The sequence below is a fragment of the Enterobacter sp. 6722112 genome, from assembly GCF_058661685.1.
In genome coordinates this window covers 2975770-3091112 of the sequence record NZ_JBZWGR010000007.1, presented here as the reverse complement: position 1 = coordinate 3091112, position 115343 = coordinate 2975770, and the positions used below count along the sequence as shown (strand labels likewise).

The 115343-nt window shown below is 56.4% G+C and carries 98 protein-coding genes and 2 tRNA genes (1 of these 100 running past the window's edge); 55 read left to right on the top strand and 45 right to left on the bottom strand.

Annotated elements, in window-relative coordinates; all coding sequences use genetic code 11:
- The 17 genes from AC4OVU_RS16155 to AC4OVU_RS16075 all read left to right on the top strand — a co-directional run.
- Nucleotides 1-2310, top strand: the final stretch of a protein-coding gene (locus AC4OVU_RS16155; RefSeq protein WP_110292899.1) for an alpha-2-macroglobulin family protein. The gene continues 2643 nt to the left of window position 1, outside the view; only the last 2310 of its 4953 coding nucleotides appear in the window; its start codon lies off the left edge, out of view; the stop codon is at nt 2308-2310.
- Nucleotide 2311: 1 nt separating this feature from the next.
- On the top strand, nt 2312-4639 hold the full coding sequence (pbpC, locus tag AC4OVU_RS16150) for a peptidoglycan glycosyltransferase PbpC (RefSeq protein ID WP_023295146.1): 2328 nt from the start codon (nt 2312-2314) through the stop codon (nt 4637-4639).
- Between the two features lie 88 nt (nt 4640-4727).
- On the top strand, nt 4728-7106 hold the full coding sequence (locus AC4OVU_RS16145; protein WP_341846037.1) for a DMSO/selenate family reductase complex A subunit: 2379 nt from the start codon (nt 4728-4730) through the stop codon (nt 7104-7106).
- The gene (locus tag AC4OVU_RS16140) at nt 7103-7732 is read left to right on the top strand and encodes a DMSO/selenate family reductase complex B subunit (RefSeq protein ID WP_015572168.1); all 630 of its coding nucleotides are present in this window, start codon (nt 7103-7105) and stop codon (nt 7730-7732) included. Before AC4OVU_RS16145 ends, AC4OVU_RS16140 begins: the two co-directional genes overlap by 4 nt.
- A complete protein-coding gene (locus AC4OVU_RS16135) occupies nt 7725-8501 on the top strand; it encodes a dimethyl sulfoxide reductase anchor subunit family protein (protein ID WP_110292897.1) in 777 nt (258 codons plus the stop codon). The genes AC4OVU_RS16140 and AC4OVU_RS16135 overlap by 8 nt, the downstream gene beginning before the upstream one ends.
- Complete coding sequence (locus AC4OVU_RS16130) at nt 8501-9376, top strand: 4Fe-4S binding protein (protein WP_110292896.1); 876 nt, start codon at nt 8501-8503, stop codon at nt 9374-9376. The genes AC4OVU_RS16135 and AC4OVU_RS16130 overlap by 1 nt, the downstream gene beginning before the upstream one ends.
- A 124-nt stretch (nt 9377-9500) precedes the next feature.
- Entirely contained in the window at nt 9501-9932 is a 432-nt protein-coding gene (gene ndk, locus AC4OVU_RS16125; protein WP_003860625.1) for a nucleoside-diphosphate kinase, read from the top strand.
- Nucleotides 9933-10079: 147 nt separating this feature from the next.
- Nucleotides 10080-11246 carry a dual-specificity RNA methyltransferase RlmN gene (rlmN, locus tag AC4OVU_RS16120; protein ID WP_003860623.1) on the top strand — a complete coding sequence of 389 codons (1167 nt, stop codon included), beginning with the start codon at nt 10080-10082 and terminating at the stop codon, nt 11244-11246.
- A 291-nt stretch (nt 11247-11537) separates the two neighbouring features.
- Nucleotides 11538-12548, top strand: a complete 1011-nt coding sequence (gene rodZ / locus AC4OVU_RS16115; protein ID WP_491928750.1) for a cytoskeleton protein RodZ — start codon at nt 11538-11540, stop codon at nt 12546-12548.
- A 26-nt stretch (nt 12549-12574) separates the two neighbouring features.
- A complete protein-coding gene (ispG, locus tag AC4OVU_RS16110; RefSeq protein ID WP_017383528.1) occupies nt 12575-13693 on the top strand; it encodes a flavodoxin-dependent (E)-4-hydroxy-3-methylbut-2-enyl-diphosphate synthase in 1119 nt (372 codons plus the stop codon).
- Between the two features lie 81 nt (nt 13694-13774).
- Entirely contained in the window at nt 13775-15049 is a 1275-nt protein-coding gene (gene hisS / locus AC4OVU_RS16105) for a histidine--tRNA ligase (protein WP_022649001.1), read from the top strand.
- Nucleotides 15050-15062: 13 nt separating this feature from the next.
- On the top strand, nt 15063-15683 hold the full coding sequence (locus tag AC4OVU_RS16100; RefSeq protein WP_017383526.1) for a YfgM family protein: 621 nt from the start codon (nt 15063-15065) through the stop codon (nt 15681-15683).
- Between the two features lie 10 nt (nt 15684-15693).
- Nucleotides 15694-16872, top strand: a complete 1179-nt coding sequence (bamB, locus tag AC4OVU_RS16095) for an outer membrane protein assembly factor BamB (RefSeq protein WP_017383525.1) — start codon at nt 15694-15696, stop codon at nt 16870-16872.
- 112 nt (nt 16873-16984) lie between these two features.
- Entirely contained in the window at nt 16985-18457 is a 1473-nt protein-coding gene (gene der, locus AC4OVU_RS16090) for a ribosome biogenesis GTPase Der (RefSeq protein WP_022648998.1), read from the top strand.
- Between the two features lie 298 nt (nt 18458-18755).
- A complete protein-coding gene (locus tag AC4OVU_RS16085; protein WP_063151569.1) occupies nt 18756-20297 on the top strand; it encodes a peptide MFS transporter in 1542 nt (513 codons plus the stop codon).
- 61 nt (nt 20298-20358) lie between these two features.
- The gene (locus AC4OVU_RS16080) at nt 20359-21393 is read left to right on the top strand and encodes a Gfo/Idh/MocA family oxidoreductase (protein WP_110292895.1); all 1035 of its coding nucleotides are present in this window, start codon (nt 20359-20361) and stop codon (nt 21391-21393) included.
- Nucleotides 21394-21443: 50 nt separating this feature from the next.
- Entirely contained in the window at nt 21444-21665 is a 222-nt protein-coding gene (locus tag AC4OVU_RS16075) for a zinc ribbon domain-containing protein (RefSeq protein ID WP_017692930.1), read from the top strand.
- On the opposite strand, the gene AC4OVU_RS16070 is transcribed toward AC4OVU_RS16075, so the two are convergent.
- Genes AC4OVU_RS16070 through xseA form a run of 3 tightly spaced genes read right to left on the bottom strand, consistent with a single transcriptional unit; the run spans nt 21662 to nt 24464 of the window.
- Nucleotides 21662-22012 (bottom strand): protealysin inhibitor emfourin, encoded by a 351-nt coding sequence (locus tag AC4OVU_RS16070; protein WP_006811517.1) that lies wholly within the window; start codon nt 22010-22012, stop codon nt 21662-21664. The two genes, AC4OVU_RS16075 and AC4OVU_RS16070, sit on opposite strands and share 4 nt — an antisense overlap.
- Nucleotides 22013-23032 carry a M4 family metallopeptidase gene (locus AC4OVU_RS16065; protein ID WP_023295137.1) on the bottom strand — a complete coding sequence of 340 codons (1020 nt, stop codon included), beginning with the start codon at nt 23030-23032 and terminating at the stop codon, nt 22013-22015.
- 58 nt (nt 23033-23090) lie between these two features.
- Entirely contained in the window at nt 23091-24464 is a 1374-nt protein-coding gene (xseA, locus tag AC4OVU_RS16060; protein WP_032654466.1) for an exodeoxyribonuclease VII large subunit, read from the bottom strand.
- A gap of 159 nt (nt 24465-24623) precedes the next feature.
- On the opposite strand from xseA, the gene guaB reads away from it, so the two are divergent.
- Together guaB and guaA are read left to right on the top strand one after the other, a co-directional pair.
- On the top strand, nt 24624-26090 hold the full coding sequence (guaB, locus tag AC4OVU_RS16055) for an IMP dehydrogenase (protein WP_003860601.1): 1467 nt from the start codon (nt 24624-24626) through the stop codon (nt 26088-26090).
- Between the two features lie 67 nt (nt 26091-26157).
- Entirely contained in the window at nt 26158-27735 is a 1578-nt protein-coding gene (gene guaA / locus AC4OVU_RS16050) for a glutamine-hydrolyzing GMP synthase (protein WP_491928749.1), read from the top strand.
- A 101-nt stretch (nt 27736-27836) separates the two neighbouring features.
- On the opposite strand, the gene AC4OVU_RS16045 is transcribed toward guaA, so the two are convergent.
- Nucleotides 27837-28190 carry a helix-turn-helix domain-containing protein gene (locus AC4OVU_RS16045; protein WP_015572178.1) on the bottom strand — a complete coding sequence of 118 codons (354 nt, stop codon included), beginning with the start codon at nt 28188-28190 and terminating at the stop codon, nt 27837-27839.
- A gap of 337 nt (nt 28191-28527) precedes the next feature.
- Between AC4OVU_RS16045 and oqxA the strand changes: the two genes are divergently transcribed.
- Together oqxA and oqxB are read left to right on the top strand one after the other, a co-directional pair.
- Complete coding sequence (oqxA, locus tag AC4OVU_RS16040) at nt 28528-29703, top strand: multidrug efflux RND transporter periplasmic adaptor subunit OqxA (protein WP_023295135.1); 1176 nt, start codon at nt 28528-28530, stop codon at nt 29701-29703.
- A 23-nt stretch (nt 29704-29726) separates the two neighbouring features.
- A complete protein-coding gene (oqxB, locus tag AC4OVU_RS16035) occupies nt 29727-32879 on the top strand; it encodes a multidrug efflux RND transporter permease subunit OqxB (protein WP_129541279.1) in 3153 nt (1050 codons plus the stop codon).
- A gap of 66 nt (nt 32880-32945) precedes the next feature.
- On the opposite strand, the gene oqxR is transcribed toward oqxB, so the two are convergent.
- From oqxR to AC4OVU_RS16020, 3 genes are all read right to left on the bottom strand, one after another.
- Complete coding sequence (gene oqxR, locus AC4OVU_RS16030; RefSeq protein WP_003860591.1) at nt 32946-33425, bottom strand: efflux pump transcriptional repressor OqxR; 480 nt, start codon at nt 33423-33425, stop codon at nt 32946-32948.
- A gap of 167 nt (nt 33426-33592) precedes the next feature.
- On the bottom strand, nt 33593-34981 hold the full coding sequence (locus AC4OVU_RS16025; RefSeq protein ID WP_491928748.1) for a sensor histidine kinase: 1389 nt from the start codon (nt 34979-34981) through the stop codon (nt 33593-33595).
- Nucleotides 34981-35658, bottom strand: coding sequence for a response regulator (locus tag AC4OVU_RS16020; RefSeq protein WP_017383516.1), 678 nt, complete (start codon nt 35656-35658; stop codon nt 34981-34983). The genes AC4OVU_RS16025 and AC4OVU_RS16020 overlap by 1 nt, the downstream gene beginning before the upstream one ends.
- A 203-nt stretch (nt 35659-35861) precedes the next feature.
- Here AC4OVU_RS16020 and AC4OVU_RS16015 point away from each other — a divergent pair, with 203 nt between their 5' ends.
- Nucleotides 35862-36698 (top strand): MipA/OmpV family protein, encoded by an 837-nt coding sequence (locus AC4OVU_RS16015; RefSeq protein WP_110292892.1) that lies wholly within the window; start codon nt 35862-35864, stop codon nt 36696-36698.
- 128 nt (nt 36699-36826) lie between these two features.
- Here AC4OVU_RS16015 and AC4OVU_RS16010 read toward each other — a convergent pair whose 3' ends face one another.
- The 3 genes from AC4OVU_RS16010 to AC4OVU_RS16000 form a co-directional block, all read right to left on the bottom strand.
- A complete protein-coding gene (locus AC4OVU_RS16010; protein WP_049132995.1) occupies nt 36827-37573 on the bottom strand; it encodes an alpha/beta fold hydrolase in 747 nt (248 codons plus the stop codon).
- A 10-nt stretch (nt 37574-37583) separates the two neighbouring features.
- Nucleotides 37584-38051, bottom strand: coding sequence for a DUF6130 family protein (locus tag AC4OVU_RS16005; protein ID WP_015572184.1), 468 nt, complete (start codon nt 38049-38051; stop codon nt 37584-37586).
- Between the two features lie 156 nt (nt 38052-38207).
- Nucleotides 38208-38378 carry a YfgG family protein gene (locus AC4OVU_RS16000; RefSeq protein WP_017383512.1) on the bottom strand — a complete coding sequence of 57 codons (171 nt, stop codon included), beginning with the start codon at nt 38376-38378 and terminating at the stop codon, nt 38208-38210.
- Nucleotides 38379-38746: 368 nt separating this feature from the next.
- Between AC4OVU_RS16000 and AC4OVU_RS15995 the strand changes: the two genes are divergently transcribed.
- Nucleotides 38747-40987 carry an EAL domain-containing protein gene (locus tag AC4OVU_RS15995; protein WP_491928747.1) on the top strand — a complete coding sequence of 747 codons (2241 nt, stop codon included), beginning with the start codon at nt 38747-38749 and terminating at the stop codon, nt 40985-40987.
- Between the two features lie 4 nt (nt 40988-40991).
- Here AC4OVU_RS15995 and ppx read toward each other — a convergent pair whose 3' ends face one another.
- The 4 genes from ppx to purM all read right to left on the bottom strand — a co-directional run bounded on the left by ppx (nt 40992) and on the right by purM (nt 46497).
- The gene (gene ppx, locus AC4OVU_RS15990; protein ID WP_003860570.1) at nt 40992-42530 is read right to left on the bottom strand and encodes an exopolyphosphatase; all 1539 of its coding nucleotides are present in this window, start codon (nt 42528-42530) and stop codon (nt 40992-40994) included.
- Nucleotides 42531-42533: 3 nt separating this feature from the next.
- Nucleotides 42534-44594, bottom strand: coding sequence for a polyphosphate kinase 1 (gene ppk1 / locus AC4OVU_RS15985; RefSeq protein WP_023295129.1), 2061 nt, complete (start codon nt 44592-44594; stop codon nt 42534-42536).
- Between the two features lie 227 nt (nt 44595-44821).
- Nucleotides 44822-45463 carry a phosphoribosylglycinamide formyltransferase gene (purN, locus tag AC4OVU_RS15980; protein ID WP_006811493.1) on the bottom strand — a complete coding sequence of 214 codons (642 nt, stop codon included), beginning with the start codon at nt 45461-45463 and terminating at the stop codon, nt 44822-44824.
- The gene (gene purM / locus AC4OVU_RS15975) at nt 45460-46497 is read right to left on the bottom strand and encodes a phosphoribosylformylglycinamidine cyclo-ligase (protein WP_017383509.1); all 1038 of its coding nucleotides are present in this window, start codon (nt 46495-46497) and stop codon (nt 45460-45462) included. The genes purN and purM overlap by 4 nt, the downstream gene beginning before the upstream one ends.
- Nucleotides 46498-46763: 266 nt before the next feature.
- On the opposite strand from purM, the gene AC4OVU_RS15970 reads away from it, so the two are divergent.
- The 4 genes from AC4OVU_RS15970 to AC4OVU_RS15955 all read left to right on the top strand — a co-directional run bounded on the left by AC4OVU_RS15970 (nt 46764) and on the right by AC4OVU_RS15955 (nt 51217).
- Nucleotides 46764-48194, top strand: a complete 1431-nt coding sequence (locus tag AC4OVU_RS15970) for a 6-phospho-beta-glucosidase (protein WP_015572190.1) — start codon at nt 46764-46766, stop codon at nt 48192-48194.
- Nucleotides 48195-48420: 226 nt separating this feature from the next.
- Entirely contained in the window at nt 48421-49047 is a 627-nt protein-coding gene (gene upp, locus AC4OVU_RS15965; protein ID WP_003860560.1) for a uracil phosphoribosyltransferase, read from the top strand.
- Nucleotides 49048-49129: 82 nt separating this feature from the next.
- Nucleotides 49130-50419: a uracil permease gene (gene uraA / locus AC4OVU_RS15960; RefSeq protein ID WP_017692944.1), complete on the top strand. Its 1290-nt coding sequence runs from the start codon at nt 49130-49132 to the stop codon at nt 50417-50419.
- 96 nt (nt 50420-50515) lie between these two features.
- Nucleotides 50516-51217 carry a DnaA inactivator Hda gene (locus AC4OVU_RS15955; protein WP_166792068.1) on the top strand — a complete coding sequence of 234 codons (702 nt, stop codon included), beginning with the start codon at nt 50516-50518 and terminating at the stop codon, nt 51215-51217.
- Between the two features lie 86 nt (nt 51218-51303).
- Here the strand turns inward: AC4OVU_RS15955 and AC4OVU_RS15950 are convergent, their stop codons facing one another.
- From AC4OVU_RS15950 to celB, 3 genes are read right to left on the bottom strand one after another with little or no spacing between them, the layout of a single operon-like run.
- Nucleotides 51304-52722, bottom strand: a complete 1419-nt coding sequence (locus tag AC4OVU_RS15950) for a leucyl aminopeptidase family protein (protein WP_110292308.1) — start codon at nt 52720-52722, stop codon at nt 51304-51306.
- Nucleotides 52722-53678, bottom strand: coding sequence for a glycosylasparaginase (locus AC4OVU_RS15945; protein WP_110292307.1), 957 nt, complete (start codon nt 53676-53678; stop codon nt 52722-52724). The genes AC4OVU_RS15950 and AC4OVU_RS15945 overlap by 1 nt, the downstream gene beginning before the upstream one ends.
- Before the next feature lie 3 nt (nt 53679-53681).
- Nucleotides 53682-55001 carry a PTS cellobiose transporter subunit IIC gene (gene celB, locus AC4OVU_RS15940; protein WP_015572194.1) on the bottom strand — a complete coding sequence of 440 codons (1320 nt, stop codon included), beginning with the start codon at nt 54999-55001 and terminating at the stop codon, nt 53682-53684.
- Between the two features lie 147 nt (nt 55002-55148).
- Here celB and AC4OVU_RS15935 point away from each other — a divergent pair, with 147 nt between their 5' ends.
- Nucleotides 55149-55973 carry a helix-turn-helix transcriptional regulator gene (locus AC4OVU_RS15935; protein WP_015572195.1) on the top strand — a complete coding sequence of 275 codons (825 nt, stop codon included), beginning with the start codon at nt 55149-55151 and terminating at the stop codon, nt 55971-55973.
- On the opposite strand, the gene arsC is transcribed toward AC4OVU_RS15935, so the two are convergent.
- Entirely contained in the window at nt 55970-56326 is a 357-nt protein-coding gene (gene arsC / locus AC4OVU_RS15930) for an arsenate reductase (glutaredoxin) (protein ID WP_110292306.1), read from the bottom strand. The genes AC4OVU_RS15935 and arsC overlap by 4 nt on opposite strands.
- Nucleotides 56327-56339: 13 nt before the next feature.
- Complete coding sequence (gene bepA, locus AC4OVU_RS15925; RefSeq protein WP_110292305.1) at nt 56340-57803, bottom strand: beta-barrel assembly-enhancing protease; 1464 nt, start codon at nt 57801-57803, stop codon at nt 56340-56342.
- A gap of 220 nt (nt 57804-58023) precedes the next feature.
- Here bepA and AC4OVU_RS15920 point away from each other — a divergent pair, with 220 nt between their 5' ends.
- Nucleotides 58024-59088 carry an AI-2E family transporter gene (locus AC4OVU_RS15920; protein ID WP_003860546.1) on the top strand — a complete coding sequence of 355 codons (1065 nt, stop codon included), beginning with the start codon at nt 58024-58026 and terminating at the stop codon, nt 59086-59088.
- 138 nt (nt 59089-59226) lie between these two features.
- Here the strand turns inward: AC4OVU_RS15920 and bcp are convergent, their stop codons facing one another.
- Nucleotides 59227-59697: a thioredoxin-dependent thiol peroxidase gene (gene bcp, locus AC4OVU_RS15915; RefSeq protein WP_015572198.1), complete on the bottom strand. Its 471-nt coding sequence runs from the start codon at nt 59695-59697 to the stop codon at nt 59227-59229.
- On the bottom strand, nt 59697-60266 hold the full coding sequence (locus AC4OVU_RS15910; RefSeq protein ID WP_000213743.1) for a glycine cleavage system transcriptional repressor: 570 nt from the start codon (nt 60264-60266) through the stop codon (nt 59697-59699). Before AC4OVU_RS15910 ends, bcp begins: the two co-directional genes overlap by 1 nt.
- 145 nt (nt 60267-60411) lie before the next feature.
- On the opposite strand from AC4OVU_RS15910, the gene dapA reads away from it, so the two are divergent.
- The 6 genes from dapA (at nt 60412) to ypfH (ending at nt 66869) form a co-directional block, all read left to right on the top strand.
- Nucleotides 60412-61290 (top strand): 4-hydroxy-tetrahydrodipicolinate synthase, encoded by an 879-nt coding sequence (dapA, locus tag AC4OVU_RS15905; protein ID WP_003860542.1) that lies wholly within the window; start codon nt 60412-60414, stop codon nt 61288-61290.
- A 16-nt stretch (nt 61291-61306) separates the two neighbouring features.
- Nucleotides 61307-62341, top strand: a complete 1035-nt coding sequence (bamC, locus tag AC4OVU_RS15900; RefSeq protein ID WP_006811481.1) for an outer membrane protein assembly factor BamC — start codon at nt 61307-61309, stop codon at nt 62339-62341.
- 109 nt (nt 62342-62450) lie between these two features.
- Nucleotides 62451-63164, top strand: a complete 714-nt coding sequence (gene purC, locus AC4OVU_RS15895; protein WP_001171626.1) for a phosphoribosylaminoimidazolesuccinocarboxamide synthase — start codon at nt 62451-62453, stop codon at nt 63162-63164.
- Nucleotides 63165-63284: 120 nt separating this feature from the next.
- On the top strand, nt 63285-64154 hold the full coding sequence (gene ypfJ, locus AC4OVU_RS15890; protein ID WP_001303362.1) for a KPN_02809 family neutral zinc metallopeptidase: 870 nt from the start codon (nt 63285-63287) through the stop codon (nt 64152-64154).
- Complete coding sequence (locus AC4OVU_RS15885) at nt 64154-66100, top strand: tRNA(Met) cytidine acetyltransferase TmcA (protein WP_110292304.1); 1947 nt, start codon at nt 64154-64156, stop codon at nt 66098-66100. The genes ypfJ and AC4OVU_RS15885 overlap by 1 nt, the downstream gene beginning before the upstream one ends.
- 73 nt (nt 66101-66173) lie before the next feature.
- Complete coding sequence (gene ypfH, locus AC4OVU_RS15880; RefSeq protein WP_023295120.1) at nt 66174-66869, top strand: esterase; 696 nt, start codon at nt 66174-66176, stop codon at nt 66867-66869.
- 39 nt (nt 66870-66908) lie between these two features.
- On the opposite strand, the gene AC4OVU_RS15875 is transcribed toward ypfH, so the two are convergent.
- The 3 genes from AC4OVU_RS15875 to AC4OVU_RS15865 are packed head-to-tail and all read right to left on the bottom strand — an operon-like array spanning nt 66909 to nt 68618.
- Nucleotides 66909-67106, bottom strand: a complete 198-nt coding sequence (locus AC4OVU_RS15875; protein WP_000383991.1) for a YpfN family protein — start codon at nt 67104-67106, stop codon at nt 66909-66911.
- Between the two features lie 24 nt (nt 67107-67130).
- Nucleotides 67131-68258 (bottom strand): succinyl-diaminopimelate desuccinylase, encoded by a 1128-nt coding sequence (dapE, locus tag AC4OVU_RS15870; RefSeq protein ID WP_017383496.1) that lies wholly within the window; start codon nt 68256-68258, stop codon nt 67131-67133.
- A 3-nt stretch (nt 68259-68261) separates the two neighbouring features.
- The gene (locus tag AC4OVU_RS15865; RefSeq protein ID WP_110292303.1) at nt 68262-68618 is read right to left on the bottom strand and encodes an ArsC family reductase; all 357 of its coding nucleotides are present in this window, start codon (nt 68616-68618) and stop codon (nt 68262-68264) included.
- A 387-nt stretch (nt 68619-69005) separates the two neighbouring features.
- Here AC4OVU_RS15865 and ypfM point away from each other — a divergent pair, with 387 nt between their 5' ends.
- Nucleotides 69006-69065, top strand: coding sequence for a protein YpfM (gene ypfM, locus AC4OVU_RS15860; protein ID WP_015572204.1), 60 nt, complete (start codon nt 69006-69008; stop codon nt 69063-69065).
- Nucleotides 69066-69174: 109 nt separating this feature from the next.
- Here the strand turns inward: ypfM and acrD are convergent, their stop codons facing one another.
- Both acrD and narQ read right to left on the bottom strand, forming a co-directional pair.
- Nucleotides 69175-72288, bottom strand: coding sequence for a multidrug efflux RND transporter permease AcrD (gene acrD, locus AC4OVU_RS15855; protein ID WP_017383494.1), 3114 nt, complete (start codon nt 72286-72288; stop codon nt 69175-69177).
- 141 nt (nt 72289-72429) lie between these two features.
- The gene (gene narQ / locus AC4OVU_RS15850; protein WP_491928746.1) at nt 72430-74124 is read right to left on the bottom strand and encodes a nitrate/nitrite two-component system sensor histidine kinase NarQ; all 1695 of its coding nucleotides are present in this window, start codon (nt 74122-74124) and stop codon (nt 72430-72432) included.
- A 152-nt stretch (nt 74125-74276) separates the two neighbouring features.
- On the opposite strand from narQ, the gene aegA reads away from it, so the two are divergent.
- The 3 genes from aegA (at nt 74277) to AC4OVU_RS15835 (ending at nt 78064) form a co-directional block, all read left to right on the top strand.
- Nucleotides 74277-76253 (top strand): formate-dependent uric acid utilization protein AegA, encoded by a 1977-nt coding sequence (gene aegA, locus AC4OVU_RS15845; RefSeq protein WP_110292300.1) that lies wholly within the window; start codon nt 74277-74279, stop codon nt 76251-76253.
- A gap of 67 nt (nt 76254-76320) precedes the next feature.
- Nucleotides 76321-76914, top strand: a complete 594-nt coding sequence (nudK, locus tag AC4OVU_RS15840; RefSeq protein ID WP_110292299.1) for a GDP-mannose pyrophosphatase NudK — start codon at nt 76321-76323, stop codon at nt 76912-76914.
- A 106-nt stretch (nt 76915-77020) separates the two neighbouring features.
- The gene (locus tag AC4OVU_RS15835; protein ID WP_110292298.1) at nt 77021-78064 is read left to right on the top strand and encodes a DUF1176 domain-containing protein; all 1044 of its coding nucleotides are present in this window, start codon (nt 77021-77023) and stop codon (nt 78062-78064) included.
- 89 nt (nt 78065-78153) lie between these two features.
- Here the strand turns inward: AC4OVU_RS15835 and ygjK are convergent, their stop codons facing one another.
- From ygjK to ebgR, 6 genes are all read right to left on the bottom strand, one after another.
- The gene (gene ygjK, locus AC4OVU_RS15830) at nt 78154-80505 is read right to left on the bottom strand and encodes an alpha-glucosidase (RefSeq protein ID WP_032619289.1); all 2352 of its coding nucleotides are present in this window, start codon (nt 80503-80505) and stop codon (nt 78154-78156) included.
- 15 nt (nt 80506-80520) lie between these two features.
- Nucleotides 80521-81579 (bottom strand): protein YgjJ, encoded by a 1059-nt coding sequence (gene ygjJ, locus AC4OVU_RS15825; RefSeq protein ID WP_045338607.1) that lies wholly within the window; start codon nt 81577-81579, stop codon nt 80521-80523.
- Nucleotides 81580-81617: 38 nt separating this feature from the next.
- Nucleotides 81618-83054: an amino acid permease gene (locus tag AC4OVU_RS15820; protein ID WP_032649019.1), complete on the bottom strand. Its 1437-nt coding sequence runs from the start codon at nt 83052-83054 to the stop codon at nt 81618-81620.
- A gap of 53 nt (nt 83055-83107) precedes the next feature.
- The gene (locus AC4OVU_RS15815) at nt 83108-83557 is read right to left on the bottom strand and encodes a beta-galactosidase subunit beta (protein WP_015572213.1); all 450 of its coding nucleotides are present in this window, start codon (nt 83555-83557) and stop codon (nt 83108-83110) included.
- Nucleotides 83554-86637, bottom strand: coding sequence for a beta-galactosidase subunit alpha (gene ebgA / locus AC4OVU_RS15810; protein ID WP_063413223.1), 3084 nt, complete (start codon nt 86635-86637; stop codon nt 83554-83556). Before ebgA ends, AC4OVU_RS15815 begins: the two co-directional genes overlap by 4 nt.
- A 146-nt stretch (nt 86638-86783) precedes the next feature.
- Nucleotides 86784-87767: a transcriptional regulator EbgR gene (gene ebgR / locus AC4OVU_RS15805; RefSeq protein ID WP_015572215.1), complete on the bottom strand. Its 984-nt coding sequence runs from the start codon at nt 87765-87767 to the stop codon at nt 86784-86786.
- 138 nt (nt 87768-87905) lie between these two features.
- On the opposite strand from ebgR, the gene AC4OVU_RS15800 reads away from it, so the two are divergent.
- Nucleotides 87906-88238: a tRNA-binding protein gene (locus AC4OVU_RS15800; protein WP_045333810.1), complete on the top strand. Its 333-nt coding sequence runs from the start codon at nt 87906-87908 to the stop codon at nt 88236-88238.
- 87 nt (nt 88239-88325) lie between these two features.
- Here AC4OVU_RS15800 and tkt read toward each other — a convergent pair whose 3' ends face one another.
- Both tkt and tal read right to left on the bottom strand, forming a co-directional pair.
- Entirely contained in the window at nt 88326-90314 is a 1989-nt protein-coding gene (tkt, locus tag AC4OVU_RS15795) for a transketolase (protein WP_047719308.1), read from the bottom strand.
- Nucleotides 90315-90333: 19 nt separating this feature from the next.
- Nucleotides 90334-91284 carry a transaldolase gene (tal, locus tag AC4OVU_RS15790; protein WP_047719307.1) on the bottom strand — a complete coding sequence of 317 codons (951 nt, stop codon included), beginning with the start codon at nt 91282-91284 and terminating at the stop codon, nt 90334-90336.
- Nucleotides 91285-91570: 286 nt separating this feature from the next.
- On the opposite strand from tal, the gene maeB reads away from it, so the two are divergent.
- Entirely contained in the window at nt 91571-93850 is a 2280-nt protein-coding gene (gene maeB / locus AC4OVU_RS15785) for an NADP-dependent oxaloacetate-decarboxylating malate dehydrogenase (protein ID WP_047719306.1), read from the top strand.
- A gap of 84 nt (nt 93851-93934) precedes the next feature.
- Here the strand turns inward: maeB and hemF are convergent, their stop codons facing one another.
- A complete protein-coding gene (gene hemF / locus AC4OVU_RS15780) occupies nt 93935-94834 on the bottom strand; it encodes an oxygen-dependent coproporphyrinogen oxidase (RefSeq protein ID WP_039270221.1) in 900 nt (299 codons plus the stop codon).
- Complete coding sequence (gene amiA, locus AC4OVU_RS15775; RefSeq protein WP_110292296.1) at nt 94834-95709, bottom strand: N-acetylmuramoyl-L-alanine amidase AmiA; 876 nt, start codon at nt 95707-95709, stop codon at nt 94834-94836. Before amiA ends, hemF begins: the two co-directional genes overlap by 1 nt.
- 212 nt (nt 95710-95921) lie before the next feature.
- On the opposite strand from amiA, the gene AC4OVU_RS15770 reads away from it, so the two are divergent.
- The 10 genes from AC4OVU_RS15770 (at nt 95922) to pdxK (ending at nt 104268) form a co-directional block, all read left to right on the top strand.
- Nucleotides 95922-96347, top strand: a complete 426-nt coding sequence (locus tag AC4OVU_RS15770; protein WP_003861292.1) for a GNAT family acetyltransferase — start codon at nt 95922-95924, stop codon at nt 96345-96347.
- Nucleotides 96334-96783, top strand: coding sequence for a DUF2919 domain-containing protein (locus tag AC4OVU_RS15765; RefSeq protein ID WP_017383482.1), 450 nt, complete (start codon nt 96334-96336; stop codon nt 96781-96783). Before AC4OVU_RS15770 ends, AC4OVU_RS15765 begins: the two co-directional genes overlap by 14 nt.
- A gap of 63 nt (nt 96784-96846) precedes the next feature.
- Nucleotides 96847-97422, top strand: a complete 576-nt coding sequence (locus tag AC4OVU_RS15760) for an RpoE-regulated lipoprotein (RefSeq protein WP_015572220.1) — start codon at nt 96847-96849, stop codon at nt 97420-97422.
- 92 nt (nt 97423-97514) lie between these two features.
- Nucleotides 97515-98414, top strand: coding sequence for a Dyp-type peroxidase (locus tag AC4OVU_RS15755; protein ID WP_110292295.1), 900 nt, complete (start codon nt 97515-97517; stop codon nt 98412-98414).
- 176 nt (nt 98415-98590) lie between these two features.
- Nucleotides 98591-99604 carry a sulfate ABC transporter substrate-binding protein gene (locus tag AC4OVU_RS15750; RefSeq protein WP_491928745.1) on the top strand — a complete coding sequence of 338 codons (1014 nt, stop codon included), beginning with the start codon at nt 98591-98593 and terminating at the stop codon, nt 99602-99604.
- Entirely contained in the window at nt 99604-100437 is an 834-nt protein-coding gene (gene cysT / locus AC4OVU_RS15745; protein ID WP_017383478.1) for a sulfate/thiosulfate ABC transporter permease CysT, read from the top strand. Before AC4OVU_RS15750 ends, cysT begins: the two co-directional genes overlap by 1 nt.
- Nucleotides 100437-101312 carry a sulfate/thiosulfate ABC transporter permease CysW gene (gene cysW, locus AC4OVU_RS15740; protein WP_003861305.1) on the top strand — a complete coding sequence of 292 codons (876 nt, stop codon included), beginning with the start codon at nt 100437-100439 and terminating at the stop codon, nt 101310-101312. Before cysT ends, cysW begins: the two co-directional genes overlap by 1 nt.
- Nucleotides 101302-102396 (top strand): sulfate/thiosulfate ABC transporter ATP-binding protein CysA, encoded by a 1095-nt coding sequence (cysA, locus tag AC4OVU_RS15735; RefSeq protein WP_017692966.1) that lies wholly within the window; start codon nt 101302-101304, stop codon nt 102394-102396. Before cysW ends, cysA begins: the two co-directional genes overlap by 11 nt.
- A 118-nt stretch (nt 102397-102514) precedes the next feature.
- A complete protein-coding gene (gene cysM, locus AC4OVU_RS15730) occupies nt 102515-103426 on the top strand; it encodes a cysteine synthase CysM (RefSeq protein ID WP_017383476.1) in 912 nt (303 codons plus the stop codon).
- Between the two features lie 5 nt (nt 103427-103431).
- Nucleotides 103432-104268 carry a pyridoxine/pyridoxal/pyridoxamine kinase gene (pdxK, locus tag AC4OVU_RS15725; RefSeq protein ID WP_032649006.1) on the top strand — a complete coding sequence of 279 codons (837 nt, stop codon included), beginning with the start codon at nt 103432-103434 and terminating at the stop codon, nt 104266-104268.
- A gap of 44 nt (nt 104269-104312) precedes the next feature.
- Here pdxK and crr read toward each other — a convergent pair whose 3' ends face one another.
- The 5 genes from crr to cysZ form a co-directional block, all read right to left on the bottom strand.
- Entirely contained in the window at nt 104313-104822 is a 510-nt protein-coding gene (gene crr, locus AC4OVU_RS15720; protein WP_110292293.1) for a PTS glucose transporter subunit IIA, read from the bottom strand.
- Between the two features lie 40 nt (nt 104823-104862).
- Nucleotides 104863-106590 (bottom strand): phosphoenolpyruvate-protein phosphotransferase PtsI, encoded by a 1728-nt coding sequence (gene ptsI / locus AC4OVU_RS15715; RefSeq protein ID WP_006811455.1) that lies wholly within the window; start codon nt 106588-106590, stop codon nt 104863-104865.
- A 45-nt stretch (nt 106591-106635) separates the two neighbouring features.
- Nucleotides 106636-106893, bottom strand: a complete 258-nt coding sequence (gene ptsH, locus AC4OVU_RS15710) for a phosphocarrier protein Hpr (RefSeq protein WP_000487600.1) — start codon at nt 106891-106893, stop codon at nt 106636-106638.
- Nucleotides 106894-107210: 317 nt separating this feature from the next.
- A complete protein-coding gene (gene cysK / locus AC4OVU_RS15705; protein ID WP_006811453.1) occupies nt 107211-108182 on the bottom strand; it encodes a cysteine synthase A in 972 nt (323 codons plus the stop codon).
- Between the two features lie 163 nt (nt 108183-108345).
- A complete protein-coding gene (cysZ, locus tag AC4OVU_RS15700; protein WP_006811452.1) occupies nt 108346-109107 on the bottom strand; it encodes a sulfate transporter CysZ in 762 nt (253 codons plus the stop codon).
- A 229-nt stretch (nt 109108-109336) separates the two neighbouring features.
- Here cysZ and zipA point away from each other — a divergent pair, with 229 nt between their 5' ends.
- The 3 genes from zipA to AC4OVU_RS15685 all read left to right on the top strand — a co-directional run bounded on the left by zipA (nt 109337) and on the right by AC4OVU_RS15685 (nt 112678).
- A complete protein-coding gene (zipA, locus tag AC4OVU_RS15695) occupies nt 109337-110377 on the top strand; it encodes a cell division protein ZipA (protein WP_110292292.1) in 1041 nt (346 codons plus the stop codon).
- A gap of 68 nt (nt 110378-110445) precedes the next feature.
- Entirely contained in the window at nt 110446-112461 is a 2016-nt protein-coding gene (gene ligA / locus AC4OVU_RS15690) for an NAD-dependent DNA ligase LigA (RefSeq protein ID WP_032659688.1), read from the top strand.
- Between the two features lies 1 nt (nt 112462).
- Nucleotides 112463-112678, top strand: a complete 216-nt coding sequence (locus AC4OVU_RS15685; protein WP_003861328.1) for a DUF3820 family protein — start codon at nt 112463-112465, stop codon at nt 112676-112678.
- Here AC4OVU_RS15685 and AC4OVU_RS15680 read toward each other — a convergent pair.
- A complete protein-coding gene (locus AC4OVU_RS15680; protein ID WP_110292291.1) occupies nt 112675-113670 on the bottom strand; it encodes a bile acid:sodium symporter family protein in 996 nt (331 codons plus the stop codon). The genes AC4OVU_RS15685 and AC4OVU_RS15680 overlap by 4 nt on opposite strands.
- A gap of 89 nt (nt 113671-113759) precedes the next feature.
- Here AC4OVU_RS15680 and AC4OVU_RS15675 point away from each other — a divergent pair, with 89 nt between their 5' ends.
- Nucleotides 113760-114701 carry a LysR family transcriptional regulator gene (locus AC4OVU_RS15675; protein WP_017692971.1) on the top strand — a complete coding sequence of 314 codons (942 nt, stop codon included), beginning with the start codon at nt 113760-113762 and terminating at the stop codon, nt 114699-114701.
- Here the strand turns inward: AC4OVU_RS15675 and AC4OVU_RS15670 are convergent.
- The 3 genes from AC4OVU_RS15670 to AC4OVU_RS15660 form a co-directional block, all read right to left on the bottom strand.
- Nucleotides 114692-115033: a FlxA-like family protein gene (locus AC4OVU_RS15670; RefSeq protein ID WP_017383471.1), complete on the bottom strand. Its 342-nt coding sequence runs from the start codon at nt 115031-115033 to the stop codon at nt 114692-114694. The two genes, AC4OVU_RS15675 and AC4OVU_RS15670, sit on opposite strands and share 10 nt — an antisense overlap.
- 137 nt (nt 115034-115170) lie before the next feature.
- A tRNA-Lys gene (locus AC4OVU_RS15665) sits at nt 115171-115246 on the bottom strand.
- A 4-nt stretch (nt 115247-115250) separates the two neighbouring features.
- Nucleotides 115251-115326 (bottom strand) — tRNA-Val (locus tag AC4OVU_RS15660).
- Between the last annotated feature and the right edge of the window lie 17 nt (nt 115327-115343).

The window sequence follows — 115343 nt, the reverse complement described above, 5'->3', positions numbered from 1 at the left end:
AAAGAGGGGGCTGTGCCACAGAAGGTGAACGTGCTGGTCTCGGCTGTCGATAGCGGCGTGCTGAACATTACCGACTACGTCACACCGGATCCGTGGGAAGCTTTCTTCGGCCAGAAGCGCTATGGCGCGGACATCTATGATGTTTACGGCCAGGTGATTGAAGGTCAGGGACGTCTGGCCGCACTGCGCTTTGGCGGAGACGGCGATGAACTGAAACGCGGCGGTAAGCCACCGGTGAACCATGTCACCATTATTGCCCAGCAGGCGCAGCCGGTTACGCTTGATGCCAACGGCGAAGGCACCATCACGCTGCCGATTGGCGATTTCAACGGCGAACTGCGTCTGATGGCGCAGGCCTGGACGGAAGACGATTTCGGCAGCAGCAAAAGTAAAATCATTGTGGCGGCTCCGATTATCACCGAGCTTAACACGCCGCGATTCCTCGCAAGTGGCGATACCTCTCGCCTGACGCTGGACCTGACTAACCTGACGGACCAGCCGCAAACGGTGAACATTGCGTTAACCGCAACCGGTAAGTTGTCGCTCGAAGGTGCTCAGCCAGAGCCGGTTAAGCTGCCGCCTGGCGCACGTAGCACCCTGTTTATTCCGGTGCGCGCCCTGGAAGGCTATGGTAATGGTGAAGTGACTGCTCAGGTGTCGGGGCTTCAGCTCCCTGGTGAGACGTTTGCGCCGCAGCAGAAGAGCTGGAAAATTGGCGTGCGTCCCGCATTCCCGGCGCAAACGGTGAATACGGGCACGATGCTGAACCCTGGCGAATCCTGGAGTGCACCAGCACAGCATATCAACGGTTTCTCGCCTGCCACGCTACAGGGGCAGCTGTTGCTCAGCGGTAAACCACCTTTAAATCTGGCGCGCTACATTCGTGAACTTCAGGCCTATCCGTATGGATGTCTTGAGCAGACCACCAGCGGCCTGTTCCCGTCGCTTTACACCAACGCGGCACAACTTAAGGCACTGGGTATTAAAGGCGATACCGACGATAAACGCCGTGCGGCCATTGATATCGGGATCTCCCGTCTGCTGCAAATGCAGCGTGACGATGGCGGTTTTGCCTTGTGGGATAAAAACGGCCCGGAAGAGTACTGGCTGACCGCCTATGTCACGGACTTCCTGGTGCGGGCAGGGGAGCAGGGTTACAGCGTGCCTGCCGAGGCAGTGAATAACGCCAACAGCCGACTGCTGCGCTATTTACAGGATCCGGGGATGATGTCCATCCGCTACAGCGACGACACCCAGGCCAGCAAATTTGCTGTTCAGGCGTACGCTTCGCTGGTGCTGGCTCGTCAGCAAAAAGCGCCGCTCGGTGCGCTGCGTGAAATCTGGGAGCGCCACGCTCAGGCTGCTTCCGGGCTTCCGTTGATGCAGCTGGGCATGGCACTCAAACTGATGGGGGATGCACCGCGCAGCCAGCAGGCGCTGGATCTGGCTCTCAAAACTCCCCGTAACGACAGCCGAAACTGGATGGCGGATTACGGCAGCCAGCTGCGTGATAATGCCCTGATGCTCTCCCTGCTTGAAGAGTACAAGCTGATGCCGGATGCGCAAAACAGGCTGCTGAACGCTTTATCTGAAGACGCGTTCAGCCAGCGCTGGCTGTCTACCCAGGAGAGCAATGCGCTGTTCATGGCCGGACGTTCACTGCAAACCTTGTCAGGCGCGTGGACGGCAACGACCAGCCTCTCTGAACAGACCCAGAGCAGTGATAAAGCGCAGGTAGAAAACCTGAACGGCGACCAGCTTGATGCCTTGCAGGTGACGAATACCGGCACTACGCCGCTGTGGGTACGACTGGACACGACTGGCTATCCGGAGTACGCGCCTCAGCCATCCTCTAATGTCTTGCAGATTGAACGTCATATCCTGGCGACAGACGGCAGCAGCAAGTCGCTCTCTTCTCTGAAGAGCGGTGAACTGGTTCTGGTATGGCTGGAGGTGAAGGCCAGCCAGAACGTGCCGGATGCGCTGGTGGTGGATCTGCTCCCGGCAGGTCTGGAGCTGGAAAACCAGAATCTGGCGAGCAGCAGCGCCAGCTTGCAGGACAGCGGCAGTGAAGTGCAAAACCTGCTGAATCAGATGCAACAGTCTGATATTCAGCACATGGAATTCCGCGACGATCGCTTTGTGGCCGCGGTGCCGGTCAATGAAGGTCAGCCGGTCACGCTGGTTTACCTGGCCCGTGCCGTTACGCCGGGAACCTATCAGGTGCCTGTTCCGATGGTCGAGTCCATGTATGTTCCGCAGTGGCGGGCAACGGGGGCGGCCAGTGGCCCGCTGATCGTTGTTCCGTAAGATGCGGATAGCACGCCTGATTCGCTCCCGCTGGCTGTGGCTGGCGGGAGCGCTTCTCGTTTCAGGGGGGCTGATTGTCGTCGCTGACCGCGTGTGGCCGTTGCCCCTGAAAGAGGTCAACCCAGCGCGAGTGGTGGTGGATGAGCAGGGTGTTCCGCTGTGGCGTTTTGCCGACAGCGAAGGCATCTGGCGCTATCCGGTTACCATTGAAGAGGTTTCCCCACGCTATCTTGAGGCGCTGATCCAGTATGAAGATCGCTGGTTCTGGGATCACCCTGGCGTCAATCCGCTTTCTGTACTGCGTGCCGCCTGGCAGGATCTCACCTCCGGGAGAGTGGTTTCCGGCGGGAGCACGCTTACCATGCAGGTGGCGCGCCTGCTGGATCCGCATCCGCGTACCTTTGGCGGTAAAATTCGTCAGCTGTGGCGGGCGATGCAGCTGGAGTGGCATCTCTCCAAGCGTGAAATCCTGACGCTGTATCTTAACCGTGCCCCGTTTGGCGGCACGTTGCAGGGCGTGGGCGCGGCAAGCTGGACTTACCTTGGCAAACCGCCGTCTCAGCTGAGCTATTCCGACGCGGCGCTGCTGGCAGTGCTGCCGCAGGCACCCAGCCGCCTGCGCCCGGATCGCTGGCCGGAACGTGCCGAAGCGGCGCGGAACAAAGTGCTCGACCGTATGCTGACTCAGGGCGTCTGGTCTGAGAAGCAGGTGAAAGAGTCCCGTGAAGAGCCGGTCTGGCTGGCACCCCGGCAGATGCCGCAGCTGGCGCCGCTCTTTTCCCGCATGATGCTGAGTAAAAGTCGTGACACAAAAATAGTCACCACGCTGGATGCAGCTTTGCAACGACAGCTTGAAGAGCTGGCAATGAACTGGAAATCACGCCTGCCTGCCCGCAGTTCGCTGGCGATGATCGTCGTGGATCATACATCCATGAAAGTGCGTGGCTGGGTAGGCTCGGTAGATATCAATGATGACAGCCGTTTCAGCCACGTGGATATGGTCAATGCGATCCGATCGCCGGGATCGGTCCTCAAGCCATTCATCTATGGCATGGCGCTGGACGATGGTCTGATCCATCCCGCTTCGTTATTGCAGGATGTACCAAGAAAAACGGGGGATTATCGTCCCGGCAACTTTGACAGCGGCTTCCATGGGCCGGTCAGTATGAGCGAAGCCCTGGTGCGTTCCCTCAACCTGCCTGCGGTGCAGGTTCTGGAAGCGTACGGCCCAAAACGTTTTGCCGGAATGCTGAGCAACGCGGGATTACCGCTCATTCTGCCTGCGGGGGCACAGCCCAACCTCTCTCTGATCCTGGGGGGCGCAGGCGCACGCCTGGCTGATATCGCTGCCGCCTATAGCGCCTTTGCGCGTCAGGGTAAGGCGGGCCGGCTGCGTTTACAGCCGGGCGATCCGCTGATCGAACGTCCGCTGTTATCGCAGGGGGCGGCGTGGATCATTCGACGCATTCTCGCTAATGAAGCACAGCCCCTGCCGGACAGTGCGCTGCCCCAGGTTGCGCCGCTGGCGTGGAAAACGGGCACCAGCTATGGCTACCGGGATGCCTGGGCCATCGGCCTGAATGCCCGGTATGTCATTGGAATCTGGACCGGACGCCCGGACGGCACGCCCGTTGCCGGGCAGTTTGGTTTCGCCAGCGCGGTACCGCTCCTGAATCAGGTCAATAACATGCTTCAGTCCCGCTCGATGGTGGATGAAGCGCGCCTGCCGCGCGATCCGCGTCCTGCAAGCGTAGGACGGGGCGTGATTTGCTGGCCGGGGGGCCAGTCCCTGCCTGAAGGGAGCGAAAACTGTCGGCGTCGGCTGTCAACCTGGCTGCTGGAAGGCAGTGAACCGCCTACGCTGTTGCTGCCGGAACAGGAAGGTATTCGCGGGATCCGTTTCCCGGTCTGGCTGGATAAAGAAGGCAAACGCGTTGCGGCGGATTGTCCTGATGCGACAGAGAAAGTGCTGGATGTCTGGCCGCTACCGCTGGAGCCCTGGCTGCCTGCTGCTGAAAAACGGGCTGCTCGTCTCCCCGCCCGTTCAGCTATTTGCCCTCCGCTGGATAACCATAATGCGGCGCCGATGATGTTGTCAGGCGTCAGAGAAGGGGCGGTAATTAAACGTCTTCCGGGTGAGAAAAATATGACCCTCAACGTTTCAACCAGCGGCGGGGAGGGACAACGATGGTGGTTTTTGAATGGCGAACCGCTGGACGGGCATCAGAAGAATTATTCACTACAATTATATTTGCCGGGTAAATATCAATTAATTGTATTAGATGAAACAGGACAAACGGCGACAGTGAATTTTGAATTAGATCGCTAAGTATTACCCCTCAAGAGTTAGCTTGATAATTATCAATATTCGTTTCTGAAAAAAAACGAGAATGCGTTTTTATTTGAAGGAACGAGCAATGAAAAAAAATAAACATCAGGGAGAAGGGCTTATTCCCGCCATATCCCGGCGTCAGTTTATTCAGGCAGGGTCGGCGCTCGCCGCCCTGCCGTTTGTCGTCAAAACCGGCAAAGTACAGGCACAGGGCGCGGCGGTTTCAGGCGCCACGCCTGAAGAAAAAGTGGTGCAAACCTGTAGTACGTTTGACTGCGGCGGCAAGTGTGATATTCGTGCTCACGTCAGTGATGGCGTTGTGACCCGAATTTCAACGCGTCCGGATAACGCGCTGGATCCGCAGATGCCAGTAATGCGCGCCTGCGTTCGTGGTCGGGCTTATCGGAAATTTGTTTATCACCCCGATCGACTGAAATATCCAATGAAACGCGTAGGTAAACGTGGCGAAGGAAAATTCGAGCGTATTACCTGGGATGAAGCCACCACCCTCATTGCGAATCAATTAAAAACTATTACGCAAAAATACGGTGCTGCGTCACGCTATGTTCATGTGGGCACCGCGGTGTCCGGCGGGACCTTTTCTGGCGATAAAATGGTTCGTCGTCTGCTCAACTTAACCGGCGGCTATCTCGAAAGCTATCACTCGGTCAGTATGGGTAACACGGCGGCGGCAACGCCGTATACCTATGGCACCGCCGCCAGCGGTAGCTCTCTGGACACGCTGCTGGACACCAAGCTGGTCATTCTCTGGGGGCATAACCCGACGGAAACCATCTTCGGGCACAGCAACCACTTCTACCAGAAGATGAAGCAAAACGGCACGCGCTTCATTGTCGTCGACCCACGCTATTCCGATACGGTTTCCTCCCTTGCCGATCAGTGGATCCCATTGCTTCCTGCCACGGACAACGCCCTGATGGACGCGATGATGTATGTGATCGTCACGGAGAATCTGCACGATCGCGACTTTATTCAACGCTACACCCTTGGCTTTGACGAAGACGCCATGCCAGAGGGCGTTCCGGCCAATGAATCCCTGATGGCTTACCTGAGCGGTGCAAAGGATGGCGTGGCGAAAACGCCTGAGTGGGCAGAGAAAATCACCCACGTGCCTGCACAAACTATTCGTCAGCTGGCGCGTGACTACGCAACCACCAAACCCGCCGCGCTGATCCAGGGCTGGGGACCGCAGCGTCACAACTGCGGCGAGCGCACCGCGCGCGGCTCGACGATACTGGCCACGCTAACGGGTAACGTCGGGGTGAAAGGCGGCTGGGCAGCAGGCTATGGCGGCTGCGCAAACCGCAAATTTGCGGCCGGGCCAGAGATGCCGGACAACCCGGTCAAAGCCAAAATTTCGGTCATGAACTGGGTGCAGGCCGCGGATGATGCTTCTAAGGTAACCGCGGAAGATGGCCTGAAGGATGCTGAGAAGCTGGACAGCAATATCCGCATCCTGTTCTCGCTGGCGGGCAATTATCTGGCTAACCAGAACCCGGATCTTCATCAGGCAACCCGTGTCCTGGAAGACGAGTCGAAAATCGAGTTTATCGTCGCAAGCGATCTGTTTATGACGCCGAGCGCCAGATACGCCGACCTGCTTTTGCCGGAAACCAGCTTTATGGAACGCTGGAATATCGGCGAAACCTGGGGCACGGCAAGCTATCTGATCCTGTCAGAAAAGCTGATTGAACCTGAATTTGAACGCCGTTCAGACTACGACTGGCTGCGGGAGGTCGCTGCTAAGCTTGGCGTCGAGCCAGCGTTCAGCGAGGGCCGTGACGAAAAAGCGTGGATTGAGCACATCTGGGAGCAGACGCGGCTGTCCATGCCGGATGAAAAACTGCCGGACTTCGCGACGCTACAGAAGACGCGTCAGCATCTTTTCAAAAGCGCGCCGTACGTTGCCTTTGAAGACAACATTCGCGATCCGCAGAATCATCCGTTCCCGACGCCGTCCGGAAAAATTGAGATCTTCTCGAAGCGTCTGTACGACATGCATCACCCGGAAATTCCGGCGCTGTCGCACTACGTGCCAGCCCATGAAGGGCCGGAAGACGAGCTGGCGAAAACCTTCCCGCTTCAGCTGATCACCTGGAAAGGGAAAAACCGCGCTAACTCCACCCAGTACGCCAACTCGTGGTTAATTGAGGCGCAGCAGCAAAAGCTGTGGATCAACCCGCAGGATGCGCAAAAGCGCGGCATTGCGCAGGGGGATACCGTGCGTATTCATAACGCGCGCGGCATTTGCGAGATCCCGGCGGAGGTCACGCCGCGCATCATTCCAGGCGTGGTGGCCATGCAGGCAGGCGCCTGGTGGCAGCCGGACGCGCAGGGTATCGATAAAGGCGGCTGCGCGAACGTGCTCAGTTCCGCCCGTATTACCGCGCTTGCGAAAGGGAATTCCCATCAAACCATGCTGGTGGAGGTAGCTAAAGCATGAGTCAGTTTAAACATTACGCACCGGTGAGCGACAAACAGCTGGGTTTTTATATCGACTCTTCTCGCTGCTCGGGCTGCAAGGCATGCCAGGTGGCGTGCAAAGATAAAAACAACCTTGAGGTCGGACGTCGTTTCCGTCGCGTTTATGAAGTCAACGGCGGGAGTTTTATCCCGACCGGGCAGGGCGGCGTCAGCAACAACGTTTTTGCCTACACGCTCTCTATTTCCTGTAACCACTGCGCAGACCCTGTCTGCACCAAAAACTGTCCAACCACCGCGATGCATAAGCGTCCGGGGGACGGCATTGTGCGCGTTGATACTGATAAGTGTGTCGGCTGCGGCTACTGCGCATGGTCTTGCCCTTACGGCGCGCCACAGCTCAACGAGCAGACCGGGCAGATGTCCAAATGTGATTTCTGCGTGGATCTCCAGGCGAAGGGAGAGCAGCCCGTCTGTGTGGCAACCTGTCCACTCGAAGCGATTAAATTCGGGCCGATTGATGAACTGCGGGCGAAGTATGGTGCGGTCTGTGATGTGAAAGGCTTGCCTGATTCCTCCATCACCAAACCAAACCTGGTGATCAAAGCGCATCAGGGCGCAGAGAAAGAGGGGAAACGTCATGCATGAGTTACCGCTGCTGATTTTTACGCTGTTCCTGCAAGGATCGGTGGGCGTTACGCTGTGGCTGGCGTTCGGAAGCACGCAACGCAGCGCGCTGCTGCCGGCAGCCGGAGCGTTTGTGCTGGCGAGTCTGGGGCTGCTCGCCTCCGCGCTGCACATGGGCTATCCGCTTAATGCTCTTAACGCGCTGCGCCACGTATCCAGCTCCTGGCTGAGTCGTGAGATTATCTTTGCCAGTCTTTATCTTGCGGCGCTTGGCTTCGCAACGCTGCTGATGTTTGTCAAAAAGCCAGGCTGGAAGCCACTGTTGGTTGTGGCAGGTCTGGTTGGTTTAGTCGACGTGTTCTGCATGGCGCAGATCTACATGCACGCATCCGTGGTGACATGGCAGCACGTAAACACTCTGGTGCTGTTTATCGGTTCGGTGGGGATTATCGGCTCAGCCTGCATGGCCGTTGGGACGCGTACTCAAACCGTGCGTGCGGCGGTTGTCATTATTACGCTGGTGGTGCTTGTGCGTCTGGTGATGCAGCCCGTCTGGCTGGCAGATATTACGGCTATGGACAACACCGTGGTGACGTTCCCTCACGCACCGCTACAGATGCTGGAGCAACTGCGAACCGTTCATCTGCTGAGCTGGTGCGTATCCGTTGCGGGTATGCTGTGCTTTGCTGCGGGCGGTCTGAAAGCGGCGCGATCTCCCATGCTGCTGGGAAGCGCATTGCTGATTGTCGGTGAGCTGATGCTGCGCTTCGTTTTCTTCAGTATTGGCTGATGGGCGGATTGACCTTTGCCCCGGCGATGGACGTGACGCATGCGTGCGTCCGTCGCCGTTTTCGCCACGCTTCCTGCCTCGCCTGCGCGGACGTCTGTCCTGTGCAGGCTTTTTCTTTTACCGACTCAAGCGTCTCGGTTGATGACAGCCGCTGTATTGAATGCGGTGACTGCCTGTTCGTCTGCCCCGCTGAGGCCATCACCGGCATCACGCCGCGAAAACGCTTTCTGTGTGGCGATACGCTTGTTGGGCCGTTTACTGACCGTGCGCCAGGGGTGAATGAGCTTCTGCTGTGGCACGCGCAGCACCACGTTCGTTTTATCAGTATCGACGCGGAGCAGAATCCTGACTGGTTGCTGGCGATTGCCCGGCTGAATCTGGCGCTTCGTCGGCGCGGTGAAGCGGCGTGGGCGTTTAAACATATACCCGTCAACGAGGTTAATACCGCCCGGCGTGCGCTGATGCACGTTCCCCGTGAGGATGTCCGGGCCTGTAGCGTCGTGCCCGGTCAGCGTGAACTGCGCAGGGCGTTTTCTGCGTTTAGCGAGGCAGAGATAACGCTCGATGCCGAATCCTGCGTACTGTGCGGCGCGTGCTGGCGAAGTTGTACGGAAAACGCGATTCGGTTTGGGAACGCTGAACTGATCGTGGAAACCGGACGCTGTACGGGATGCGGCGGCTGCGAAGCGGTATGCCAGCATGCGGCGATAAACGTGACGCAAACAGAAGGAACAGCGAAAAGCGTGACCATACCGGCATATGAAGCCGTTTGCCTGACGTGCCACCGTCATTTCTGGTCATTTACGTCTGATGAAAAGCAGTGTCCGCTCTGTTTTCATCATCAACACGGTATGCGAAATACGAGCTGTTGCTAATCTTCGTCTCATTTTAAAAAAATGTTATGCATAACCATAGGCAATGGCGCTATTGCTCTTTATAATCCGCGCCACACCATACTCAGGTATGCAAAAACAACAGAACATTTTACAGAGGTTATCAATGGCTATTGAACGTACTTTTTCCATCATCAAACCAAACGCGGTGGCAAAAAACGTTATTGGCAGCATCTTCGCTCGCTTTGAATCAGCAGGGTTTAAGATCGTTGGCACCAAAATGCTGCACCTGACCGTTGAGCAGGCTCGCGGTTTTTACGCTGAGCACGAAGGTCGCCCATTCTTTGATGGTCTGGTCGAGTTCATGACCTCTGGCCCAATCGTGGTATCCGTACTGGAAGGCGAAAACGCGGTACAGCGTCACCGCGATCTGCTGGGTGCAACCAACCCGGACAACGCGCTGGCAGGTACTCTGCGCGCCGACTATGCAGACAGCTTCACCGAGAACGGCACCCACGGTTCCGACTCTGTTGAATCTGCTGCGCGCGAAATTGCGTTCTTCTTCGCTGAAGGCGAAGTGTGCCCGCGCACTCGCTAATAATTTCGTAAATGCCGCGTGCAAACGTGGCATCCCTGCGCCAGACTTTGTACAATGCAACGCCCCGGACGAGCAGACTGTTTACCGGGGCGTTTCTTTTCAACCCACCAAGGGCCACAACGTGTAACAACGAGGCCGGAAAAAATTATGTCTGAATTAGTGAATACCTCCGAAGTCGCCATTCCTGCGGTTCCCAATAAAAATGGAAAAATTAACCTGCTGGACCTGAACCGTCAGCAGATGCGCGAGTTCTTTAAAGAGATGGGCGAGAAGCCATTTCGTGCCGATCAGGTCATGAAATGGATGTACCACTATTGCAGCGACAACTTTGATGACATGACGGACATCAACAAAGTGCTGCGCAATAAGCTTAAAGAAGTGGCGGAAATCCGCGCACCGGAAGTGGTGGAAGAGCAGCGCTCTTCAGATGGCACCATCAAGTGGGCCATTGCCGTTGGCGATCAGCGCGTTGAAACCGTGTATATCCCGGAAGACGATCGCGCCACGCTGTGCGTCTCTTCTCAGGTGGGCTGTGCGCTGGAGTGCAAATTCTGCTCTACGGCGCAGCAGGGCTTTAACCGTAACCTGCGCGTGTCGGAAATCATCGGCCAGGTCTGGCGTGCCGCGAAAATCGTGGGCGCGGCGAAAGTCACCGGTACACGTCCAATCACCAACGTGGTGATGATGGGGATGGGTGAACCGCTGCTCAACCTGACCAACGTCGTTCCGGCGATGGAAATCATGCTAGACGATTTCGGTTTTGGTCTGTCCAAGCGCCGCGTTACGCTCTCTACTTCCGGCGTAGTGCCTGCGCTGGACAAACTGGGCGACATGATTGACGTTGCGCTGGCCATCTCCCTTCACGCGCCAAACGACGCCATCCGTGACGAAATTGTGCCGATCAACAAAAAGTACAATATCGAAACCTTCCTGGCTGGCGTGCGCCGTTACCTGGAGAAATCCAATGCGAACCAGGGCCGCGTGACCATTGAATACGTGATGCTGGATCATGTTAACGACGGTACCGAACATGCACATGAGCTGGCTGAACTGCTGAAAGATACGCCATGTAAGATCAACCTGATCCCATGGAACCCGTTCCCGGGCGCGCCGTATGGCCGTAGCTCGAACAGCCGTATCGATCGCTTCTCAAAAGTGCTGATGGAGTATGGTTTCACCACCATCGTTCGTAAAACGCGTGGCGATGATATCGACGCAGCCTGTGGTCAGCTGGCGGGTGACGTTATTGACCGTACCAAACGTACGCTGCGTAAGCGCATGCAGGGTGAGTCAATCGCGGTCAAAACCGTTTGATTATTATGCAGACACGGCGCGTTTTTTGCGCCGTGAAGCATTAATTTACTGAATATTCAGTCACAATCATTATGACTGATTAATAATTACGGTGCGTTTCATACGACTTTCGGGCAGTATGTAACGACGTAACAACAGTTTAGCGTGAAGGCCTGCCAGCGCTGTCATCTGCGGCCCGACAGTCTTATACTGTTTGTTCCAGGTTAACTGACCTAAAGTTTCGCGGTGCGGGTGGCATTGTGACTCACCGGCACCTGAACCCTTATTTTCACGTACCAGTAGTTGTAGCGAATGAATACTGAAGCCACTCACGATCAAAATGCAGCACTCTCCACTGGCGTTCGTCTTCGCAACGCCCGTGAACAACTCGGACTCAGCCAGCAAGCCGTTGCAGAACGCCTGTGCCTGAAGGTTTCCACCGTTCGCGATATTGAAGAAGATAAGGCACCCGCCGATCTGGCTTCAACGTTTCTGCGCGGTTATATCCGTTCTTACGCCAAACTGGTTCATATCCCTGAAGACGAATTACTGCCGATGATGGAGAAGCAGGCGCCTGTGCGTGCGGCAAAAGTTGCGCCGATGCAGAGCTTCTCTCTGGGTAAACGTCGTAAAAAACGCGATGGCTGGCTGATGAGCTTTACCTGGCTGGTCCTGTTCGTGGTTGTCGGCCTGACGGGCGCATGGTGGTGGCAAAACCACAAAGCGCAGCAGGAAGAGATCACGACGATGGCCGATCAGTCCTCCGCTGAGCTCAATCAGTCTGGTAATAACGGCGCGCAAAGCGTGCCGCTGAGCACCGAAGGAGCTGCGACCTCCAGCGAACCTCAGGCGGCAGCAAGCAGCACGCCTGCAACCGAGCCAGCGACGACGCCAGAAGCGACGGCGAATACCGCACCAGCCACCCAGGCCCAGGATCAGAACGCGGTCGTGTCACCTTCACAGGCCAATGTTGATACCGCCCCTGCGGCAACGGCACCGGCAGATAACACCGCGGCGTCACTGCCAACTGACCCGGCGGGTACGGCGGCACCTGCCGTTGACCCGAATGCGCTGGTGATGAATTTCACGGCGGATTGCTGGCTGGAAGTGACTGATGCGACAGGTAAAAAGCTGTTCAGCGGCCTGCAACGTAAAGATGGCACGTTAAATCTAACGGGCCAGGCACCTTACAAGCTTAAAATCGGCGCACCGGCAGCGGTACAGATCCAGTATCAAGGAAAACCTGTCGATCTGAGCCGCTTTATCAGAACTAACCAGGTTGCGCGTCTTACCGTTAGTGCCGAACAATCAGCAGCACAGTAACAGACGGGCAATGCGGGAGATTTTACATGCATAACCAGGCTCCTATTCAACGTAGAAAATCGAAACGGATTTACGTTGGGAACGTGCCAGTCGGCGATGGGGCGCCTATCGCCGTCCAGTCGATGACCAATACGCGTACTACGGATGTAGAAGCGACGGTCAATCAAATCAAAGCATTAGAACGCGTAGGCGCGGACATTGTTCGCGTCTCTGTACCGACCATGGATGCCGCCGAGGCGTTCAAACTGATCAAGCAGCAGGTGAGCGTTCCGCTGGTTGCCGATATTCACTTCGATTACCGTATCGCGCTGAAAGTCGCTGAATATGGTGTCGATTGCCTGCGTATTAACCCAGGCAACATCGGCAACGAAGAGCGCATTCGCATGGTTGTTGACTGCGCCCGCGACAAAAACATTCCAATCCGTATCGGCGTGAACGCTGGCTCACTGGAAAAAGATCTCCAGGAAAAGTACGGTGAGCCGACGCCGCAGGCGCTGCTCGAATCCGCAATGCGTCACGTCGATCATCTGGATCGCCTTAACTTCGATCAGTTTAAAGTGAGCGTGAAAGCGTCTGACGTCTTCCTGGCCGTTGAATCGTATCGTCTGCTGGCAAAACAGATCGATCAGCCGCTCCACCTTGGGATCACCGAGGCGGGCGGTCTGCGAAGCGGTTCGGTAAAATCGGCGATTGGTCTCGGCCTGCTGCTCTCTGAAGGCATCGGCGACACGTTACGCGTCTCCCTGGCCGCCGATCCGGTGGAAGAGATCAAAGTCGGTTTCGACATCCTGAAATCACTGCGTATCCGCGCGCGTGGGATCAACTTCATTGCCTGCCCAACCTGTTCACGTCAGGAGTTTGACGTGATCGGCACCGTGAATGCTCTGGAGCAGCGCCTGGAAGACATCATCACCCCGATGGACGTTTCCATCATCGGCTGCGTGGTGAACGGTCCGGGTGAAGCGCTGGTGTCCACGCTGGGCGTTACCGGCGGTAACAAGAAAAGTGGTCTCTATGAAGATGGCGTTCGTAAAGATCGTCTGGATAATAGTGATATGATCGACCAGCTCGAAGCCCGGATTCGCGCGAAAGCGACGATGATGGACGAAGCGAAGCGCATCAGCGTTCAGCAGGTTGAAAAATAACGTGATGGGAAGCAGGCTGCTTCCCATGTATGATTGAACCCATTCTTTGGGTTCTTTTTTGTATATAGAAAGAGAATAAACGTGGCAAAAAACATTCAAGCCATCCGCGGCATGAACGATTATCTGCCTGGCGAAACCGCCATCTGGCAGCGCATTGAAGGCACACTGAAGCAGGTGCTCGGCAGCTACGGTTACAGCGAAATTCGTTTGCCGATTGTAGAGCAGACCCCGTTATTCAAACGCGCGATCGGCGAAGTAACCGACGTGGTTGAAAAAGAGATGTACACCTTTGAGGACCGCAACGGCGACAGCCTGACTCTGCGTCCTGAGGGGACGGCGGGTTGCGTACGCGCCGGCATCGAACATGGTCTCCTGTACAATCAGGAGCAGCGCCTGTGGTATATCGGCCCGATGTTCCGCCACGAACGTCCGCAAAAAGGCCGCTACCGTCAGTTCAACCAGCTTGGCGTGGAAGTTTTTGGTCTGCAAGGACCAGATATTGATGCCGAACTGATTATGCTTACTGCCCGCTGGTGGCGTGCGCTCGGTATTTCTGAGCACGTTTCTCTGGAGCTGAACTCTATCGGTTCTCTGGAAGCGCGTGCGAACTATCGCGATGCGCTGGTGGCGTTCCTGGAACAGCACAAAGAGAAGCTCGACGAAGACTGTAAGCGTCGTATGTACAGCAACCCGCTGCGCGTACTCGATTCCAAAAATCCTGACGTACAGGCGCTGCTGAACGATGCGCCAGCGCTGGGTGACTACCTGGATGAGGATTCCCGCGAACACTTTGCCGGCCTGTGCAAGCTGCTTGAAGCGGCGGGCATTGCTTATACCGTTAACCAGCGTCTGGTGCGCGGTCTGGACTACTACAACCGCACCGTATTTGAGTGGGTCACCACCAGCCTCGGTTCGCAGGGCACCGTCTGTGCCGGCGGTCGTTATGACGGTCTGGTCGAACAACTGGGTGGTCGCGCAGCACCGGCTGTAGGCTTCGCGATGGGCCTTGAGCGACTTGTTTTGCTGGTTCAGGCAGTTAATCCGGAATTTAAAGCCGATCCTGTTGTCGATATATACCTGGTGGCCTCAGGTGCGGATACGCAGTCTGCGGCGATGCAGCTTGCCGAACGCGTGCGCGATGCGCTGCCGGACGTTAAGCTGATGACCAACCACGGCGGCGGCAACTTTAAAAAACAGTTTGCTCGTGCCGATAAGTGGGGCGCAAGTATCGCACTGGTGCTGGGTGAGTCCGAAGTGGCCAACGGCGAAGTGGTAGTCAAAGACCTGCGCTCTGGTGAGCAAACTACGGTAACGCAGGATGGCGTTGCGGCGCACTTGCGCACTCTATTGGGCTAAGGAGAAGGACTGCGTGGAAATTTACGAGAACGAACACGACCAGGTTGATGCGGTTAAGCGCTTCTTTGCTGAAAACGGCAAAGCACTGGTTGTAGGGGTTATTTTAGGTGTTGGTGCGCTGGTAGGCTGGCGTTACTGGAACAATCATCAGGCTGACTCTGCTCGCGGTTCGTCCCTGAACTACGAAAATACCGTTAGCGCAATCCGTGCCGATCAGCCGCAAACGTTGACGGCTGCGGAGAAATTTGCCGCTGACAACAAAAACACCTACGGCGCGCTGGCTGCGCTGGAAGTGGCTCAGCAGTATGTTGATAAAAACGAACTGGACAAAGCCGCTGCGCAACTGTCTCAGGGGCTTGCTGCTGCCAGTGACGAAAATCTGAAAGCGGTGATCAATCTGCGTCTGGCGCGTATCCAGGTTCAGCAGAAAAAAGCCGACGACGCGCTGAAAACGCTTGATACCATCAAAGGCGAAGGCTTTGCCGCTATTGTTGCCGATCTTCGCGGTGAAGCACTGCTGAGTAAAGGTGATAAAGCGGGCGCGCGTAAAGCGTGGCAAGCTGGCGTGGATAGTAAAGCTTCACCTGCGCTGAGCGAAATGATGCAGATGAAAATAAATAATTTGTCCGTCTGAGAGGGACCCAATGCAATTGCGTAAATTACTTCTGCCAGGACTGCTTTCTGTTACGTTATTGAGTGGTTGTTCACTGTTCAGTGGCGAAGAAGACGTTGTTAAAATGTCCCCGCTGCCGACGGTTGAAAACCAGTTCACCCCATCCACCGCCTGGGACACCTCTGTGGGAGATGGTATTGGCGATTTTTATTCCAACCTGCACCCGGCATTTGCTGACGGCGTTGTCTATGCGGCCGATCGCAAAGGCACCGTTAAAGCGCTGAACGCTGATGACGGAAAAGAAGTGTGGTCCATTAACCTGGCGGAAAAAGACGGCTGGTTCTCCCGTAAACCTGCACTGCTTTCTGGCGGCTTGACCGTTGCTGGCGGTCACGTGTATGTGGGCAGCGAAAAAGCGCAGGTTTACGCGCTGAATGCCAGCGACGGTTCGGTTGCATGGCAGACCACCGTTGCCGGTGAATCCTTGTCGCGTCCGGTTGTCAGCGACGGCCTGGTGCTGATCCATACCAGCAACGGCCAGTTGCAGGCGCTGAACGAAGCCGATGGTCTGGTAAAATGGACGGTTAACCTGGATATGCCAGCGCTGTCTCTGCGTGGTGAATCTGCTCCGGCGACCGCCTTTGGCGCCGCCATTGTGGGCGGTGACAACGGCCGTGTCAGCGCGGTACTGATGCAGCAGGGCCAGATGATCTGGCAGCAGCGTATTTCCCAGGCGACCGGTTCAACTGAAATTGACCGTCTGAGTGACGTGGACACCACGCCAGTCATCGTTGACGGTGTGGTTTACGCGCTGGCGTACAACGGCAACCTGACGGCGCTGGACCTGCGTAGCGGCCAGATCATGTGGAAACGTGAGCTGGGTTCCGTGAACGATTTCATCGTCGACGGCAACCGTATTTATATGGTGGATCAGAACGACCGTCTGCTGGCGCTGAGCACCGAAGGTGGCGTGACGCTGTGGACGCAGAGCGATCTGCTGCACCGTCTGCTGACCGCACCAGCACTGTATAACGGCAGCCTGGTGGTGGGCGACAGCGAAGGCTATATGCACTGGATCGATCCAGAGAATGGTCGCTTCGTGGCACAGCAGAAAGTGGATAGCTCAGGCTTCCTGACGGAGCCCGTTGTGGCTGACGGCAAACTGCTGATTCAGGCAAAAGACGGCACGCTGTACGCGATCACGCGTTAATTACACGGCGGTTGTAGTATACTAAACGGCTCCTGTTCACTCAGGAGCCGTTTTGACATTTTTAAAAACGCTGCGAAAGCGACGTTATTTTGAATTTTATGAGGCTTCAAACATGGTACCTGTGGTCGCGCTTGTCGGGCGCCCTAACGTTGGAAAATCCACTCTTTTTAACCGTTTAACACGCACCCGTGATGCGCTGGTTGCGGATTTCCCGGGGCTGACGCGTGACCGTAAGTACGGTCGTGCAGAGGTGGAAGGACGCGAGTTCATCTGTATCGATACCGGGGGTATTGACGGTACGGAAGACGGCGTAGAAACCCGCATGGCAGAGCAATCTCTGCTGGCTATCGAAGAAGCGGATGTGGTTCTGTTTATGGTGGATGCTCGCGCTGGCCTGATGCCCGCGGATTCTGCTATTGCTAAACATCTGCGTTCACGCGAAAAGCCTACCTTCCTGGTGGCGAACAAAACTGACGGCATCGATGCCGATCAGGCTGTTGCGGATTTCTGGTCTTTAGGTCTGGGCGATATTTATCCTATCGCGGCCTCGCATGGTCGTGGCGTCACCAGCCTGCTGGAAACCGTGCTGCTGCCGTGGGTTGATGAAGTAAACCCGCCGGAAGAGGTGGACGAGGACGCTGAATACTGGGCGCAGTTTGAAGCCGGAGAGGAAGGCGAGGAAGAGCCGGAAGACGACTTCAACCCGCAGGATCTGCCTATCAAGCTGGCTATCGTGGGTCGCCCAAACGTAGGTAAGTCTACGCTTACTAACCGTATTCTCGGTGAAGAGCGCGTGGTGGTTTACGACATGCCAGGCACAACGCGTGACAGCATTTACATTCCAATGCAGCGCGATGAACGTGAGTACGTACTTATCGACACCGCAGGGGTGCGTAAGCGCGGGAAAATCACCGATGTGGTAGAAAAATTCTCGGTGATCAAAACCCTTCAGGCGATTGAAGACGCCAACGTGGTGCTGCTGGTCATCGACGCACGTGAAGGTATCTCCGATCAGGATCTCTCTCTGCTTGGCTTTATCCTAAATAGTGGGCGCTCACTGGTTATCGTCGTCAACAAGTGGGACGGCCTGAGCAATGAAGTGCGCGAGCAGGTGAAAGAGACGCTGGACTTCCGTCTGGGCTTTATCGACTTTGCCCGCGTTCACTTCATCTCTGCCCTGCACGGGAGTGGTGTTGGCAACCTGTTCGAATCCGTTCGTGAAGCCTATGACAGCTCTACCCGCCGTCAGAGCACGGCGATGCTGACCCGTATCATGAACATGGCTGCTGAAGACCACCAACCGCCGCTGGTGCGCGGTCGTCGCGTGAAGCTGAAATATGCTCACGCCGGGGGGTATAACCCGCCTATCGTGGTGATCCACGGTAACCAGGTGAAGGATCTGCCGGACTCCTACAAACGCTACCTGATGAACTACTTCCGCAAGTCGCTGGACGTGATGGGTACGCCTATCCGTATTCAGTTCAAGGAAGGGGAGAACCCGTTTGCGAATAAACGCAACACCCTGACGCCGAACCAGATGCGTAAGCGTAAGCGTTTGATTAAGCACATTAAGAAAAGCAAATAATTCTTACCGAACTCACTAAAACCCGCGCCTGTCGCGGGTTTTTTTCGCCCATTCAAAAGGCCTGCCTTCCCTGTGTGATGTCAATCACTATTCGCTTTTAACCATGTTTATATCTAAGAAAGTAGACAATCATCGAATTTTCGTCTTAAAGTCCAGGGTTCGGTACTAGACAAAACTAGCGCCTGGTTATCAAATGGTTAACCAACATTTCGCCGCATGTAAAAAATCGATCGGATACGTAACCGTTCGGCGTACATGCTGTGTTTACAAGCACGACACATACCTTTTCGGGAGAATTATGCAATCCTCTGTTAATCAAAAAGAGAGCCGAACCTTCTTCGGCCATCCTTATCCGCTCGGTTCGCTGTTCTTCACCGAGATGTGGGAGCGTTTTTCGTTTTACGGTATTCGCCCGCTACTGATTCTGTTTATGGCCGCCACCGTGTATGACGGCGGAATGGGCCTGGCGCGTGAAAACGCCTCGGCGATTGTCGGCATCTTTGCCGGCACCATGTACCTCGCTGCGCTGCCGGGCGGCTGGCTGGCGGATAACTGGCTCGGCCAGCAGCGGGCCGTCTGGTACGGTTCGATTTTGATTGCGCTCGGGCACCTGTCGATCGCCCTGTCGGCCATCATGGGCGACAACCTGTTCTTCATCGGCCTGATGTTTATCGTGCTCGGCTCCGGCCTGTTCAAGACCTGTATCTCGGTCATGGTCGGCACCCTGTATAAAAAAGGCGATGCGCGTCGTGACGGCGGTTTCTCGCTGTTCTATATGGGCATCAACATGGGCTCGTTCATTGCCCCTCTGATTTCCGGCTGGCTGATTAAAACCCACGGCTGGCACTGGGGCTTTGGTATCGGTGGTATCGGGATGCTGGTCGCCCTGATTATCTTCCGCGTGTTTGCCGTTCCGGCCATGAAGCGCTACGACAGTGAAGTCGGTCTGGACTCCACCTGGAACAGTCCGGTAGTGAAACGTAACGGCGTGGGTGCCTGGCTGCTGGCGCTGGCTGTGGGTGTTGCAATCATCGTAACGTTGATTGCCCAGGGCGTGATTGTGATTAATCCGGTCGCGGTCGCCAGCGTGCTGGTGTATGTGATTGCCGCCTCCGTCGCGCTCTACTTCATCTATCTGTTCATCTTCGCCGGGCTGAATCGCAAAGAGCGCGCAAGGCTGCTGGTGTGCTTTATTCTGCTGGTCTCCGCCGCGTTCTTCTGGTCCGCGTTCGAGCAGAAGCCAACCTCCTTCAACCTGTTCGCCAACGACTACACTAACCGCATGATCGGTGATTTTGAGATCCCGGCGGTGTGGTTCCAGTCGATTAATGCCCTGTTCATCATTCTGCTGGCCCCGGTATTTAGCTGGGCATGGCCGAAGCTGGCGAGCAAAAACATTCGTCCGAGCAGCATCACCAAGTTCGTGATCGGTATTCTGTGTGCAGCGGCGGGCTTTGGCCTGATGATGCTGGCGGCGCAGAACGTGCTGAACAACGGTGGGGCAGGGGTTTCTCCGTTCTGGCTGGTGGGAAGTATCCTGATGCTGACGCTCGGGGAACTGTGCCTGAGTCCGATTGGTCTGGCGACCATGACCCTGCTGGCGCCGGAAAGAATGCGCGGTCAGATGATGGGCCTGTGGTTCTGCGCCAGTGCGCTGGGTAACCTGGCTGCGGGGCTGATTGGTGGCCATGTGAAGGCCGACCAGCTGGATATGCTGCCAGACCTCTTTGCCCGTTGCTCCATTGCGCTGCTGATTTGTGCTGCGGTGCTGATCGTCCTCATTGTTCCGGTGCGCCGCATGCTGGAAAATGCGCAGACTAAACCGGCCGCTAACGCCTGATAAACCTCGACCTTGCCGGGGTGGCGTTATGCCCCGGCAATTGACTTAACGAGGTAAGAACATGCTGTTAGGGTTTGTTGGGCTTGGTGCTGTGGTTGAAACGGCTTACTTACCGACAATACGAAATCTTTTTCCTGATACTCCGCGCTGTTTAGGTTTTGATATTCATCCCGAGAAGCAGCCTGAAGGGGTCACACGTTGCGCGTCGCTCGGTGAACTTCTTTCCCACCCGCTGGATACCCTGTTTATCACCACTTCCTCCCTGTACCATCTCGAGGTACTTGAGCAGGCGCTGGCCTCACCCGCGTCGCGTATTGTGGTAGAAAAACCGATTGTCGCCACGCTGCCCCAAATTGAAAAACTGAAAGCGCTGCTGGCTCAACCGGGAGCCGCCGACCGCGTGCTGGCGATCGATCACTGGATGGCGCGTCTCGATAGCGTAAAGCAATCACTGGTCGCTCATGTTTCTGACATCGTCAAAATCGAAGGCTTTTTGCAGGAGCCAAGCGGGTATAACGCCGAAGGAGAGCCCATTGCGCTCAACTTCGCCACCGGCGAGCCAGACGCGCGAACGCTTCGCCATCCAGATGGTGTGATTCTGGATATCGGCACGCACGTGCTGGCGATGCTGCGTGAAACGGTGCGTTACCTGGGCGGCAGTGACGATATGACGTTGCAGGTGGTGACAGCAAAAGACCGCCTGGGCAGCGATATTGAAACGGGCGATCTGACCACGGCGGAAGGCGAGGCGCATTTGCAGGGAAGCATCAGCGGCGTGCCGGTGGACATCTGGCTTAACAAATACGCGGGGCCTGCGGGCGGGCAAAAGGGATTACGCTTCCATTTGCGCGACGGGCGCATCGTCAGCCACGACCGACGCGGCGCAGAAGATGTGCTGGAGCTGATTAAGGGTAAAGAAATTCAGCGCTGGCATATTCCCGGTACGATCTACGAGCATTGCCTTGCGGAGCATATTCTGGGAGCAAAAAGTCTCTTTGAACGGGATCCGCACCAGGTGAGCCGCACGACGCGCCGCAGGGTCGAGGAGGTGACGCTGCTGCTGACCTTACAGCAACAGTTGCGTGGCCCGCACTGAACGCGACGTGGTAAAATTATCGCAGACCTGAACGCTTTGAAGGAGTCACCATGACGATTACCTGCCCGGATTGCCAGACACCGCTGGAGCCCCTGAACGGGGTAGCGCACTGCGAAAATTGTAATAAAGATATCGCGCTCGAAGCCCGCTGCCCGGAGTGTCATCAGCCACTCCAGGTACTAAAAGCCTGCGGTGCGGTGGACTATTTTTGCCAGAACGGCCACGGTCTTATCTCTAAAAAACGCGTGGAGTTTGTTCGGGCTGAAGGTTAATCGCACACGCAGCCTTCACCTTTCTGCCACAGTTCCACCAGCGACTCGGGTGCTTCCTGCTCGGGTACCAGCACGATGATATCGGCGTAGTGCGCCTGATTTTGGCCGGTCCAGATAATCTGGATGCGGAAATAGCGCTGGTCACCGCTGCCGGGGGAAGAGGCTTGCCCGGGCGGCTGGCCGCGCGGGAAAGCCTGCTCAAGAATGCTCACCAGGCGCTGGCGCTGGGCCTCATTAAGCGAGGAGAGCGCAATGGTGCGCTGGCCGCTCAGCTTAGGGATAAAAGCGACGCCGCCTTCCCGGGCCAGCTCAACCACGGCGTCATCCGTCAGTTCCGGAACCTGCATTTACAGTACTCCCACCTGTTCCCAGGCTTGTTTAATGGCCGCCCCAACGTCGCTACCGGATCGTTTCTCGCCGTGCGCTATCGTCAGTTTTGCGAAAGCGTCAAAATCCGCATCCTGCGCCAGGTTGCGATCGCAAACCGTGTCGTACCAGGCATAACCCGCTTTTTCCCAGGCGTAGCCACCGATCGCCGTTGCGGCCAGGTAAAACGCGCGGTTGGGGATGCCGGAGTTAAGATGCACGCCGCCGTTATCCTCGCGCGTTTTGATGAAATCTTTCATGTGCGCGGGCTGCGGGTCTTTGCCGAGCAGCGGATCGTCGTAGGCGGTACCGGGTTCAGACATTGAGCGCAGCCCTTTGCCGTTAATCCCCGCTGCCAGCAGCCCTTCACCAATCAGCCAGTCTGCCCGATCGGCGGTTTGCTTAAGATGGTATTGCTTCACCAGCGAGCCGAACACGTCTGATAAGGACTCGTTCAGCGCGCCCGACTGCTCAAAATAGATCAGTCCGGCTTCGGTCTCGGTCACGCCGTGGCTCAGCTCATGCGCCACCACGTCGATGGCAATGGTGAAGCGGTTGAAGATTTCTCCGTCACCGTCGCCAAAGACCATCTGCTGGCCGTTCCAGAAGGCGTTCTGATATTCCCGGCCATAGTGCACGGTGCCGGTGAGGATCAGCCCTTTGTTATCGAGCGAATCGCGCTGATATTCTTTCCAGAAGAAATCATGGGTGATACCCAGATAATCGTACGCTTCATCCACCGCCACATCGCCGTTGGAGGGCTGGCCTTCATAGCGCACCTGGGTACCCGGCAGCTCCTGGGTCTGTTTCGCATCGTAGATGTCACGCTCAAGCTGACCGGCTTTATTAACATGCGGGGCGGCGGGTTTGCCCGGCATATGGGCCATCAGCGTCTGGACGTGGGTTAAGGTCTGACGGGCGCAGCGCTGCTGCGGCTCAGAACCGCTTTCGATAATACGGCGAAGAATATACGGAGGGATGACGCTATGAAAATGGGGCATGCTGCTCTCCTTATTAAAAAAGGCAATAGCAGCAGTATAGTTTGTAACCGGCGAAGATTTATCCGCTTTTACGCTGGCGCGTTTTTTTCACCGGTTTGATCTCTTTCACCTCACTCTCGACCCAGCCGTCAGAAAGCCGGGTGGTGAGCACATCCCCGGCTTTAACCTGTTTCGTTTGTTTCAGCACTTTGCCGTCCGTCGCGGTGGTCACACTATAGCCGCGAGCCAGCGTGGAGAGCGGGCTGACGGCTTCCAGATGGGTGACCGCATTGCCAAAACGCTCGCGCGTGGTGCTCAGGCGTGAGCGGATATTTTCCGCGAGGCGGAACTCAAGCTGCTGGATACGCGTTTGTGCGCGATAAATCTTCGGCTGCGGGTTTTGCTGGTTCAGACGCTGCGTGACGCGCTGCTGGCGAGATACCGCCCGCTTAAGCTGGTTATCCAGCGCGAAGTTCATCCGCTGACGCAGACGTTCCAGCACGGTTTGCTGACGCGCCAGACGCAATTGCGGATGCTGCTGTTGCAGACGATGGTGAAGCTGGGTAAAGCGGCGGGTACGATTGGCGAGGAAGTAGTCCATCGCCATCTCCAGGCGCTGCTGCCCGTTCTGGATCTGACGCAGCAGCTCCAGCTGGTTACGGCTGACTACCTCTGCCGCCGCGGACGGCGTGGGCGCGCGTAAATCCGCGACAAAATCCGCTATCGTCACATCCGTTTCATGGCCGACGGCGCTTACCACCGGGATAAGGCTGGCAAAGATTGCCCGCGCCACGCGCTCGTCGTTAAAGCTCCAAAGGTCTTCCAGCGAGCCGCCGCCGCGCCCAACGATTAATACATCACACTCCTGACGGGCATTTGCCAGTTCAATCGCGCGCACGATCTGCCCCGGCGCATCGTCACCCTGAACGGCAGTTGGGTAAATAATGACGGGCAGGGAAGGGTCACGGCGCTTCAGGACATGCAAAATATCGTGCAGGGCCGCACCGGTTTTCGAGGTGATAACCCCAACGCAGTGAGCGGGTGAGGGCAGGGGCTTTTTAAACTGCTGGTCGAACAATCCCTCAGCCGAAAGCATGGCTTTGAGCTGCTCATACTTCTGTTGCAGCAAGCCTTCGCCCGCGGGCTGCATGCTCTCGACGATAATCTGATAATCGCCGCGCGGCTCATACAGGGTAATATTGGCGCGAACCAGAACCTGCTGGCCATGCTGAGGACGGAACGTCACGCGACGGTTGCTGTTGCGGAACATCGCGCAGCGCACCTGAGCGGTGTCGTCTTTCAGCGTAAAGTACCAGTGACCGGAAGCAGGCTGCGTGAAGTTAGAGATTTCACCGCTGATCCAGACCTGTCCCATTTCCTGCTCAAGCAGCAAACGTACCGTCTGATTAAGGCGGCTGACAGTATAAATTGAGGGGGATTGAGAGGATAACATGTGAGCGGGATCAAATTCTAAATCAGCAAGTTATTCAGTCGATAGTAACCTGCTGAGAGGTGAGCGCAAGCATTTTTTTCAAAAAAGTGTGGATGCAATCGGTTACGCTCTGTATAATGCCACGGCAATATTTAACCACCCAGGTCAGAGATATTGCCCATGCTACGTATCGCTAAAGAAGCACTGACGTTTGACGACGTCCTCCTCGTTCCCGCTCACTCCACCGTTCTGCCGAATACTGCCGACCTCAGCACGCAGTTGACGAAAACCATTCGTCTGAACATTCCTATGCTCTCCGCAGCAATGGACACCGTGACTGAAGCGCGTCTGGCTATCGCCCTGGCACAGGAAGGCGGCATTGGCTTTATCCACAAAAACATGTCTATCGAGCGTCAGGCGGAAGAAGTTCGCCGCGTGAAGAAGCATGAATCCGGTATCGTGTCCGATCCTCAGACCGTTCTGCCAACCACCACGCTGCACGAAGTGAAAGCCCTGACCGAGCGTAACGGCTTTGCAGGCTATCCGGTAGTCACTGAAGACAACGAACTGGTGGGTATCATTACCGGTCGTGACGTGCGTTTCGTGACTGACCTGAACCAGCCTGTCAGCGTCTACATGACGCCAAAAGAGCGTCTGGTGACCGTGCGTGAAGGCGAAACCCGCGACGTGGTGCTGGCGAAAATGCACGAAAAACGCGTTGAGAAAGCGCTGGTAGTGGACGCGAACTTCCACCTGCGCGGCATGATCACCGTTAAAGATTTTCAGAAAGCAGAACGTAAACCGAACGCCTGTAAAGACGAGCATGGCCGTCTGCGCGTCGGCGCTGCGGTTGGCGCAGGTGCGGGTAACGAAGAGCGCGTTGACGCGCTGGTTGCTGCGGGCGTTGACGTGCTGCTGATTGACTCCTCCCACGGCCACTCCGAAGGCGTTCTGCAACGTATTCGTGAAACCCGTGCTAAATACCCGGATCTCCAGATCATCGGCGGTAACGTAGCAACCGGCGCAGGCGCTCGCGCGCTGGCGGAAGCGGGTTGCAGCGCGGTGAAAGTGGGTATCGGCCCTGGCTCTATCTGTACCACCCGTATCGTCACCGGCGTAGGCGTGCCGCAGATCACGGCGGTTTCTGACGCGGTTGAAGCGCTGGAAGGTACCGGTATTCCGGTAATCGCGGACGGCGGTATCCGTTTCTCTGGCGACATCGCCAAAGCGATCGCCGCAGGTGCCGCAGCCGTGATGGTGGGCTCCATGCTGGCCGGTACCGAAGAATCCCCGGGTGAAATCGAACTCTACCAGGGGCGTTCTTATAAATCCTACCGCGGTATGGGCTCCCTGGGCGCGATGTCCAAAGGTTCCTCCGACCGTTACTTCCAGACCGATAACGCCGCAGACAAACTGGTGCCGGAAGGTATCGAAGGCCGTGTGGCGTATAAAGGCCGCCTGAAAGAGATCATTCACCAGCAGATGGGCGGCCTGCGCTCCTGTATGGGTCTGACCGGCTGTGGTACCATTGACCTGCTGCGTACCAAAGCGGAATTCGTACGCATCAGCGGTGCGGGTATCCAGGAGAGCCACGTTCACGACGTGACGATCACCAAAGAGTCCCCGAACTACCGTCTGGGCTCCTGATAAATTTCCGCGCCCGGCTCAATGCCGGGCGCTTTGTTTTGTTTCACTTGCCTCGGAATTAGCGTCAATGACGGAAAACATTCATAAACATCGCATTCTCATCCTGGACTTTGGTTCTCAGTACACTCAGCTGGTGGCGCGCCGCGTGCGTGAGCTGGGCGTTTACTGTGAGCTGTGGGCGTGGGATGTCACGGAAGCACAGATTCGCGAGTTCAATCCAAGCGGCATCATCCTGTCCGGCGGCCCGGAAAGCACCACCGAAGAGAACAGCCCGCGTGCGCCGCAGTACGTGTTCGAAGCGGGCGTACCGGTGTTCGGCGTTTGCTACGGCATGCAGACCATGGCGATGCAACTGGGCGGCCACGTAGAAGGCTCTAACGAGCGTGAGTTCGGCTACGCACAGGTTGAAGTCGTCACCGACAGCGCGCTGGTGCGCGGTATCGAAGACTCCCTGACCACAGACGGCAAACCGCTGCTGGACGTGTGGATGAGCCACGGCGACAAAGTCACCGCTATCCCGTCCGACTTCGTGACCGTTGCCAGCACTGAAAGCTGCCCGTTCGCCATCATGGCGAACGAAGAAAAACGCTTCTACGGCGTGCAGTTCCACCCGGAAGTGACCCACACCCGTCAGGGTATGCGCATGCTGGAGCGCTTCGTGCGTGACATCTGCCAGTGTGAAGCCCTGTGGACCCCGGCAAAAATCATCGACGACGCCGTGGAGCGTATCCGCCAGCAGGTTGGTGATGACAAAGTGATCCTCGGCCTCTCCGGCGGCGTGGACTCCTCCGTGACCGCCATGCTGCTGCACCGCGCGATCGGCAAAAACCTGACCTGCGTCTTCGTGGACAACGGTCTGCTGCGTCTGAACGAAGCGAAGCAGGTTATGGACATGTTTGGCGACCACTTCGGTCTGAACATCGTTCACGTGGAAGGCGAGCAGCGCTTCCTGGACGCGCTGAAAGGCGAGAACGATCCGGAAGCGAAACGTAAAATCATCGGTCGCGTGTTCGTGGAAGTGTTCGACGAAGAAGCGCTGAAGCTGGAAGATGTGAAATGGCTGGCGCAGGGCACCATCTACCCTGACGTGATCGAGTCTGCGGCCTCCGCTACCGGTAAAGCACACGTCATCAAATCTCACCACAACGTGGGCGGCCTGCCGAAAGAGATGAAGATGGGCCTGGTTGAGCCATTGCGTGAGCTGTTCAAAGACGAAGTGCGTAAGATCGGCCTGGAGCTGGGACTGCCGTACGACATGCTCTACCGTCACCCGTTCCCGGGCCCGGGTCTCGGCGTACGCGTGCTGGGCGAAGTGAAGAAAGAGTACTGCGACCTGCTGCGTCGCGCGGACGCGATCTTCATCGAAGAGCTGCACAAAGCTGACCTGTACAACAAAGTGAGCCAGGCGTTCACCGTGTTCCTGCCGGTTCGCTCGGTCGGCGTGATGGGCGATGGCCGTAAGTACGACTGGGTTGTTTCCCTGCGTGCGGTGGAAACCATCGACTTCATGACCGCGCACTGGGCGCACCTGCCGTATGACTTCTTAGGCCGCGTGTCTAACCGCATCATCAACGAAGTGAACGGCATTTCCCGCGTGGTGTATGACATCAGCGGCAAGCCACCGGCGACGATCGAGTGGGAGTAAGCCCATAACCTTTCCTGCGAAGTTATAAGCAGGTAAGACTGATAAAACCCTCTGTTTACAGAGGGTTTTTCTTTTTGGCCGATATCCGGCCCGGCGGTGAACTACTGGCTCATCTGCCGCGATTCACGGCAGCCGATACTGCGTCGCCATGCGCCGGGTGCCTGACCATACTGACGCTTAAAGCTGCGGTTGAAGGACTGCTGAGAGTCAAAGCCCAGCGCGATCGCCACGTTCAGAATCGGTTCATCGCTGTGGGCCAGGCGCTCAACCGATTTTTGCAGCTTTTGCGCGCGAATATATTCGGCGAGAGGGGAGCCGGTATGTTCTTTGAAAAGCCGCTGGAGGTGCCATTTCGAATAGCCGGCTCGCCTGGAGACGGTTTCAATGTCCAGACGGCTATCGAGGTTGTTGTCGATCCAGTCGAGTAAATCGTGAATGAATGCACCCGTGTTCATTTTGCTTCCCCCTACGCCACGCATTAAAAAGCATCTTTGTTTGTTGCACTTAAAGGTGACCCGTTTTTACATTAATTGCAAGTTTTATTGTTGCATTTAAATCCCTTCTCAAAACGCGTGATTTATCTTCGCCGCAAATAGCACATAAAGTGCAACAATTATTCTTGCACTTAATTAAGCGCCTTCCTACAATCGCCGCGATAGTGTATTCGCAACTGTTACAGTTTTGTGGCGATGAACGACACAAATGGCCTTCAGCCAGCTACCGGACAAAGGAAGTGGCGCGGCGCCTCCCGCTGCGTCTTGCCCGGCGGCTACAATAACCGGAATAAAAATAATGAGCCTGCAAAAAACCTGGGGTAACTTTCATCTGAGCGCGATGGGGGTGGTTTTACTCTCCGCGCTTCTCGTCGGGTGCGATGACAGCGTCGCGCAAAATGCCGCGCCGCAAGCGCCCGTTGTCAGCGCTGCTGACGTGGTGGTGAAATCCATTAGCCAGTGGGACAGCTTTAACGGTCGCATTGAAGCGGTGGAAAGCGTTCAGCTGCGTCCGCGCGTCTCCGGCTACATTGAGAAAGTGAATTACACCGACGGCCAGGAGGTGAAAAAGGGCGAGGTGCTGTTCACGATTGATGACCGAACCTATCGCGCCGCGCTGGAACAGGCGCAGGCGAACCTGGCGAGAGCCAAAACGCAGGCCAGTCTGGCGCGAAGCGAGGCTAACCGTACCGATAAATTAGTCAATACCAACGTGGTGTCCCGCGAAGAGTGGGAGCAGCGCCGTTCCGCCGCTACCCAGGCGCAGGCCGATATTCGCGCCGCGCAGGCGGCGGTAGACGCTGCGCAACTTAACCTCGACTTCACCAAAGTGACCGCGCCTATCGACGGTCGCGCCAGCCGGGCGCTGATCACCAGCGGTAACCTGGTGACGGCGGGCGACAGCGCCAGCGTGCTCACCACCCTGGTCTCGCAGAAAACGGTTTATGTCTACTTCGACGTGGACGAGTCAACCTACCTTCACTATCAGAACCTGGCCCGCAGCGGGCAGCGGGTGTCCGGCGATCATGCGGCGCTGCCGGTGGAGATTGGCCTGACGGGCGAGGAGGGCTATCCCCATCAGGGCAAAGTGGATTTCCTGGATAACCAGCTCACGCCGGGTACCGGAACGATCCGCATGCGCGCGCTGCTGGATAACTCACAGCGTCAGTTCACGCCTGGACTCTTTGCCCGCGTGCGTCTGCCGGGCAGTGCGGAATTTAAAGCCACGCTTGTTGACGATAAGGCGGTGCTGACCGATCAGGATCGTAAATATGTTTATATCGTGGATAAAGACGGGAAAGCGCAGCGCCGCGACATTACGCCCGGGCGTCTGGCCGACGGTTTACGTATCGTACAGCAGGGGCTGAATCCCGGGGATAAAGTCATCGTCGATGGTTTACAAAAAGTGTTTATGCCGGGTATGCCGGTTAACGCGAAAACCGTTGCCATGACCGCCAGCGCCGCCCTCAACTGATCCCTTACCTGAGAATCCAATCCATGGACTTTTCCCGTTTTTTCATCGACAGGCCGATTTTTGCCGCCGTACTGTCGATTCTGATTTTTATCACAGGATTAATCGCCATCCCGCTGCTGCCGGTGAGCGAATACCCTGACGTCGTGCCGCCAAGCGTGCAGGTGCGCGCCGAGTACCCGGGCGCCAACCCGAAAGTGATTGCCGAGACCGTGGCAACGCCGCTGGAAGAGGCGATCAACGGCGTTGAGAACATGATGTACATGAAATCCGTCGCGGGTTCCGACGGCGTGCTGGTGACTACCGTCACCTTCCGTCCGGGCACCGACCCGGATCAGGCGCAGGTTCAGGTGCAAAACCGCGTCGCGCAGGCCGAAGCGCGTCTGCCGGAAGACGTGCGGCGTCTGGGCATCACGACTCAGAAACAGTCGCCAACGCTGACGCTGGTGGTGCATCTGTTTTCGCCTGGCGGTAAGTACGATTCACTGTATATGCGTAACTACGCCACGCTGAAGGTGAAGGACGAGCTGGCGCGTCTGCCCGGTGTGGGGCAGATTCAGATTTTCGGCTCGGGTGAATACGCGATGCGCGTCTGGCTGGACCCGAACAAGGTCGCGGCCCGCGGGCTGACCGCTTCGGACGTGGTCACGGCGATGCAGGAGCAGAACGTGCAGGTGTCCGCCGGGCAGCTTGGCGCCGAGCCGCTGCCGAAAGAGAGCGATTTCCTGATCTCCATTAACGCCCAGGGCCGCCTGCATACCGAAGACGAGTTCGGCAACATTGTCCTGAAAACCACGCAGGATGGTACGGTCGTCCGACTGCGCGACGTGGCGCGTGTCGAGATGGGGTCCGGCAGCTACGCGCTGCGCTCCCAGTTGAACAATAAAGACGCGGTCGGGATTGGTATCTTCCAGTCGCCGGGGGCAAACGCCATCGATCTGTCTAACGCGGTACGCGCCAAAATGGACGAACTGTCCACACGATTCCCGGACGATATGAAATGGGCGGCGCCTTACGACCCGACGGTGTTTGTACGCGACTCGATCCGCGCTGTGGTGCAAACGCTGCTGGAAGCGGTGGTGCTGGTCGTGCTGGTGGTGATCCTGTTCCTGCAAACCTGGCGCGCGTCGATAATCCCGCTGATTGCGGTGCCGGTATCGGTAGTGGGCACGTTCAGTATTCTCTACCTGCTGGGCTTTTCGCTGAATACCCTGAGCCTGTTCGGGCTGGTGCTGGCGATTGGTATCGTGGTGGACGATGCCATCGTGGTGGTGGAAAACGTCGAACGAAATATCGAAGAGGGGCTCGCCCCACTTGCGGCAGCGCATCAGGCGATGCGTGAAGTGTCCGGACCGATTATTGCCATTGCGCTGGTGCTGTGTGCGGTATTCGTTCCGATGGCGTTCCTCTCCGGCGTGACCGGTCAGTTCTACAAGCAGTTTGCGGTAACGATAGCCATTTCCACGGTGATCTCCGCGATCAACTCGCTGACGCTCTCGCCAGCGCTGGCCGCGCTGCTGTTGAAGCCGCATGGCGCCCCGAAAGATTTCCCGACCCGGCTTATCGATCGTCTGTTCGGCTGGATTTTCCGTCCGTTTAACCGCTTTTTCCACCGCAGCTCGACTGGCTATCAGGGGCTGGTGGGCAAAACGCTCGGCCGACGCGGGGCAGTGTTCGTGGTTTATTTGCTGCTGCTTTGCGCTGCGGGCGTGATGTTTAAAGCCGTTCCCGGCGGGTTTATTCCGACGCAGGATAAGCTGTACCTGATCGGCGGCGTGAAAATGCCGGAAGGCTCGTCGCTGGCGCGCACCGATGCGGTGATCCGCAAAATGAGCGAAATCGGGATGAATACCGAAGGCGTGGATTATGCGGTCGCGTTTCCTGGCCTGAATGCGCTCCAGTTCACCAATACGCCGAACACCGGGACGGTCTTCTTTGGCCTGAAGCCGTTCGACCAGCGTAAACATACTGCGGCGGAAATAAACGCGGAGATCAACGCGAAAATCGCGCAAATCCAGCAGGGCTTTGGCTTCTCGATTCTGCCGCCGCCGATTTTAGGTCTGGGCCAGGGATCGGGCTATTCGCTGTACATTCAGGATCGTGCTGGTCTGGGCTATGGCGCGCTGCAAAACGCGGTGAACACCATGTCCGGGGCGATTATGCAGACGCCGGGGATGCATTTCCCTATCTCAACCTACCAGGCAAACGTTCCGCAGCTGGATGTACAGGTTGACCGTGATAAGGCGAAAGCGCAGGGCGTGTCGCTCACCGATCTCTTCGGGACGCTGCAAACCTATCTGGGCTCGTCTTATGTGAATGACTTCAACCAGTTCGGTCGCACCTGGCGCGTAATGGCACAGGCCGACGGGCAGTTCCGCGACAGCGTGGAAGATATCGCGAATTTACGCACCCGTAATAGCCAGGGTGAAATGGTGCCGATTGGCAGTATGGTGAAAATCACGACCACCTACGGTCCGGACCCGGTGATCCGCTACAACGGCTACCCGGCGGCGGATCTGATTGGCGATGCCGACCCGCGCGTGCTCTCTTCCGCGCAGGCGATGACGCAGCTGGACGGTATGTCTCAGCAGATCCTGCCGAACGGGATGAATATTGAATGGACGGACCTGAGCTTCCAGCAGGCCACCCAGGGCAACACGGCGCTGATCGTCTTCCCGGTCGCGGTGCTGCTGGCGTTCCTGGTGCTGGCGGCGCTGTATGAAAGCTGGACGCTGCCCCTGGCGGTGATCCTCATCGTGCCGATGACGATGCTCTCCGCGCTGTTCGGCGTCTGGCTGACCGGGGGCGATAATAACGTCTTCGTGCAGGTAGGGCTGGTGGTACTGATGGGGCTGGCCTGTAAAAACGCGATTCTTATCGTGGAGTTTGCCCGCGAGCTGGAAATTCAGGGCAAAGGCATTATGGAGGCCGCGCTGGAAGCGTGCCGCCTGCGTCTACGCCCGATTGTAATGACCTCTATCGCCTTTATTGCCGGGACCATTCCACTGATCCTTGGTCACGGGGCAGGGGCAGAAGTGCGCGGCGTCACCGGGATCACCGTGTTCGCCGGGATGCTGGGTGTGACGCTGTTTGGTCTGTTCCTGACGCCGGTCTTTTACGTGACGCTGCGTAAGTTCGTGACGCGCGGTAAAGCGGAAAGAGAGGTGTTGCCTGCGTAGGACGTAGCAGATAGCAAAAAGCCGCCTTCACAATGAAGGCGGCTTTTTTTTCGCAGTCTGTCAGGATTAGGGCGCTTTTTTATGCTGTGTGCAGAGTTCCGGCACCGGATCGCACCCGCTGGTATCGGCTTTTTTCACCTCTTCCAGCGCGCTGGCGACGGTATGGCGCGCTAAAACCGCTAACGAAGCCTGCTCCGCTTCATCAGCGATTGATTTGAAGTACCAGCAGGCGTTGGCGCTGACCACGCAGCGGGCCGGGACGTCAGGACGGGACGCCCACAGCTTTTTATCTTCAGTGACGGAAAGGTAGATATCACGCAGGGTAATCTCTTCCGCCGGGCGGCCAAGGTGAATAGAGCCGTTGCGGCCAAGCGTGGAGACGATAATGCCGTCGCGGGCGAGAGGAACCATTAACTTGCGGATAAAGCTCGGATTCGCTTCCAGGCCGTAAGCCAGGATTGCACTCGTCGAACGTTCACCCGATTGCTCCGCCATCGCTACGCTGAGAACCATCTGCAAAGCTGTCGGGAAGCGGTAATCTAACATTTTTCTGTCCTGGGTTGCGGTGAATCTTGTTCTTTTTGGCACCGCAGAGGTGAATAATCAGTAAGTAACAATATAACAAATACGGTAATTTTATTGAAGCAATCTGCGGCATACGTGAAGTAACGCTGCGCTGACACATGTCAGGACGTGTAGCGCCGCGTTTACGTTCATGCGAACGCCGGATTCGGGAAATCAACGGTCACCATAAGACCGCCTTCGGCTGACGTACTCAGATTGACCCTGCCGTTGTGTTGCTGCGTAACGGCTTTAACGATAGCAAGCCCCAGTCCACTCCCGCTTTGGGTCTGATTAGGATCGCGGAAGAACCTGTCGAACACACGCTCCCGCAATTCAACCGGAATGCCGGGACCCGCGTCTGAGACGCGCAGCTGAGCGGACTTATCACGCGATTGCAGTTGTACCTCAATGCGTCCACCCTCAGGGCTGTACTTCACGGCATTCTCAATTAAATTGTCGATCAGCGATACCAGACGTTCCCGAATGCCTGTGATATGGATTTCATCATCGGCGATGAATTCAAACTCAATTCTGCGCCCGGACGCCAGCGGTTCCAGGGCAGCCATTCGCTCCTGAATAAGCGTCGTCAGTGGCACAGGCGACATCACCGTGCTGATGTGCGCTTCGCTGTGCATCATCAGCAGAAGCTGATTGACGAGACGCGCAGCACGGCTATTGCTGCGAACAATGCCCGCAAGCAGCTCCTGCTGGCTTTCGCTGATGACCCAGGACTGCAACGCCTCGACGTTGATCCGCATCGCGGCCAGAGGCGTACGCAGTTCGTGTGCGGCATCGGCAATAAACATTCTTTCCCTTTCGGCGCTTTCCCGCACCCTGGCCAGAAAGTCATTAATCGCGTCGACCGTCTGGCGAAGCTCCCTGTGTCTGGGGACGGCTTTTAAAGGCGAGAGATCGTCCGGCGTGCGCAATGAAATTTCATTCACCACCTTGTTCCAGGGGCGCATCGCGATGCGGATGGACAGCCACGCGGGGAACAGAAGAAAAGGGATGCATACCATCAGCGGCATGACGTAGTAGCCGCGCGAGTTCAGATAGATAAAGAAATTCCAGCTACCGGCAGGGGTAAAAAGGGTGACTTCCACGTCGGAGTGCGCGGATTTGAGGGTACGGCTCGTCCATGTATGGTCCTCACTCTGGACATGCTGCATGACCCCCAGACGGCTATTTTTTACCCCCGTCGGCGCACCATCCGAAGAAAAAATAATCTCGTTATTCTTGCGAACAATGAGGTTGATGGACAGCTCCGGATCTTCGCCGCCGCCATAGCCCTCCCGCAGAGCCTTGCTGAACGCTGCCAGCACAGCATCACGCGCCTGCGGACGATCGTCCATACTCTCCACCAGGGAAAAAACGGTTTCATAAGTCTCACTGCCCGTCAGTATGGGAGGGCTACGCAGGTCTTCCAGCAAAATGAAGGTTAAAAAGAGACACCAGAGCAACGTAAGCAGCAGCATCTGGGCGACCAGCATTCGCCTGACCAGCGTGGGAAGCCGGAGGTGGTGCCAAAAATTACGCATCAACCTGCCGCCTTCTGAACGGGTACGGTATCAATGACATACCCAACGCCTCTTACCGTTCGCACAAAACCATCGCCAATTTTTCGCCGCAGGTTACCCATATGCACGTCAAGCGCGTTGCTGAGGTTTTCTTTCGTGCCAAATATCCTTTCTTCCAGATACCGTCGCGTAAGCACGCGATCGGCGCGCAGCATTAACGTTTCAAGCAGCGCATATTCGCTTGCCGTCAGCTCAACGTGGCGTGCGCTCACCGTTACGCGACGCGTCGGAATATGAAGCGACAAACCGCGAATTTCTATTGCCTCATTTTCAAAACCGTAACTGCGCCGCGCAAGGGCTCTCACGCGCGCCAGCAGTTCGGCGAGAACAAAAGGTTTGACCAGATAATCGTCTGCACCTGCATCCAGCCCGCACAGGCGGTCCTGTAGCGTGCCTCGCGCCGTCAGGATGATGACGGGGACGCCCTTAAGCTGTTGACGCAGGCGCGTCATCAGGCTCATGCCATCGCCATCGGGCAGCCCCAGGTCGAGCAAAATAAGTTCGGGCACGCAGATCCCAAGCTGATGCAGCGCATCCTCTTTGCGGCGTACCCATATGACATCAAATCCTTGATCTGCAAGGGCGATACGCACGCCATTGCCGAGATCCAGGTCGTCTTCAATTAGTAGAATTTTCACATTGGTAACTGTATCAACAGTGCATGAAGAACAACTGAAGAAAAAACGGTAACAGGAATTCTTCAGGGTTTACAGAACCTTCACGTGCTTCAGCATTTCTTCATTTACGGCTCATAAGAACCTTAGGGTGAGTATTCAGAATGAGCGCTCTGGTGTTTAACACCGCTTGTATCGCAATTATCTGAATCCAAAGGGCTTCTTTAATGAGAAACATCACACTGCGTAATAGTTTCCCCCGTTCACGCATCGGTCGCAGCATGAAAAGCATCTTGCCGGGGGCCGTCCTGGCGTTACTGGCCACCCCGGCACTGGCGACAGAGCAGCCTCAGGGCAACGTGTTAACCCTGGGAGGCGGCGTGGATGTTGCGCCACGCTATTCCGGTTCGGACAAGAGCCGGGTCTCTGCGGCTCAGGTGGTTGATTACGCGATGGCCAATGGTTTTTTTGTCAGCACCACGCGGGGGATCGGCTACGGCAACAGCTTTGGTAGCCTGGACTACAACGCAGCGCTGAGCTATCGCGCAGGACGTAAGGATCGCGACGTAAGCAGCGATTCGATCGCCTCCGGCAGCGACGACCTGCGAGGAATGGGTGACATTAAAGGCTCAGCTATCGTTGTGCCAGGGCTGGGATACAGGGTGACTGACTGGCTGACCGTGCAGTTACAGGCAGAGGTCCCGGTTTCTGAGAGAGACAATGGTGAAGCTGTGCATTTCGGCATTGCCAGCCCGCTCTATACATCTCCGAAAAATGCGTTAACGCTGGCGCTGACCGGTAGCTGGGGATCCAGTAAGTATGTGCAAACCTACTACGGGGTGAATGCCGCCCAGTCGGCCGCATCGGGTTTTGCCCGACACGATGCCGGATCGGGAATATATGCGTATTCGCTGAGCCTGGACTGGACCCATAAGCTTACCTCCCGCTGGAGCCTGCTTGCCGCAGCTGGCGTTACGCAGCTGACGGGGGAGGCCGGCGATAGCCCCATTGTTCAGCGAAAAACGTCTCCTGTGGGAAGTTTGAAGGTGACGTACAGCTTCTGATGGTTCAGCGAGGGGGAAGGCGCGTTTGTGACAAACCGCACATAACCCCGTTGCAGGAGCCGGAAGTGCATAAAGCCCGCAGGATGGCGTGGCCCGAAGTCGGACCGTTCATCATGCGGGCTTTTTTATCACTGTAGACCCGATAACGCCTGTTCAATCGTACGGGTAATGACGTCCGGCTGGCTGACCATCGATACATGGCTTGCCGCTACCTCCGTGGTGTTGGCGTTGATTTTCTTCGCCATTGCGCGCTCTAGCTCAGGATTGATCATCCGGTCATTTTTGCTGACCACATACCAGCTCGGTTTGTCATGCCAGGCGGCATGCGCGATTTTCTCCCCAAACGCATCGGCCTTAATGGGGCTCTGCGTCGCGGCAATCACGCTGCGCTCAACGTCCTTCACGTCAGGGGCGAAATTCTCGCTGACCGCTTTTATCGGCAGATATAAATACCCCTCTGTGGTTTTAGCGAGGCTGGCGCTCCCTGGCGGAGCAGGGAAGCTATTTGCCAGAGCTGCCGTCGACTGGCCGGAATCCGGCGCAAAAGCGGCAACGTAAACCAGTGACTTCACGCGGGCATTGTTTCCCGCCTCGCTGATTACCGTCCCGCCCCAGGAGTGACCGACCAGCACCACATCCCCATGAGCCCGGGCGATAGCACGCTGCGTGGCGGCGACATCATCTTTCAGAGACGTGAGCGGAAGTTGTACCGCAATGACCTCGGAATGGTGTTTTTGCAGCCGGGTAATCACCTTATTCCAGCTGCTGCCGTCGGCAAACGCCCCGTGCACCAGCACCACGCTGGCTTTCGTCTCTGCCAGCGCGCTGGTGGAAACCGCCAGCACCATCGCTGATAATACAGACAATGCTTTCATAACAGGCTCCTTAAAAGTGATGAACCGCGGCGTGTGGCGGCACGGTGAATTCAACGGTTTTATGGTCGATGGGTTTATGCGTCGGGTCGGCAACGACGATCGTCACTTTGTGCTTTCCTGCGGGCAGCCCGACCAGGATCACCGGCTCGCCGCTGGTATCAGCCCAGTGCCAGGGCGCGTCATCCACCACAACGTGAATATGGCCGATACGCGGAGTGACTTTCAGCGCGTCGGGTCCAAATACAGGTTCAATGCGCAGGTTTTCGACACGGTACTGAATAAAGACCGCACCTTTACTTAGCGGTCCCGCCAGCGGCGGATCGACAATCAGTTTTGCTGGCGGCTGGGGGTGTTCAGGCGGGGCGACGGCGGCTGGACCGTTGACATCAGCGGCGCTCAGGCCATCCAACGGTGCGGCCATTGCGCCAGCAAAGGACGTCAGCGCAAATACAGGAAGCAGGAAATATCGACGAATCATCTGTGTCTCTCCTCATCAGTTTATTATGGCGAGGGATACAGAAGACCATTTTTATGTATCGGGGATGTTTGCTTTTGCGGGCGTTTTGTACCGGTTTGTCAGCGTAGCGCTCGGGATACAGTGCGATACAGTTTGTCTGCCGGGAGCGAACACGCTTTAGCGCTCGGGCGAATCCACCACAAGACCTGATTGCTGTGACTGAATTTTGTCCTGATGGTGATACCAGGCGCCAATGGAGGAATAAACAAAGCGGCCAAAGAAAAACAGGAAACTGATAAGCAGTATGATGCGGGTCATCCGGGTGTTAAATCGATGTCGTTTTCGCATACGCGTAGCCTGACTCACTTTCTTTTCCTGAGTATACCCTTTTGGGCGATACGGCTATTAAGGCACAGCCGCAAGTCAGGGTCAATTCGGCGAAATGTAAAATAGCGTCAATGCTTACATTAATTTATGTTATTAAAAACAACGCTTTTATTTATCGCATTGATAATTACAGGAAAAATATTCAAAAAAAACGTAAGAAAGGTTTATTCAGATAAATTAATTTGATTTAGGTCAACCGCATCCCGTCGTTGATATTTAAAATCCCTCCTCCACTGTGCTTGCCAGGAATTTTCCAGGCAACGTGTACGTCAGGTTGGATGCCTGTCTTCATTTACCCTCTGGAGCGCAAGGGTTGTAAACGAGCATCTATGAATATTCACCACATCCTGAAGCAAAATAAAGACCGCTGGTGGGCACTTCCTCTTATTTTACCCGTCGTGTTACTCCCGGTGCTTAGTGTGGCTAATACCTTAACGCAGTTGGGCGACGGTATCGTTGCGCTCTATTATCTCCCGCTCTCCTTTTTGCTGACGCTGATGTTATTCTTTGGCCTGGAAGCCCTCCCCGGGGTGGTGGTGTCGCTGTTTTTACGTTATTACCCCTCCGTTGGGTTATTTGAAGCCATGGCCGGCATTCTGCATTTTATCGTTCCTCTGGTGCTCAGCTGGGGCGGTTATCGCGTGTTTGCGCCCCGGCGCAATATGACCGCTTACGGTGACATACGCCTGATGGGGCAGCGTATTTTCTGGCAGGTGTTTTGCCCGGCAACGCTATTTCTGCTGCTGTTTCAGTTTGCGGTCTATCTCGGCGTCTATGAGAGCCGCCAGAGCCTCGCAGGACTGAATCCCCTCAATATTCGGACCCTTATTAACTATCAGGGGCTGCTGGTGAGCGGGCTGACGGGCGTGCCGCTAAGCTACCTGCTGATCCGTCTGATACGTCATCCGCGCTATATCAAGGGACTGATGTCCCAGCTCCGCGCGCAAATAGACAAAAAGGTGACGGCCTTTGAGTTTGTGGTGTGGTTTATAGCCCTGGGCGGGTTGCTGGTCATGCTGCTGCTGCCTATGAATGCAAACAGTTCCATTTTCAGTACCAACTACACCTTGTCCCTGCTGATGCCCGTGATGCTCTGGGGGGCGATGCGCTTTGGCTACAAGCTGATGTCACTCATCTGGACGCCGGTCCTGCTGGTGTCGATTCACTTTTTTTATCACTACATTCCGGTGCAAGAGGGGTATGGCATTCAGCTGGCGATCACCTCATCCAGCTATCTGGTCTTTTCCTTCGTTGTGACGTACATGTCGATGCTGGCGACACGTCAGCGGGCCATCAATATTCGCTCCCGCAGTCAGGCTTTTCTCGATCCGGTGGTGCATATGCCCAACCTGCGGGCGCTGTCGCGCGAGCTGGCCAGTCATCCGTGGTCAGCGCTCTGTTTACTGCGCGTGCCCGAGCTGGAGGTGCTGGGACGCAATTACGGCGTGATGCTGCGGATCCAGTATAAACAGCAGCTGGCGCAATGGATAAACGGCACCCTTCGGCCCAATGAGCGAGTCTATCACCTCACCGGGTATGACATGGCGGTGCGTCTGGAGGCGGAGTCGCATCAACAGCGCATTGAAACGCTGGACGAGCATATCAAGCAGTTTGTTTTTATCTGGGATGGTATGCCGGTACAGCCTCAGGTCGGCGTGAGCTATTGCTATGTACGCTCACCCGTCAATCATCTCTATCTGGTGCTGGGGGAGCTGGGCATCGTGGCCGATCTCTCCCTTTCTACCAACCACCCGGAAAATCTTCAGCAGCGCGGGGCTGTTCATTTGCAGCGTAGCCTGAAAGATAAGGTCGCGATGATGAGTCGTTTGCAGGCCGCGCTGGAGCAGGACGCTTTTACCCTGCTGGTTCAGCCCGTTCGCGGGCTGCGCGGTGATTGTTATCACGAGGTGCTGCTGCGAATGCGTGATGATAACGGGGCGCTGATCTTTCCCGAGCAGTTCCTGCCCATTGCACAGGAGTTTGGTTTATCGTCGCGTGTTGATTTATGGGTACTGGAGCATACGTTGAGTTTTCTGGCACAGCACCGCCAGCGTTTGCCGGGCCAGCGCTTTGCGATCAACCTCGCACCTTCTACCGCCTACAGGGCGCAGTTCCCGCTTGAAGTGAGCCGCCTGTTAGCCAAATACGCCGTTGATGCGTGGCAGCTGATCTTTGAAGTGACCGAAAGCAGCGCCTTTGGTCATGCGGATCTGGCGGCGTCGACCCTCAGGAAATTACAAAAAATGGGCATCCGGATCGCCATTGATGATTTTGGCACGGGCTACGCCAGCTATGCGCGGTTAAAAAGCGTGGACGCAGACATTCTCAAAATCGACGGCGGCTTTATTCGCAATATTGTCAGCAACAGCCTGGATTACCAGATTGTGGCTTCCATTTGCCATCTGGCCCGGATGAAGAAAATGCTGGTGGTGGCGGAATATGTGGAAACGGAAGAGATACGTAGCGCGGTGCACGCGCTAGGTATCGATTATGTGCAGGGCTATTTGATTGGGTTGCCGGCTGAGCTTGATACGTTGCTCAACACGCAGCCTTCTCAGGAGAGCGCCTGAGCCGTTACGCTGCCGCCTCAGAACTCTCTTCTTCAATCTTCAACAGCCAGCCGGTGACCGCTTCCCAGTACTGCTGCTCTTTTTCCAGATCCAGCAGCACCAGCGCGTTCTGGCTAAACCAGTCGTGCGGGAAGCTCAGCGTCCAGTGATAGTCATCCGTTTTTAGCTTCAGCGTCGGCGGCGTGGTGGTTGCCTGTCGCTGATTATTGAGCAACACGCCCAGGCGCAACAGCTGAATGAGCGGCAGGAACTGCTTTTTCTTAAATAACGTAAAGCGCGGCAGATCGTCGAGCTTGATGGCTTTGCGGTGATAGCGCACCAGCGTCGCCATCATGGTTTGCTGCTCCTGGTTGAAGCCAGGCAGATCGCTGTTTTGCAGAATATAGGCTGAATGGCGATGCATTCCGCTGTGGTTAATGTTCAGCCCCACCTCGTGCAACATGGCGGCCCATTTCAACAGCGCGGCCAGCTGCGGATGCGCCAGCTTCGGATTTTGCTCCTCCCACTGCTCGTACATCTGAACCGTGGTTTCCAGCACCCGTTTCGCCTGTTCGCGGTCGATGTTGTACTGGTTGGCCAGGCTCTGCGCGGTGCGGCTGCGAATATCCTGATGACGGAAACGGCCTTCCATCTCATACAGCACGCCTTCACGCAGGGCGCCGTCAGAGAGGCGCAGCTCTTTGATCGCCAGCGCGTCAAACACGCCGCAGAGGATCGCCAGCCCCGGTACGAACACGGCTTTACGTTCGTCGGACAGACCCGGCAAACTCAGGGCGTCGAAGCTCTTATGCTTAAGCACCTCTTCGGTGAGTTTCACCAGGCGCTCAGGCGTAATAAACCCGTCTTTTTCACCCATTGCCAGCAGCACTTCATGGGCCGCTTTAATCGAACCCGATGCGCCCAGCGCCACGTTCCAGCCCTGAATACGGTATTGCCAGGCCAGATTTTCCAGTTTTTGTACGGCGGCCATGCGCGCGCGCTGAAAGTTTTCGCGGGTGATGACGCCGCCAGGGAAATACATCTGCGCGAAGCTGACGCAGCCCATACGGCGGCTTTCCACCAGACGCGGCTCGAAGTCTTCGCCAATCACCAGTTCCGTGGAACCACCGCCGATATCAATCACCAGCTTGCGGCCTTTTTCCGGCTGCGTATGCTCCACGCCCATAAAAATCAGGCGCGCTTCTTCGTTACCGGAGATGATCTCAATCGGGTAGGGGATAACCTTTTCCGCGCGCTTAAGAAACTCCGGCGCGTTCAGCGCCTGGCGTAGCGTATGCGTCCCGACGATGCAGACGCTGGACGGCGAAAAGCCTTGCAAACGTTCTGCGAACAGCGACAGACAGTTCAGCCCGCGCTCCATGGCCTCTTCGCTCAGCATGTTACGCGCGTCGAGACCATCGGCCAGATGCACACGCTGCTTCAGACGACCGATGATCTGCATCGCGCCATCCACCTCGCGGGCGATGACCATATGGAAACTGTTTGAGCCAAGATCGACCGCAGCGAACTCCTGCGGGCGTGGGGTATTATCGTTTATTGGCATAGGTTAATCGGGTTGCTCAAGTGATTTGATGTAATCGTAAATCGCCAGCTGCGACCGCACTTTACGGCGATTGCCGCGCGGTACATAGCGATTACTGAGTTCTTTGTCGATATAACGTGCTTTCACCGTATCGCTGAACAGGATCTCGATAATGTCCAGGATACGCTGCTTAAGGCGAGGATCCAGCAGCGGTGCCGCCACTTCAATACGGTAATCAATGTTACGCGTCATCCAGTCGGCGGACGAGAGGTATACGCGCTTATCACCGGCGTTATCGAAAATATAGACGCGATCGTGTTCAAGATAGCGATCCACAATGCTGATCACGCGGATATTGTCGCTGATGCCTTCCAGTTCCGGAATGAGCGAGCACATGCCGCGAATGAGCAGATTTACCGGAACGCCGGAGCTGGAGGCCGCGTACAGGCGGTCCACCAGCCCTTTGTCCACCAGATTGTTGAGCTTCAGCGTGATGCCGGACGACAAGCCGTTCTGCGCATTGGCAATCTCTTTATCGATCATATCGTACAGCAGGCGCCGTGAGTTCTGCGGTGACACCAGCAGATAATCGAAGCTCACCGGGCGGTACGGGTTCTCAATGAAGTTGAACACCCGACGCACTTCGTTAGTGATGCGCGCATCGGCAGTCAGCAGCGAATAGTCGGTGTAAATTCGCGCGGTTTTCTCGTTAAAGTTCCCGGTACCGATATGGGCGTAGCGCACCACGTCGTCGCCCTCTTTACGGGAGATCAGGAACAGCTTGGCGTGAATTTTCAGCCCCGGCGCGGAGAAGATGACGTGCACGCCCGCTTCCGTCAGTCGGCGCGCCCAGTGGATGTTGGCCTCTTCGTCGAAGCGAGCCTGGAGCTCAACCACCACGGTCACTTTCTTGCCGTTGTGCGCCGCGTGGATCATCGCATCGATGATGCGGGAATCTTTCGCCACGCGATAAATATTGATTTTAATCGCCAGCACGTTCGGATCGAACGAGGCCTGACGCAGCAATTCCAGCACGTGTTCAAAGGTGTGGTACGGATAGTAGAGCAGCACATCCCGTTCGCGGATGGCGTCGAACCCGTTGCGGAACTTATCGAACCAGATATGGCGCAGGCGCGGCAGCGGTTTGTTCACCAGATTGGCCTTGCCGACGTTCGGGAAGCCAATGAAATCTTTAAAGTTGTGGTAACGCCCACCGGGGATAATGGAGTCGTAGCGGGAGATGGTCAGCTTATCGCGCAGCATCTCCACCATCGCGTCCGGCATATCGCGTTGATAGACAAACCGCACCGGCTCCGCCGTCAGGCGCTGCTTGAGGCTGGAAGACATCAGCTCCATCATGCTGGCTTCCATCTCATGCACCAGATCGTACTCGGCGTCACGGGTCATCTTCATCGAGTAGGCGTTGAGCGCGTCGTAATCGAAGAAGCCTTTGAAGATATCGTCCAGGCAGTAGCGCAGGATGTTATCCAGCAGGATCATCGGCTTACGCCGGCGCGGGGTTTCCGGCGGCAGGTTTACAAAGCGTGGGACTTTATCAGACGGTATTTCCAGCAACGCGTAGTTAATGGTCTCACCACGAATGATTTCTACCGCCAGATAGGTGTAATCATCTTTCAGGAACTGCACCAGATCGGTTTCACGGTTGATCAGAATCGGGGTAATGTGCTGGCGCAGATAATGTTTGAAATAGTGGCGCAGCCAGTTTTGCTGATTCGCGGAGAGCTGGCGTTCGTTGATCAGGAAGATTTGGTTGCGTGCCATTTCCAGCAGCAGCTCGTTATAGAGGCCATCAAATTCCTGATCGGCTTTCATGACGCGAGACTGGATTTTTCCAAGCAGATGCCGCGAGTGGGAGTTTAAGCCCTGTTCTTCGCTGATGATGATTCGGCGTTTCAGTTCGGCGAAGCGAACCTTGTAGAACTCATCCAGATTGTTGGAATAGATGCCTAAAAAACGCATACGTTCAATCAGCGGGTTGCTTTTATCGGCCGCTTCCTGAAGTACACGTTCGTTGAATGCTAACCAGCTTAGCTCTTTCTCGATGTATAACTTTTCCTGACCCATTACAGCTCACACTCCAGTTCAATCACAGGACGTGGTAAATCCGTCTCGTCCTTATTATGGCGAGCATTTCCACGATATGTCCAACAGTGCCAGAAAAGTATGACAGTTATTTTTTTGTTGGGGAATTTAGAGGGTTGGGGGGGGGGGGTCGGGTGGCGCTGCGCTTACCACGACCTACGGGACCGTAGGCCCGTGCAAGCGAAGCGCCGCCGGGCAATTCAAACAGACTACTCTTCAGCCGCATAACCCTGCGGGGGCAACTTCACGCCGTCCAGCCAGGCTGCGCCGTTGCGCATCTCCAGACGTCCATCGACAAACCAGCTTACCACCAGCGGATAAATGGCGTGTTCCTGCGTCTGCACACGTTCGGTCACGTCGTCTTCGTTGTCGCCGTCAAAGACCGGTACTTTTGCCTGCAAAATGACCGGACCGCCGTCCAGCTCGTCGGTGACGAAATGCACGGAGGTACCATGCTCCTCATCGCCGTTCTCCAGCACCTGACGATGGGTGTGCAGACCGGGGTATTTTGGCAGCAGGGAAGGGTGGATATTGAGCAGTCGTCCGGCGTAGTGTGCAACAAAAGCCGGGCTCAGGATGCGCATGTAGCCTGCCAGCACCACCACGTCAGGCGCGTAGGCGTCAATCTCCTGCACCAGCTCACGGTCAAAGGCTTCACGCCCGGCGAACTGGCTGGCTTCCAGCGCGTGCGCAGGAATGTTCGCTTCCCGCGCGCGCTCAAGGCCGAATGCATCGGCCTTGTTGCTGAATACTGCCCGAATGGTGCCATTGATTTTCTTCTGTTTGCAGGCGTCTATGATTGCCTGCAAATTGCTTCCGTTGCCGGAAATGAGCACCACGATGTTTTTCATTCAATGACCACACGCTGTTCGGAATCGGAAGCTTTAATCGTACCGATTTTCCACGCGTTTTCACCTTTTTCTGTCAGCAGCTTAACCGCTTTATCCGCTTCGCTGGCGGGCAGGGCGATAACCATGCCCACGCCGCAGTTAAAGGTGCGGTACATTTCGTGAGAGCTCACGTTGCCTGCGGTTTGCAGCCAGTTGAAGACGGACGGCCACTGCCATGAGGATGCGTCGATCACCGCCTGGGTATTGTCCGGCAGCACGCGCGGAATGTTTTCCCAGAAGCCGCCGCCGGTGAGGTGAGCGATGGCGTGCACGTCAACGTTCTCAATCAGCTCCAGCACGTTTTTCACGTAGATGCGGGTCGGGGCCAGCAGGTGATCGGCCAGCGGTTTGCCGTCCAGCTCGGTGGTCAGCGGGTCGCAACCGCTCACTTCGAGGATTTTACGCACCAGAGAGTAGCCGTTGGAGTGCGGACCGCTGGAAGCCAGCGCAACCAGCACATCGCCGTCAGCCACTTTGCTGCCGTCGATAATTTCTGATTTTTCTACCACGCCGACGCAGAAGCCTGCGACGTCATAATCTTCCCCGTGATACATGCCAGGCATTTCCGCGGTTTCACCGCCGACCAGCGCACAGCCGGATTGCAGGCAGCCTTCGGCGATACCGTTAATGACGCTGGCTGCGGTATCCACGTCCAGCTTGCCGGTCGCGTAGTAATCGAGGAAGAACAGCGGCTCGGCGCCCTGTACCACCAGGTCGTTGACGCACATCGCCACCAGATCGATACCAATCGTATCGTGACGCTTAAGATCCATCGCCAGGCGCAGTTTTGTACCGACACCATCCGTACCCGAGACCAGCACAGGTTCACGATATTTTTGCGGCAGCGCGCACAGTGCGCCGAATCCACCCAGGCCACCCATCACTTCCGGGCGGCGGGTTTTTTTCACCACACCTTTAATTCGGTCAACCAGCGCATTACCTGCGTCAATATCAACACCGGCATCTTTGTAGCTGAGAGAAGTTTTGTTGGTCACGGCTTAAATCCCCACGCGATTGCATAGCTAGTAAGAAAAATCGGCGCAATTCTAACAGTCCAGGCAAACGTTTGCGAGACTATTCTCGGCGCGAGGATCTTTTTTTCTGTGCGGGCTGTCCAGGGCAACAAACTTGACTCTGTTCACGAAAATGAAACCGGTTTCGGCGATCTGCTTGCAACGGCTATCCCCTTTGCACATCATCAAACTGAAACCGGTTTCTGTAACTGTTTTTGCAGAAAATTACGCAGAATGAGGGATAGCGAATGTCAGGATTTAAAGCAGGTTTTCTGTGGGGTGGGGCCGTTGCGGCGCACCAGCTCGAAGGCGGCTGGAAAGAGGGCGGCAAGGGCGTGAGCGTTGCCGATGTCATGACGGCAGGCGCCCACGGGGTACCGCGTGAAATCACCAACGGCGTGCTGGAGGGGAAAAATTACCCAAACCACGAAGCCATCGACTTCTATCACCGCTATAAAGAAGACATCAAACTCTTTGCCGAGATGGGGTTCAAATGCTTCCGCACCTCCATCGCCTGGACGCGTATCTTCCCGAAAGGCGACGAGCTGGAGCCGAACGAAGCGGGACTCAAATTCTATGACGATCTTTTTGACGAGTGCCTGAAGCACGGCATCGAGCCGGTGATCACGCTTTCCCACTTCGAGATGCCTTTCCACCTGGTGACGGAATACGGCGGCTGGCGCAACCGTAAGCTGATCGACTTCTTTGTTCGCTTCGCGAAGGTCGTTTTTGAGCGCTACCAGCATAAAGTGAAGTACTGGATGACCTTTAACGAGATCAACAACCAGGCCAACTTCCACGAAGACTTTGCGCCGTTTACCAACTCCGGGCTGAAATATGCGCCGGGAGAAGATCGCGAGCCGGTGATGTTCCAGGCGGCGCACTATGAGCTGGTGGCCAGTGCCCTGGCGGTGAAGGCGGGGCGCGAGATCAACCCGTCGCTGCAAATCGGCTGCATGATTGCCATGTGCCCCATCTATCCGCTGACCTGTGCCCCGGACGATATGATGATGGCGATGAACGCCATGCATCGTCGCTACTGGTTCACCGACGTTCACGTGCGCGGCAAGTATCCGCAGCATCTGCTCAACTACTTTGAACGTCGCGGCTTCGCGCTGGATATCACCGAAGAAGATAAAGTGGCGCTGACGCAGGGCTGCGTGGATTACATCGGGTTCAGCTACTACATGTCTTTCGCCACCAAAGCGACGGCGGACAACCCGCAGCTGGACTACGACGAGAGCAAGAGCCTGGTCTCTAACCCGTACGTGCAGAAATCGGACTGGGGCTGGCAGATTGACCCGGTGGGGCTTCGCTACTCCCTCAACTGGTTCTGGGATCACTACCAGCTGCCGCTGTTTATCGTTGAGAACGGCTTTGGCGCGATCGACGTGCAGGAGAGCGACGGCACGGTGAACGACCAGTACCGCATCGACTACCTTTCCGCGCATATCCGCGAGATGAAAAAAGCGGTGGTGGAGGATGGCGTAGACCTGATGGGCTATACCCCGTGGGGCTGTATCGACCTGGTCTCTGCCGGCACCGGCGAGATGAAAAAACGCTACGGCTTTATCTTTGTCGATAAAGATAACGAAGGTAACGGCACGCTGAACCGCAGCAAGAAGAAATCGTTCGACTGGTATAAGCAGGTGATTGCCAGCAACGGCGATAACCTGTAATTGTCGGGTGGCGCTAACGCTTACCCGACCTACACTACACGTAGGCCCGCGTAAGCGCAGCGCCACCGGGCAGAACCCGCACCCAAGCCGGAGCTTCGCCTCCGGTTTTTTTGTCTCTAAATCACTTTGATTGATATACGTCAAGCAAGATGGGTATGGCGCAATCCGAAAAAAGCGGTATAATCCCGCGATTTTTTTGCGGATGCCACCTCAGAGGAGAAAGAGAATGAAGATTGTGGAAGTGAAACACCCACTCGTTAAACACAAGTTGGGCCTGATGCGTGAGCATGACATCAGCACGAAGCGTTTTCGCGAACTGGCTTCTGAAGTGGGTAGCCTGCTGACCTACGAAGCGACCTCTGATCTGGAAACGGAAAAAGTGACCATCGAAGGCTGGAACGGTCCGGTACAGGTTGAGCAGATCAAAGGTAAAAAAATTACCGTGGTGCCAATCCTGCGTGCGGGTCTGGGCATGATGGAAGGCGTGCTGGAGCACGTCCCAAGCGCGCGTATCAGCGTGGTGGGCATCTACCGTAACGAAGAGACGCTTGAGCCGGTCCCGTACTTCCAGAAGCTGGTCTCTAACATCGACGAGCGTATGGCGCTGGTGGTTGACCCGATGCTGGCGACCGGCGGTTCGATGATCGCCACCATCGACCTGCTGAAAAAAGCGGGATGCAGCAGCATCAAAGTGCTGGTGCTGGTTGCGGCGCCGGAAGGTATCGCGGCGCTGGAAAAAGCGCACCCGGACGTTGAACTCTATACCGCGTCTGTCGACCAGGGACTGAACGAGCACGGGTACATCATCCCGGGGCTCGGCGATGCCGGCGATAAGATTTTTGGTACTAAATAATCGAATAACGATAAAGAAGCCGACTTTGATAGTCGGCTTTTTTTTGAATAAAAACCAACAATGACACTCAGAGGAAAACACTATGACGCGCCGTGCTATCGGGGTGAGTGAAAGACCGCCGCTTTTACAGACAATCCCGCTTAGTTTGCAGCACCTGTTCGCCATGTTTGGCGCAACCGTGCTGGTGCCAATCCTGTTTCACATTAACCCGGCTACCGTGCTGCTGTTTAACGGCATCGGTACGCTGCTTTACCTCTTCATCTGTAAAGGCAAAATCCCGGCCTATCTCGGGTCGAGCTTCGCGTTTATCTCCCCGGTTCTGCTGTTGCTGCCGCTGGGTTATGAGGTCGCGCTGGGCGGCTTTATCATGTGCGGCGTGCTGTTCTGCCTGGTCTCCTTCATTGTGAAGAAAGCCGGTACCGGCTGGCTGGACGTGATGTTCCCGCCTGCGGCAATGGGGGCCATCGTTGCCGTCATCGGCCTGGAGCTGGCGGGCGTGGCGGCGAACATGGCCGGGCTGCTGCCTGCGGACGGTCAGTCACCGGATTCCAAAACCATTATTATTTCGCTGGTGACGCTGGGCGTGACGGTATTCGGTTCCGTCCTGTTCCGCGGCTTTATGGCGATTATCCCGATCCTGATCGGCGTGCTGGCGGGTTACGCGCTCTCCTTCGTGATGGGCGTTGTGGATACCACCCCGATTGCCGAGGCGCACTGGTTCGCGCTGCCAACCTTCTACACCCCGCGCTTTGAATGGTTCGCCATTTTCACCATTCTGCCTGCCGCGCTGGTGGTGATTGCTGAGCACGTCGGCCACCTGGTGGTGACGGCGAACATCGTGAAGCGCGACCTGATCCGCGACCCGGGCCTGCATCGCTCCATGTTTGCCAACGGTTTCTCCACCATCATCTCTGGTTTCTTCGGCTCCACGCCAAACACGACTTACGGTGAGAATATCGGCGTAATGGCGATCACCCGCGTCTACAGCACCTGGGTTATCGGCGGCGCGGCGATCATCGCCATTCTGCTCTCCTGCGTTGGCAAACTGGCGGCGGCGATCCAGATTATCCCGGTTCCGGTGATGGGCGGCGTTTCCCTGCTGCTGTACGGGGTGATCGGTGCCTCCGGTATTCGCGTGCTGATTGAATCCAAAGTGGATTACAGCAAGGCGCAGAACCTGATCCTGACCTCCGTTATCCTGATTATCGGCGTGAGCGGCGCGAAGGTGCACATCGGCGCGGCAGAGCTGAAGGGTATGGCGCTGGCGACCATCGTCGGCGTCGGCCTGAGCCTGATTTTCAAGCTGATCTCAGTGATCCGCCCGGAAGAGGTGGTGCTGGACGCAGACGAAAGCGAAAAAGCGCCACATTGATCGTCATGCCGGGCGAAGGATCGCCCGGTTCTCTCCTTGCAGGTTCCGTGTTAAACTCCATTCCGATTTTATGTAAGATCTCTGGTTGAGGTATTTCTGAACGGACCGGCACAGCTCTCTCTGCCACTTTATCTCCCTGACGACGAAACTTTCGCGAGTTTCTGGCCGGGTGATAACCCCTCTTTACTGGCTGCACTGCAAAACGTGCTGCGCCAGGAACACAGCGGATACATCTATATCTGGTCACGCGAAGGCGCGGGACGCAGCCACCTGCTGCATGCCGCCTGTGCGGAGCTTTCGGCGCGCGGTGACGCGGTAGGCTATGTGCCGCTGGATAAACGCACCTGGTTTGTGCCTGAGGTGCTGGAGGGCATGGAACATCTTTCCCTGGTCTGCATCGATAATATCGAATGCGTGGCGGGGGACGAACCGTGGGAAATGGCGATCTTTAACCTCTACAACCGCATTCTGGAGTCGGGCAAAACCCGGCTGCTGATCACCGGCGATCGTCCGCCGCGCCAGCTCAATCTGGGGCTGCCGGATCTGGCGTCTCGTCTGGACTGGGGGCAAATCTACAAGCTGCAACCGCTGTCGGATGAAGACAAACTCCAGGCGCTTCAGCTGCGCGCTAAGCAGCGTGGGTTTGAGCTGCCGGAGGACGTGGGTCGGTTCCTGCTTAAACGCCTGGACAGGGAAATGCGCACGCTGTTTGACACGCTCGATCAGCTCGATCGCGCGTCTATTACCGCACAGCGCAAGCTAACCATTCCGTTTGTGAAAGATATTCTTAAGCTTTGAGTTTTTTGCCCGGTGGCGCTGCGCTTACCGGGCCTACGAAAACCCGTCATACCTTGTAGGCCGGGTAAGGCGCAGCCGCCACCCGGCTAAAGATCCCCCAACAAGTGCTCCACCAGCAGAGGAATCGGCCTTCCCGACGCCACGCTTCGTCCGCTTTCACGCCACAGCGCCGTCCCGCTGATATCCAGATGCGCCCACGGAATAGTCGGCGGGCAGAAATGGTGCAGCAGCCACGCCGCCGACGCGCTGATCGCCGCGTTGTTGGTCGGCGTGTTGCACAGATCGGCAATCGCGCTGTCGGTTTGCTTTCTCAGCCGCGCATCCAGCGGCAGGGACCACACCTCGTCGCCGCTCCGTTTGCCCGCGAGCGTCAGTGCCTGACGCAGCGGTTCATCCTGGGTCATCAGCCCGCTCAGCTCATACCCCAGCGCTTTCACCACCGCTCCGGTTAAGGTCGCCATATCAATGATATAGTGCGCCTGCGGATGGCGCTGACTCGCCCAGGCGATAGCGTCTGCCAGTACCAGCCGGCCCTCGGCATCGGTATTGTTGATTTCAACGGTGGTGCCGTTGCAGGCCGTCGCCACCGTGCCGGGCTGCATGGCGTCGGGGCCGATGGCGTTTTCCGCCAGCGCCAGCACGCCCATGATGCGCACGGGTAATTTCAGCTCCGCAACGGTCAGCATCAGCCCGAGCACGTTAGCCGCGCCGCACATGTCATATTTCATGGTGTACATGCCCGCGCCTTCCTTCAGCCACAGGCCACCGGTGTCAAAGGTAATGCCTTTTCCCACGTAGCAGCGCACCGGGCCATCAGACACGCCGTTATAGTGAATAGCCAGCAGACGCGGTGGGCAGGTCGCCCCTTTGCCAACGGCGTGCAGTAGCCCCAGCCCCTGCTCAACAATTTGCTTTTCATCCAACACCTCGCAGCGCAGGGCAGGGCTGGCGGCACACAGTTTTTGCGCCTCTTCCACCACAAACTGCGGCGTGCAGCGGTCGGACGGCATATCCGCCAGACGTCGCGCCGCAACCATGCCGAGCGCAATGGTCTGCTGCTGGCGGAAGGTCGTCTCCAGCTTCGCCTGCTGTTCCGGCAAGCAGAGGGCAGTGATGCAGGTAAGACGCAGCGCTTCGTCCGTCTTCTTCAGCTTCAGGTCACTGAGCCTGTGCGCCTGATTAAAGAGAAAACGCAGTACCTGCGCCAGCACCACATCGTCAATATCCGTCACGTCCAGCACGAGTTCGGCGCTGGCGGGGGCGGCAAGCAGCGGTCGCAGAGCGGTTAGCAACCCTTCGGTCAGGGCGTCATGCCAGAGCGCATCCGGCAACAGGGTGATGCGGGCAAACGGCGCGCAGCCAAAGCGCGCGTCCGCGACGGTGCTCTGCTGGCGCATTTCAGCGACAAGAGCGCTTTCCGGTAACAGGGAACTGTCAGCGCGCGCAATCAAATGGCTTTGCGGCTTCGCGTCTGAAAGCGCGTTGATAAACTGGTATGTGATCATCATGACTCCTCAATCGGTGCGCGGATCCGCGCGGCATAGGCCTGCATCCACTCCTCATCTACCGCGTGATAGTGCGTTTTCTCCCGCAGGCGTTCAGTACGGAAAACGGTGAGGGGCTGGCGAGCCGTCGCCACCACAAACGAGAAGGTTTTGATGTTGGTCGCGGCGCCAAATTCTCCTTTGCTGTTCATGCACACTACGGAGAGATCGCCCGCGCGGCCAAAGCGCGACATCAGCTTGTCTTCCAGTTCGAACACCACCGAATCCGCCGCCTGCTGCGGCGTCATCCCTTGCGCCATCCGGCGAACGATTTCGTAGCTGGTACAGCCCTTCATCAGATCTTCACCGACGCCCGTGGCGGTGGGCGCGCCGGTTTCGCTGTCGCAGTAAAAGCCGGAGCCGATGATGGGTGAGTCACCGAGGCGACCGCGTTTTTTCATAAACAGGCCGCTGGTGGAGGTGGCGACGCTCATCGAGCCCTGTTTATCGAGGCCGATGATGCCGACGGTGTCATGTCCGTCGTAGGGGCTTAACCCCTTGTCCAGCGTTTCGCGGCAGCGCTTACGGTAGTGTTGCATGGCGCGATCCGTGAGCATGGTTTTGTCGGCAAAGCCCTGGCTCAGCGCCCATTCGCGCGCGCCCTGGCCGACCAGCAGGCTGTTATAGCGCTGGCGGCTGAGCGCGTGCGCCACGCGTACCGGGTTGGCGATATCCACCAGATTGCCCACGGCGCCGAACGCCAGCGTGTCGCCGTCCATATAGGCCGCGTCCAGCTCCACCTCGCCGTTCTCGGTCGGCAGCCCGCCGTAGCCGACGGATTTATAAAACGGAAAGTCCTCGACGGCGGCGACGGCATCCACCACCGCCGGAGCGACAGGTTTGCCCGCAGCCAGCGCAGACGCAGATTCCGTGACGCCTTCAAGCGCCATTCGCCAGGTTGCGATAATTCCCCACATGCTTTACTCCTGTTTTGCAAGGGTGGTGTCGGTTTGCGTAGCGGTAGTCAGCTCCGCGGCGCGGTACTGTTTATCCACGATACGCATGAAAGGCAGGTACAGCATGGCGCCAATCAGCAGGTTGATCAGCTGCATCACGCTGCCGCTCAGGTGCCCGGTGACGATAAAGCCGCTGATAACCGGCGGCAGCGTCCAGGGGATAAACACCCCGGTGGTGACGGCGACCGCACCAATTTTCATCGCCGCATACTGCACGGTGACCAGCACCAGCGGCACCAGATTGAACGGGATGAGCATGATCGGGTTCATGATCACCGGCAGGCCAAACAGGATCGGTTCGTTGATGTTAAACACCGACGCGCCCGCACCGAGGCGCGCTACTTCGCGCATGTTTTTGCTGCGGGCAAAAATCAGCATCGCAATCACCAGCGACAGCGTGGCGCCCGCGCCGCCCATCCAGATCATGTCAAAAAACTGTTCGGTGATGATGTGCGGCGGCGTCGTTCCCGCCTGGATCGCGGCGATGTTGTCGGTCTGGTTCTCCATCCACAGCGGGCGAATAATCCCGTTGATCATCGAACCGGAGTTAATGCCCACTGACCACAGAATGGTGATGCTGAATACGGTCATCAGCGCCCCGAAATAAGAGGTGCCGTAGTGGCGCACCGGGGTGGCAACCACTTCATAAATAAACTGGTGGATGGTGTGGTAGTGGGTGTTTTCAAAGATGATGCGGATAAGCAGCACCAGAATCATCACCAGCAGGGCCGGGATCAGGGCCGCGAACGACTCCTGCACCGCCGGAGGCACGCCGTCCGGCATTTTGATGACCAGCTTTTTGCGCTTCAGCCAGCAGAACAGTTCCGTCCACAGCAGGGAACCGATCATCGCCACGAACAGCCCTTTGCTGCCAATCCACTCCACCGGCATCACGGTAATGCCGCCGTTTTCCGCCACTTTGATAAAGGGCGTCAGGATCAGAAACGCGACCAGCGCCAGAATGCCGCAGGAGATGCGGTCCTCGCCATAATGCTCAGCCAGGCGGTAGGCCACCAGGAAGCTGATAAACAGCGACATGGTTGAGAACACCGCGTTAAACGGGATCTCTATAATTGCACTCCAGCTCTCACCAAAGGCCTGAGACATAAACTGCTGATAGGCCTGATTCGGGAAGGAGGAGATCACCAGCAGAATGGAGCCGACGATGATAAACGGCATGAATGAAACGTAGGCGCCGCGAATGGCCCCAAGATGACGCTGCTGGGCCGTTTTCGCCGCCAGAGGCATCAGTTTTGCTTCAAGAAATCCCAGAACATTGTTCATTGTGAACACCGTACAAGATTGAGGGGTGTTGTTTATGTTATGTCTGTGGATTATCAGTGAAGCGCGGCGAGCGAAAGGTGAAATCGGTCACAAAGCATTCGCTGCTCTGATATAAATCTCATAAGATTAGTTGCGGAGAGAGACGCGATGGAAATCAAACTGCATGCCAACGCCACCACCACGCCGCGTATCCGTCGCTATCTTCAGCAGTCAGATAAAAGTGACAGAGAGCTTGCCGTTGAGCTGGGTATCTCGGTCACTACCGTCAGGCGCTGGCGCAACCGCGACCAGGTTTCGGATAACCACACCACGCCAAAAGTGATACACAAAGCGTTGAGACAAGAGCAGGCGACACTGATAAATGCCCTGCGGGATATCACCGGGGCACCGCTGGATGAACTGCTGCTGCTGGTGAATGACGGACTCGGGATCGCCGTTTCCCGCGCGACCCTGAACCGCTACCTCAAACCAGCTTCGGTAAAACAAAAGGGGGCGTCGTTGCAGGGCAAAAAGGCGCTGAAGGCCGGGATCATGCCGCAGAAGCTACTCCTGCATCATCAGCCGCTGTCGCTGCATATGGACGACGGTGGCGAGCAACACCTGCTCTGGGCGCGTGAACCCGTCAGCGGCTGGTGTTACGCCCGCCTTTATGCCGGTGTCTCGCCGCAGTTGCTGACCCGCTGGACGAACGAGGTGCTGGCTGCCTGTCCGGCTGATATTCAATCTGTTGAGACTTTTGGGCTGGAAGTGAACTTGCCGGAGCATAACGTCACCGTAAAAGTGCATTCACAGTATTATCTCGCCCTTCAGGTCACGGTGCCGTTACGCGAAATCATTCCGCGGGTGAATAGTGAACCGGCGGGAGAGCTGTTGATCCAACTGTGTGAGTTTTACAACCGGGGAAAAGCGCAGAAAAAGCTGGGAGAGCGTACGCCGCAGGCGTTTCTGGAAGCGCTGCGGCGTAACGATTAGACGATCGCGAGCACGTCTTCTGGCGGACGGCCGATACGCGCCTTGCCGTTCGCCACGACAATCGGGCGCTCAATCAGCTTTGGATTGTCGACCATCGCCTGAATCAGCCGATCTTCAGTGAGACTGGTATCGTTCAGATTGAGCGACTTAAACAGATCTTCTTTCTGACGCATCAGGTCGCGTGCGCTGCCCATGTTCAGCATCTTCAGCAGCTGGCGGATAGTCTGCGCGTCCGGCGGCGTCTCCAGGTACAGCACCACTTCCGGTTCGATGCCGTTAGACTTCAGCAGGCTGAGGGTGTCTCGGCTCTTGGAGCAGCGAGGGTTATGGTAAATTTTTACCGCGTCTGTCATGACTTCTCCTTTATTACATCTTCTCGTACGGCTTAAAGCGTTGTTGCAGGCCGCGCAGCTGGTCGATTCGCGCATCGTAGCGGGCCTGTTGCAGGCTGCCAAGCTTCACCTGCGAGCTGGCGCTGCTCAGCAGGGAAATGGCCTGATCGAGACGACCCGCCAGCGCCAGACCTTCCGCACGCGCGGCCAGCTCCTGATCGCGGTTACCCAGTTGCCCCTGGGCCTGGGCGAGCAGCTCCCAGCCGTTCTGGTCATCTTTATTGTTAAAGGTGTAGCGGTTCAGAATGGTCACCGCCTCGCCGGGCTGGCCGCCCTGTAGGTAGGCGTTCGCCAGGTTAAGCTGCAATACTGGATTATTACGAAGATCTTTCGCCCCTTTCAGGCGATTAATCGCATCGGTCGCTTTTTTCTGCCCCAGATCGATATCGGTGGCGAGGTCGAGATACCACGGATTGTCAGGCGCCGCCGCCAGCAGCGGCTGTAGCGCTTTTCGCGCTTCATCGTATTTGCTGGCCTCCATCGCCTGGAGCGCCTGACCATACTGCGCCGCGTTTTTCTCGCGCACGTTGCCTTTCGCCAGCGCGTCCAGCGGATCGCTGGTGAGCTGATTACGTCCGGAGTTGTACATGCCAAGCGTTCTCACTTTGGCCATGTAGAAATCCTGCGAAGACTGCACCACGACCGGACGCATCTGGTTGGCTCGGTTACGCGCATCCGAGAGGCGGCTTTCCGGCAGCGGGTGGGTCAACAGAATTTCAGGCGGGCGCGACGAGTAGCGTGCCTGGTCGAGCAGCTTTTCCAGGAAGCTCGGCATGGCCTGCGGGTCAAAGCCGGAACGCTGTAAAACCTGAATGCCGATGCGGTCTGCTTCCTGCTCGTTCTGCTGGGTAAAGCTGATCATCCCCTGACGCGTCCCCGCCAGCGTCCCGGTAAGTGCCGCCATCCCGGCCTGCGGGCTGGCCATCGCCAGCAGAATAGAGCCCAGCGCGCCCACCCAGGTTAGCGGGGCGTTACGCTTCTGATCTTCCATCGCACGCGCCAGATGGCGCTGGGTGACGTGCGAAATTTCGTGCGCCATGACGGACGCCAGCTGGCTTTCGTTATCGGAATAACGGAACAACGCCGAATGCAGTACCACGTTCCCGCCAAAGAAAGCGAAGGCGTTGATTTCGTCGTTATTGATTAAATAGAAGTGGAAGGGCGTTTTTACCGAGTCGGCGTGCGCCACCAGACGCATCCCCAGGCCGTTAATGTATTGCACCAGCAAAGGGTCGTTAATCAGCGGAGCACTGCCGCGCAGCTGGCGTACGTAATAATCACCCATCTGCATCTCCTGCCCGATGGAGAGCGTGCTTCCTGCCGTGGTGCCCATGTCCGGCAATGAATCGGACGAGTCAGCGAAAGCGGGCAACACCTGACCCACCGTCACGGCGGCAATCAGTGTCGCAACCAGTGTTTTTCTCAACTGCCTGAACATAACCACTGTCCTGTATGTTGGATGTGCTAATTTGACCGATGAACCCGCATAACGTTCATCTCCGCTGCTCTGCGAGTGTAGCCGTGTTAAGAGATGAAGAAAATCCCATTCATCAGGGTTTTGCGAAACCTGACAGTGAAACAAAAAGGAAAGTCTTTTTTGTGACAGTTAGATACAATTCACCGTCTCACTCCCGCCATTCGATTCAGGGAAGGGTTGTATGCTCGAAATGTTAATGCAGTGGTATCGGCGTCGGTTTAGCGACCCGGAAGCCATTGCTTTGCTGGTCATTCTGGTTGCCGGATTCGGTATCCTGTTCTTCTTTAGTGGCCTGCTGGCGCCGCTCCTGGTAGCGATTGTGCTGGCGTATCTGCTGGAGTGGCCCACCGCGCGTCTGGAACATATCGGCTGTTCCCGGCGCTGGGCGACCAGCATTGTTCTGGTGCTGTTTGTCGGCATTCTGCTGCTGATGTCCTTCGTGGTGATGCCCATCGCCTGGCAACAGGGGATCTACCTGATCCGCGATATGCCCGGCATGCTGAATAAACTGTCTGATTTTGCCGCCACGCTGCCGCGCCGCTATCCTGCGCTGATGGACGCCGGGATCATCGATGCGATGGCCGAAAACATGCGCGCCCGCATCATGACCATGGGTGACTCGGTGGTGAAATACTCTCTGGCCTCGCTGGTAGGCCTGCTGACGCTGGCGGTTTACCTTGTTCTCGTGCCGCTAATGGTGTTCTTCCTGGTCAAAGATAAAGAGCAGATGCTGAACGCGGTACGCCGCGTGCTGCCGCGCAATCGCGGTCTCGCCGGTCAGGTCTGGCAGGAGATGAACCAGCAGATCACCAACTACATTCGCGGCAAAGTGCTGGAGATGATTGTGGTGGGCGTGGCGACCTGGATTGGCTTCGTGATCTTCGGACTGAACTACTCGCTGCTGCTGGCGGTGCTGGTCGGATTCTCGGTTCTGATCCCGTATATCGGCGCGTTTGTGGTGACCATTCCGGTAGTCGGTGTGGCGCTGTTCCAGTTTGGTCTGGGTACGGAGTTCTGGAGCTGTTTCGCCGTATACCTGATTATTCAGGGACTGGACGGGAACCTGCTGGTACCGGTGCTGTTCTCAGAAGCAGTTAACCTGCATCCGCTGGTGATTATCCTGTCAGTGGTGATTTTCGGCGGGCTGTGGGGATTCTGGGGGGTATTCTTCGCCATTCCGCTGGCGACGCTGATTAAAGCCGTGGTCCACGCGTGGCCGGATGTGCCAGCGGTGGAAGAGAAGTAGATTTAGTGCGGGCTGATGCCCTCACCCCACCCTCTCCTGCGGGGAGAGGGGGCAAACACTAAAAACGGTAGCGCATGCTACCGTTTTGCATTTACCTTGTAGGCCGGGTAAGCGCAGCGCCACCCGGCACTAAAATGATCACGCGTTCTCTTTCAGCCACTTCAACACCACGTCGTGGTGGTTGCTGGTTTTGAAATCATCAAACACGTGCTCAACTTTACCGTCAGCGTCAATCAGGAAACTGATGCGGTGAATACCGTCGTACGTTTTGCCCATAAAGGACTTCTCACCCCAGACGCCAAACTGCTCGCAAACCTGGTGGTCTTCATCGGAAAGCAGCGTGAAGTTCAGCAGCTCTTTTTCCGCAAAGCGTGACAGCTTCTCTGGCTTATCGGTGCTGATGCCCAGCACTTCCACACCGACCTTCTTCAACTCATCCATGTTGTCGCGTAGACCGCAGGCCTGTACGGTACAGCCCGGGGTCATGGCTTTCGGGTAGAAATAGACCAGAACACGCTGTCCCTGGAAGTCGGTCAAATTTACTTGCTCGCCGTCTTGATCCGGTAAGCTAAATTTCGGTGCGATATCACCGGCTTTCAGTGGGTTCATTACTCAACTCCATCCTGTTCGTGCTGCGAATAATCGACGACGCTTATACTGCCTTGCGCATGTAATTCTGTACAGAGGGCTTTGAACGCTTGCTCGATATTTGACGCATCCTGCGAGGCAGGGCTGTGTGCGGTAATTTGAATAAACAGCGTCGGGATTGCGTTTTCATCGCCCGGCTGCGTGCGGGAAACCAGTTCGGCAATGTTCATCTGATGGCTGTCAAACAGCGCCGTGAAACGTTCAATCAGATGAGGTGAATCAGGCACTTCAACCTGTACCCAGACCGTGGCAGGCAGAGCCGGACGCGGGCGCGCGGTGGTGCGCTTCATCACAATCAGTAAATCCAGCTCTGCGCCTTTCAGCGGCAGGGTAGATTCAATGAGGGTAATGGCATTCCATGTTCCGGAAAGCAGCATGATGAACGTGAACTCTTCGCCAAGCATAGCCAGCCGGCTATCTTCGATGTTGCAGCCGCAGCTGCTCACGTGGCGAGTGATGGTATTCACGATACCCGGCCTGTCAGCACCCAGCGCAGTGATAACCAGGTAATGTTGTGATGAGGTTGTCAAACCTGTTCTTCCTTTGCGTGGTTAAGTCTTCCTAAGGAAAGCATAAAAAAAACATGCATACAACCGCCTGAGAACCTCAGGTCGCTTGCTTTTATTACAGTTCCAAACGTAACATTGAGGCTCTTGTTCGCACAGAGGATGGCTCATGTTCACGGGAAGTATTGTCGCGCTTGTTACACCGATGGATGAAAAAGGTAATGTCTGCCGGTCAAGCATGAAGAAGCTCATTGATTACCATGTCGCCAATGGAACCTCGGCGATCGTTTCGGTAGGGACTACCGGTGAATCCGCTACGCTGAGCCACGAAGAGCACGGCGACGTTGTGATGCTGACCCTGGAACTGGCGGACGGGCGTATTCCGGTCATCGCGGGGACGGGCGCAAACGCAACGGCAGAAGCGATTAGCCTGACTCAGCGTTTTAACGACAGCGGCATTGTCGGCTGCCTGACGGTGACCCCTTATTACAACCGTCCTACTCAGGAAGGTTTGTTCCAGCATTTCAAAGCCATCGCTGAACATACTGACTTGCCACAAATTCTGTATAATGTGCCGTCCCGTACCGGTTGCGATATGCTGCCGGAAACCGTTGGCCGTCTCTCGAAAGTAAAAAATATTATCGGGATTAAAGAGGCGACAGGGAACTTAAGCCGCGTTCATCAGATCAAAGAGCTGGTTTCAGACGACTTTATCCTGTTGAGCGGCGATGATGCGACCGCGCTGGACTTTATGCAGCTCGGTGGTAATGGCGTAATTTCCGTTACGGCGAACGTGGCGGCGCGCGATATGGCTGACATGTGCAAGCTGGCCGCAGCCGGTCACTTTGATGAAGCTCGCGTGATTAATCAGCGTTTGATGCCGTTGCACAATAAATTATTTGTCGAACCCAATCCGATCCCAGTGAAATGGGCATGTAAGGAGTTGGGGCTTGTAGCAACCGACACGCTGCGTCTGCCAATGACACCGATTACCGACCACGGTCGTGAAATTGTCGCTGGCGCGCTGAAGCATGCCGGTTTGCTGTAAAGTTTAGGGAGATTTGATGGCTTATTCAGTACAGAAGTCGCGCCTGGCGAAGGTTGCGGGTGTTTCGCTTGTTATGCTCCTCGCTGCCTGTAGTTCAGACTCGCGCTACAAGCGCCAGGTGAGCGGTGATGAATCCTATCTGGATGCGCCGCCGCTTGCTGAACTTCACGCGCCTGCCGGCATGATCCTGCCGATCCAGAACGGTGATTATAATATTCCGGTTACCAACGGCAGTGGCCTGGTGGGTAAAGCGCTTGATATTCGTCCGCCGGCTCAGCCTCTGGCGCTGGTGAGTGGCGCGCGCACGCAGTTTACCGGTGATACGGCCTCTCTGCTGGTGGAAAGCGCACGCGGTACCACGCTGTGGCCGCAGGTTGTGAGCGTTATTCAGTCGAAAAACTATACGATTGATAAACGCGACGACGCCAGCCAGACTTTAACCACCGACTGGATTGAGTGGAACCGTCTCGATGAAGACCAGCAGTATCGTGGTCGTTATCAAGTCTCCGTTAAGCCGCAGGGTTATCAGCAGGCGGTTACCGTTAAGCTGTTGAATCTTGAGCAGGCAGGTAAACCGGTTGCCGATCCGGCCGCCATGCAGCGCTACAGCACTGAAATGCTGAACGTGATTGCCGCAGGTCTGGATAAAAACGCTACCGATGCCGCAAACGCCGCGCAGAACCGTAACGGTTCAACGTTTGATGTGCAGAGCGGTGCAGACGATACCGGCCTGCCAATGCTGGTGGTGCGTGCGCCGTTTAACCAGACCTGGCAGCGCCTGCCAGCAACGCTTGAAAAAGTGGGCATGAAGGTGACCGACAGCACCCGTTCAACGGGCAGCATCACAGCGACCTATAAGCCGCTGTCTGATAGCGCCTGGCAGGAGCTGGGGGCAAGCGATCCACAGCTGCCTTCCGGTGACTACAAAATCCAGGTTGGCGACCTCGATAACCGCAGCAGCCTGCAATTTATCGATCCGAAAGGACACACGCTGACCCAGGCGCAGAACGATGCGCTGGTCGCTGCCTTCCAGGCCGCATTCAGCAAATAATAGTGAGGGCTGGTTAATCCAGCCCTTTTTATTTTCGTGCTACGCAAACGTGTGCGTGGCATAATATGGCCAGTTTTGAATACAAATCATCACACCAGGAGTAATGAAGATGCAGAAGCAAGCTGAGTTGTATCGTGGCAAAGCGAAAACCGTATACAGCACGGAAAACCCGGATCTGTTGGTGCTCGAATTCCGCAATGATACGTCAGCAGGAGACGGCGCACGCATTGAGCAGTTCGATCGTAAGGGCATGGTGAACAACAAGTTCAACCACTTCATTATGACCAAACTGGCCGAAGCCGGTATCCCGACTCAGATGGAAGCGTTGCTGTCCGATACGGAATGTCTGGTAAAAAAACTGGATATGGTGCCGGTTGAGTGCGTGATCCGTAACCGTGCCGCAGGCTCCCTGGTGAAGCGTCTGGGCATTGAAGAGGGTATCGAACTGAATCCACCGCTGTTCGATCTGTTCCTGAAAAACGACGCCATGCACGACCCGATGGTCAACGAATCCTACTGCGAAACCTTCGGCTGGGTAAGCAAAGAGAACCTGGCGCGCATGCAGGAACTGACCTACAAAGCCAATGACGTGCTGAAAAAGCTGTTTGATGACGCGGGCCTGATCCTGGTCGACTTCAAGCTGGAGTTCGGTCTGTACAAGGGTGAAGTGGTGCTGGGCGACGAATTCTCGCCGGACGGCAGCCGCCTGTGGGACAAAGAGACGCTGGATAAAATGGACAAAGACCGTTTCCGCCAGAGTCTGGGTGGCGTGGTCGAAGCGTACGAAGCGGTTGCTCACCGTTTAGGCGTTAAGCTCGACTAAACTGCGCATTTGCCAAAGGATGTTGGCATCCTTTGGCGTCTTATCCTTGTTTACTATGGTAATCCTTTCATTAACCGCCTACGATCATAGCTATTATAAATGGAATAGCTCGAGGTGTTTATGCGCTGGCAAGGGCGTCGTGAAAGTGACAACGTAGAAGACAGACGCAGCAGTGGTGGCGGTGGTCCGTCTATGGGCGGGCCAGGTTTCCGGTTACCCAGCGGCAAGGGCGGCATTATTCTGCTGGTCGTTGTGCTGGTGGCGGGCTACTACGGCGTCGACCTGACCGGTTTGATGACCGGTGAAACCGGGCAACAGCAGCAGTATTCTCAGCGCTCCATCAGCCCGAATGAAGATGAAGCGGCGAAATTTACTTCCGTTATTCTCGCGACGACTGAAGATACCTGGGGTCAGCAGTTCGAGAAAATGGGGCGGACTTATCAGCCGCCAAAACTGGTGATGTACCGGGGCGCAACCCGCACCGGCTGCGGCACCGGGCAGTCCGTTATGGGGCCGTTCTACTGCCCGGCGGACAGCACCGTCTATATCGATCTCTCCTTCTATGACGACATGAAAAGCAAGCTGGGCGCCGACGGCGATTTTGCCCAGGGCTACGTGATCGCGCATGAAGTCGGCCACCACGTGCAGAAGCTCCTCGGCATTGAGCCTAAAGTGCGTCAGATGCAGCAGAATGCTTCTCAGGCGGAGGTGAATCGTCTGTCCGTACGCATGGAGCTTCAGGCCGACTGCTTCGCTGGCGTCTGGGGACACAGCATGCAGCAACAGGGCGTGCTGGAAACAGGCGATCTGGAAGAGGCCCTGAATGCCGCACAGGCGATTGGTGACGATCGCTTGCAGCAGCAGAGCCAGGGGCGCGTTGTGCCGGACAGCTTTACCCATGGCACCTCAGAGCAGCGCTACAGCTGGTTTAAGCGTGGCTTCGACAGCGGCAACCCGTCGCAGTGTAATACCTTCGGCAAAGCTATGTGATGTTGGGGTTTGAACAGCTGGTCAACCAGCTTCAGCGTACCGGGCACCGCCGGCTGGTGTTGCTCAGCGGCGATGAAGCGTGGACGTTGAGCCAGGCGACCATTCTGCGCGATACGTTACCAGGAGACTGGCTGTGGCTGGAGGAAAACCCCTCTAAGACCATCAGCGGCCTGCTGGGACGTGAATACCTGCACGCCGTTTTTGACGCGCGTCGCGGGTTTGACGTCTCGGCCTTCGCCGCCCTCAGCGGGACCCTGCGCGCCGGAAGCCTTCTGATGCTGCTGGTGCCGCCGTTCTCCGTCTGGGCTAACAGGCCCGACGCGGATTCTCTACGCTGGAGCGACAGCGCCGAGCCGATCGCCACCCCGCACTTTGTTTACCATTTTTGCCGGACGCTTGCCGCCGATTCAGATGCCATCGTCTGGCATCAACATCGTCCTCTGTGCCTTCCCGTTGCGCCAGATTTACCCGCCTGGCAGCCCGCCAGCGGTGAACCGCAGCGCGAGCAGGCTGAGCTCCTCGACGCTCTTCTGACCATGCCTGCTGGCGTGGCCGCCGTGACGGCACCGCGCGGACGCGGAAAGTCCGCCCTGGCGGGCATGTTGCTCAACGGCATTCAGGGGAGTGCAGTAGTGACGGCACCGGCAAAAGGGGCGACGGATGTCATCGCGCGTTTCGCCGGGGAACATTTTCACTTTATGGCCCCGGACGCGCTGCTGGCCTCCGCCACAAAAGCTGACTGGCTGATTGTCGATGAGGCGGCCGCCATCCCCGGACCGCTGTTGGAGAAGCTGGCGTCGCGCTTTCCCCGCGTGTTGCTGACCACCACGGTGCAGGGTTATGAAGGCACGGGCAGGGGATTCCTGCTGAAGTTCTGCGCCCGGTTTAGCGGGCTGCGGCGTTATACCTTATCCACGCCAGTTCGCTGGGCTGCCGGATGCCCCCTTGAGCGGATAGTGGCGAACGCGCTGCTGTTCGACGATGCGCTTATCGATCGCAAACCGGAAGGAGAGGTACGTTTAACGTCGCTGGAGTCCGGGATATGGGAGAGCGATCCGACGCGCGGGGCAGGCGTGTATGAACTGCTTTGCGCCGCGCACTACCGGACGTCACCCCTCGATTTACGCCGGATGATGGACGCCCCCGGCCAGCACTTTGCTGTTGCTCAGGCGGGCGCGGAGATCGCGGGCGCGCTCTGGCTGGTGGAGGAGGGGGGATTACCCCCTGAACTTAGCCGCGCAGTCTGGGCGGGCTTTCGTCGGCCGCGTGGAAATCTGGTGGCGCAGTCGCTGGCAGCGCACGGCGGCTCGCCGCTCGCGGCGACGCTGAAAGGCCGACGCGTCAGCCGCATTGCGGTTCATCCCCATCGCCAGCGGGAAGGCATCGGCCAGCGGCTGATCCGCAGTGCCAGCGGAGAAGATTATCTCTCGGTCAGCTTTGGCTATACCGACGAGCTGTGGCGTTTCTGGCGGCAGTGCGGGTTTGTGCTGGTGCGAATGGGCAGCCACCGGGAAGCCAGCAGCGGGTGCTATACGGCGATGGCGTTGCTGCCGCTGAGCGAGGCGGGGCATCAGCTCTGCGAACAGGCGCATCAGCGGTTATGTCGTGATATGCGCGTCCTGTCGGCCTGGAATGGCGAAAAGATCCCGGTGACGGATGCATGGGAAGCTACCCTTAATAGTGACGACTGGCTGGAGCTGGCGGGGTTTGCCTTTGCTCACCGGGCGTTTTCAACTTCGGTTGCGGCGCTGACGCGGTTGTTGTTAGCCGTGGACATGCCACTTCCGGCGCTGCGGGGGAAAATGGAAGGGAATACGCACGATTTCGGGCGCAAAGCGTTGCTGGCGAAGCTACGCGAGGAAACCGCTCACGCGCTTGAAAGGCTTGATTACTCCCGTAGCCAGCAGCTGAAAGCCGACATTTTGCAATGGCAATTTTTTCAATGACTTCTTCAGTAAAGTGGCATGGTCATTACCCCGCAGAGGCGTAAAATCCTGCTTATCAATTAAGGAGATCGCCATGAAACATGACCATTTTGTTGTGCAAAGCCCGGACACACCTGCTAAACAGCTCCTGCTTCTGTTTCATGGCGTGGGCGACAATGCCGTCAATATGGGACAAATTGGCAGCTGGTTTGCACCCGTTTTCCCACACGCGCTGATCGTCAGCATTGGCGGCGTGGAGCCGTGCGGTCCGGACGGGCGGCAGTGGTTTTCCGTCGAGGGCGTGACGGAGGAGAATCGTCAGGCGCGTATTGATGCCGCTATGCCAGCCTTTATCGATACCGTGCGTTACTGGCAGCAGCAGAGCGGCGTAGGCGCCGACGCAACGGCGCTGATTGGCTTCTCTCAGGGCTCAATCATGTCGCTGGAAAGCGTAAAAGCGCAGCCCGGACTGGTGTCCCGCGTGATTGCCTTTAACGGGCGTTTTGCGACGTTACCGCAAAGCGCGACCACGCAGACCACGATCCATCTCATTCATGGGGGGGAAGACCGGGTAATTGAGCTTTCGCATGCGGTTGCTGCCCAGGAGACGCTGATGCGCGAGGGCGGAGATGTGACGCTGGATATCGTAGACGATCTGGGGCATGCCATTGACGATCGCAGCATGCAGTTCGCGCTCGATCATCTGCGTTATACCGTACCGAAGCACTACTTTGATGAAGCGCTCAGCGGCGGTAAGCCGAATGACGATGATATCGTCGAGTTTATGTGAGGTGTCCCCCTCTCTTTAGGGAGAGGGGAAACAGAGCGATTACTTCTTCTGGTCCTTCTTCGGCCAGTCGTCTTCATCGTCCCACTTGTCGTTAAAATCACGGTGCGGCGGAAGATCCGGTTTGTTGGCAAGGAACTTTTTGTGGTCAACGCGCTTGAGATCTTTAATCACGTTAAGCAGCACGCCTACCAGAAATACCAACACCAGAATCCACCAGTACTTTGAAAGCCAGTCCATTCGCTAATCCTCTTTAAGCACCCGTCAGGCGACGAGCTGCTCCATAATACGTTGATACATGCGGGCCAGCAGTTGTAAATCGGCAGCGTTCACGCATTCATTGATTTTGTGAATCGTCGCGTTAACCGGACCCAGTTCGACAACCTGTGCGCCCATGCGGGCGATAAAGCGTCCGTCAGACGTGCCGCCCGTTGTCAGCAGCTGTGGCTTAATTTCATTATAGTGCGCAATGGCGTTCACCACCGCATCCACCAGTTTACCGCGCTGCGTCAGGAACGGCTGGCCAGACAGCCACCAGTCGAGGGTATAGCGCAGCTGATATTTCTCGAGCAGCGCAATCACGCGCGCTTTGATCATCTCGTCGGTCAGTTCGGTGCTGAAGCGGAAGTTAAACTGGACGAAGAGATCGCCGGGAATGACGTTGTTGCTGCCGGTGCCGGCCTTGATGTTGGCTATCTGCATGCTGGTTGGCGGGAAAAATTCGTTGCCTTTATCCCATTCAATGCCTACCAGTTCGTTCAGCATCGGCGCGGCGCGGTGTACCGGGTTATCCGCCAGGTGCGGATAGGCAACGTGGCCCTGCACGCCATGAATAGTCAAATTACAGGTCAGGGATCCACGGCGGCCATTTTTCACCACATCACCCACCACTTCGGTGCTGGACGGTTCGCCCACCAGACAGTAGTCCAGACGTTCATTGCGCGCCATCAGGGCCTCAACGACCTTCACGGTGCCGTTGTGGGCGCTGGCTTCTTCATCGGAGGTAATCAAAAACGCAAGACGGTTTTTATGGTTCGGATGCTGGGCGACGAAACGCTCTGCCGCCACGACCATCGCAGCCAGAGAACCTTTCATGTCCGCAGCGCCGCGTCCGAAAAGCATGCCGTCGCGGATGGTCGGCTCAAAAGGCGGGTTGATCCAGCGGTCTGCGTCGCCTGCGGGAACTACGTCAGTATGTCCGGCAAACGCCAGCGTCTCTCCCTGACCGCGCCATGCCCAGAAGTTCTGCGTATCGCCAAAATCCATGTGCTCCACGGTAAAACCGATGGCACGCAGGCGCTCAATCATTAATGCCTGACAACCTGCGTCGTCCGGGCTAAGGGAAGGACGGCGAATAAGCTGCTGAGTCAGCTCAATGACCGGGCATGACATAGACTACACCTCAACGAATAAATCTGAATAAAGGGTTTCACTGAAACCCAGCAGCATAGGCTGAGCTGGCTTGCAGAGCAATGGGCGTTTGATGATTGCCGGCATTTCAAGCATCAGTTTGGCTGCGCTGTCGGCGTCGTTGATCGTGGTCCGGAGAGATTCATCCAGTTTTCGCCAGGTGGTCCCGCGGGTATTCAGTAGCGCTTCCCATCCCAGTTCGTTGATGGCGGAATGGAGAAACGCGGGGTCAAGCCCGTCGGCACGGTAATCGTGGAAGCGATAGTCGATGTTGTGTGCTTCCAGCCAGCGGCGGGCTTTTTTAATCGTGTCGCAATTCTTAATGCCATACATCACAACCATAGTGAATCCTTTTGTTCTTTTGTGGATTAAATGTTCAATATTTTCGAAGATATATCCTTAAGTGGAATATAACACATTCGGAATTTTTCGGGATTTACAATTCTCCATAATTCAACGAACAGCTGTAAGCTGAATAGTCTTTCATCTTTTAAGCATAGTTGTCCACCCTGTTTAAATTGCCAATAAACTCAGGGGGAAATTAAAAATGCTGTCATTTTTCCGACTATTTCAAAATATTGCTGTAGGTCACATAAAATTTACCCGACAACGCTCATAGTGATCCTAAACCTACCAGCACAGCGGGGCTCAATCACAGCAATCGGTTAAAGTGGCTTCACAATGATGATACGTTTTCGTAGAATGCGCATAATAATAAGAGAGGTTGTTATGATTGAACGTGAACTGGGGAACTGGAAAGATTTTATCGAAGGCATGCTTCGTAAATGAATTTCCGGTAAGAAATGCAAGAGCACTTAATTAACTAAAATAACCATAGTGTGAAAGAATCACACAATAAAAAGGCGGCCTGTAAAGCCGCCTTTTTTATTTCAACGTGTTATTCCGGCTTATCCTTCAGCGGGAAACGACGGCGTACCAGCACAAAGAACAGCGGTACGAAATAGATAGCCAGAATCGTCGCCGAAATCATTCCCCCCATAACGCCCGTTCCCACCGCGTGCTGGCTGCTGGAGCCTGCGCCGGAGCTGGTGGCCATCGGCAGGACGCCAAACACAAACGCCAGAGAAGTCATCAGGATCGGGCGCAGGCGCTGACGACAGGCGTGCAGCGTGGCGGCCATCAGTTCGTGACCTTTGGCATTCATCTCATTGGCAAATTCGACGATCAGAATGGCGTTTTTCGCCGACAATCCGATTACGGTGAGGAGTCCGACCTGGAAATAGACATCATTTTCCAGGCCGCGCATCCAGGTTGCCAGCAGCGCTCCGATGACCCCGAGAGGCACCACCAGCATCACCGAGAACGGCACTGACCAGCTTTCATACAGCGCCGCCAGACAGAGGAACACTACCAGCAGCGAAAGGGCATACAGGGCAGGCGCCTGAGCGCCGGAAAGCCGTTCCTGGTAGGACATCGCTGTCCACTCCAGGCCAAAGCCGGTCGGTAACTGCTGAACCAGTTTTTCCATAATGTCCATTGCGGTACCGGTACTGACGCCCGGCGCGGCTTCACCGACAATCTCCAGCGCCGAATAGCCGTTGTAACGCTCCAGACGCGGTGAACCGGTCTCCCAGCGTGACGTCGCAAACGCCGAGAACGGCACCATGCCGCCGGTGTTATTGCGCACATACCAGCGGTTGATATCGTCCGGCAGCATGCGGTATTTGGCGGCAGACTGAACGTAGACCTTCTTCACGCGGCCGCGATCCATAAAGTCATTCACGTAGCTTGAGCCCCATGCCGTTTGCAGGGTGTCGTTAATGTCGTCGATGGAGACGCCCAGCGCCTGCGCTTTACGCTGGTCAATATCCACCTGTAGCTGAGGGCTGTCATCCAGACCGTTATGACGAACGCGGGTAAGCTGCGGATCTTTCCCGGCCAGCTCCAGCAGCTTGTCGCGAGCAGCCATCAACGCGTCATGCCCGGCACCCGCGTGATCCTGAAGCTCCATATCAAACCCGGCTGAGCTGCCCAGGCCGCTGATGGCGGGCGGGCTGCTGGCGAAAACGCGCGCTTCCTTGATTTTGTTGAACGCTTTGGTTGCACGCTCAATGATGGCAAAGGAGGAGCCGGTATCGCTGTCGCGCTGGTCCCAGTCTTTCAGGCGCACAAACATACGCGCCACGTTCTGCCCGTTACCGCCAGGGCCAGAGCCGACGGTGGAGAAGACGGAGACCACGTTGTCTTTCTCCTGAGTATGGAAGTAGTTCTCAACCTTCTGCACCACTTTCAGGGTCTGCTGCTGGGTCGAGCCGCTGGGTAACTGTACGGAGGTGATAAACATGCCGCGATCTTCCAGCGGCAGGAACGAGGTTGGCAGCCGCAGGAACAGGAAGACCATGCCGCCGAGCAGCAGAACATAAACCACCATCCAGCGTACGCTGCGGTGCAGTACTTTACCCACGCCCGCTTCATAGCGCGCCGCATTGCGGTTAAACATGCGGTTAAACCAGCCGAAGAAGCCTTTTTGACCGTGATGTTCGCCCTTATGCAGCGGTTTCAGCAGCGTCGCGCACAGGGCAGGGGTAAGGATCATCGCCACCAGTACGGAGAGCACCATTGCAGAGACGATGGTGATCGAGAACTGGCGATAAATCGCGCCCGTGGTGCCGCCAAAAAACGCCATCGGGATAAATACCGCCGACAGCACCATGGCGATACCGACCAGCGCGCCCTGAATCTGTCCCATCGATTTGCGCGTGGCCTCGCGGGGCGAAAGCCCTTCCTCGCTCATGATGCGCTCAACGTTTTCCACCACCACGATGGCATCATCCACCAGCAGGCCGATGGCCAGCACCATGGCGAACATGGTCAGGGTGTTGATGCTGTAACCGAAGGCATACAGCACCGCAAAGGTACCCAGCAGCACCACCGGCACCGCAATCGTGGGGATCAGCGTAGCGCGGAAGTTTTGCAGGAACAGGTACATCACGAGGAACACCAGCGCGATAGCTTCGAGCAGGGTTTTCACCACATCTTCGATGGAGGCTTTTACGAACGAGGTGGTTTCGTAGGCGACTTTGTACTCCAGTCCGTGCGGGAAGAAATGCGACAGCTCATCCAGACGCTCTAGCACCCGCTGCGCGGTCGCCATTTCGTTGGCGCCGGAGGCCAGTTTCACCCCCAGCCCGGACGCGGCATTGCCGTTGAAGCGGCTCAGGTAGTCATATTTTTCCGCCCCCATTTCCACGGTGGCGACATCCCCCAGACGCACTTCCGAACCGTCCTGATTCACGCGTAGCGTGATATTGCGGAACTGTTCAGGTGTCTGGAGCAGCGACTGGGAGTTGATGGTGGCGTTAAGCGCCTGGTTATCCACGGACGGGGTACCGCCGAGCTGCCCCACGGCAATCTGGGCGTTCTGCGATTCGATAGCGTCGGTGACATCTTTGGCGGTCATCTGCACGCTGTTCAGCTTGTTGGGATCCAGCCAGATACGCATGGAGTACTGCGAGCCGTAGGCGTCGATATCCCCCACGCCGTTGATACGGCTGAGCGGGTCCTGAATATTACTGGCGACGTAGTCCGCGATGTCCTGCTTATCCATCGAGCCATCGGTTGACACAAACGCGATGGTCAAAATATTGGTGTCACCGGTTTTACGCACGGTCACCCCCTGGTTCTGCACCGCCTGAGGCAGTTTACGCAGGGCCGATTGCAGCTGGTTTTGCACCTGCTGCACCGCTTCATCCGGATCCGTGCCCGCCGTAAAGCTCAGGGTTACCGTCGCCTGGCCCGTGGCGCTGCTCTGCGAGGACATGTACATCAGGTTATCGAGACCCGTCATGTTCTGCTCGATAACCTGGGTGACGGTATTTTCCAGCGTCTGTGCCGAGGCGCCAGGGTAGTTCGCCGTGATACGCACGTTGGGGGGCGCGAGGTCAGGGTATTGCTCAACAGGAAGGGACGTAATCGCCAGGACACCCGTCAGACACAACAGGATTGCAAGCACCCAGGCAAAAATGGGGCGATCGATGAAAAAATTCGCCATTAAAGTGTGACCTCGTTTTGCTGCACGTCATTATTGTTTATTGCCCGCCTAACTTTAGCGGTAAGGCCCAGGTCAAACGTGGAGAAATAAAGGAGATAATGTAAATTATCATGCGCTTTTTTCAGCGCGCCTTCTTTCTCGCTATTTTTCAGCCTGGGCCGCAGGCGTCTGGAACGTTACGCTGACCTGTGTCCCGCCCTGTGGCGGCTGAGAAAAGTGTAATGTCCCGCCGAGCCGTCCCGCGCGTTCGCGCATGATATTCAGCCCGTAATGCCCCGGCGGTTCACTGGCGTCGCCGATACCAATGCCGTTGTCGCGGATCGTGACCGTGTGAGTGCCGTCCGCGGTGGTGACGCAGCTGACCACAATCTCGCTCGCGTCGGCATGTTTAATCGCATTCAGCACTGCCTCACGCACAATCTGTAAGAGGTGCACCTGTTTTTGTGCGTCCAGCGCCAGCGATGAGAGACGGCAGTCGAGCACCAGCTTCGCGCGGGTCTGGCTTTGCAACCCGTCGAGAGACTCCTGTAGCGCGGCAGGAAGATTGGCGTGATTGAGCGTCAGGCGGAAGGTGGTGAGCAGCTCGCGTAGCTGATGCCAGGCATTATTCAGCTCGCGGGAAAAGTCCGTAATGATGGTCTGCGCCGGAGCATTGTCGCCCGGCACGGCATGCTTCAGCAGCGTAAGCTGAATACGCAAATAGGAGAGCACCTGCGCCAGCGAATCATGCAGCTCGCGCGCGATGGTGGCGCGCTCCTCCATCAGCAGCAGCTGCTGATAATGTTTCTGCGCCTGATTGAAATAGATCCCCCGGCCCAGCATCGTCGCCACGCTTTCCATGAGCGGCAGCGGAACATCCCCGGTCGCGCTTTGCCAGCGCAGTTCGCCGTACAGGGTGTCCTGCATTAACACCGGTAAATTGTGCATTTTCTCGCCCGGGGACTCCTGTCCTTCGTAAAGCTGCCAGTCGTCACTGGTGCGCAATTGCAGGTAATTCATCTGCGTATAGTCATGCACAATCTGCAAAATATGCCGGAAGCAGTGGCTGTCTATCTGCCCGGTATTCAACGCCTGTGAGCATTTGAACAGCATTTCGAGCTGCTGATGCGCTTCATTCAGGTGGCGGGTTTTTTCAGCAACGGAGCGCTCAAGTGAACGGTACAGGGTGTGTAATTCCGCCGACATATGGTTGAAGGCGCGGGAAAGCTGGCCCAGCTCGTTGGGAAGCGTAGTATCCGGCGCGGGAGTGTCGAATTGCCCCTGTTCGATACGCTCGCTCGCCGCCACCAGATTATTCAGCGGCAGCACAACCTGACGGCGGATGCGCCGCAGGGTCACTACCGCCAGCAGCAGGATGCCCAGGCCGCCCGTCAGCGACATGAAAATCACCAGCTGAATTTTATGTTCGGTGTAGTGCTGTAGCGCCAGCACAAAGGCATCTATCCGGCCCACGAAATCCTCTATGTGGTTCTGATACCATCCGGTATCGCCGCTGGCGATGCGCGTGTCCATCTCCTGCCAGCCAAGGTGCAACTGCTGGTAACGCTGTTTGACGTCCTCTGGCACATACCAGCGGTTTAGCTTCTGCAACGCAGGCGCGCTCAGCGTTTTTTGCCAGACCGCGCGGTGCTCTGCCAGCGATGTGCCGGCGCGCTGCATTTCGTAGCCCAGGCGGTAGCTCTGCATACGCAGCGAGCCGGCGATGTTAATCGCCTCGGCGTCGCGCTGGCTGCTGGCGAGTGTGACCAGCGCAATGGCGCTGATCAGAACGGACAAGACAATCATCGAAAAGAAAGCCCGAGCCAGGCTTCCCGATACGGGGCGTTTAACGGTCACTCATCAGCTTCCTGAATTAAATTGATCTGCCACAGGTTCACTGGAAATAGTTCGGCTTCCTGGGCATTTGAACATTGCGTCGCCATGCCGCTGTGGGTAAATACGATAACAATAGAAAGAATAAGGTTATTGAACCAAAAACAGGTGTTGTTATGAATCGTTTTATTATGGCCAACGCTCAACAGTGTATCGGTTGTCGCGCCTGCGAAGTTGCCTGTGTGATGGCGCACAACGGGGAGCAGCACGCGCTGAGCGAGCGCCATTTTCATCCCCGCATTACGGTCCTTACCTCAGGCTTGCGAAAAAGCCCCGTGACCTGCCACCACTGTGAAAACGCGCCCTGCGCGCAAAGCTGCCCGAACGGAGCCATCACGCAACACAGCGACAGCGTACAGGTCAATCAACAAAAATGCATTGGCTGTAAAGCCTGCGTGGTGGCCTGTCCGTTTGGCACGATGGACATGCTGATCGCCCCGCTGGAAAACGACAGCGTAAAGGCCTCGGCGCACAAATGCGACCTCTGCCTGGAAAGGCCGCAAGGCCCTGCCTGCGTGGAAAACTGCCCGGCGGAGGTGCTTACGCTCGCCACCCCAGCCGTACTGGATAAGCTGGTTAAGCAGCGCCGACAGCGCAGCGCAAGGCTGGACGCGCTGCCGTGGCACAGCGAGGCGGTTCAGTCAGCCCCTCCGCAAACCAAACGGCAACAGATGCAAAACACCCCGGCGCGCGGTGAGCCGGATAAGCTCAGCCCCGAAGCACGCGCATACCATTTTAACGAGATCTACCTGCCGTTTCGCCCGGAACAGGCGCAGCGTGAGGCATCCCGGTGCCTGAAATGTGGCGAGCATAGCATTTGCGAGTGGACCTGCCCGCTGCATAACCACATTCCCCAGTGGATTGAGCGGATCGGGGCGGGGGATATCGTCGGTGCGGCTGAGCTTTCTCACCAGACTAACTGTTTACCGGAAATTACCGGCCGCGTCTGCCCACAGGATCGATTATGTGAAGGCACCTGCACCCTGCGGGATGCGTCAGGGGCAGTAACCATCGGTAATATCGAACGGTATATCTCGGATCGGGCGCTGGCGATGGGCTGGACGCCGGACGTCAGCCACGTTAAGCCGGTCGGTAAGCGCGTCGCCATCATCGGCGCCGGTCCGGCAGGGCTGGCCTGCGCCGACGTGCTGGTGCGCAGCGGCGTCGGCGTGACGGTCTACGACCGCCATCCGGAAATCGGTGGATTGCTGACCTTTGGTATTCCTGCCTTCAAGCTGGATAAATCCCTGCTAGCGCGGCGCAGAGAGATATTCAGCGCGATGGGTATCCGCTTCGAGCTGAACTGCGAGGTGGGAAAAGACGTGTCGATGGCCCAACTGCAAAACGACTACGATGCCCTGTTCATCGGCGTAGGGACCTATCGTTCCATGAAAGCGGGTATCCCTCACGAAGACGCGCCGGGCGTGTACGACGCGCTGCCGTTTTTAGTGGCAAACACGCGGAACGTGATGGGCCTTGATCCTGCCGCAGACGAACCGTTTATCGACACGCAGGGTTTAAACGTGGTGGTGCTCGGCGGGGGCGATACGGCGATGGACTGCGTGCGCACCGCGCTGCGGCATGGCGCGGCGAAAGTCACCTGCGCCTATCGGCGGGACGAGACCAACATGCCGGGCTCAAAGAAAGAGGTTAAAAACGCGAAAGAAGAGGGCGCAGCGTTTGAATTTAATGTTCAGCCGGTTGAGCTCACGCTGGATACCGACGGGAAGGTTAACGGTATCCGGATGCTGCGCACCAGGCTGGGCGAGCCGGATGCGCAGGGGCGGCGGCGTCCTGTCCCGGTGGCGGGCAGTGAGTTTGTCATGCCAGCGGATGCGGTGATCATGGCGTTTGGTTTTAATCCGCACGCCATGCCGTGGCTTCAGGCGCAGGGCGTCGACACCGACGACTGGGGGCGCATCAGGGCCTCCGTGGAGAGCCGTTATCGCTACCAGACCTCGAATCCGCAGATTTTTGCTGGCGGTGATGCGGTACGCGGTGCGGATCTGGTGGTCACCGCGATGGCGGAAGGGCGTCATGCCGCGCAGGGGATCATGGACTGGCTTGGCGTGCCGCCGCGCAACATGCATTAACGCAGACGGGCGACAAAGCGGGCTTCACGGCGTAGTATAAACAGTCTCATTTTGCCGTGGAGCCCGTATGTCCCTGAACATTACCGTTATTAAAGACAAAATCCTTTCTGAAAATTACTTTGTTCTGCGTAACATCACTTACGATCTCACCCGTAAGAACGGGGACGTCATTCGCCATAAACGCGAAGTCTACGACCGGGGCAATGGTGCAACCATCCTGCTGTATAACCGTGAAAAGCAAAGCGTGGTGCTGATCCGCCAGTTTCGCATCGCGACATGGGTCAATGGCAACGCGGACGGACGGCTGATTGAAACCTGTGCAGGTCTGCTGGATGACGATGAGCCGGAAGTGTGTATCCGCAAAGAAGCCATTGAGGAGACGGGTTTTGAAGTGGGGGCGGTGCAGAAAGTCTTTGAGCTGTTTATGTCCCCTGGCGGGGTCACCGAACTGATCCACTTCTTCATTGCGGAATACACCGATGCCCAGCGCACGCACCGGGGCGGCGGCGTGGACGATGAAGACATTGAAGTGCTGGAAATGCCTTTCGCTCAGGCTGTCGACATGGTGAAACGCGGCGAGATCCGCGACGGTAAAGCGGTGATCCTGTTGCAGTATCTGCAAACCAGCGGGCTGATGAATGCGGCGGCGGAAGCGCGATAAGTTGTATTTCAGATAAATCTATCCGATAAATCCGATTGAGCCAGCCCGCCCAGGGCACGAAGATACGCCCCAGATTGACCTATTCGTTTCCGGGGCTGTGCCGTTCATGCGCTACTGCGTTTTTCTTCTCTTCTTCATTTGCGTGCTTCCCGCGCCTTTGGTGTGGGCTGCGCCTGCGCAGCAGTCTTTTTCAGACTGGCAGGTGACCTGCAATAACCAGAACTTCTGCGTAGCGCGCAATACCGGCGAGCATCGCGGTCTGGTCATGACGCTGAGCCGCAGTGCGGGGGCAAAAACGGACGCCAGCCTGCGCATCGATCTCGGCGGGCTTTCGGCGCCTCCGGTGAAAGAGCCTGACATCGCCCCGCGCCTGCTGCTCGACAAGGTGCCGCTTAAACTCACGTCGCAACACTGGCAGTTAACCCCCTGGCATCTTAAAACAGACGATACGGCCACCATCACCACGTTTCTGAAAACTATTCAGGAAGGGCAGGCGCTGACCCTGCGCGGGGGGAAGCAGACAATCTCTCTGGCCGGGCTAAAAGCGGCGCTGCTGTTTATCGATGCCCAGCAAAAACGCGTCGGAAGTGAAACGGCGTGGATTAAAAAAGGGGATAGTCCACCGCTGAGCGTGCCGCCTGCGCCGGCATTAAAAAAGGTGGCGGTGGTGAACCCCACGCCAACGCCGCTGACGCATAACGAACTCAACGATCTGCTGGATTACGGTACCTGGCGCATGAACCACAGCCAGTGCTCTCTCGATCCGAACCGGCGTGAAGTGCGCGTGACCGCGCTGACCGATGACAAAGCGCTGATGATCATCAGCTGTGAGGCGGGGGCGTACAACACCGTCGACCTGGCGTGGCTGGTGTCGCGTAAAAAACCGTTTGCGGCCAGGAGCGTGAGATTGCGTCTGCCGTTTACCCCTTCCAGCCAGAGTAGCGACATGGAGCTGATGAATGCCAGCTTCGACGAAAAAACGCGCGAGCTGACCACGCTGGCGCTGGGACGCGGGATTGGCGACTGTGGGATCCAGACCCGCTGGCGTTTTAACGGCCAGCGCTTCCGCCTGGTACGCTACGCGGAAGAGCCAAGCTGTGATCACTGGAATGGGCCAGATGCCTGGCCCACGCTGTGGATCACAAGGTAGGGTTTTGCCGGGTGGCGCTGTCGCTTACCCGGCCTACTTTTTAGAACCGTAGGCCCGGTAAGGCGTAGCCGCCACCGGGCACGAGGGCATCACCGATCGCTCTTACGGAAAAAGTCGTTATACAGCATATACAAATGCGCCGCGCTCCAGGAGAAGTTAGGTGCGCCCTGCTGTGCTCCGGTCAGGGGGTTATAGTTCTCCTGAATCGGGCCGTCCGAGGTTAACCCTTTCGCATGCTTAAAGAAGGTTTCGGCGAGGGTTTGCGCCTGCTCACGATAGCCGTAACGTTCCATGCCTTTTAGTCCAAACCAGAACTGATCGACCCAGACCCGGCCGCGCCAGTATATGTCTGCGCCGAACGCCGGGTTTGTCAGCGCGGCGGTACCGAGCGGTACCCAGGTATTGAACTCCTTCGGATCCAGCATCACCTTGACCACGGCATCCGCATGTTCCTGCGTCGCGGCACCGTTAAACAGCGGAGACCAGCCTTCCGGCCCTTTACCACGCTCGACGATAGGTTTGCCCGCACAGCCGTTCGCCAGCGGCTTATCCTCGATACGAATGTCATAGTAAAACCCGCTTTTCGCATCGAACATGCAGGTGTTGATATAGGTTGCGAGCTTATCTGCCAGCTGGCGATAGTGGCTGGCCTCCTGCTCTTTACCCAGCAGGCTCGCCATCTGCGCCAGATAGTGATTGTCGCTGTACATATAGCTTGCCTGGTCAACGGACTCCTGTAATAAGGAATACCCTAACAGATCGCCTTTTTTACTCCTGTTTTCGGCAAATTTAACCGTCCAGTCGCTGCGTTTCCCGCCGTTTTCAACGTACTTATCCAGCTGCGCTTTATCGATAAATCCGAATACGGCGGCATCATCGCGCCCGGACTCCCACGAGGCGGCCACCTGCGCGGGGATCTCCAGGCTGTCGTACTGGCCGTTATCGATTATCCGTGCGTAGTTATTCAGGCCGGAAAGCGACTCTTCTTTATCACCTTTTTTCACCGTGAACAGCATCTCGCCGGTAGCGGTGTTATGGGCCTTATCACGCGTCGCACCGTACTCCGGCACGCCGTTGCCGTTATGATCGCGGTTACGCAGCCACCAGTCGTGATAGGCAACCAGTTTTGGATACATCTCGGCAAGCCAGGCTTTATCCTGCGTGGTGTTATACACCTCCATCACCGACCATGCCGCCAGGCTCGGCTTGGTGTTACGCTCGTTCCAGTTACCGCCGTCGCCGCCTCGTTCCGGGCTCAGGTTCCAGGCGATTAAATCCGGCACAAATCCGGTATCCTGCGGGCGCACCGGATCGTCGGGTTTGATCTGCCAGGAGAAGACCGCGCGGATGTTCTCTTTGGCGATCTCCGGGTTGAAATGCGCCATGGCAAATGCCTGTTTCCAGGTGTCCCACGGCCAGGTCTGGTTGCCGGAGAACCAGCGTCCGGTTACGGAGGGCGTCACCGTGTTAAAACGCACCGCGCCGCCTGGCGAACGCCAGTTACCGTTCAACGTCTCGATGGCTTTCACCGCCACGCGCGTTTGTTCTGGAGTCGCGTGCGGGTTGGTTAACCCTTGTTGTAAATACCTCTCCCAGCGCGCTTGCGAGGCGGCCATAAAGTAGGCCGGACGCGCCAGAATGTCGCGGATCTGCGGCTGTTCACGCGCGACGTCATCGGCGTTCAGCAGATGGGAGTAGGTAGTGTACAGCGTGGTGCTGCCGGAAATCTGTGCCCGGCTGGTAAAGCGATGTCCGTCAACGGTGGTCTCGGCAGGAAGAGAGCGGTGTAACTGATATTCGGAACTGCCGGAGGTGAGCAGATCCCAGGTGGAGCGTACCTTGCCGAAGGTTACCTTCAGGCCGTCGCGCGTGGCTACAATTTTACGCTGATAATCAGGATATGCGCTGTCGATGGTTTTATCCGAACGCGGCTTGCCCTCTTTGGCCTCCAGTTTTTCCAGCAGCTCGCCGTCCCACACCAGCTCCAGCGGCGTTTTGCTGGTAATACGGGTTTCAAGCAGCGAAGTACGCGCAGAAGCAAAGCGCAGCGTCATCACGATCTGAACATCCCTGGCGCTCAGTTTCTGCACCAACGCGCCAGGGAGGCTGTAGGCTTCAAGGGTGAAATCCACTTTTTTACCGTTCTGGTAAACGGACAGGCGATCAAAATTCGTCGCCATAAAGTTGATATACTCTTCGGTGAGCAGCGCTACGCCGGGAAATCCGCCCTGGGTCTGCGGCCCGTCCGGCAGCAAATGCCCATGCCAGGCACCCATATCAAAAAAGGGATTAAACCGCTGGTGGTCGTCGTAGTCGAAATCCTGCATGAAGAGCGGCGCACCGGTACGGTTGATGACGTTTTTGAAGTCAGTTGCGGTGGCGGCGTGAGCCGAAAAACTGAGCGCCAGCGCGCAGGCCAGCGGCGTGAGGACGTATTTCATGGTGGTAGATCCTTTTTACCAGTAGAAGTATTGCATCAGGAAGACCTGATCGCTCGGGTCGCCGGAGGCATTTTTCATATAGAAGCGGCTGTCGGCAGCGGTGGCAAAACGCCCGCCGCCGTACTCGTACCAGATCCCGAACTGCATAAACGAGGTAGTTTTTTCAGCCGCATCGTCCGGACGATGTTTCGCGTAGCTGTAAGCAGTGGAGAGATAAACGCCTTTCAGGGCTTCCACCATGGCGCTGACCATAAATCCGCTCTCCGTGCCGGAGACGTTCTGTCCATCTGCCCGTCCGGTATGATGCCACGCGCGTGCCGCCAGGTTGGGTGTCAAAACGCCTGTTAAAAAGAGCTGGCCTGTACCGTCGGTAATTTCAAGACCGTTCATCCAGGTGACATCTTTCATGATGTCGTACTGAATATAGCCATTCGCCATTGCCGGATAGGTATATTTGTCGTCATAACGATCGTATTTGCCGAAGTGCAGCCAGGCCTTGCTTTCGTCATGGTGACCCGCTGGCGTGGCGGTGACGCTATAGCGCAGGTTGCCGGAGAGGTTTTGCACCTTTAGTGCGTACAAGATGTCGCGGGTGTTGGGGATCACATAGCCCAGATCCGGCGTAAAATCGCCCCACCATTGCAGGTCATCGAGAGACGAGTCCTGGCGCAGGCTGAGCATGATCTCGGTGCTGTTATCGGTTTTGTAACCGCCGTAGAAGCGGTTAATCCCACCTTCAAACCCGCCCCAGCTGTGATCGGGCACCCAGGCGTTGCCCTGATGATCCGCCTGTACGGTCCAGCCTTCGCCGTAAATCAGGCCGAACCAGTTCCCCTGTTTCATCTCCAGACCGCCCTCAATATAAGTGCCGTCGCTGTATTTATGTTTATCCTGACCTTCTAAATCCATATACCCACCGACGCCCATCTCGCCATAAAAACGAAATGACGGGGAGGTTATTGCCGGTGTTTTGGTATCGTCATGTTCAGCGGGCCGGGCATCTTCTGCGGCAATAGCAGGGCAGCAGAAAGAGAGGGCAGCGAGTGCCCACAATGTTTTTTGTTTAATTTTCATAAACTCATCCCAATGAGATAAAATCCATGCCTTTTATTTCAGTTAATATTCGAGGCAGGTGATGCTTCAATTTGTTGTTGTTCTTTTGATAATCCGTTTACGTATTTGCTGTATTTCCACCAGGCAAATCCGAGGAATAAAACAATGCCACCGACGTTATAGAAAATAATGGTCAGAATATTGGCACCGGTAGGGAAAGTGGATGCCACAAAACCAATGGCGAAAATAACAATCAGCATCGACACTATGGTTATACCCGTGGTTCGTGAACCCATCCTGAAATCGCGCGGCAGGTGATCGAGCTTACGACGCAGGTTGAGGTAGGCCAGCATAATAAACAGCGGCGGTAACATGGAGGCCGCAGCGGTCATATTGATGACGGTGTTCATCAGCTCCTGCGCGGTACTGGAGCCCATGGACGGGATAATCATCAGTGGGATCACAATCAAATACTGGATCCAGGCCGCGCGCGCCGGTACGCCGTTTTCGTTCAGCGCCACGGTTTTCGGACCAAAAATGCCGGTCGGGATCTCCGAGAAAAAGATTTTGACCGGCGTCGCCGTCCACATCAGCAGGGAGCCGAACATGGCGGTAAAGGAAACCAGACCGACGAAACGGTTCATAAGCACTTCCGGCAGGCCAAACCACACCGCCAGACCGTGGAACACCTGCACCGAACCCCCGGTAAACTTCAACGCTTTGCTGCTGATAAAGACGTTGATCAGTACCGAGGAGATGGAGTACAGCACGCCGATAAAGATCCCCGCCAGGATGATCACTTTAACGAAAGATTTCGAACCGCCTTTCACATCGTTTACGTACACCGCGACGGATTCCGCGCCCCCGGCAGCCATAAATATCCAGGTGGTAATGCCGAGGAATGCCCAGTTAAAATGCGGGATCATCGCGTCGACGGTAATCGGATCAGCGGGCTGCACCCCACCCATTAGCGCCGCGCCCGCCAGCAGAATGTAAGAGAGCGTCAGCAGCAGCATCAGCGTGGAGGTTACAGACGTAATTGGCCCCAGCATCTTCGCCCCGTTGGTGGAGACCCACGTTGAGAAGGCGAACAGCACCATACTTAGCACCGTTGTGGCAAATGGTGTGAGAATGTACTCATAGCCAAGAAAGGCATAAGAGGCATAGGCAATGACGCGCGGTAATAACGAGGTGAAGAAGAATAAATTCACGAACCAGTATGTATAAGCGGTAATAAATGCCCAGCGCCCGCCGAGTGAACTTTTTACCCAGGCATAAACTCCAGCTTCTGAGTTTTTATTCAACGAGACAAACTCAGCGATAATTAAGCAGAACGGGATAAAATAGAACAGGGTTGCTAAAAAGAACATCGGTGCGGAGGCAAGTCCGAGTTCGATATTATTATTGATCACGTTGTTAAAACTAAACACGGCGGCAAAGGTCAGCGACAGCAGGCCGAATTTGCCGATGGTATTGCGTTTGGTGGTTTCAGACATAACGTTTCTCCGGGTAAGAGGCTAGCGGTGCTTCATTGGCACCGCTCGTTTTTTTATTTGTTATGGAAATAACCGTCTTCGATGGTCACATTGAGAATGACTTTTTTGACCGGCTCCTCGCTGATAAAGCGATACGCCTCATGGTTCTCACAAATTACGATCTGCCCCTCGCGCACCTGTTCGGTGGTACCCACGCCTTTCAGGTATTCTCGATCGGTCTCATCGCGGTAGCACTCCACTGTCTGAAGCGCATCTTTGGCGGCATATTCAATTTTCTGCGCGCCCTGAAGGTAGTAATGCACCTCGAAATAGCGGCGATGCCCGACAAACAGCGCGTCGGTGCTGGCATCATTGGTCACACGGTAGGCCAGCGAATCGCCAATCGAATGGGCTACGCCGGGCGAGATATTATCGATATTGTTAATGGCTTCTGAGCAGCGCTGCCATTTGCGACCCGTGCGGTAATGCTGTTGAAACTGTTCCAGGCTCTCAAGAACGATCATTTGTCTGCCTCGCTGTGCAAATCCATGGAGAAGAAACCGGTGCCGAATTGCTGGCGTGCCAGCGCCATCGAGGCGATGCGGCCGCCATTGAGCGGGAGCAATGTGAAGCCGTAGCGGAACGGACTGAACCAGACGCGCCAGCTCTCCAGTACCTCACTTCCCCAGGAATTGGAGCCTAAGCCCAGCACCTGGTGGTCAAGATTAAGCGTAATGTCATCGCAGCGGCGCAGTTCGTTGCAGTGCTGTGCGGCGTGAATGTTCTCAGCCGTGTAGTGCCAGGCGCTGAAGTGGAGAGGCTGTTGCGGTACGACCAGCACGCCGCTGCCATGACGATCCGCGAGGGAGGCCCAGCGCACCTGCTGACGGTTGCCGTTGTTTTGCGGGAACGGATAATTTTCAAACATCTTATCAACCGTGGTGTGCCACAGGTCGATGGTGCTGGCCTGCTGGCTGTCCGGATAGTTTTCACCCGGCCCTCGCCCGTAGTAGCTCACCTGATCGAAACCGCCGTTGATGCCAAGCGTAAAGCCGATGCACGGAATGATGTGCGGGTACTCGCCGTAGCGCTCACCGCATAGCTCAACGTTGATTTGCCCGTCGGCGGCGATGCGCCAGCGATAGGTACAGCGCATGCCAAAATCAAACACTGGCGGGGCAATCAGGGTACGGGTGGTGACGATGACCGCATCGTTATGCTGCTCAACCTCGAAACCGCGCAGGTGCTCCTGCATGATCTGGAAATGATACGGCTGCCACAGCCCTTCATACTCCTGCTTATGGTTATCAATCATGGGCTTGAAGAAGTTAATCTTCGGCTCACGGGTAAGGTATTCCTCACCGTTCACCTGCCAGGCGCTGAGTTTTCCCGATACTTTAGAGAAGCTCGCGCGGAAGTTATGCCCGGTCACGGTGCAGCTCAGGCGATCTTCCTCCAGACGCAGCGGAGTGGCACTGGTGTTGATAAACGATGTCGGGCGTGCCGTGCGGTCTTTTAACGGGAACTGATACACCGCGATCTCGTGCCCGGCCTCGCTGTAGCGCGTGGGACTGTTTTTGATAATACGTACAGTCAGGAACGCTTCGCGCTCGTCCAGTTCCGGCACGTGCAGACTGACGCTGCGGGAGCTGTTGGGGGCCAACCCGGTGATGTTCAGTGGCTCGCTGTGCAGCGTTTCACCTTCCGCACGCACCTCCGTGAGCAGGGTGTAATCATCCAGGCTGGTGAACCATAAGCGGTTATCAACGTGCAGCTCACCGTTTTGCCAGCGCAGTTTGACCGGGGCGATCACCTGCTTGTACTCACGCAAACCTGGCCCGGGTGTTTGATCGGAGTAGATCAGCCCGTCGAGGCAGAAGTTGTAATTATTGGGGTAATCACCGAAGTCGCCGCCATAGGCGTACCAGATATTGCCGCTGGCGTCTGTTTTCTGAATACCGTGGTCGCACCACTCCCAGACATAATGCCCCTGAATGCAGTCGTGGCGATCGAACACGTTCTGATACTCGGTCAACCCGCCGGGACCGTTGCCCATCGCATGGGCGTATTCGCAGATAATGCGCGGTTTGGCGTGCGGGTATTCGCCAAACAGATTCATCAGCGGTACGCGGGTATACATGGTGGAGATAATGTCCACCACCTCGGCGTCGCGATCTTCTTCGTAGTGAAGCAGGCGAGTATCATCCAGCGCTTTTGCCGCACGGGCCATCGCGCGGATGTTACAGCCGTAGCCGGACTCATTTCCGAGCGACCAGATGATGATCGACGGATGATTTTTCTGCGCGTGAATATGGCGTTCGATACGCTCAACGTAGACCGGCTCCCACACCGGATCGTCCGTAATGCGGCTCAGGTCGCCGACGTTGGCGAAGCCGTGAGATTCCACATCCGTTTCAGCCATCACAAACAGGCCGTACAGGTCGCAAAGCTCGTAAAAGCGCGGGTCGTTCGGGTAGTGGGCGGTACGTACCGAGTTGATATTGTGCTGCTTCATCAGGATCAGGTCGCGCTCCACGCGATCCATCCCCACCGCGCGGCCCCTCAGATGATCGTTGTCATGACGATTGACGCCGTGCAGCTTCAGATAACGGTTGTTAACGTAGAACAGGCCGTCTTTCACCTTGATATCCCGAAACCCGATGCGCTGCGGGATGATTTCCAGCGTCTGGCCATGGTTATCTTTTAAAGTCATGACCAGATGATAAAGATCCGGCGATTCAGCGGACCACTGGCGGGGTTGCCTCACCTCAATGCTGAAGGCGGTTTCCGCACGCTCGCTGACGGTCAGGTTGTCGGTTGTTCCCTGGTGCAGCACTGTCTCGCCGTCGTACAGGGTATAATCCAGTTGAACACAGCCAGGGCGTGCTGCAAGGTTTTCCAGCTCAAGCTGACAGAAGAGGGTGGCATCCCGGTATGCCTCGTCGAAGGTGGTTTTAACCGTGAAATCGCGGACATGCGTGAGTGATTTTCCCAGCAGGTAGACGTCGCGGAATATCCCCGCCGTCCACCACATGTCCTGATCCTCAATGTAGGTGGAATCTGCCCACTGCATAACCCGCACGCACAACAGGTTTTGCCCGCTGTGTACCGCATCGCTGATATCAAACTCGGCAGACAGTCGGCTGCCTTTGCTAAAGCCTATATAGCGGCCATTCACGTAGACTTCGAAATAGGTTTCGACGCCGTCAAACTTGATAAGGGTCTGTTTCTCTTGCCAGCTTTCAGAAAGCGTAAACCAGCGCTGGTATGCCCCGGTCGGGTTGTCTGACGGCACCCATGGTACGTCCACCGGGAAAGGAAAGCCTTCGTCGGTGTACTGCAACTGACCGTGACCTTCCATCTGCCACATGCCCGGCACGGTAATATCGCCCCAGTCGGCCATGTATTCTGAGGTAAAGTTTTCCGGGACAAGCAGCGGGTTCGTGAAGAAGCGAAAGTTCCACTTTCCGCTTAGCGACAGAAAGTGGCTGCTGGCTTCACGCGCAAACGTGCGCGCCCGGGAAACGGTGTCATAAGAGAAGAAGTACGCACGCGGCGGGAGCCGGTTTTCATGCGTGAGTTGAATATTTTCCCAGCGATTCATGTGATCTCCCTGTAGGGGTAAAACATCATTGCTGGAGATTTTAGTAAATATTTTACTAAATAAAATCAGTAAAACCGATTTGCTTTAACTCGATCACGAAATTAAAAAAGCCGGGCGTGCCCGGCGGGAGAGTTAACAGGTGGAAATCAGCGGGTGGTGCCGCGCAGCTTCAGTACGCTCGGGACAAAGACCTGAAGCGGTAGCGCGCGGCCATCGCGGGCCTTTTCCAGCAGCAGATTAACGCCCTGGCTGCCCATCATTTCAGAGTGAATGCGCACGGTGGAAAGAGGCGGGAAGGTAAAGCGGGCGGTTGGAATGTCGTTCACGCTGATCAGTGAAATATCTTCCGGGATCGCCAGCCCTTTTTCGTGGATGGCGCGTAACACCCCGATGGCGATGGAATCGGAGGCCACGAACAAGGCGGAAGGCCAGCACTGTTGTGCCAGCATGATTTTTGCCAGTTCATAACCGGACGAGCTGGAAAAACCGCCGCGCCAGATGTCCTGTTCCGATACCACCCCTTTCAGGAGCCCGTACTCCACGAAGGCGGCTTCCCGAATATCAGCCTTGCCTGGCTCATCTTCGCCGCCGATAAAGCCAATCCGCTTAACTCCCTGAGCAATAAAGAAATCCACGATCTGCTTGCTGATGCGCGAAAGGTCAATATCGACAGAATCGTACTCGCTGCCTGGCTCGTGAAAGTCGATAAAACAGACGTTGTCGGTCAACGACATTGCCGCACGTCGAAGCGCAGGGGAGGGTTTGCCTACAATCAACACCCCGGTGAGCTTTTTCAGCTCCGGCAGGGTGGCATTAGCATAGCAGTTACTCAGTTCGACCCCCAGTTTTTCGCACTGCGTCTCAATGCCGTGGCGAATGGCAAGATAGTAAGGGTCGTTGATCTCCAGTTCCTGCTGGTAGCTGTAGAGCGCCAGAATATGTTGCTGACCGGCAGCGACAGACTGCATTTTACGGGAGGTCGTGCTTTTGTATTCCAGCTTCTCGGCAATCTCAAGAATGCGGTGTTTCGTCTCTTCTTTCACATTCAGCGTCGGGTCATCGTTTAAAACCCGGGATACCGTTGCCAGCGAGACGCCAGCTTCCGTCGCGATGTCTTTCAGCGTTGCCATGTTTGTCCTTATTCCCCACGAGATAGCTTATTGTAAAGGATGCGTTCGGACATGCATTAATTTTTAGTAAATAACATCCCTGTTGCCCTCGCCAGTTACCGTGCTAGTATTTAGTAAAATTTTACCAGGGAGGCAAAAGTGGAAACGGTAGCGTACGATGATTTTGCAAAGCTCGAGATCCGCGTGGGAAAGATTGTTGACGTTAAACGTCACGCCAATGCGGACAAGCTCTATATTGCGCAGATAGAGGTGGGAGGCAGAATGCTGCAAACCGTCACCAGCCTGGTGCCGTATTACCGGGAAGAGGAGCTGATGGGCAAAACGGTGGTGGTGTTGTGTAACCTGGCAAAGGCTAACATGCGCGGTGAAACGTCTGAATGCATGTTGCTCTGCGCGGAAACCGATGACGCCCGAGAAAGTGTGTTATTAACGCCGGAGCGGGTGATGGCGGCAGGGGTAAGAGTGGTGTGAAAAAGCCGGGTGGCGGCTACGCCTTACCCGGCCTACAAAGCCTCGAACCGCAGGCCGGGTAAACGACAGCGTCACCCGGCAAAAGCACTACAGCACGCTTAGCGCCTTCTCCACCACGTTCTCAACGGTAAAGCCGAAATACGGGAACAACTTGTCGGCCGGGGCGGATTCACCGTAACCATGCATCCCGACAATTGCCCCTTTCAGGCCCACGTATTTGTACCAGTAGTCGGCAATGCCAGCTTCAACCGCCACGCGCGCCGCGACGTTTGAAGGCAGCACCGATTCGCGGTACGCCTCATCCTGAGCATCAAAGATATCCGTTGAAGGGAGTGAAACCACGCGCACCGCGTGACCCTCGGCGGTCAGTTTCTCCGCCGCTTTTACCGTGATTTCCACCTCGGAACCGGTGGCGATCAGGATCACGTCTGGCTTGCCGCCGCTGTCTTTCAGGATGTACCCGCCGCGGGCGATATTTTTCACCTGCTCCGGCGTGCGCTCGATCTGCGCCAGGTTCTGGCGCGACAGGATCAGCGCCGTGGGTCCGTTATGACGCTCTACGGCCAGCTTCCAGCCCACTGCCGCTTCCACCTGATCGCAAGGACGCCAGGTGCTGAAGTTTGGCGTTAAGCGCAGGCTCGCCAGCTGCTCTACCGCCTGGTGCGTCGGCCCATCTTCACCTAGCCCGATGGAATCGTGGGTGTACACCATGATTTGCCGCGCCTTCATCAGGGCCGCCATACGCGCCGCGTTACGGGCATATTCGACAAACATCAGGAAGGTGGCGGTGTACGGCACGAAGCCGCCATGGTGGGCGATGCCGTTGGCAATGGCGGTCATCCCGAACTCGCGCACGCCGTAGTGGATGTAGTTCCCGGCAATGTCCTCCTTCAGGGATTTAGAGCCGGACCAGATGGTAAGGTTACTTGGCGCCAGATCCGCCGAGCCGCCCAGCAGTTCGGGCAGGATTGGGCCAATCGCGTTCAGGGTGTTTTGTGATGCCTTACGGGTGGCAATTTTCGCCGGGTTGGATTGCAGGTTCTCAATCAGCGCATGAGTTTTCTCTTCCCAGTCTTCCGGCAGGCCGCCGCTCATGCGGCGGGTAAACTCAGCCGCAAGCTCCGGATACGCTTTTTTGTAAGCGGCAAACTTCTCGTTCCAGGCCTGCTGCGCTTTTTCACCTGTTTCGCGAGCATCCCAGGCCTTGTAGATCTCTTTTGGGATCTCAAAGGCCGGGTGTTTCCAGCCCAGTTTCTGGCGGGTCAGCGCCACTTCCTCTTCACCCAGCGCCGCGCCGTGCGCCTCCTCTTTGCCCGCTTTGTTCGGCGAGCCGAAGCCGATGGTGGTGCGGCAGATGATCAGGGACGGTTTGTCCTTCACGCTCTGCGCTTCCTGAATCGCTTTTTTCACCGCCTCAGGATTGTGACCGTCGATCTCGTGCACCACGTGCCAGTGATAGGCTTCAAAGCGTTTCGCCGTGTCGTCGGTAAACCAGCCCTCGGTTTCCCCGTCAATGGAGATGCCGTTGTGATCGTAGAAGCCAATCAGCTTGCCCAGCCCCAGGGTGCCCGCCAGAGAACAGACCTCGTGAGAGATCCCCTCCATCAGACAGCCGTCGCCCATAAAGACATAGGTATAGTGATCGACAATCTCGTGGTCGGGCTGGTTGAACTGCGCGGCCAGCGTACGTTCGGCAATCGCCAGGCCAACCGCATTCGCCAGCCCCTGGCCCAGCGGGCCGGTAGTGGTTTCAACGCCCGGCGTATAGCCGATCTCCGGGTGGCCCGGCGTTTTGGAGTGCAGCTGGCGGAAGTTTTTTAATTCCTCAAGCGGCAGATCGTAGCCGGAAAGGTGCAGCAGGCTGTAGAGCAGCATCGAGGCGTGCCCGTTGGAAAGAATAAAACGGTCGCGGTCGTACCAGGTCGGATCGGTAGGGTTGTGCTTCAGGAAGTCGTTCCACAGCACTTCGGCGATATCAGCCATACCCATGGGGGCGCCAGGGTGGCCGGAATTGGCTTTTTGTACGGCATCCATGCTGAGGGCGCGAATGGCGTTGGCGAGCTCTTTACGGGACATAGTTCACTCCGTGGCAAGGTTAAAGTTTGGCGGCGAGAAGATCTTCGAGTTTGCGCTGGTCGACGGCGAACTGACGGATGCCGTCCGCCAGTTTTTCCACGGCCATTGGGTCCTGATTGTGCTCCCAGCGGAATTCCGCTTCGGTCATGGGTTTTGGTTTTGGCAGAACGGTGGAGGTTGGCACCAGCTTGCGGATCACCGTCTCTTCACTCTCCTGAAGCTTTTTCAGCAGGTCAGGGGAGATGGTCAGCCGGTCGCAGCCCGCGAGCGCGAGGATCTGCTCGGTGCGGCGGAAGCTGGCCCCCATCACGATGGTCTCGTAGCGGTGCTGCTTGTAATAATCGTAGATATTACGCACCGATTTCACGCCGGGATCTTCGTCCACCACATACGGATCCATCGGCTGTTTCGCCTGATACCAGTCGTAGATACGTCCGACAAACGGTGAAATCAGGAACACGCCCGCTTCGGCGCAGGCACGAGCCTGGGCAAAGGAGAACAGCAGCGTCAGGTTACAGTTGATCCCCTCTTTCTCCAGCACTTCCGCCGCGCGGATGCCTTCCCAGGTGGAGGCAAGCTTGATCAGGATGCGTGATTTATCGATCCCCTGCTCCTGGTAGAGTTCCACCAGGCGGCGAGCCTTGCTAATGCTCTTTTCCTGGTCGAATGAGAGGCGGGCATCCACTTCGGTGGAGACGCGTCCCGGTATGCTTTTAAGAATTTCCGCACCGATATTGACCGCCAGCTTGTCACTGGCTTCGGCGACCTGCTGCTCCTGCGTTTTCCCGCGCTTTTTGCCGTAGGCAAGGGCGTCATCAATCAGATGACTAAAGTGCGCAAGACCGGCCGCCTTGAGCAGCAGCGAGGGGTTGGTGGTCGCGTCTTCCGGCTGGTAGTGACGAATTGATTCGATGTCGCCGCTGTCTGCAACCACGGTGGTAAATTGTTTGATGCCGTCTAGCTGGTTCATAATTACTCCTTGAAAATAAAAGAGTTAGTCGAGTGCGTCAGGTCACACTTCTGAGAAAATCATGATGGACTTAACAAAAAAGCATAGCAGACGGGGGAGGCATTGCTGTCTGAGACGGGTAACATGGCTGTTATAAATTGATAACAATTTTTATTCTGCAATGGTGAGAGTTTGGCAGCCTTCAAAGTTTAGGAGCCTGCCTGCGGCGATACTATGCGGCACACCAGGGTGTGCATAGGAACGTCAACATCACCCTTTTTGACCGAAACGTGAAAGGAATAACAAGATGGATGATCAGTTAAAACAAAGCGCTCTCGATTTTCACGAGTTTCCTGTTCCGGGTAAAATCCAGGTATCCCCGACCAAACCGCTGGCGACCCAGCGCGATCTGGCGCTGGCCTACTCGCCAGGCGTAGCTGCCCCGTGCCTTGAAATCGAAAAAGATCCGCTGGCATCGTACAAATACACCGCCCGTGGCAACCTGGTGGCCGTTATCTCTAACGGTACGGCGGTACTGGGGTTAGGGAACATTGGCGCGCTGGCCGGTAAGCCGGTGATGGAAGGGAAGGGCGTTCTGTTTAAGAAATTTGCCGGTATCGACGTCTTCGATATCGAAGTGGACGAACTGGACCCGGATAAATTCATCAACGTGGTGGCGGCGCTGGAGCCGACCTTCGGCGGCATCAACCTGGAAGACATCAAAGCGCCGGAATGTTTCTATATCGAGCAGAAGCTGCGCGAGCGTATGAACATTCCCGTGTTCCATGACGACCAGCACGGCACGGCGATTATCAGTACCGCCGCCATTCTGAACGGTCTGCGTGTGGTGGAGAAAAACCTCTCCGACGTGCGCATGGTGGTCTCCGGCGCTGGCGCCGCGGCCATCGCCTGTATGAACCTGCTGGTGGCGCTGGGCATGCAGAAACACAACATCGTGGTCTGCGACTCCAAAGGCGTGATTTACAAAGACCGCGAGCCAAACATGGCGGAAACCAAGGCGGCCTATGCGGTGGAAGACGACGGCAAGCGCACGCTAGAAGACGTCATTGAAGGTGCCGACATTTTCCTCGGCTGTTCAGGCCCGAAAGTACTGACCCAGGAGATGGTGCAGAAGATGGCGCGCGCGCCAATGATCCTGGCCCTGGCGAACCCGGAGCCGGAAATTCTGCCGCCGCTGGCGAAGGCAGTGCGTGAAGACGCGATCATCTGTACCGGACGTTCGGACTACCCGAACCAGGTGAACAACGTGCTCTGCTTCCCGTTCATCTTCCGCGGTGCGCTGGACGTTGGCGCTACGGCAATCAACGAAGAGATGAAGCTTGCCGCCGTTCATGCTATCGCAGAGCTGGCGCACGCCGAGCAGAGCGAAGTGGTGGCCTCCGCCTACGGCGATCAGGATCTGAGCTTCGGCCCGGACTACATTATCCCTAAACCATTTGACCCGCGTCTGATCGTGAAGATCGCGCCAGCGGTGGCCAAAGCGGCGATGGACTCTGGCGTGGCGACGCGGCCGATTGAAGATTTCGATGCCTACGTCGATAAACTCACCGAGTTCGTCTACAAAACCAACCTGTTTATGAAGCCGATCTTCTCCCAGGCGCGCGCTGACGCGAAGCGCGTGGTGCTGGCGGAAGGGGAAGAGGCGCGCGTGCTGCATGCCACGCAGGAGCTGATCACCTTAGGGCTGGCGAAACCGATCCTGATTGGTCGTCCGAGCGTGATCGAGATGCGTATCCAGAAGCTGGGCCTGCAAATTAAGCCGGGCGTCGACTTTGAGATCGTCAATAACGAATCCGATCCGCGCTTCAAAGAGTACTGGAACGAATACTATTCGATTATGAAGCGTCGCGGGATCACCCAGGAGCAGGCGCAGCGAGCGGTGATCAGCAACACCACGGTGATCGGCGCGATCATGGTTCACCGCGGTGAGGCGGATGCGCTGATCTGCGGCACCATCGGCGAGTACCATGAGCATTTCAGCGTGGTGCAGGAGATCTTCGGCTATCGCGAGGGTGTCCATACTGCCGGCGCAATGAACGCACTGCTGCTGCCAAGCGGTAACACCTTTATCGCCGATACCTACGTCAACGACGATCCTTCCCCGGACGAACTGGCGGAAATCACCGTGATGGCGGCGGAAACCGTGCGCCGCTTTGGTATCGAGCCGAAAGTGGCGCTGCTGTCGCATTCTAACTTCGGGTCATCCAAATCCGCGGCGGCGTGCAAAATGCGCCAGACGCTGGACCTGGTGCGCGAGCGTGCGCCGGAACTGATGATCGACGGCGAGATGCACGGCGACGCCGCGCTGGTGGAGAGCATTCGTAATGAACGTATGCCGGACAGCCCGCTGAAAGGCTCCGCGAACGTGCTGATTATGCCGAACGTGGAAGCGGCGCGTATCAGCTATAACCTGCTGCGCGTGTCGAGTTCTGAAGGGGTGACCGTAGGGCCAGTGCTGATGGGGGTGTCAAAACCGGTACATGTATTAACGCCGATTGCCTCCGTGCGTCGTATCGTCAACATGGTGGCGCTGGCGGTGGTTGAGGCACAGACGCAGCCGCTGTAATTTTTACCCTCACCCTAACCCTCTCCCAAAGGGAGAGGGAATTTATACTCCCTCTCCCTTTGGGAGAGGGCAGGGGTGAGGGGGTTACACCCAGTCCCGAACCCGAATAAAATCACGCAAGGCAGCCTCCGGGCTGCCTTCTTTGGGTTCAAAGCTGTATTCCCAGCGCACCAGCGGCGGCATCGACATCAGAATGGACTCCGTGCGCCCACCGGTTTGCAGGCCAAACAGCGTCCCGCGATCCCATACCAGGTTAAACTCCACGTAGCGCCCGCGGCGGTACAGCTGGAACTCACGCTCGCGAACGCCGTAGTCGGTGTTTTTGCGGCGTTCGACAATCGGCAGATAGGCATCGGTAAAGCCTTCACCCACTGCGCGCATAAAGCTGAACGCGGTATCAAAATCCGGCGTGTTGAGATCGTCAAAGAACAGCCCGCCGATGCCGCGTTGCTCGTCGCGATGCTTCAGATAGAAATAATCATCGCACCACTTTTTGTATTTCGGGTAAACGTCTTCGCCAAACGGCAGGCAGAGGTCGCGCGCGGTGGTGTGCCAGTGCACGGCGTCCTCTTCGAAGCCATAGTAAGGCGTTAAGTCGAAACCGCCGCCAAACCACCAGACCGGATCGGCCCCCGGTTTTTCCGCGATGAAAAAGCGCACGTTGGCGTGGCTGGTTGGCACAAACGGGTTATGCGGATGCACCACCAGCGAGACGCCCATCGCCTCGAAGCTGCGGCCCGCCAGTTCAGGCCGATGCGCCGTGGCGGACGCCGGCATTGCATCACCGTGGACGTGGGAGAAGTTGACCCCGGCCTGTTCAAAAATGCCACCGTTACGCAGCACGCGGCTGCGCCCGCCGCCGCCCGCTTCGCGCTGCCAGGTGTCTTCCTGGAATTCACCGCCGTCTGCGGCGGCCAGTTTCTGGCAAATCGCGTCCTGTAACTGCATCAGGAAAGTTTTGACCAGCTGTGCATTCGGTTTCATCAACGTTTCCTGGAGTGCGCTTTTTGATTATCGAACCAGTTGAAATAACTGATGACCCCGGAGGCGATAGCGTTCGCGATCTTCTGACGAAACGCCGTGGTGCCGAGTAAACGCTCCTCTTCCGGGTTGGTAATGAACGAGGTTTCAACCAGCACGGACGGAATGGACGGGGACTTCAGCACCACAAACGCGGCCTGCTCGGTGCTTTTACTGTGCAGACGGTGCACGGGCTTAATCCGTTTAAGGATATGCGAGCCGAGCGTCAGGCTGTTTTTGATGGTATCGGTCTGCACGAGATCAAACAGAACCTGCTGCAACAGATGGTCTTTGTCGGTGGCTTTTTTCCCGGCCACTTCATCCGCCCGGTTTTCGCGATCGGAGAGGTATTTCGCCATGGCGCTACTGGCGCCACGGTTGGAGAGGGCGAACACCGATGCGCCTGCGGCGGAAGGGTTTGTGAAGCCATCCGCGTGAATGGACATAAACAGGTCAGCGCCGTGCTTATGGGCAATTTCCACGCGATCGTACAGCGGGATAAACGTGTCGCCCGTGCGCGTCAGGCGGGCGTCAATGCCGTTGCTGCGTAAAATTGCGCGCACATTTTTTGCAATTGCCAGCACGACGTGTTTTTCTTTCGACCCGTTTCGGCCAATGGCGCCGGTGTCGATCCCGCCGTGGCCCGGATCGAGCATGACCAGACGCTTTGCGCCGGCTTTTTTGGTTTTAGGCTTGCTGTGTCCGTTACTGGTTTTAAGCGAGCTCTCTTCTTTTGCCTGAGCCTGCTTTGCGATGCCTGTTAACGTTAAGGCCGCCAGCCCCGCTTTGAGAACCTGACGACGCGATGTGAGTGATTTTAATGGTTTGAATGTGCTCATGCGGCCTGAATTGTAAAAATTGGGGTCCTGGTGTTATATCGTATCGCGTTTTGCGTGACGACATTCCTTATTGAGAATTGTTTTACTTTTCATTTCAATACGTGACAAAGTGACATTATGCCAAATTTTGGCGAGTTTTTCCCCGGTTATTGGCTAAATGCCCTGTTCACGCCATAATCACTGTTTTTAAACCCGAAAAGGCGGTTAATACCATGGAGATACGCGTTTTTCGCCAGGAAGATTTCGAAGAGGTGATCACCCTTTGGGAGCGCTGCGATCTGCTGCGTCCGTGGAACGATCCGGAAATGGACATCGAACGGAAGGTGAATCACGACGTCAGTCTGTTTCTGGTCGCTGAGGTCAACGGCGAGGTGGTCGGGACGGTAATGGGCGGGTACGACGGCCACCGCGGGTCGGCCTACTATCTGGGCGTGCACCCGGAATACCGCGCGCGCGGCATCGCCAACGCGCTGCTTAACCGTCTGGAAAAGAAGCTGATCGCCCGTGGCTGCCCGAAAATCCAGATTATGGTGCGGGAAGATAACGACGTGGTGCTGGGCATGTATGAACGTCTGGGCTACGAGCATGCGGATGTCCTGACGCTGGGTAAGCGCCTGATCGAAGATGAAGAGTACTGAGTTCCACCCTGGCGACTATGATGTTCACGGTCGTCTGCGTCTGCCTTTTTTGTTCTGGTGCGTTCTGCTGTTGCAGGCCCGCACCTGGGTGCTGTTCGTGATGGCTGGCGCGTCGCGCGGGCAGGGCGATACACTACTGAATCTCTTTTATCCCGATCACGATGCGTTCTGGCTGGGGTTACTGCCCGGTGTACCGGCGGTGCTGGCGTTCCTGTGCAGCGGTCGGCGGCAGTTCCTCCCGCGCTTCTGGCGCGCACTTCGCTGGCTGTTGATTCTGGCGCAGGTTGTGCTCCTGGTCTGGCAGCCCGTGCTCTGGCTGTACGGCGAGCCGCTTTCCGGGATCGGGATTGCACTGGTGGTGACGGATATTGTCGCGCTGCTGTGGCTGGTCACGAATCCCCGTTTACGCGCCTGTTTTACGCAAGAGTCAGATTAAAACGGCACTTTTTACCGATACTGCACTCCAACAAGCGTTGATTTATTACGTAAGGACGTCTCAATGAAATCGCTGCGTTTACTTTTATGCGCTCTCCCGCTGGCGTTAACCGGCTGTTCCACGCTCTCATCCATCAACTGGTCTGCGGCCTATCCGTGGAACTGGTTTGGCTCCTCAACGGAAGTGACCGAGCAGGGCGTGGGCAAAATCACCGCCTCGACGGCGCTGGATCAGGATGCCATTCAGGAGGCCATCGGCAGTGATTATCGCCTGCGCAGCGGCATGAAAACCGAGAACGGCAACATCGTGCGCTATTTCGAAGCGTTGAAAGACGACAAGGTGGCGATGGTCATCAACGGCGATAAAGGTACGGTCAACCGCATTGCGGTGATGGATGAAGAGATCCCGACTTCAGGTGGCGTGAAGGTAGGTACGCCGTTTGGCGAACTCTATCAGAAAGCGTTTGGCCACTGCGCCAGCGTGCCGTCGGATGACAGCGTGGCGGTCGAGTGTAAGGCCGACGGCAGCCAGCACATTAGCTATGTATTCAGCGGCACCTGGAACGGTCCGGAAGGGTTAATGCCCTCTGACGACACCCTGAAAAAGTGGAAAGTGAGCAAAATTATCTGGAAGCAGTAATTTGCGCCTGAGCAAGCCGCCTCGCTGAAATCCAGGTATAATAGCCGCCATCAATGCCACGCTGTCGTGGCATCTTTTTTTCAGGAGGAGCGATGTCTCAGGTTCAGAGTGGCATTTTGCCAGAACATTGCCGCGCGGCGATTTGGATTGAAGCCAACGTCAAAGGGGACGTGGATGCCCTGCGCGCGGCCAGCAAAATTTTCGTTGATAAACTGGCCACCTTTCAGGCCAAATTCCCCGAAGCCCATCTGGGCGCGGTGGTTGCCTTTGGCAACACCGTCTGGCGTCAGCTGAGCGGCGGCGAAGGCGCAGAAGAGCTGAAAGACTTTATTCCTTATGGCAAAGGTCTTGCGCCCGCCACCCAGTATGACGTCCTGATCCATATCCTCTCCCTGCGCCATGACGTGAATTTCTCCGTCTCTCAGGCAGCGATTGAGGCCTTTGGTGACAGCATCGACGTGCAGGAAGAGATCCACGGTTTCCGCTGGGTGGAAGAGCGCGATTTGAGCGGCTTCGTCGACGGCACCGAAAACCCGGCCGGGGAAGAGACGCGTCGCGAGGTGGCTGTAATCAAGGATGGCGTGGACGCGGGCGGCAGCTACGTGTTCGTCCAGCGCTGGGAGCATAACCTCAGGCAGCTTAACCGCATGAGCGTGCATGACCAGGAGATGATGATTGGCCGCACCAAAGACGCCAATGAAGAGATTGACGGCGATGCGCGTCCGGTCACGTCCCACCTGACCCGCGTTGACCTTAAAGAAGACGGTAAGGGGCTGAAGATTGTTCGCCAGAGCCTGCCGTACGGCACCGCGAGCGGTACGCACGGCCTGTACTTCTGCGCTTACTGTGCACGCCTCTACAACATCGAACAGCAGCTGCTGAGCATGTTTGGCGATACCGACGGCAAGCGTGACGCCATGCTGCGCTTCACCCGTCCCGTGACCGGCGGCTACTACTTTGCGCCGTCCGTTGAGCGCCTGCTGGCGCTGTAAATCGCTCTCCATTCGTAGGCCGGGTAAGCGTTAGCGCCACCCGGCAATTTCTCCCGCACCCCTTATTCCCTTTTCTGCTTCTAAATCACCAAACGGTATATAAAACCGTTACTCCTTTAGACTCCGTTATAAATATTATGACTATAAGATAGTCATCACATTTATAAGGGTGCGCAATGGCCGTTACTGTACTGAAAAAAGGATCGCTGGCACTGGCAGGTTTACTGCTGGTGGCGCAGGCGCAGGCAACCGAGTTGCTGAACAGTTCTTATGATGTTTCACGCGAGCTGTTTGCCGCCCTTAATCCCGCATTTGAACAGCAGTGGGCGAAAGATAACAACGGCGACAAGCTGACCATCAAACAGTCGCACGCTGGTTCATCCAAGCAGGCGTTGGCCATTTTGCAGGGGCTGAAAGCGGATGTGGTGACCTACAACCAGGTCACGGATGTGCAGATCCTGCACGACAAAGGCAAGCTGATCCCGGCGGACTGGCAAAGCCGCCTGCCGAACAACAGTTCGCCGTTCTACTCCACCATGGGCTTCCTGGTGCGCAAGGGCAACCCGAAAAACATTCACGACTGGAACGACCTGGTGCGTTCTGACGTCAAGCTGATTTTCCCGAATCCGAAAACCTCCGGCAACGCGCGTTATACCTATCTGGCGGCGTGGGGCGCGGCGGACAAAGCTGACGGTAACGATAAAGCGAAAACCGAACAGTTTATGACCCAGTTCCTGAAAAACGTCGAAGTGTTTGATACCGGCGGCCGGGGCGCAACCACCACTTTCGCCGAGCGCGGGCTGGGCGATGTGCTGATCAGCTTTGAATCCGAAGTGAACAATATTCGTAAACAGTACGAAGCGCAGGGCTTCGAAGTGGTTATCCCGAAAACCAACGTTCTGGCCGAGTTCCCGGTGGCGCGGGTGGATAAAAACGTCAAAGCCAACGGCACTGAGAAAGCGGCAAAAGCCTATCTCAACTATCTGTACAGCCCGCAGGCGCAGACGGTGATTACTGACTATTACTACCGCGTAAATAATCCGGACGTGATGAACAAGCTGAAAGACAAATTCCCGCAGACCGAGCTGTTCCGCGTGGAAGATCATTTCGGCGCCTGGCCTGAGGTGATGAAAACGCATTTTGCCAGCGGCGGTGAGTTAGACAAATTGCTGGCGGCGGGGCGTAAGTAATGTTTGCAGGATCAACAAGACGTGTGCTGCCGGGTTTTACCTTAAGCCTCGGGACCAGCCTGCTGTTCGTCTGTCTGATTTTATTGTTACCGCTCAGCGCTCTGGTGATGCAGCTCGCTGAGATGAGCTGGTCCCAGTACTGGGAAGTGGTCACCAACCCGCAGGTGGTGGCGGCCTACAAGGTCACGCTGCTGTCTGCGTTCGTGGCCTCGATTTTTAACGGCGTGTTTGGCCTGCTGATGGCATGGATCTTAACCCGCTATCGCTTCCCGGGCCGCACGCTGCTCGACGCCCTGATGGATCTGCCGTTTGCCCTGCCGACGGCGGTGGCCGGTTTGACGCTGGCGTCGCTGTTCTCCGTGAACGGCTTTTACGGCGAATGGCTGGCGAAGTTTGATATTAAAGTGACCTATACCTGGATCGGTATCGCGGTGGCGATGGCCTTTACCAGCATCCCGTTTGTGGTGCGTACCGTGCAGCCGGTGCTGGAAGAGTTAGGCCCCGAATACGAAGAGGCCGCGGAAACTCTGGGCGCCACGCGCTGGCAGAGTTTCCGTAAGGTTGTGCTGCCGGAACTTTCTCCGGCCTTGCTGGCGGGGGTGGCGCTTTCCTTTACCCGCAGCCTCGGTGAATTTGGCGCGGTCATTTTTATCGCCGGGAACATCGCGTGGAAAACCGAAGTGACCTCGCTGATGATTTTTGTCCGTTTGCAGGAGTTTGATTATCCGGCCGCGAGCGCGATTGCCTCGGTGATCCTTGCCGCGTCGCTGCTGCTACTGTTTTCGATTAATACTCTGCAAAGTCGCTTTGGTCGACGTGTGGTAGGTCACTGATGGCGGAAGTTACGCAATTGAAGCGCTATGACGCGCCCCGCATCAACTGGGGCAAATGGTTTCTGATTGGTACCGGCGTGCTGGTCTCCGCATTCATTCTCGTCGTGCCGATGGTGTATATCTTCGTGCAGGCCTTCAGCAAAGGGATTATGCCCGCGCTGCAAAACCTGGCCGATCCGGACATGCTTCACGCCATCTGGCTGACGGTGATGATTGCCCTGATCACCGTCCCGGTGAATCTGGTGTTTGGCGTATTGCTGGCCTGGCTGGTAACGCGCTTTAACTTCCCGGGGCGTCAGCTGTTGCTGACCCTGCTGGATATCCCGTTTGCGGTGTCTCCGGTGGTGGCGGGTCTGGTTTATCTGCTCTTCTACGGCTCCAATGGCCCGCTGGGCGGCTGGCTGGATGAGCACGACCTGCAAATCATGTTCGCCTGGCCGGGGATGGTGCTGGTGACCGTCTTTGTCACCTGTCCGTTCGTGGTGCGCGAGCTGGTGCCGGTGATGCTCAGCCAGGGCAGCCATGAAGATGAAGCCGCGGTGCTGCTCGGCGCTTCCGGCTGGCAGATGTTCCGCCGCGTCACGCTGCCGAATATCCGCTGGGCACTGCTTTACGGCGTGGTGCTGACCAACGCCCGTGCGATCGGTGAGTTTGGCGCGGTGTCGGTGGTATCCGGCTCGATTCGCGGCGAAACCCTGTCGCTGCCGTTACAGATTGAATTACTGGAACAGGACTACAACACCGTCGGTTCCTTTACTGCCGCAGCGTTGCTGACGCTGATGGCGATTTTGACCCTGTTTTTGAAGAGTGTGGTGCAGTGGCGTTTAGAGAATCAGGAAAAACGTCAGCATCAGGAGGGAAATCATGAGCATTGAGATTGCCAATATTAAGAAGTCTTTTGGTCGCACCCAGGTGCTGAATGATATCTCGCTGGATATCCCTTCCGGACAAATGGTGGCGCTGCTGGGGCCGTCTGGCTCCGGTAAAACCACGCTGCTGCGTATTATCGCCGGGCTTGAACACCAGACCAGCGGACATATTCGCTTCCACGGTACGGACGTTAGCCGCCTGCACGCCCGCGACCGTAAAGTGGGCTTTGTATTTCAGCATTATGCGCTGTTCCGCCACATGACGGTATTCGACAACATCGCGTTTGGCCTGACCGTGCTGCCGCGTCGTGAACGTCCAGATGCCGCCGCCATCAAAGCGAAAGTGACCAAACTGCTGGAGATGGTGCAGCTTGCGCATCTGGCGGACCGCTTCCCGGCTCAACTTTCCGGCGGGCAGAAGCAGCGCGTGGCGCTGGCGCGTGCGTTAGCCGTTGAACCGCAAATCCTGCTGCTGGACGAACCGTTTGGCGCGCTGGATGCGCAGGTGCGAAAAGAGCTGCGCCGCTGGCTGCGTCAGCTGCATGAGGAACTCCAGTTCACCAGCGTTTTCGTGACCCACGATCAGGAAGAGGCGATGGAAGTGGCCGATCGCGTGGTGGTAATGAGTCAGGGCAACATTGAGCAGGTTGACGAGCCAGAGCAGCTCTGGCGTGAACCGGCGACCCGCTTTGTGCTGGAGTTTATGGGGGAAGTAAACCGCCTTCAGGGCACCATTCGCGGCGGTCAGTTCCACGTTGGCGCGCACCGCTGGCCGCTGGGGTATACCTCCGCGCATCAGGGGCCGGTGGATCTGTTCCTGCGTCCGTGGGAAGTGGACGTCAGCCGCCGTACCAGCCTGGATTCACCGCTTCCGGTGCAGGTGCTGGAAGCTAGCCCTAAAGGGCACTACACCCAATTAGTGGTACAGCCCCTGGGCTGGTACACCGAGCCGTTGACCGTGGTTATGCGTGACGACGTGCCGCCGTACCGGGGGGAGCGCCTGTTTGTCGGGCTGCAACACGCGCGCATTTATCATGGCAACGAGCGCATTGAGACGCGCGAGGATATTGCTCTGGCGGAGTCAGCCTGATAGGTTATTAGTATGTTTATCGCCCGGTGGCGCTGCGCTGACCGGGCCTACAGTTATCACTGCGTCTTGTAGGCCGGGTAAGCTAAGCGCCACCCGGCTTTTTTATTGAGTAAAAATCGTGAATACACTCGAACACACCATTGGCAACACCCCTCTGGTCAAACTTCAGCGCATGGGGCCTGATAACGGCAGCGAAATCTGGGTCAAACTCGAAGGCAATAACCCGGCGGGGTCGGTGAAAGACCGGGCGGCACTGTCGATGATTGTCCAGGCCGAGAAGCGCGGTGAAATTAAGCCAGGCGACGTGCTCATTGAGGCCACCAGCGGAAATACCGGTATCGCGCTGGCAATGATTGCCGCCCTGAAAGGCTACCGCATGAAGCTGCTGATGCCGGATAACATGAGCCAGGAGCGCCGGGCCGCCATGCGCGCCTATGGAGCCGAGCTGATTCTGGTGAGCAAAGAGCAGGGGATGGAAGGGGCGCGAGATTTAGCGTTAGCGATGGCGGAGCGCGGGGAAGGCAAGCTCCTCGACCAGTTCAACAACCCGGACAACCCGTACGCGCACTACACCACCACCGGCCCGGAAATCTGGCAGCAAACCGACGGGCGCATCACCCACTTTGTCTCCAGCATGGGGACCACGGGCACGATCACCGGTGTGTCACGCTTTCTGCGCGAACAGGAGAAGCCGGTGACGATTGTCGGCCTGCAACCGGAAGAGGGGAGCAGTATTCCGGGCATCCGCCGCTGGCCGGCGGAGTATATGCCGGGCATCTTTAATGCGCAGCTTGTGGACCAGGTGCTGGATATTCATCAGCGCGAGGCGGAAAATACCATGCGTGAGCTGGCCGTGCGTGAAGGTATCTTCTGCGGCGTCAGCTCTGGCGGTGCCGTAGCGGGTGCGATCCGGGTGGCTGAGTCCACGCCGGGGGCGGTGGTCGTAGCGATTATTTGCGATCGCGGCGACCGTTATCTGTCTACCGGCGTCTTTGGTGAAGAGAGTTATTCGCAGGGGGCGGGGATTTAAGCGTCATGGAGATGATTTTATTCCGGGATAACACCCGGGCGCAGCAAACCGATATTGTCGCCGTACAGTCGCAGGTGGTGTACGGCAGCGTGGGAAACAGCATCGCGGTGCCGAATATTCGAACCCACCGGTTGAACGTTACCGCCGTGCCAACGGTGCTGTTCAGCAATACGCCGCACTACGACACCTTCTACGGCGGGGTGATCCCGGACGAGTGGTTCAGCGGCTACCTTAAGGCGCTGGAAGAGCGCGAGATCCTGCGCGAGCTTAAAGCGGTCACCACCGGCTATATGGGCAGCGCCAGCCAGATCGCGCTGCTGGCGAAGTGGCTGAAGGCAATCAAAGTGCAACATCCCGATCTGCTGGTGCTGGTTGACCCGGTAATTGGGGATATCGATAGCGGGATGTACGTGAAGCCGGATATTCCTGAAGCCTACCGTGAGCATCTGCTCCCGCTGGCCCAGGGCATTACGCCCAACGTGTATGAACTGGAAGTGCTGAGCGGCAAACCGTGCCGTACGCCGGAGAGCGCCATTGCCGCCGCGCAGGGGCTGCTGTCCGACACGCTGAAATGGGTGGCGATCACCAGCGCGCCAGTGGCTGACGATCCGCAGAATATCCACGTCGTGCTGGTGAGCGAAGAAGGTGTTACCGTAAGCGCGCACCCGCGCGTAGAGACGGATCTGAAAGGAACGGGCGATCTGTTCTGTTCAGAGCTGGTCAGCGGCATTGTGGGAGGGAAGACCGTTGCCGATGCCATTCGCATGGCGGGCGATCGGGTGACTGACGTTATGATCTACACGCAGTCGAAAGGCTATGACGAGCTTATTCTGCCGGCATAAACAAAAATGGCGCCCGAAGGCGCCATTTTTCTGTGCGGCAAGAATTACTTCTTGATGCGGATAACCGGGGTTTCACCCACGGTGACGCTGCCAGACAGTTTGATCAGTTCTTTGATTTCGTCCATGTTGGAGATAACAACCGGAGTCAGGGTAGACTTCGCTTTTTCTTCCAGCAGCGGCAGATCGAATTCAATTACCGGGTCGCCAACTTTAACACGCTGGCCTTCTTCTCCGATACGTTTGAAGCCTTCGCCTTTCAGTTCAACGGTGTCGATACCGAAGTGAACGAACAGTTCGATACCGCTATCGGATTCGATAGAGAACGCATGGTTGGTTTCAAAAATTTTACCGATGGTGCCGTCAACTGGAGCAACCATTTTGTTGCCAGTTGGTTTGATAGCAATGCCATCACCAACGATTTTCTCAGCAAACACTACATCCGGCACGTCTTCGATGTTGACGATCTCGCCGGAGAGCGGAGCAACAATCTCAATAGTTCCGGAGTCTTTCTTGTCATCAGAAACCAGAGATTTCAGTTTATCGAACAAACCCATGATCTTCTCCTAAGCAGTAAATTGGGCCGCATCTCGTGGATTAGCAGATTGTTTTTTCTTCAATGAACTTGTTAACCAGCGTCATTAACTCGTCCGTTGTCGGTTGAGCAAGAGCCTGCTCTGCTAACACCTTCGCATCTTCGAAGTTCGTGTTACGGATAATCTTCTTAATGCGCGGGATGGAAATGGCGCTCATAGAGAATTCGTCCAGACCCATACCCAGCAACAGAAGTGTAGCACGTTCGTCGCCTGCAAGCTCACCACACATGCCAGTCCATTTACCTTCTGCATGAGAAGCATCAATAACTTGCTTGATCAAATTCAGTACGGACGGTGACATTGGCTGGTAGAGATGTGAAATCATATCATTACCACGGTCAACTGCCAGGGTGTACTGCGTTAAATCATTGGTACCGATACTAAAGAAATCAACTTCTTTGGCTAAATGACGCGCAATGGTCGCGGCTGCCGGTGTTTCCACCATCACGCCGATCTCAATGGATTCGTCAAATGCTTTACCTTCGTCGCGCAGTTCCTGTTTGTAGATTTCGATCTCTTTCTTCAGTGCACGCACTTCTTCAACAGAGATGATCATCGGGAACATGATGCGCAGTTTACCGAAAGCGGAGGCACGCAGAATAGCGCGAACCTGGTCACGCAGGATCTCTTTGCGATCCATGGCGATACGCACGGCACGCCAGCCCAGGAACGGGTTCTCTTCTTTCGGGAAGTTCATGTACGGCAGCTCTTTGTCGCCACCGATGTCCATGGTACGGACGATTACAGCCTGCGAGCCGCACGCTTCCGCAACCGCTTTGTACGCTGCAAACTGCTCTTCTTCCGTTGGCAGAGCGTCGCGATCCATGAACAGGAATTCAGTACGATACAGACCTACACCTTCCGCGCCGTTGCGCTCAGCGCCGTCAACGTCACGTACGGTACCGATGTTAGCGCACACTTCAACCTGATGGCCGTCCAGCGTGATAGCTGGCAGATCTTTCAGTTTAGCGAGTTCCGCTTTCTCGGTAGCAACCTGCTCCTGAACGGAACGCAGCTGCTCGATCACATCGTTAGTTGGGTTGACGTAAACCACATTGTTTACGGCATCCAGAATCAGATAGTCGTCGTTTTTCACCTGGGAGGTAACGCTACCGGTACCCACAATGGCTGGCAGCTCCAGAGAACGCGCCATGATTGAGGTGTGGGAGGTACGTCCACCTGCATCAGTAATGAAACCCAGCACCTTGTTCAGGTTCAGCTGTGCGGTTTCAGACGGGGTCAGGTCAGCGGCAACTAGGATGACTTCGTCCTGAATCGCGCTCAGATCGATGATGGCCAGACCCAGGATGTTGCGCAGCAGGCGCTTACCGATGTCACGTACGTCAGCCGCACGTTCTTTCAGGTATTCATCGTCCAGCTCTTCCAGGGCAGATGCCTGACCTTCGATAACTTCATGCGCAGCCGCGTCGGCCGTCATGCCTTTATCTTTAATCAGGGCTATGATTTCCTGCTCCAGCTCCTCATCTTCGAGCAGCATAATGTGCCCTTCGAAGATGGCTTCTTTTTCTTCACCGAAAGTTTCGCCAGCTTTAGTTTTAATCGCTTCCAGTTGCGCAGATGCCTTGGCACGACCGCTCAGAAAACGTTCAACTTCCTGATCAACCTTGTCGGCAGAAATTTTTTTCCGGTCAATGACGATTTCGTCTTCTTTCAGCAGCAATGCTTTGCCGAAAGCGATACCCGGGGATGCTAAAATGCCTGAAATCATAACCCTACCTTACTTGTGACTGATATTGAAAAGAACCCGGTAAACTTACTCGAGTTCAGCCATCAGCTTAACCAGATGCTCAACTGCTTTCTGCTCGTCTTCACCTTCAGCGGAGATGGTAACAACGGTACCCTGAGTCAGGCCCAGAGTTTGCAGCTTGAACAGGCTTTTTGCGCTAGCGCTTTTGCCGTTGGAAGTCACAGTGATTTCAGAAGTGAAGCCTTTCGCTTCTTTAACAAACTGAGCAGCAGGGCGGGTGTGCAGACCGTTCGGAGCGGTAATGGTAACTTCTTGCTGGAACATTGTATTTCCCCAACTTATAGGTTTAGTGTTGTGGAACTAAAGTCTAGCCTGGCGACTTAACTTTAGCCTGTATAGTTAGCGCTGACGTTTCAATCGTCATTAAACATTATGCAGTGAAAGCAAGACTTGAACCAAATCATAAAATCGATTCAGCAGCGCTATTTCGTTCACCGATTAATTTCGCGCATCAAAATAATTGCTGGTTTAAATACCAGACCCAACGGGGTGAAGCAATGCCAGGAGGGGTAAAACTTTGAAGCAGGCCACAAAAAAGCACCTGAAAAGGTGCTTTTTTACGCGTTTTTAACATGCTGGCATCACTGTTGCAGTTCTTTCTCTGTGAAGAGATCGGCAAACAGTGCTGTGCTTAAGTAACGCTCACCCGAAGACGGTAGGATAACCACAATGTTCTTATTGGTAAAGGTTTCATCTTCCAGCAGTTTGAGGGCTGCCGCAACCGCCGCACCGGAAGAGATACCCGCCAGAATGCCTTCCTCGTCCATCAGGCGACGCGCCGTGGAGATGGCTTCTTCATTGGTAATGGCGACGACTTTATCGATCAGCTTCAGATCCAGGTTGCCTGGAATAAAGCCAGCGCCGATACCCTGGATTTTGTGTGGGCCAGGTTTGATCTCTTCGCCTGCCAGCGCCTGAGCGATAACCGGTGAGTCGGTTGGCTCAACGGCAACGGTAATCAGATCTTTTTTACCTTTCGTGCCTTTAATATAGCGAGACACACCGGTCAGCGTACCGCCGGTGCCTACGCCGGAGATAAACACATCAACCTGACCGTCGGTATCTTCCCAGATTTCCGGGCCGGTGGTTTTCTCATGAATTTCCGGGTTGGCCGGGTTGCTGAACTGCTGGAGCAGCAGATACTTTGCCGGATCGCTGGCAACAATTTCTTCGGCCTTCTGAATCGCGCCCTTCATGCCTTTTGCGCCTTCGGTCAGGACCAGGTTCGCACCCAGCGCTTTCAGCAGCTTACGACGCTCAATGCTCATGGTTTCAGGCATAGTCAGCGTCAGCTTATAGCCACGCGCCGCCGCAACATAGGCCAGAGCGATACCGGTATTGCCGCTGGTGGGTTCAACCAGCTCAACGCCAGGTTTCAGCACGCCACGCTTTTCAGCATCCCAAATCATATTCGCACCGATACGGCATTTAACGCTGAAGCTTGGGTTACGAGATTCGACCTTCGCCAGAATGCGTCCATTACCGATACGGTTCAGTCGAACCAGGGGCGTATGACCGATAGTCAGCGAGTTGTCTTCATAAATCTTACTCATGGCCTGTCCTTAACTGTATGAAATTGGGATACCGACCCAGCATACCTGTTGAACAGGTATGGGGAAGTAAGGAAATCGCATATCTATATGCTGCAAGGAAATAATGGGGATCAGTATGGAATAAGGGGCGGCATAAGCCACCCCTCTTTTACACATTTTTGCATTACTTCCATAACGCGTGCTTAGCACGGTAGCAGTCCACCCACATCGCCGTCGCGCCGCAAACGGCGACGGGCATGATGAACAAATTCAGGAAAGGGATCATGGTGAACAGGCTGGTCAGCGCGCCAAACTGCATGTTGGCAACCTTCTGAGTGCGCAGGGCAGTGCGCATCTCTTTGAACGGCACTTTGTGGTTATCGAACGGATAATCACAGTACTGGATAGCGAGCATCCAGGCGCTGAACAGGAACCACAGCACGGGCGCGACCGTCTGGCCAATCCCGGGTACAAAATAAAGAATAAGCAGCACAATCGCCCGCGGCAGGTACCAGGCGAACTTCTGCCATTCACGCTTCATGATGCGGGGGAGATCTTTCACGATCCCCAGTACGCCCGTGTCAGGTGGCGTCGCACCGGTAAGGCGCGCTTCCAGCTGTTCGGCAAGCAGACCGTTGAACGGCGCGGCTATCCAGTTTGCTATCGTCGAAAAGAAATAGCCGAAAACCAGCAGCACGGAGATAACCGCAATCGGCCAGAGCAGGTAGTCTAGCCACTGTAACCAGTCCGGCACATAGCTCATCAGGGAAGGGATCCAGCTTTCCAGTCTGGTGAACAGCCACCAGAAGGCCCCGCCCATCAAAATAATGTTGATCAGTAACGGCAAAATAACGAAGCGTCGAATGCCCGGCAGGGAGACCAGTTTCCAGCCCTGAGAAAAGTACCAGACCCCGCTGCGTGGGGCAGAAGAAGATGTTGAAACCATACCAGGCTGTACTCCTTTTTACACAACCAGTGGAATTGCCCGCCTATATTATCCAGTTACGGGCCAATGACCAGTTCGGAAATGTTCGAAAAACCAGCAAAAAGCACGATTTAGTTCATCTTTATGCTGTGAATGCTCTGCATACACTTGCACTTGACGTAAACGGCAAATACTCTTAGTGAGTAAATGTTTGCCGTGGTGGCAAGGTGTTAGAACAACAGAGAATATAATGATGCAGGATTTGCGTCTGATATTAATCATTGTTGGCGCGATCGCCATAATCGCTTTACTGGTACATGGTTTCTGGACCAGCCGTAAAGAGCGTTCCTCTATGTTTCGCGATCGTCCACTGAAGCGCATGAAGTCCAGTCGTGACGACGATGACGTTGAAGACGACATCGACGGTCCTGACGACGACGGCGTGGGTGAAGTTCGTGTTCATCGGGTCAATACTGCGCCCGGCGCAGCGCATGGAGAGCATGAAGCCCCCCGCGCTCCGCAGCACCAGTATCAACCACCGTATGCTTCTGCCCAGCCGCGCCAGCCAGCGCCGCCGCCAGTGGAAGAACCTGTTCGTCATCCGCCGCAGCAGCCTGTGCAACAGCAGCCCGTTGCGCCACAGCCTGTACAGCCGCAGCCTGTGCAACAGCAGCCCGTTGCGCCACAGCCTGTACAGCCGCAACCTGTGCAACAGCCTGCACAGCCAGTGCATCAGCCACAGCCTGTTCAGCAGCCGCAGCCGGTACAACAACCGCAGCCGCAGCCTGAACCGCCTGCACCACAGCCCGCTCCGCGCGTTGAGCCAGAGCCGGTCGCAGAGCCAGAACCGGTTGTTGAAAAGCCGCAGCGTAAAGAAGCGGTGATCATCATGAACGTGGCTGCTCATCATGGCACCCATCTGAACGGTGACGTGCTGCTTAACAGCATCCAACAGGCAGGCTTCAAATTCGGCGACATGAATATTTTCCATCGCCACCTGAGTCCTGACGGTAGCGGTCCGGCGCTGTTTAGCCTGGCCAATATGGTCAATCCAGGCACGTTTGACCCGGAAATGACCGGTGATTTCGTCACGCCGGGGGTTACGATCTTTATGCAGGTGCCGTCCTACGGTGACGAGCTGCAAAACTTTAAGCTGATGCTACAGTCCGCTCAGCACATCGCCGACGAAGTGGGCGGTGTGGTGCTCGACGATCAGCGTCGAATGATGACGCCGCAGAAACTGCGCGAGTATCAGGACCGCATCCGCGAAGTTAAGGAAGCGAACGCGTAATCGTCGCGTTAACTTCACCTCCTCCTCAACCCCCGCCTGTCGGGGGTTTTTCTCATTGATGGTGCGATATGGACTCAATCGAACAACAACTTACTGAACTGCGAACCACGCTTCGCCATCATGAATATCTCTATCATGTTATGGACGCACCGGAAGTGCCGGATGCGGAATATGACCGCCTGATGCGTGAACTGCGCGAGCTGGAAGCGCAGCACCCCGAACTGATTACGCCCGATTCCCCAACGCAGCGCGTCGGCGCGGAACCGCTGGGCGCTTTCAGCCAGGTGCGCCATGAAGTGCCGATGCTGTCGCTGGATAACGTGTTTGATGAAGAGAGTTTTCTGGCTTTCAACAAGCGTGTGCAGGATCGCCTGAAGAGCGTCGACAATCTGAGCTGGTGCTGCGAGCTAAAGCTGGATGGTCTGGCCGTTAGCATTCTTTATGAGAACGGCGTGATGGTGCGTGCCGCAACGCGCGGCGACGGCACTACCGGGGAAGACATCACCACTAATGTGCGCACTATTCGTGCGATCCCGCTGAAACTGCGTGGCGATAACATTCCCGCCCGGCTGGAAGTGCGCGGGGAAGTATTCCTTCCGCAGGCGGGCTTCGAGAAGATCAACGAAGAAGCGCGTCGTACCGGCGGGAAAGTGTTTGCTAACCCGCGTAACGCGGCGGCAGGTTCGCTGCGTCAGCTCGATCCGCGTATCACCGCGAAGCGACCGCTTACTTTCTTCTGCTACGGCGTCGGGATCCTGGAAGGCGGTGACCTGCCAGATACTCACCTGGGTCGTTTAATGCAGTTCAAAGAGTGGGGGTTACCGGTTAGCAACCGCGTGCAGCTCTGCGACTCTCCGGAGGCGGTGCTGGCGTTCTATCACAAGGTTGAAGAAGATCGTCCCACGCTCGGGTTTGATATTGATGGCGTGGTGATCAAGGTTAACTCGCTGGCGTTGCAGGAACAGTTAGGATTTGTGGCCCGTGCGCCGCGCTGGGCGGTAGCCTTTAAGTTCCCGGCGCAGGAGCAGATGACCTTCGTTCGCGACGTGGAGTTTCAGGTAGGGCGTACGGGGGCGATTACGCCTGTGGCGCGTCTGGAGCCTGTGCAGGTGGCTGGCGTGCTGGTAAGTAACGCCACGCTGCATAACGCCGATGAAATTGCCCGCCTGGGCCTGCGCATTGGTGACAAAGTGGTGATTCGCCGCGCGGGCGACGTGATCCCACAGGTGGTTAACGTTGTTGAGTCTGAACGTCCTGCCGATACCCGTGCCATCGAGTTTCCAGCCCACTGTCCGGTATGTGGTTCGGACGTTGAGCGCGTGGAAGGTGAAGCGGTAACGCGCTGTACGGGCGGGTTAATCTGCGGCGCGCAGCGTAAAGAGTCCCTGAAGCACTTTGTCTCCCGCCGGGCGATGGACGTCGACGGAATGGGTGACAAGATTATCGACCAGTTAGTTGAGAAAGAGTACGTCCATACGCCAGCGGACCTCTTTACCCTGACGGCAGGTAAGCTGACCGGTCTTGATCGTATGGGGCCGAAATCTGCCCAGAATATCGTTAACGCGCTCGAGGCGGCCAAAAACACCACCTTTGCCCGTTTCCTTTACGCGCTTGGCATTCGTGAAGTCGGAGAGGCGACAGCGGCAGGGCTGGCGGCGTATTTCGGCACGCTGGACGCGCTGGAGAAAGCCACCATCGACGAGCTACAGAAAGTCCCTGATGTCGGCATTGTGGTCGCTACCCACGTTTTCAACTTCTTCGCCGAAGAGAGCAACCGTGAAGTGATCGGTAAATTACTGGAACAGGGCATTCACTGGCCTGCACCGGTAGTGGTTAATGCCGAAGAGATCGACAGCCCGTTTGCCGGTAAAACGGTGGTGCTGACCGGCAGCCTGAGCCAGCTCTCGCGCGATGACGCGAAAGCGCGCCTGGTGGCGCTGGGGGCAAAAGTGGCGGGCAGCGTATCGAAGAAAACCGACCTGGTGATTGCCGGGGAAGCGGCCGGTTCGAAGCTGGCAAAAGCGCAGGAGCTTGGCATCGAGGTGATCGATGAAGCGGAAATGATGCGCCTGTTAGGAGAGTGACGTGGAAAAAGAGCAGCTCGTTGAGATCGCCAATACGGAGATGCCGTTCGGTAAATATAAGGGTCGCAGGCTGATTGATTTACCGGAAGAGTATCTGCTGTGGTTTGCCCGTAAGGATGAGTTCCCCGCCGGGCGTCTGGGCGAGCTGATGGCTATCACGTTACTGATCAAAACAGAGGGGCTGACCCAGCTGGTTCAGCCCCTAAAACGTCCTTAAACTTTCGCGGCGCGGGTCTCTTCCTGCGCCAGCTTTTCAGTCTGCGCCTTGTAACGCCGCGCCAGTACCGCGCACACCATCAACTGGATCTGATGGAAAATCATCAGCGGCAACACCATCATCCCAATGACGGACGTCGGGAACAGAATATTGGCCATTGGGATCCCGTTGGCCAGGCTCTTTTTCGATCCGCAAAATACAATGGTGATTTCATCGGCCTTATTGAAGCCGCATTTGCGGGCCACAAAGACGTTAACCGCGATGACAATGGCCAGCAAAACGATGCTTACCATCACAATAAACAGCAGCGATCCAGCGCCCACCCTGTGCCAGATGCCGTTCACCACGGCTTCGCTGAAGGCCGTGTAAACCACCAGCAGAATTGAGCTTTGGTCCGTTTTCCCGATCCATTTTTTATGTTTTGCCACAAACGCCCCAATCCAGGGACGGGATAAGTGTCCGAGCACAAACGGCAGCAGCAGTTGCAGACAAATTTTACCCACCTGCTCCAGATTACCTTCCGCCCCGTGCATGTTCATCAGCAGACCGACCAGTAGCGGTGAAACAAAGATCCCCAGCAGGCTGGAAGCGGAAGCAGAACAAACCGCCGCCGCGACGTTACCGCCCGCCAGCGAGGTAAAGGCAATAGCGGACTGCACGGTGGCCGGCAAAATGCACAGATAAAGGAAACCGGTATACAGCGCCGGATCGACATTCACCGGCGCCCACCAGGCGAACAGCACGCCCAGAACCGGGAAGAGGATAAAGGTGCTGCACATTACCCACAGGTGCAGTCGCCAGTGGCTACCGCCTGCAATAATGGCTTCACGGGAGAGTTTGGCGCCATGCATAAAGAACAGCAGGGCAATGGCTGCCGTGGTCAGTCCTTCAATAACCGGAACGAAACTGCCCCGCGCCGGGAAGAACGAGGCCAGCAAGACGACACCAATCAGGGTCAGCGTAAACGGATCAAGGATACGAAAAAGTTTCATAATCACTCCTGAAAACAGATGCCGCTATTGTGCTTTCTTCCCTTTGAGAAATAAAATTGATTTATTGCATCCATTCATGAATTAAACAGATGAATTATTCGTTACGTCAGCTTCGCGTTTTCGTCACCGTCGCGCAGGCCCGCAGCTTTAGCCGGGCAGGGGAGATCATTGGCCTCAGCCAGTCGGCGGTGAGCCATAGCGTTAAGGAGCTTGAAACGCAAACGGGAGTGAAGCTGCTCGACCGTACGACGCGAGAAGTGGTACTCACCGAAGCGGGACAGCAGCTGGCAATGCGTCTGGAGAGGCTGCTGGATGAACTGAACAGTACGCTCAGGGATGTCGGCCGGCTCGGACAACAGCTTTCCGGCACCGTGAGAGTGGCGGCGAGCCAGACGATTTCGGCGCATCTTATTCCCCAGTGCATCGCTGAAAGTAATCACCGCTATCCGGATATCGATTTTGTTTTGCATGACAGGCCGCAGCAGTGGGTTCTGGAGAGTATCCGTCAGGGGGATGTGGATTTTGGCATCGTTATTGATCCCGGAGCGGTAAGCGACCTGGAATGTGAAGTGGTGCTCTCGGAGCCCTTTTTATTGCTCTGCCGCGATGATGATCCGCTGGCATCGCTGCCACACGTGGCCTGGCAGGCCTTGCAGGGGGCAAACCTGGTGTTACAGGATTATGCATCAGGCAGCCGTCCGCTGATAGATGCCGCTCTGGCCGCGCAGGGCGTTAAGGCAACCATTGTGCAGGAGATTGGGCATCCTGCCACGCTCTTCCCGATGGTCGAAGCGGGGATTGGCATCAGCGTTCTGCCGGCGCTGGCGCTGCCACTGCCGCAGGGGAGTCGTTTAACGGTGAAGCGTTTCGTACCCTGTGTCGAACGCCAGCTGATGCTGGTACGCCGTAAAAACAGGTCACTTTCCGGCGCGGCACACGCCTGCTGGGATGTGGTGCGTATGCAGGCCGAACGTTTGATGGAGGCCCGCACACGCGATCCACTTTTTAACGAAACCAATAATCAGATGTAGATATTAATCTGATGCTCCGCGGAGGGCTTATTGATGCCTTCCGCGACTGCCTGACCTTTTTCCTGTTTTGGCATCGCCTCTTCTGCCTGCTGACGCTGCAATTGCGCCAGCTGTGCCTGCAACATAGCCAGCTGAGATTCGAGTAATTCCTGCTGCTTTTGCTTCTCTTCTGCTGTGGCATCACCCATGGCCACTTCTTTGAGCTGCTGAGTGACTTTCGTTATCTGTTTGGTCAGACGGGTGATTTGAGAAGCAATGTCGTTTCCGCCGGAGCTGTTATCTACGCTGCCGATTTCCATCGCCGACAGAGAAACGGGCTTGAGAGTTGTCATATTGAGATCCTTTTCGCCATAAAATAGAGGTATCGGCAAAGAAGGCGTGAGCTTGAGTAAAACAAGCGGTCTGGCTGCAATGGGGATGTGCTATATCGCAGATAGCAAAAAAGCGCCTTTAGGGCGCTTTTTTACATTGGTGGGTCGTGCAGGATTCGAACCTGCGACCAATTGATTAAAAGTCAACTGCTCTACCAACTGAGCTAACGACCCGAAATGGTGGGCGATGACGGGCTCGAACCGCCGACCCCCTCCGTGTAAAGGAGATGCTCTACCAACTGAGCTAATCGCCCATTTCGGAACTGCTGCG

What these genes read in the sequence shown, in the direction of transcription:
- amiA (WP_110292296.1), bottom strand. Translation starts at nt 95,709, where the DNA reads ATGAGCACATTCAAACCATTAAAATCACTCACATCGCGTCGTCAGGTT.
- bepA (WP_110292305.1), bottom strand. Translation starts at nt 57,803, where the DNA reads ATGTTCAGGCAGTTGAGAAAAACACTGGTTGCGACACTGATTGCCGCC.
- AC4OVU_RS16065 (WP_023295137.1), bottom strand. Translation starts at nt 23,032, where the DNA reads ATGCCCCATTTTCATAGCGTCATCCCTCCGTATATTCTTCGCCGTATT.
- uraA (WP_017692944.1), top strand. Translation starts at nt 49,130, where the DNA reads ATGACGCGCCGTGCTATCGGGGTGAGTGAAAGACCGCCGCTTTTACAG.
- dapA (WP_003860542.1), top strand. Translation starts at nt 60,412, where the DNA reads ATGTTCACGGGAAGTATTGTCGCGCTTGTTACACCGATGGATGAAAAA.
- AC4OVU_RS16045 (WP_015572178.1), bottom strand. Translation starts at nt 28,190, where the DNA reads ATGAACACGGGTGCATTCATTCACGATTTACTCGACTGGATCGACAAC.
- cysK (WP_006811453.1), bottom strand. Translation starts at nt 108,182, where the DNA reads ATGAGTAAGATTTATGAAGACAACTCGCTGACTATCGGTCATACGCCC.
- rodZ (WP_491928750.1), top strand. Translation starts at nt 11,538, where the DNA reads ATGAATACTGAAGCCACTCACGATCAAAATGCAGCACTCTCCACTGGC.
- purC (WP_001171626.1), top strand. Translation starts at nt 62,451, where the DNA reads ATGCAGAAGCAAGCTGAGTTGTATCGTGGCAAAGCGAAAACCGTATAC.
- bcp (WP_015572198.1), bottom strand. Translation starts at nt 59,697, where the DNA reads ATGAACCCACTGAAAGCCGGTGATATCGCACCGAAATTTAGCTTACCG.
- bamB (WP_017383525.1), top strand. Translation starts at nt 15,694, where the DNA reads ATGCAATTGCGTAAATTACTTCTGCCAGGACTGCTTTCTGTTACGTTA.
- AC4OVU_RS16005 (WP_015572184.1), bottom strand. Translation starts at nt 38,051, where the DNA reads ATGATTCGTCGATATTTCCTGCTTCCTGTATTTGCGCTGACGTCCTTT.
- AC4OVU_RS15935 (WP_015572195.1), top strand. Translation starts at nt 55,149, where the DNA reads ATGGAAATCAAACTGCATGCCAACGCCACCACCACGCCGCGTATCCGT.
- aegA (WP_110292300.1), top strand. Translation starts at nt 74,277, where the DNA reads ATGAATCGTTTTATTATGGCCAACGCTCAACAGTGTATCGGTTGTCGC.
- ptsI (WP_006811455.1), bottom strand. Translation starts at nt 106,590, where the DNA reads ATGATTTCAGGCATTTTAGCATCCCCGGGTATCGCTTTCGGCAAAGCA.
- ppk1 (WP_023295129.1), bottom strand. Translation starts at nt 44,594, where the DNA reads ATGGGTCAGGAAAAGTTATACATCGAGAAAGAGCTAAGCTGGTTAGCA.
- acrD (WP_017383494.1), bottom strand. Translation starts at nt 72,288, where the DNA reads ATGGCGAATTTTTTCATCGATCGCCCCATTTTTGCCTGGGTGCTTGCA.
- AC4OVU_RS15970 (WP_015572190.1), top strand. Translation starts at nt 46,764, where the DNA reads ATGTCAGGATTTAAAGCAGGTTTTCTGTGGGGTGGGGCCGTTGCGGCG.
- AC4OVU_RS15670 (WP_017383471.1), bottom strand. Translation starts at nt 115,033, where the DNA reads ATGACAACTCTCAAGCCCGTTTCTCTGTCGGCGATGGAAATCGGCAGC.
- AC4OVU_RS16085 (WP_063151569.1), top strand. Translation starts at nt 18,756, where the DNA reads ATGCAATCCTCTGTTAATCAAAAAGAGAGCCGAACCTTCTTCGGCCAT.
- upp (WP_003860560.1), top strand. Translation starts at nt 48,421, where the DNA reads ATGAAGATTGTGGAAGTGAAACACCCACTCGTTAAACACAAGTTGGGC.
- AC4OVU_RS15680 (WP_110292291.1), bottom strand. Translation starts at nt 113,670, where the DNA reads ATGAAACTTTTTCGTATCCTTGATCCGTTTACGCTGACCCTGATTGGT.
- guaB (WP_003860601.1), top strand. Translation starts at nt 24,624, where the DNA reads ATGCTACGTATCGCTAAAGAAGCACTGACGTTTGACGACGTCCTCCTC.
- AC4OVU_RS15815 (WP_015572213.1), bottom strand. Translation starts at nt 83,557, where the DNA reads ATGATCGTTCTTGAGAGCCTGGAACAGTTTCAACAGCATTACCGCACG.
- ligA (WP_032659688.1), top strand. Translation starts at nt 110,446, where the DNA reads ATGGACTCAATCGAACAACAACTTACTGAACTGCGAACCACGCTTCGC.
- der (WP_022648998.1), top strand. Translation starts at nt 16,985, where the DNA reads ATGGTACCTGTGGTCGCGCTTGTCGGGCGCCCTAACGTTGGAAAATCC.
- oqxB (WP_129541279.1), top strand. Translation starts at nt 29,727, where the DNA reads ATGGACTTTTCCCGTTTTTTCATCGACAGGCCGATTTTTGCCGCCGTA.
- cysZ (WP_006811452.1), bottom strand. Translation starts at nt 109,107, where the DNA reads ATGGTTTCAACATCTTCTTCTGCCCCACGCAGCGGGGTCTGGTACTTT.
- oqxR (WP_003860591.1), bottom strand. Translation starts at nt 33,425, where the DNA reads ATGTTAGATTACCGCTTCCCGACAGCTTTGCAGATGGTTCTCAGCGTA.
- oqxA (WP_023295135.1), top strand. Translation starts at nt 28,528, where the DNA reads ATGAGCCTGCAAAAAACCTGGGGTAACTTTCATCTGAGCGCGATGGGG.
- AC4OVU_RS16015 (WP_110292892.1), top strand. Translation starts at nt 35,862, where the DNA reads ATGAGAAACATCACACTGCGTAATAGTTTCCCCCGTTCACGCATCGGT.
- AC4OVU_RS16010 (WP_049132995.1), bottom strand. Translation starts at nt 37,573, where the DNA reads ATGAAAGCATTGTCTGTATTATCAGCGATGGTGCTGGCGGTTTCCACC.
- AC4OVU_RS15865 (WP_110292303.1), bottom strand. Translation starts at nt 68,618, where the DNA reads ATGGTTGTGATGTATGGCATTAAGAATTGCGACACGATTAAAAAAGCC.
- ppx (WP_003860570.1), bottom strand. Translation starts at nt 42,530, where the DNA reads ATGCCAATAAACGATAATACCCCACGCCCGCAGGAGTTCGCTGCGGTC.
- ebgA (WP_063413223.1), bottom strand. Translation starts at nt 86,637, where the DNA reads ATGAATCGCTGGGAAAATATTCAACTCACGCATGAAAACCGGCTCCCG.
- ndk (WP_003860625.1), top strand. Translation starts at nt 9,501, where the DNA reads ATGGCTATTGAACGTACTTTTTCCATCATCAAACCAAACGCGGTGGCA.
- AC4OVU_RS15885 (WP_110292304.1), top strand. Translation starts at nt 64,154, where the DNA reads ATGTTGGGGTTTGAACAGCTGGTCAACCAGCTTCAGCGTACCGGGCAC.
- AC4OVU_RS15770 (WP_003861292.1), top strand. Translation starts at nt 95,922, where the DNA reads ATGGAGATACGCGTTTTTCGCCAGGAAGATTTCGAAGAGGTGATCACC.
- AC4OVU_RS16025 (WP_491928748.1), bottom strand. Translation starts at nt 34,981, where the DNA reads ATGCGTAATTTTTGGCACCACCTCCGGCTTCCCACGCTGGTCAGGCGA.
- xseA (WP_032654466.1), bottom strand. Translation starts at nt 24,464, where the DNA reads ATGTTATCCTCTCAATCCCCCTCAATTTATACTGTCAGCCGCCTTAAT.
- dapE (WP_017383496.1), bottom strand. Translation starts at nt 68,258, where the DNA reads ATGTCATGCCCGGTCATTGAGCTGACTCAGCAGCTTATTCGCCGTCCT.
- rlmN (WP_003860623.1), top strand. Translation starts at nt 10,080, where the DNA reads ATGTCTGAATTAGTGAATACCTCCGAAGTCGCCATTCCTGCGGTTCCC.
- AC4OVU_RS15760 (WP_015572220.1), top strand. Translation starts at nt 96,847, where the DNA reads ATGAAATCGCTGCGTTTACTTTTATGCGCTCTCCCGCTGGCGTTAACC.
- bamC (WP_006811481.1), top strand. Translation starts at nt 61,307, where the DNA reads ATGGCTTATTCAGTACAGAAGTCGCGCCTGGCGAAGGTTGCGGGTGTT.
- tkt (WP_047719308.1), bottom strand. Translation starts at nt 90,314, where the DNA reads ATGTCCCGTAAAGAGCTCGCCAACGCCATTCGCGCCCTCAGCATGGAT.
- AC4OVU_RS15950 (WP_110292308.1), bottom strand. Translation starts at nt 52,722, where the DNA reads ATGATCACATACCAGTTTATCAACGCGCTTTCAGACGCGAAGCCGCAA.
- AC4OVU_RS16130 (WP_110292896.1), top strand. Translation starts at nt 8,501, where the DNA reads ATGGGCGGATTGACCTTTGCCCCGGCGATGGACGTGACGCATGCGTGC.
- cysA (WP_017692966.1), top strand. Translation starts at nt 101,302, where the DNA reads ATGAGCATTGAGATTGCCAATATTAAGAAGTCTTTTGGTCGCACCCAG.
- ygjJ (WP_045338607.1), bottom strand. Translation starts at nt 81,579, where the DNA reads ATGAAAATTAAACAAAAAACATTGTGGGCACTCGCTGCCCTCTCTTTC.
- AC4OVU_RS16080 (WP_110292895.1), top strand. Translation starts at nt 20,359, where the DNA reads ATGCTGTTAGGGTTTGTTGGGCTTGGTGCTGTGGTTGAAACGGCTTAC.
- cysT (WP_017383478.1), top strand. Translation starts at nt 99,604, where the DNA reads ATGTTTGCAGGATCAACAAGACGTGTGCTGCCGGGTTTTACCTTAAGC.
- ygjK (WP_032619289.1), bottom strand. Translation starts at nt 80,505, where the DNA reads ATGAAATACGTCCTCACGCCGCTGGCCTGCGCGCTGGCGCTCAGTTTT.
- AC4OVU_RS15675 (WP_017692971.1), top strand. Translation starts at nt 113,760, where the DNA reads ATGAATTATTCGTTACGTCAGCTTCGCGTTTTCGTCACCGTCGCGCAG.
- AC4OVU_RS16145 (WP_341846037.1), top strand. Translation starts at nt 4,728, where the DNA reads ATGAAAAAAAATAAACATCAGGGAGAAGGGCTTATTCCCGCCATATCC.
- pbpC (WP_023295146.1), top strand. Translation starts at nt 2,312, where the DNA reads ATGCGGATAGCACGCCTGATTCGCTCCCGCTGGCTGTGGCTGGCGGGA.
- AC4OVU_RS15835 (WP_110292298.1), top strand. Translation starts at nt 77,021, where the DNA reads ATGCGCTACTGCGTTTTTCTTCTCTTCTTCATTTGCGTGCTTCCCGCG.
- AC4OVU_RS16070 (WP_006811517.1), bottom strand. Translation starts at nt 22,012, where the DNA reads ATGCAGGTTCCGGAACTGACGGATGACGCCGTGGTTGAGCTGGCCCGG.
- ypfH (WP_023295120.1), top strand. Translation starts at nt 66,174, where the DNA reads ATGAAACATGACCATTTTGTTGTGCAAAGCCCGGACACACCTGCTAAA.
- AC4OVU_RS15820 (WP_032649019.1), bottom strand. Translation starts at nt 83,054, where the DNA reads ATGTCTGAAACCACCAAACGCAATACCATCGGCAAATTCGGCCTGCTG.
- guaA (WP_491928749.1), top strand. Translation starts at nt 26,158, where the DNA reads ATGACGGAAAACATTCATAAACATCGCATTCTCATCCTGGACTTTGGT.
- cysW (WP_003861305.1), top strand. Translation starts at nt 100,437, where the DNA reads ATGGCGGAAGTTACGCAATTGAAGCGCTATGACGCGCCCCGCATCAAC.
- crr (WP_110292293.1), bottom strand. Translation starts at nt 104,822, where the DNA reads ATGGGTTTGTTCGATAAACTGAAATCTCTGGTTTCTGATGACAAGAAA.
- ptsH (WP_000487600.1), bottom strand. Translation starts at nt 106,893, where the DNA reads ATGTTCCAGCAAGAAGTTACCATTACCGCTCCGAACGGTCTGCACACC.
- zipA (WP_110292292.1), top strand. Translation starts at nt 109,337, where the DNA reads ATGATGCAGGATTTGCGTCTGATATTAATCATTGTTGGCGCGATCGCC.
- tal (WP_047719307.1), bottom strand. Translation starts at nt 91,284, where the DNA reads ATGAACCAGCTAGACGGCATCAAACAATTTACCACCGTGGTTGCAGAC.
- AC4OVU_RS15945 (WP_110292307.1), bottom strand. Translation starts at nt 53,678, where the DNA reads ATGTGGGGAATTATCGCAACCTGGCGAATGGCGCTTGAAGGCGTCACG.
- AC4OVU_RS16140 (WP_015572168.1), top strand. Translation starts at nt 7,103, where the DNA reads ATGAGTCAGTTTAAACATTACGCACCGGTGAGCGACAAACAGCTGGGT.
- AC4OVU_RS16000 (WP_017383512.1), bottom strand. Translation starts at nt 38,378, where the DNA reads ATGCGAAAACGACATCGATTTAACACCCGGATGACCCGCATCATACTG.
- maeB (WP_047719306.1), top strand. Translation starts at nt 91,571, where the DNA reads ATGGATGATCAGTTAAAACAAAGCGCTCTCGATTTTCACGAGTTTCCT.
- AC4OVU_RS16135 (WP_110292897.1), top strand. Translation starts at nt 7,725, where the DNA reads ATGCATGAGTTACCGCTGCTGATTTTTACGCTGTTCCTGCAAGGATCG.
- AC4OVU_RS15755 (WP_110292295.1), top strand. Translation starts at nt 97,515, where the DNA reads ATGTCTCAGGTTCAGAGTGGCATTTTGCCAGAACATTGCCGCGCGGCG.
- ebgR (WP_015572215.1), bottom strand. Translation starts at nt 87,767, where the DNA reads ATGGCAACGCTGAAAGACATCGCGACGGAAGCTGGCGTCTCGCTGGCA.
- hemF (WP_039270221.1), bottom strand. Translation starts at nt 94,834, where the DNA reads ATGAAACCGAATGCACAGCTGGTCAAAACTTTCCTGATGCAGTTACAG.
- purN (WP_006811493.1), bottom strand. Translation starts at nt 45,463, where the DNA reads ATGAAAAACATCGTGGTGCTCATTTCCGGCAACGGAAGCAATTTGCAG.
- ypfJ (WP_001303362.1), top strand. Translation starts at nt 63,285, where the DNA reads ATGCGCTGGCAAGGGCGTCGTGAAAGTGACAACGTAGAAGACAGACGC.
- AC4OVU_RS15765 (WP_017383482.1), top strand. Translation starts at nt 96,334, where the DNA reads ATGAAGAGTACTGAGTTCCACCCTGGCGACTATGATGTTCACGGTCGT.
- AC4OVU_RS15875 (WP_000383991.1), bottom strand. Translation starts at nt 67,106, where the DNA reads ATGGACTGGCTTTCAAAGTACTGGTGGATTCTGGTGTTGGTATTTCTG.
- AC4OVU_RS15920 (WP_003860546.1), top strand. Translation starts at nt 58,024, where the DNA reads ATGCTCGAAATGTTAATGCAGTGGTATCGGCGTCGGTTTAGCGACCCG.
- nudK (WP_110292299.1), top strand. Translation starts at nt 76,321, where the DNA reads ATGTCCCTGAACATTACCGTTATTAAAGACAAAATCCTTTCTGAAAAT.
- AC4OVU_RS15750 (WP_491928745.1), top strand. Translation starts at nt 98,591, where the DNA reads ATGGCCGTTACTGTACTGAAAAAAGGATCGCTGGCACTGGCAGGTTTA.
- pdxK (WP_032649006.1), top strand. Translation starts at nt 103,432, where the DNA reads ATGGAGATGATTTTATTCCGGGATAACACCCGGGCGCAGCAAACCGAT.
- arsC (WP_110292306.1), bottom strand. Translation starts at nt 56,326, where the DNA reads ATGACAGACGCGGTAAAAATTTACCATAACCCTCGCTGCTCCAAGAGC.
- AC4OVU_RS15995 (WP_491928747.1), top strand. Translation starts at nt 38,747, where the DNA reads ATGAATATTCACCACATCCTGAAGCAAAATAAAGACCGCTGGTGGGCA.
- ispG (WP_017383528.1), top strand. Translation starts at nt 12,575, where the DNA reads ATGCATAACCAGGCTCCTATTCAACGTAGAAAATCGAAACGGATTTAC.
- celB (WP_015572194.1), bottom strand. Translation starts at nt 55,001, where the DNA reads ATGAACAATGTTCTGGGATTTCTTGAAGCAAAACTGATGCCTCTGGCG.
- AC4OVU_RS16075 (WP_017692930.1), top strand. Translation starts at nt 21,444, where the DNA reads ATGACGATTACCTGCCCGGATTGCCAGACACCGCTGGAGCCCCTGAAC.